The 92455-nt window shown below is 55.4% G+C and carries 87 protein-coding genes; 46 read left to right on the top strand and 41 right to left on the bottom strand.

Going from position 1 to position 92455, the window contains the following annotated elements:
• The 4 genes from ACILP3_RS03390 to ACILP3_RS03375 all read left to right on the top strand — a co-directional run.
• Positions 1 to 631 (top strand): tetratricopeptide repeat protein (locus ACILP3_RS03390; protein WP_395615263.1); only part of this gene is annotated, 631 nt, incomplete at its 5' end.
• Positions 632 to 761: 130 nt separating this feature from the next.
• The gene (locus ACILP3_RS03385; RefSeq protein ID WP_395615262.1) at positions 762 to 2699 is read left to right on the top strand and encodes a potassium transporter Kup; all 1938 of its coding nucleotides are present in this window, start codon (positions 762 to 764) and stop codon (positions 2697 to 2699) included.
• Between the two features lie 263 nt (positions 2700 to 2962).
• The gene (gene leuA / locus ACILP3_RS03380; protein WP_395615261.1) at positions 2963 to 4633 is read left to right on the top strand and encodes a 2-isopropylmalate synthase; all 1671 of its coding nucleotides are present in this window, start codon (positions 2963 to 2965) and stop codon (positions 4631 to 4633) included.
• 226 nt (positions 4634 to 4859) lie between these two features.
• Positions 4860 to 5831 (top strand): NAD(P)H-dependent flavin oxidoreductase, encoded by a 972-nt coding sequence (locus ACILP3_RS03375; protein ID WP_395615260.1) that lies wholly within the window; start codon positions 4860 to 4862, stop codon positions 5829 to 5831.
• Positions 5832 to 6090: 259 nt separating this feature from the next.
• On the opposite strand, the gene ACILP3_RS03370 is transcribed toward ACILP3_RS03375, so the two are convergent.
• From ACILP3_RS03370 to miaA, 6 genes are all read right to left on the bottom strand, one after another.
• Positions 6091 to 6954 carry a hypothetical protein gene (locus ACILP3_RS03370; protein ID WP_395615259.1) on the bottom strand — a complete coding sequence of 288 codons (864 nt, stop codon included), beginning with the start codon at positions 6952 to 6954 and terminating at the stop codon, positions 6091 to 6093.
• A gap of 367 nt (positions 6955 to 7321) precedes the next feature.
• A complete protein-coding gene (locus ACILP3_RS03365) occupies positions 7322 to 7951 on the bottom strand; it encodes a YceI family protein (RefSeq protein ID WP_395615258.1) in 630 nt (209 codons plus the stop codon).
• A gap of 78 nt (positions 7952 to 8029) precedes the next feature.
• Positions 8030 to 9049 carry a ketol-acid reductoisomerase gene (gene ilvC, locus ACILP3_RS03360; RefSeq protein WP_395615257.1) on the bottom strand — a complete coding sequence of 340 codons (1020 nt, stop codon included), beginning with the start codon at positions 9047 to 9049 and terminating at the stop codon, positions 8030 to 8032.
• Positions 9050 to 9177: 128 nt separating this feature from the next.
• Positions 9178 to 9693 carry an acetolactate synthase small subunit gene (ilvN, locus tag ACILP3_RS03355; protein ID WP_295491663.1) on the bottom strand — a complete coding sequence of 172 codons (516 nt, stop codon included), beginning with the start codon at positions 9691 to 9693 and terminating at the stop codon, positions 9178 to 9180.
• The gene (locus ACILP3_RS03350) at positions 9693 to 11435 is read right to left on the bottom strand and encodes an acetolactate synthase 3 large subunit (RefSeq protein WP_395615256.1); all 1743 of its coding nucleotides are present in this window, start codon (positions 11433 to 11435) and stop codon (positions 9693 to 9695) included. The genes ilvN and ACILP3_RS03350 overlap by 1 nt, the downstream gene beginning before the upstream one ends.
• 101 nt (positions 11436 to 11536) lie before the next feature.
• A complete protein-coding gene (miaA, locus tag ACILP3_RS03345; RefSeq protein WP_395615255.1) occupies positions 11537 to 12463 on the bottom strand; it encodes a tRNA (adenosine(37)-N6)-dimethylallyltransferase MiaA in 927 nt (308 codons plus the stop codon).
• On the opposite strand from miaA, the gene serB reads away from it, so the two are divergent.
• On the top strand, positions 12456 to 13346 hold the full coding sequence (gene serB / locus ACILP3_RS03340; protein WP_395615254.1) for a phosphoserine phosphatase SerB: 891 nt from the start codon (positions 12456 to 12458) through the stop codon (positions 13344 to 13346). The genes miaA and serB overlap by 8 nt on opposite strands.
• A 74-nt stretch (positions 13347 to 13420) precedes the next feature.
• Positions 13421 to 13948: a superoxide dismutase family protein gene (locus ACILP3_RS03335; protein WP_395615253.1), complete on the top strand. Its 528-nt coding sequence runs from the start codon at positions 13421 to 13423 to the stop codon at positions 13946 to 13948.
• 49 nt (positions 13949 to 13997) lie between these two features.
• On the opposite strand, the gene ACILP3_RS03330 is transcribed toward ACILP3_RS03335, so the two are convergent.
• Positions 13998 to 14573: a murein L,D-transpeptidase catalytic domain family protein gene (locus ACILP3_RS03330; RefSeq protein WP_395615252.1), complete on the bottom strand. Its 576-nt coding sequence runs from the start codon at positions 14571 to 14573 to the stop codon at positions 13998 to 14000.
• Between the two features lie 268 nt (positions 14574 to 14841).
• On the opposite strand from ACILP3_RS03330, the gene ACILP3_RS03325 reads away from it, so the two are divergent.
• From ACILP3_RS03325 to ACILP3_RS03315, 3 genes are all read left to right on the top strand, one after another.
• Positions 14842 to 15657 (top strand): L,D-transpeptidase family protein, encoded by an 816-nt coding sequence (locus tag ACILP3_RS03325; RefSeq protein ID WP_395615251.1) that lies wholly within the window; start codon positions 14842 to 14844, stop codon positions 15655 to 15657.
• Positions 15658 to 15751: 94 nt separating this feature from the next.
• The gene (locus ACILP3_RS03320; RefSeq protein WP_395615250.1) at positions 15752 to 16204 is read left to right on the top strand and encodes a MerR family DNA-binding transcriptional regulator; all 453 of its coding nucleotides are present in this window, start codon (positions 15752 to 15754) and stop codon (positions 16202 to 16204) included.
• 31 nt (positions 16205 to 16235) lie between these two features.
• Positions 16236 to 18035: an acyl-CoA dehydrogenase C-terminal domain-containing protein gene (locus ACILP3_RS03315; protein ID WP_395615249.1), complete on the top strand. Its 1800-nt coding sequence runs from the start codon at positions 16236 to 16238 to the stop codon at positions 18033 to 18035.
• Positions 18036 to 18108: 73 nt separating this feature from the next.
• Here the strand turns inward: ACILP3_RS03315 and cysK are convergent, their stop codons facing one another.
• The 6 genes from cysK to ACILP3_RS03285 form a co-directional block, all read right to left on the bottom strand.
• A complete protein-coding gene (gene cysK / locus ACILP3_RS03310) occupies positions 18109 to 19029 on the bottom strand; it encodes a cysteine synthase A (RefSeq protein ID WP_395615248.1) in 921 nt (306 codons plus the stop codon).
• Positions 19026 to 20354 carry an MFS transporter gene (locus ACILP3_RS03305; protein WP_395615247.1) on the bottom strand — a complete coding sequence of 443 codons (1329 nt, stop codon included), beginning with the start codon at positions 20352 to 20354 and terminating at the stop codon, positions 19026 to 19028. Before ACILP3_RS03305 ends, cysK begins: the two co-directional genes overlap by 4 nt.
• Before the next feature lie 45 nt (positions 20355 to 20399).
• Positions 20400 to 21542 carry an aspartyl/asparaginyl beta-hydroxylase domain-containing protein gene (locus ACILP3_RS03300; protein WP_395615246.1) on the bottom strand — a complete coding sequence of 381 codons (1143 nt, stop codon included), beginning with the start codon at positions 21540 to 21542 and terminating at the stop codon, positions 20400 to 20402.
• A 53-nt stretch (positions 21543 to 21595) separates the two neighbouring features.
• Complete coding sequence (locus tag ACILP3_RS03295) at positions 21596 to 23899, bottom strand: ATP-dependent helicase (protein WP_395615245.1); 2304 nt, start codon at positions 23897 to 23899, stop codon at positions 21596 to 21598.
• Positions 23900 to 23988: 89 nt separating this feature from the next.
• Positions 23989 to 24537, bottom strand: coding sequence for a 16S rRNA (guanine(966)-N(2))-methyltransferase RsmD (gene rsmD, locus ACILP3_RS03290; protein ID WP_395615244.1), 549 nt, complete (start codon positions 24535 to 24537; stop codon positions 23989 to 23991).
• On the bottom strand, positions 24537 to 25382 hold the full coding sequence (locus ACILP3_RS03285; RefSeq protein ID WP_395615243.1) for a pseudouridine synthase: 846 nt from the start codon (positions 25380 to 25382) through the stop codon (positions 24537 to 24539). Before ACILP3_RS03285 ends, rsmD begins: the two co-directional genes overlap by 1 nt.
• A gap of 91 nt (positions 25383 to 25473) precedes the next feature.
• Here ACILP3_RS03285 and ACILP3_RS03280 point away from each other — a divergent pair, with 91 nt between their 5' ends.
• Positions 25474 to 27036 carry an AmpG family muropeptide MFS transporter gene (locus tag ACILP3_RS03280; protein WP_395615242.1) on the top strand — a complete coding sequence of 521 codons (1563 nt, stop codon included), beginning with the start codon at positions 25474 to 25476 and terminating at the stop codon, positions 27034 to 27036.
• A 51-nt stretch (positions 27037 to 27087) separates the two neighbouring features.
• On the opposite strand, the gene ACILP3_RS03275 is transcribed toward ACILP3_RS03280, so the two are convergent.
• The 11 genes from ACILP3_RS03275 to ACILP3_RS03225 all read right to left on the bottom strand — a co-directional run bounded on the left by ACILP3_RS03275 (position 27088) and on the right by ACILP3_RS03225 (position 38297).
• Positions 27088 to 28428 carry a bifunctional folylpolyglutamate synthase/dihydrofolate synthase gene (locus tag ACILP3_RS03275; protein WP_395615241.1) on the bottom strand — a complete coding sequence of 447 codons (1341 nt, stop codon included), beginning with the start codon at positions 28426 to 28428 and terminating at the stop codon, positions 27088 to 27090.
• A gap of 48 nt (positions 28429 to 28476) precedes the next feature.
• Positions 28477 to 28770, bottom strand: a complete 294-nt coding sequence (locus ACILP3_RS03270) for a GIY-YIG nuclease family protein (RefSeq protein WP_395615240.1) — start codon at positions 28768 to 28770, stop codon at positions 28477 to 28479.
• 61 nt (positions 28771 to 28831) lie between these two features.
• Positions 28832 to 29686: an acetyl-CoA carboxylase, carboxyltransferase subunit beta gene (accD, locus tag ACILP3_RS03265; protein ID WP_395615239.1), complete on the bottom strand. Its 855-nt coding sequence runs from the start codon at positions 29684 to 29686 to the stop codon at positions 28832 to 28834.
• 126 nt (positions 29687 to 29812) lie between these two features.
• Positions 29813 to 30595, bottom strand: coding sequence for a tryptophan synthase subunit alpha (gene trpA, locus ACILP3_RS03260; RefSeq protein ID WP_395615238.1), 783 nt, complete (start codon positions 30593 to 30595; stop codon positions 29813 to 29815).
• Positions 30596 to 30802: 207 nt separating this feature from the next.
• Positions 30803 to 32044: a tryptophan synthase subunit beta gene (trpB, locus tag ACILP3_RS03255; RefSeq protein ID WP_395615237.1), complete on the bottom strand. Its 1242-nt coding sequence runs from the start codon at positions 32042 to 32044 to the stop codon at positions 30803 to 30805.
• Entirely contained in the window at positions 32031 to 32672 is a 642-nt protein-coding gene (locus tag ACILP3_RS03250; RefSeq protein ID WP_395615236.1) for a phosphoribosylanthranilate isomerase, read from the bottom strand. The genes trpB and ACILP3_RS03250 overlap by 14 nt, the downstream gene beginning before the upstream one ends.
• Positions 32673 to 32799: 127 nt before the next feature.
• On the bottom strand, positions 32800 to 33159 hold the full coding sequence (locus ACILP3_RS03245) for a bleomycin resistance protein (protein WP_395615235.1): 360 nt from the start codon (positions 33157 to 33159) through the stop codon (positions 32800 to 32802).
• On the bottom strand, positions 33159 to 33833 hold the full coding sequence (gene pyrF, locus ACILP3_RS03240) for an orotidine-5'-phosphate decarboxylase (protein ID WP_395615234.1): 675 nt from the start codon (positions 33831 to 33833) through the stop codon (positions 33159 to 33161). Before pyrF ends, ACILP3_RS03245 begins: the two co-directional genes overlap by 1 nt.
• Positions 33830 to 34132, bottom strand: coding sequence for a hypothetical protein (locus ACILP3_RS03235; RefSeq protein WP_395615233.1), 303 nt, complete (start codon positions 34130 to 34132; stop codon positions 33830 to 33832). Before ACILP3_RS03235 ends, pyrF begins: the two co-directional genes overlap by 4 nt.
• A gap of 101 nt (positions 34133 to 34233) precedes the next feature.
• The gene (gene purB, locus ACILP3_RS03230; protein ID WP_395615232.1) at positions 34234 to 35544 is read right to left on the bottom strand and encodes an adenylosuccinate lyase; all 1311 of its coding nucleotides are present in this window, start codon (positions 35542 to 35544) and stop codon (positions 34234 to 34236) included.
• A gap of 131 nt (positions 35545 to 35675) precedes the next feature.
• Positions 35676 to 38297 (bottom strand): TonB-dependent receptor plug domain-containing protein, encoded by a 2622-nt coding sequence (locus ACILP3_RS03225; RefSeq protein WP_395615231.1) that lies wholly within the window; start codon positions 38295 to 38297, stop codon positions 35676 to 35678.
• A gap of 212 nt (positions 38298 to 38509) precedes the next feature.
• On the opposite strand from ACILP3_RS03225, the gene parC reads away from it, so the two are divergent.
• Complete coding sequence (gene parC / locus ACILP3_RS03220; protein WP_395615230.1) at positions 38510 to 40834, top strand: DNA topoisomerase IV subunit A; 2325 nt, start codon at positions 38510 to 38512, stop codon at positions 40832 to 40834.
• Here the strand turns inward: parC and ACILP3_RS03215 are convergent.
• From ACILP3_RS03215 to ACILP3_RS03200, 4 genes are read right to left on the bottom strand one after another with little or no spacing between them, the layout of a single operon-like run.
• Entirely contained in the window at positions 40822 to 42054 is a 1233-nt protein-coding gene (locus ACILP3_RS03215; protein ID WP_395615229.1) for a CCA tRNA nucleotidyltransferase, read from the bottom strand. The two genes, parC and ACILP3_RS03215, sit on opposite strands and share 13 nt — an antisense overlap.
• Positions 42051 to 42623 carry a CoA pyrophosphatase gene (locus ACILP3_RS03210; protein WP_395615228.1) on the bottom strand — a complete coding sequence of 191 codons (573 nt, stop codon included), beginning with the start codon at positions 42621 to 42623 and terminating at the stop codon, positions 42051 to 42053. The genes ACILP3_RS03215 and ACILP3_RS03210 overlap by 4 nt, the downstream gene beginning before the upstream one ends.
• Positions 42620 to 43171 carry a DUF1285 domain-containing protein gene (locus ACILP3_RS03205; RefSeq protein WP_395615227.1) on the bottom strand — a complete coding sequence of 184 codons (552 nt, stop codon included), beginning with the start codon at positions 43169 to 43171 and terminating at the stop codon, positions 42620 to 42622. The genes ACILP3_RS03210 and ACILP3_RS03205 overlap by 4 nt, the downstream gene beginning before the upstream one ends.
• A gap of 38 nt (positions 43172 to 43209) precedes the next feature.
• Positions 43210 to 43689 carry a GNAT family N-acetyltransferase gene (locus ACILP3_RS03200; RefSeq protein ID WP_395615226.1) on the bottom strand — a complete coding sequence of 160 codons (480 nt, stop codon included), beginning with the start codon at positions 43687 to 43689 and terminating at the stop codon, positions 43210 to 43212.
• A gap of 170 nt (positions 43690 to 43859) precedes the next feature.
• On the opposite strand from ACILP3_RS03200, the gene ACILP3_RS03195 reads away from it, so the two are divergent.
• Positions 43860 to 44705, top strand: a complete 846-nt coding sequence (locus ACILP3_RS03195) for a DUF1499 domain-containing protein (RefSeq protein WP_395615225.1) — start codon at positions 43860 to 43862, stop codon at positions 44703 to 44705.
• A 19-nt stretch (positions 44706 to 44724) separates the two neighbouring features.
• Here the strand turns inward: ACILP3_RS03195 and ACILP3_RS03190 are convergent, their stop codons facing one another.
• Complete coding sequence (locus ACILP3_RS03190; RefSeq protein ID WP_395615224.1) at positions 44725 to 45858, bottom strand: PQQ-dependent sugar dehydrogenase; 1134 nt, start codon at positions 45856 to 45858, stop codon at positions 44725 to 44727.
• A 187-nt stretch (positions 45859 to 46045) separates the two neighbouring features.
• Between ACILP3_RS03190 and rimP the strand changes: the two genes are divergently transcribed.
• From rimP to phhA, 18 genes are all read left to right on the top strand, one after another.
• Entirely contained in the window at positions 46046 to 46606 is a 561-nt protein-coding gene (rimP, locus tag ACILP3_RS03185) for a ribosome maturation protein RimP (RefSeq protein ID WP_395615223.1), read from the top strand.
• 3 nt (positions 46607 to 46609) lie between these two features.
• The gene (nusA, locus tag ACILP3_RS03180; protein ID WP_395615222.1) at positions 46610 to 48220 is read left to right on the top strand and encodes a transcription termination factor NusA; all 1611 of its coding nucleotides are present in this window, start codon (positions 46610 to 46612) and stop codon (positions 48218 to 48220) included.
• A 31-nt stretch (positions 48221 to 48251) separates the two neighbouring features.
• Positions 48252 to 48908: a DUF448 domain-containing protein gene (locus ACILP3_RS03175; protein WP_395615221.1), complete on the top strand. Its 657-nt coding sequence runs from the start codon at positions 48252 to 48254 to the stop codon at positions 48906 to 48908.
• 21 nt (positions 48909 to 48929) lie between these two features.
• On the top strand, positions 48930 to 51479 hold the full coding sequence (gene infB, locus ACILP3_RS03170) for a translation initiation factor IF-2 (RefSeq protein ID WP_395615220.1): 2550 nt from the start codon (positions 48930 to 48932) through the stop codon (positions 51477 to 51479).
• 44 nt (positions 51480 to 51523) lie between these two features.
• The gene (rbfA, locus tag ACILP3_RS03165) at positions 51524 to 51928 is read left to right on the top strand and encodes a 30S ribosome-binding factor RbfA (RefSeq protein WP_395615219.1); all 405 of its coding nucleotides are present in this window, start codon (positions 51524 to 51526) and stop codon (positions 51926 to 51928) included.
• Between the two features lie 32 nt (positions 51929 to 51960).
• Positions 51961 to 52239: an AbrB/MazE/SpoVT family DNA-binding domain-containing protein gene (locus ACILP3_RS03160; RefSeq protein WP_395615218.1), complete on the top strand. Its 279-nt coding sequence runs from the start codon at positions 51961 to 51963 to the stop codon at positions 52237 to 52239.
• Positions 52240 to 52632 (top strand): type II toxin-antitoxin system VapC family toxin, encoded by a 393-nt coding sequence (locus ACILP3_RS03155; RefSeq protein ID WP_395615217.1) that lies wholly within the window; start codon positions 52240 to 52242, stop codon positions 52630 to 52632.
• A complete protein-coding gene (locus ACILP3_RS03150; protein WP_395615216.1) occupies positions 52632 to 53213 on the top strand; it encodes a thymidine kinase in 582 nt (193 codons plus the stop codon). Before ACILP3_RS03155 ends, ACILP3_RS03150 begins: the two co-directional genes overlap by 1 nt.
• Before the next feature lie 6 nt (positions 53214 to 53219).
• On the top strand, positions 53220 to 54119 hold the full coding sequence (truB, locus tag ACILP3_RS03145; RefSeq protein WP_395615215.1) for a tRNA pseudouridine(55) synthase TruB: 900 nt from the start codon (positions 53220 to 53222) through the stop codon (positions 54117 to 54119).
• A gap of 19 nt (positions 54120 to 54138) precedes the next feature.
• The gene (rpsO, locus tag ACILP3_RS03140; RefSeq protein ID WP_296201403.1) at positions 54139 to 54408 is read left to right on the top strand and encodes a 30S ribosomal protein S15; all 270 of its coding nucleotides are present in this window, start codon (positions 54139 to 54141) and stop codon (positions 54406 to 54408) included.
• A gap of 202 nt (positions 54409 to 54610) precedes the next feature.
• The gene (gene pnp / locus ACILP3_RS03135; protein ID WP_395615214.1) at positions 54611 to 56932 is read left to right on the top strand and encodes a polyribonucleotide nucleotidyltransferase; all 2322 of its coding nucleotides are present in this window, start codon (positions 54611 to 54613) and stop codon (positions 56930 to 56932) included.
• 131 nt (positions 56933 to 57063) lie between these two features.
• On the top strand, positions 57064 to 57243 hold the full coding sequence (locus ACILP3_RS03130) for a hypothetical protein (RefSeq protein WP_395615213.1): 180 nt from the start codon (positions 57064 to 57066) through the stop codon (positions 57241 to 57243).
• A gap of 119 nt (positions 57244 to 57362) precedes the next feature.
• Entirely contained in the window at positions 57363 to 57854 is a 492-nt protein-coding gene (locus ACILP3_RS03125) for a Fic family protein (protein ID WP_395615266.1), read from the top strand.
• The gene (locus ACILP3_RS03120; RefSeq protein WP_395615212.1) at positions 57751 to 58545 is read left to right on the top strand and encodes an outer membrane protein assembly factor BamD; all 795 of its coding nucleotides are present in this window, start codon (positions 57751 to 57753) and stop codon (positions 58543 to 58545) included. Before ACILP3_RS03125 ends, ACILP3_RS03120 begins: the two co-directional genes overlap by 104 nt.
• Positions 58546 to 58549: 4 nt before the next feature.
• Positions 58550 to 60205, top strand: a complete 1656-nt coding sequence (recN, locus tag ACILP3_RS03115; protein ID WP_395615211.1) for a DNA repair protein RecN — start codon at positions 58550 to 58552, stop codon at positions 60203 to 60205.
• Positions 60202 to 60771 carry a hypothetical protein gene (locus ACILP3_RS03110; RefSeq protein WP_395615210.1) on the top strand — a complete coding sequence of 190 codons (570 nt, stop codon included), beginning with the start codon at positions 60202 to 60204 and terminating at the stop codon, positions 60769 to 60771. Before recN ends, ACILP3_RS03110 begins: the two co-directional genes overlap by 4 nt.
• A 29-nt stretch (positions 60772 to 60800) precedes the next feature.
• Positions 60801 to 62816: an NAD-dependent DNA ligase LigA gene (gene ligA, locus ACILP3_RS03105; RefSeq protein ID WP_395615265.1), complete on the top strand. Its 2016-nt coding sequence runs from the start codon at positions 60801 to 60803 to the stop codon at positions 62814 to 62816.
• A gap of 383 nt (positions 62817 to 63199) precedes the next feature.
• On the top strand, positions 63200 to 64069 hold the full coding sequence (gene phhA / locus ACILP3_RS03100; protein WP_395615209.1) for a phenylalanine 4-monooxygenase: 870 nt from the start codon (positions 63200 to 63202) through the stop codon (positions 64067 to 64069).
• 77 nt (positions 64070 to 64146) lie between these two features.
• Here the strand turns inward: phhA and ACILP3_RS03095 are convergent, their stop codons facing one another.
• Together ACILP3_RS03095 and ACILP3_RS03090 are read right to left on the bottom strand one after the other, a co-directional pair.
• Entirely contained in the window at positions 64147 to 65127 is a 981-nt protein-coding gene (locus ACILP3_RS03095) for a 50S ribosomal protein L11 methyltransferase (RefSeq protein ID WP_395615208.1), read from the bottom strand.
• On the bottom strand, positions 65117 to 65809 hold the full coding sequence (locus ACILP3_RS03090; protein ID WP_395615207.1) for an SDR family NAD(P)-dependent oxidoreductase: 693 nt from the start codon (positions 65807 to 65809) through the stop codon (positions 65117 to 65119). Before ACILP3_RS03090 ends, ACILP3_RS03095 begins: the two co-directional genes overlap by 11 nt.
• Before the next feature lie 227 nt (positions 65810 to 66036).
• On the opposite strand from ACILP3_RS03090, the gene sdhC reads away from it, so the two are divergent.
• From sdhC to sdhA, 3 genes are read left to right on the top strand one after another with little or no spacing between them, the layout of a single operon-like run.
• Positions 66037 to 66498, top strand: a complete 462-nt coding sequence (gene sdhC / locus ACILP3_RS03085; protein ID WP_395615206.1) for a succinate dehydrogenase, cytochrome b556 subunit — start codon at positions 66037 to 66039, stop codon at positions 66496 to 66498.
• Positions 66498 to 66887: a succinate dehydrogenase, hydrophobic membrane anchor protein gene (sdhD, locus tag ACILP3_RS03080; protein WP_395615205.1), complete on the top strand. Its 390-nt coding sequence runs from the start codon at positions 66498 to 66500 to the stop codon at positions 66885 to 66887. The genes sdhC and sdhD overlap by 1 nt, the downstream gene beginning before the upstream one ends.
• Positions 66887 to 68689, top strand: coding sequence for a succinate dehydrogenase flavoprotein subunit (gene sdhA / locus ACILP3_RS03075; RefSeq protein WP_395615204.1), 1803 nt, complete (start codon positions 66887 to 66889; stop codon positions 68687 to 68689). The genes sdhD and sdhA overlap by 1 nt, the downstream gene beginning before the upstream one ends.
• A 353-nt stretch (positions 68690 to 69042) precedes the next feature.
• Here the strand turns inward: sdhA and ACILP3_RS03070 are convergent, their stop codons facing one another.
• Complete coding sequence (locus ACILP3_RS03070) at positions 69043 to 69336, bottom strand: GIY-YIG nuclease family protein (protein WP_395615203.1); 294 nt, start codon at positions 69334 to 69336, stop codon at positions 69043 to 69045.
• 248 nt (positions 69337 to 69584) lie between these two features.
• Positions 69585 to 70571, bottom strand: a complete 987-nt coding sequence (locus tag ACILP3_RS03065; RefSeq protein WP_395615202.1) for an LLM class flavin-dependent oxidoreductase — start codon at positions 70569 to 70571, stop codon at positions 69585 to 69587.
• Positions 70572 to 70648: 77 nt separating this feature from the next.
• On the opposite strand from ACILP3_RS03065, the gene ACILP3_RS03060 reads away from it, so the two are divergent.
• A complete protein-coding gene (locus ACILP3_RS03060; RefSeq protein WP_395615201.1) occupies positions 70649 to 71263 on the top strand; it encodes a LysE family translocator in 615 nt (204 codons plus the stop codon).
• Here ACILP3_RS03060 and ACILP3_RS03055 read toward each other — a convergent pair.
• A complete protein-coding gene (locus tag ACILP3_RS03055; protein ID WP_395615200.1) occupies positions 71260 to 72408 on the bottom strand; it encodes an alpha-hydroxy acid oxidase in 1149 nt (382 codons plus the stop codon). The two genes, ACILP3_RS03060 and ACILP3_RS03055, sit on opposite strands and share 4 nt — an antisense overlap.
• Before the next feature lie 181 nt (positions 72409 to 72589).
• On the opposite strand from ACILP3_RS03055, the gene ACILP3_RS03050 reads away from it, so the two are divergent.
• Complete coding sequence (locus tag ACILP3_RS03050; RefSeq protein WP_395615199.1) at positions 72590 to 73375, top strand: 3-hydroxybutyrate dehydrogenase; 786 nt, start codon at positions 72590 to 72592, stop codon at positions 73373 to 73375.
• 99 nt (positions 73376 to 73474) lie between these two features.
• Here ACILP3_RS03050 and ACILP3_RS03045 read toward each other — a convergent pair whose 3' ends face one another.
• A complete protein-coding gene (locus ACILP3_RS03045) occupies positions 73475 to 73633 on the bottom strand; it encodes a hypothetical protein (RefSeq protein ID WP_295491764.1) in 159 nt (52 codons plus the stop codon).
• Positions 73634 to 73645: 12 nt separating this feature from the next.
• Complete coding sequence (locus ACILP3_RS03040) at positions 73646 to 75247, bottom strand: isocitrate lyase (RefSeq protein WP_395615198.1); 1602 nt, start codon at positions 75245 to 75247, stop codon at positions 73646 to 73648.
• A gap of 148 nt (positions 75248 to 75395) precedes the next feature.
• Here ACILP3_RS03040 and ACILP3_RS03035 point away from each other — a divergent pair, with 148 nt between their 5' ends.
• Positions 75396 to 76811, top strand: coding sequence for a short-chain fatty acyl-CoA regulator family protein (locus ACILP3_RS03035; protein ID WP_395615197.1), 1416 nt, complete (start codon positions 75396 to 75398; stop codon positions 76809 to 76811).
• Positions 76812 to 76840: 29 nt separating this feature from the next.
• Here ACILP3_RS03035 and ACILP3_RS03030 read toward each other — a convergent pair whose 3' ends face one another.
• Both ACILP3_RS03030 and ACILP3_RS03025 read right to left on the bottom strand, forming a co-directional pair.
• A complete protein-coding gene (locus tag ACILP3_RS03030) occupies positions 76841 to 77182 on the bottom strand; it encodes a GntR family transcriptional regulator (protein ID WP_395615196.1) in 342 nt (113 codons plus the stop codon).
• Positions 77183 to 77239: 57 nt separating this feature from the next.
• Positions 77240 to 77809 (bottom strand): nitroreductase, encoded by a 570-nt coding sequence (locus ACILP3_RS03025; protein ID WP_395615195.1) that lies wholly within the window; start codon positions 77807 to 77809, stop codon positions 77240 to 77242.
• Positions 77810 to 77940: 131 nt separating this feature from the next.
• On the opposite strand from ACILP3_RS03025, the gene ACILP3_RS03020 reads away from it, so the two are divergent.
• The 4 genes from ACILP3_RS03020 to ACILP3_RS03005 are packed head-to-tail and all read left to right on the top strand — an operon-like array spanning position 77941 to position 82895.
• Complete coding sequence (locus ACILP3_RS03020) at positions 77941 to 79476, top strand: peptide MFS transporter (RefSeq protein ID WP_395615194.1); 1536 nt, start codon at positions 77941 to 77943, stop codon at positions 79474 to 79476.
• Between the two features lie 4 nt (positions 79477 to 79480).
• Entirely contained in the window at positions 79481 to 80878 is a 1398-nt protein-coding gene (locus ACILP3_RS03015) for an amidohydrolase (protein ID WP_395615193.1), read from the top strand.
• A complete protein-coding gene (locus ACILP3_RS03010) occupies positions 80875 to 82167 on the top strand; it encodes an amidohydrolase family protein (RefSeq protein ID WP_395615192.1) in 1293 nt (430 codons plus the stop codon). Before ACILP3_RS03015 ends, ACILP3_RS03010 begins: the two co-directional genes overlap by 4 nt.
• Positions 82168 to 82217: 50 nt before the next feature.
• Positions 82218 to 82895, top strand: a complete 678-nt coding sequence (locus tag ACILP3_RS03005) for an NnrU family protein (protein WP_395615191.1) — start codon at positions 82218 to 82220, stop codon at positions 82893 to 82895.
• 8 nt (positions 82896 to 82903) lie between these two features.
• Here ACILP3_RS03005 and ACILP3_RS03000 read toward each other — a convergent pair whose 3' ends face one another.
• Together ACILP3_RS03000 and ACILP3_RS02995 are read right to left on the bottom strand one after the other, a co-directional pair.
• Entirely contained in the window at positions 82904 to 83899 is a 996-nt protein-coding gene (locus ACILP3_RS03000) for an aldo/keto reductase (protein ID WP_395615190.1), read from the bottom strand.
• Positions 83886 to 85130 carry a dicarboxylate/amino acid:cation symporter gene (locus tag ACILP3_RS02995; protein WP_395615189.1) on the bottom strand — a complete coding sequence of 415 codons (1245 nt, stop codon included), beginning with the start codon at positions 85128 to 85130 and terminating at the stop codon, positions 83886 to 83888. The genes ACILP3_RS03000 and ACILP3_RS02995 overlap by 14 nt, the downstream gene beginning before the upstream one ends.
• A 96-nt stretch (positions 85131 to 85226) precedes the next feature.
• On the opposite strand from ACILP3_RS02995, the gene glmM reads away from it, so the two are divergent.
• From glmM to ACILP3_RS02965, 6 genes are all read left to right on the top strand, one after another.
• On the top strand, positions 85227 to 86567 hold the full coding sequence (gene glmM, locus ACILP3_RS02990; RefSeq protein ID WP_395615188.1) for a phosphoglucosamine mutase: 1341 nt from the start codon (positions 85227 to 85229) through the stop codon (positions 86565 to 86567).
• Positions 86567 to 87709, top strand: a complete 1143-nt coding sequence (gene thiD, locus ACILP3_RS02985) for a bifunctional hydroxymethylpyrimidine kinase/phosphomethylpyrimidine kinase (RefSeq protein WP_395615187.1) — start codon at positions 86567 to 86569, stop codon at positions 87707 to 87709. Before glmM ends, thiD begins: the two co-directional genes overlap by 1 nt.
• On the top strand, positions 87706 to 88287 hold the full coding sequence (locus ACILP3_RS02980) for a ribonuclease HII (RefSeq protein ID WP_395615264.1): 582 nt from the start codon (positions 87706 to 87708) through the stop codon (positions 88285 to 88287). Before thiD ends, ACILP3_RS02980 begins: the two co-directional genes overlap by 4 nt.
• 212 nt (positions 88288 to 88499) lie before the next feature.
• Positions 88500 to 89630 (top strand): site-specific DNA-methyltransferase, encoded by a 1131-nt coding sequence (locus tag ACILP3_RS02975; protein ID WP_395615186.1) that lies wholly within the window; start codon positions 88500 to 88502, stop codon positions 89628 to 89630.
• Positions 89627 to 90718 (top strand): dihydropteroate synthase, encoded by a 1092-nt coding sequence (gene folP, locus ACILP3_RS02970; protein WP_395615185.1) that lies wholly within the window; start codon positions 89627 to 89629, stop codon positions 90716 to 90718. Before ACILP3_RS02975 ends, folP begins: the two co-directional genes overlap by 4 nt.
• A 73-nt stretch (positions 90719 to 90791) precedes the next feature.
• The gene (locus tag ACILP3_RS02965) at positions 90792 to 91211 is read left to right on the top strand and encodes a DUF2177 family protein (protein WP_395615184.1); all 420 of its coding nucleotides are present in this window, start codon (positions 90792 to 90794) and stop codon (positions 91209 to 91211) included.
• Between the two features lie 9 nt (positions 91212 to 91220).
• On the opposite strand, the gene ACILP3_RS02960 is transcribed toward ACILP3_RS02965, so the two are convergent.
• Positions 91221 to 92351, bottom strand: coding sequence for a sigma-54-dependent transcriptional regulator (locus ACILP3_RS02960; RefSeq protein WP_395615183.1), 1131 nt, complete (start codon positions 92349 to 92351; stop codon positions 91221 to 91223).
• Positions 92352 to 92455 lie beyond the last annotated feature (104 nt).

The raw sequence follows: 92455 nt of genomic DNA, 5'->3' as shown, positions 1-92455 counted from the left end.
GCTCTCGCTCCTCAGCCTGTCTGTGCTGGTATATTATGTACGGTCGTCAAAGGGGTTGTGGCAGGTCGCCGCCGCAGCAGTGCTGTTAGGAATGGCCGGATATGCCCTGCAGGGGCGTCCGTCGTTATCGCCCGCGCCAGCACAGCCGCTGGAGGCCAGTGCAGCCGGGGCAACGCAGCTGGTCGATATCCGTGCGGATATGGACGAGAGCTTTGGCAGTGCGAAGCGCTGGCTTGTGACAGCGGATTCCTTTGCCAAGCAGGGTGATTATCCTTTGTCTGCCTCCTATATTAAGTCAGGCTTACGCATTGATCCGCAGAATGCCGATTTATGGTCCGCGCTTGGCCTGCAATTGATGCTGGCAAGTGAGGGGCAAATGTCCCCGCCCGCAGTATTGGCGTTCGATAAAGCGCGGGCCATTCAGCCGAAACATCCTGCGCCTTATTATTTTGCGGGGCTCGCGCGTTTGTTTGCAGGCGACCTTGATGGGGCGATTTTGAACTGGGAGAAAACCGTTTCCGTGGCGACACCCAAAGCCAAGTGGAAAACGCGGATTGAGTCGCAACTGCAGGCGGCAAAGGCGCTGCAAGCCCAGGCGACAGAATCAGAATTAAATATCAACTCTAAGTAATTGATTATAATTTATTTTGTTAGAATTCGAACACAGAATTGCTGTGTTGTGAAGGGCCGTGCTCCATGCTATTGCCCGCGCCCCAGTCACGGGAAAGGTGGCGTTTGGGGGCATAAGCCGGGGAAACAATATGGTTGGACCGCAAGCAGACGATTTCGGTCATAGCGACCAAGATCACCATCACAGCCATGCCCCAAAAGGGTCACTGCTGGCCTTATGCGTCGGCACCGTTGGTGTTGTCTTTGGCGACATCGGCACCAGTCCGATTTACGCGTTCCGTGAAACTTTTGCCGGCCACCACCCGATAACCCCCGACCCGATGCACATCAAAGGTGTGTTGAGCCTTGTGTTCTGGTCGATGATGATCGTCGTGACGTTCAAATATGTCTTCACCATCATGAAAGCCGACAATAAGGGTGAGGGCGGAAGCCTCGCCCTCTTGGCGCTTATCAACCGGCAGACGGCTGGCGCGAAATGGACTGCGCCTTTTGTCATGCTTGGGGTGTTTGCAACCGCGCTGTTTTATGGCGATTCCATGATCACGCCCGCTATGTCGATCTTGTCGGCGGCGGAAGGTCTGAAATATGTGAACGAAGGCTTTAGCGCATGGATATTGCCGATAGCGGTTGTGATCATCGGTGCGTTATTTGCATTTCAGTCACGTGGGACCGCGAAGGTGGGGGCTTGGTTTGGGCCAATCATGCTGGTCTATTTTACGACATTGGCAGGCTTGGGTCTGATGCATCTGGTTAAAATGCCGTCGATAATATTCGACGTTTTGAACCCCATGAATGCGTTTTATTTTTTCTATATTGATGGTTTTCGAGCTTTTGTGGCGATGGGTACCGTCGTTCTGGCAGTGACGGGTGCGGAGGCGCTTTACGCCGATATGGGGCATTTCGGACGGCGGCCAATTAAGTTTAGCTGGCTGTTCTTCGTTCTGCCTGCGCTGATGCTCAATTATATGGGGCAGGGGGCAATGATATTGTCCATGACCCCCGAAGAGGCGCAGGTTGCTATTCGCGACCCGTTTTTCCTGATGGTACCAGAACTGATCAGCACGCCAGTCATTTTTCTCACGATCATGGCCGCGATCATCGCCAGCCAAGCCGTTATTTCCGGCGCGTTTTCGTTAACGCAGCAGGCAATTCAGCTGGGCTTCATGCCACGCCTCAGCATATTGCACACAAGCGAGAAGGCCGCTGGGCAGATTTACATTCCGGCGATTAACTGGGGCCTTGCGGTGATGGTTTTGTTGCTGGTTTTATTCTTCCAGTCATCGTCCAACCTTGCCGCAGCTTATGGTATTGCGGTCACCGGCGCGATGTTCATCGATACCTGTTTGATTGCGGTTGTCCTGCTGTCATTGTGGAAATGGCCAAAGTGGAAAGCGCTGCCGATCCTCGCTTTGTTCTTTATCGTCGACTTTGCCTATTTGGGCGCCAATTTGCTGAAGGTGCCATCGGGCGGATGGGTGCCTTTGGTAATCGGCTTAGTGATCTTCACATTATTGACGACATGGTCGCGTGGCCGCGCTTTGATGCGCGAACGCATGGCAGAAAGCACGATGCCAATGGAGATTTTCATAAAGTCAGCCGCCAATAGCGCGACCCGCGTTCCAGGTACGGCGATATTTATGGCGTCGGCAGCGAGCGGTGTCCCTTCGGCTTTGCTGCATAACATTAAGCATAATCGTATTTTGCATGAGCGCGTAATCATTCTGACGGTGCAGATTGAGGATGTGCCTTATGTTGTGAGCTCTGACCGCATAATCTGTAAGGATTTAGGCGAAGGTTTCTATCGCGTAAAAATGCGCTTTGGCTTTTTGGAAGAGACCAATGTGCCAGCGACGCTGGACTTAGTTGATTTGTGCGGTCCTAAATTCGACATGATGCACACCAGCTTTTTCCTGTCGCGTCAGACGTTGATTGCATCCAAAATGCCCGGCATGGCGATCTGGCGGGAAAAGATATTTGCGTGGATGTTGCGCAATGCAGCCAATGCGATGGAGTTTTTCAAACTGCCAAGCAATCGGGTGGTGGAGTTGGGTAGCCAAGTCGAAATTTGACGCAGCGTGCCGCACCGCTTTTACGGGGCAGCATTTTGCAACAAAATGGATGCCATGCATTTTTGCACTGGACGGATGTTGTTGCAGTTGGCTATCGCAGGACCATAATGAACCTGCGCGGTCACCTTTCGCTTCTACTTCGACTTACACGCCCTTAGGCGTGCCTGTTTTGCTGACCTCGTTCGGCAACCCGCCTAAGGGCCACATCACCGCAAATTTTAATAGTCCGTAAATCGGGCGCCTTAGCGAAGTTGCCACTTATCATGATGCTTGCTGACCCATCACGTAAATACCGACCTTTTCCTCAAGTTGATCTGCCCGACCGGATATGGCCGAAGCGGACCATAGACCGCGCGCCGCGCTGGCTTTCCACCGACCTGCGCGATGGCAACCAAGCGCTTATTGACCCCATGGGGACGGAAAAGAAGAAACGCTTTTTTGACCTGTTGCTGAAGGTCGGCGTAAAAGAGATTGAAGTTGGCTTCCCAAGTTCGGGCGCCACGGATTTCGACTTTATTCGCGGGCTCGTCGACAGCGGATGCATTCCCGATGACGTTACGATCCAAAGCCTGACGCAGTCACGGCGCGACCTGATTGAAAAAACGTTCGAAAGCATGGCTGGCGCGCCGCGGGCCATTGTCCATCTCTACAATGCGGTCAGCCCGGCGTGGCGCGATATCGTCTTTAACCTCGACAAAGCAGGTGTGAAGGCGATCGCTATCGAAGGTGCGAATATCCTGAAAGAGCAAGCGGCGAAATATCCGCAAACTGACTGGCATTTTGAATATAGCCCGGAAACATTTTCGACGGCGGAACTCGAATTCAGCCTTGAGGTGTGCGAAGCGGTAATGGACGTGCTGCAGCCCACGGCGGCAAAGCCACTGATCCTCAATTTGCCAGCGACGATTGAGGCCGCCATGCCCAATGTCTATGCCGATCAAATCGAATGGATGTGCCGCAATATCAGCGCGCGCGATCATGTCGTCATCAGCCTGCATCCCCACAATGACCGCGGCAGCGGCATCGCCGCCGCCGAGCTGGGCTTGCTGGCAGGCGGTGACCGTATTGAAGGTTGCCTGTTCGGCAATGGCGAGCGCACTGGCAATGTCGATTTGGTGACGCTGGCGCTGAACATGTATACTCAAGGACTGAATCCGGGCCTGGATTTCAGCGACATTGACGAGGTCATTCAGACGGTTGAATATTGCAACCAGTTGCCCGTTCATCCGCGCCATCCCTATGCTGGCGAATTGGTATTCACCGCCTTTTCAGGGTCGCATCAGGACGCGATTAAAAAAGGGTTCGCGGCGCAAGAACGGCAGAATGACGAAATCTGGCGCGTGCCCTATTTGCCGATTGATCCCGCCGATTTGGGCCGCAATTATGAAGCCGTCATCCGCGTCAATTCGCAAAGCGGCAAGGGCGGCGTGGCTTGGGTGATCGAGCAGGACCAAGGTTTGAAGCTGCCCAAACGGATGCAGGCGAATTTCTCGACCACGGTGCAGGCATTGTCCGACACGACCGGCCGCGAACTGACCAGCGTTGACATTTGGGAGGCGTTTGAAAAGCGTTACTATCTAAAGGGCGATGGCCGGTTCCGGTTAATCGATTTCCACGAAACCCAAAGCCAGCGGCAAAAGGACGAGCGCATATTTGCGGGTAATATCCGCATAGATGGCGTTGAACAAAGCGTCAGCGGACGTGGTAACGGCCTGATTTCCAGCCTTGCCAACGCATTGGAGCACGCGCTGGGCGGGCGGCTGGATATCATCGACTATAGTGAGCACGCTATTGGCCATGGCACAGATGCCCGCGCCGCCGCTTATGTCGAATGCCGCGTGGGTGACGGACCGATTATATTTGGCGTCGGTATCAGTCAGGATGTGGCCACAGCGTCCGTCAGGGCCATTCTGAGCGCTGCTAACGGCGCTTAGGACAAAATCTACCGCAGCGAAGCAGTGTATCTGCGCTGGGGCGCTCCGGTGGTATTTGCCTTCAGGCCTTGCATCTGCAGCTATGGCAAACATTGGGGCGGGGTAAAGCACGCGCGCCGGAGCACCTTACCCTACGGCATAGCCCGTTCAAAAAGGTGGGTTTGACAGCCGCTACGCGCTGTGGCTAACCCACGCGTAACTGATGAATTAACAAGGGATTCGACGCATGGCACTTCCGGCAATTTTTGATAATCTTCGGCTTCCAGTGATTGGCTCACCGCTCTTCATCGTGTCCGGGCCAGAACTGGTCATCGCGCAATGTAAGGCCGGCGTGGTTGGTTCGTTTCCGGCCCTCAATGCGCGCCCTGCAAGCCAATTGGACGAATGGCTGCATCAGATTACCGAAGAGCTGGCGGCCCATAACCGGGATAACCCTGACCGCCCCGCCGCGCCTTATGCGGTGAACCAGATTGTCCATAAGTCGAATAACCGATTGCAGGAGGATCTTGCGGTATGCGCCAAATGGCAGGTCCCAATCACCATTACCTCGTTAGGCGCGCAGGAAGAATTGAACAAAGCCGTACATAGCTGGGGCGGCATTGCGTTGCATGACGTTATCAATGACCGGTTCGCACGCAAGGCAATCGAAAAGGGCGCCGATGGCCTCATTCCCGTTGCGGCTGGCGCTGGCGGCCATGCGGGCGTGACGTCGCCTTTCGCATTGATGCGTGAAATCCGTGAATGGTTTGACGGGCCTGTCGCTCTGTCCGGCTCCATCGCGCATGGTGCGTCGGTTCTCGCGGCACAGGCGATGGGCGCAGACTTTGGCTATATCGGCAGCGCGTTCATCGCGACCAAGGAAGCGAACGCGGTTGATGGCTACAAAGAGAATATTGTTGAGGCCAAGGCCTCAGATATCGTGTACTCCGACCTCTTCACAGGCGTCAGCGGTAACTATCTGCGCCAGTCCATTGAACGGGCAGGGATGGACCCTGACAACCTCCCCAAAGGCGACATTTCCACGATGGACTTCGGTTCCGGCGGCAACAGTGAAGCCAAGGCGTGGAAAGACATTTGGGGTTCAGGCCAAGGCATTGGCGCGGTTAAAGCTGTCAAAACCGTTGCAGAATTCGTTGACCAGCTTGAGGCGGAATATCGGGCAGCGAAAGCTAGCCTTGATGCCCGCTATTTGGGCTAATCGCGCGCCAGCAGTTTAAACACCTACCACTGTCATCCTCGCGAACGCGGGGATCGATGGCCTGCGGTAATATCTGGTTCAAACCACGCCAGTGCTGGTTGAATGACGCAAGCCATAGAAATTTTTATCACGCAAAGCCGCAAAGACACAAAGAAGAAGAGCATTTCTTATCTTCTTCCCTTTGCGCCTTCGCGGCTTTGCGTGATAATTTTTGTACCTTAAATCGTTTTGTCAAAGGTGGATTTACGTAATCCCGACCCTAGTTTTTTTGGATATATTCCACCATTGCTCCTCTGAGGCGCTTTTGCTGCTGCCAAATAGGCCTGTCTGGCGCAACTTTATACAGCGCATGCAAATACGCACGATCCCAGATGGTCAGGTTACGTAGCGCCTCTATTCGTGGCTTATCATTGTTGAACATGCCTAAAATCGATGAGTTGCCGGTAGCTTCCCGTGTTGCGCCGTTAATTTGCGCAAATGCGACCATGGAGATGTAGCTCGCCACAGATTCCAATGGATATCCATTGGACTGATTTATATCGACAATGATAACGGTGGATGTAAGTTCAATTTCAATGCCGCTCGAAATCAAGCTGGCAGTATATCTCTGATATGTAGGCACTATACCATCTGTAACGGGTTCACCGTTGGCGCCCTCTATTTTGGAGGCGTACCACCACCGTATAGGCTTTTTTGACTGCATAAGCTCGTCAATTTTTCCTAATGGTTGCGCGCTGATTATGGCAGAATATCTGCGTTTAAAAGCCGCGATCATTGCATCGCCGTCGTTTGAAAAAACGACATGTATATTGGGCCGACATCCCTTCGGTGCCTCTTTAGGTGCTCTCGCTAATGTTGCAGTTTCCCGAATTTTTTTTCGTATCAAGTCATGATATGCAAGATCAATTCCCACGATCTTAACGCAAAACGGATCATCACGGCGGGAGAATTGGTTTTGTTCCGCTGTATCTGAAATAGTTCTTACAAAATTCAGCGTTTGTTTTTTAAGTTCTTTAGGTGCGCGGGCTGGCGCAGTGACGATTATGTCAGTCGGCTTTTGATCCGGCGGGGTATTTCCGAGCAAAAGAAACAATAGGGCTGTTCCACGAAACGCGTAGCGCATTGATCGCTCCCAAGACCCCGCTCTTGTCATTGGGATACCCGCTTTGATATTGCCCCGCGAACGTCGGATGCCGAATGGCCATATCCTTGCGAGACCGCTCCTGTTTCGGCTTCACACAACACAATCATAGGTTTCCCTCTCTGATTAGGCGTTTTGTGGACCGGATAACTAAAATGTTGTTATTTTAGGTTATTGTCAATTTTTTTCGACAGGGTGAGGACGACGTAGCGCATTTCTTGCGCTCCTTTTGCGGCAGCCGACCACTCAATATTTTTATCACGCAAAGCCGCAAAGACACAAAGAAGAAGGGCGTTTCTTATCTTCTTCTCTTCGCGCCTTTGCGGCTTTGCATGATAATATTTAGACCTTAGCTGGCTTTTTCAAACGCAACGCTGATGTCCAATGTCACCTCATCTGAAATCATCGGAACAGCATAGCTTATGCCGAATGCGCTGCGTTTGATGACGGAGGTGGCGTGAAAGCCGACGGTGGCTTTCTTGTTGAATGGGTTATTGCCGGCCCCTGAAAATGTGGCGTCCAGAACGACTGGCTTAGTGACGCCGTTCAGCGTGAGGTCGCCGGTGATTTTGGCGGTGGTGCCCGAAGCCGCGACACTGGTTGAGACGAATTTGGCATCGGTTGGCGCGGGGCCAAAAAAGTCGGCCTTGCCGCCGTCCTTGCCCGCGCGCAGCAGATGTCCCGTCAGGCCAGCACTTGCGGTCGTGACCTTGCCGACAGGAATAGTGATATCCACCTTGGCGGCATTCGGATTGGCGGGGTCAAGTGTCAGCGTTCCCGTCGCATCGCCGAAAATGCCGAAATAATCGTTGAAACCAAAATGGCTCACGCGCCAGCCGATCAATGTATGGCCGGGGTCGGTGTTGTAGGTTCCAGCGGTAACGCGGGCGACGTCCATTGTTCCGGGCATTTGCGGGGCGCTTTGCGCGATCAATGGTACAGCGAACAAGAGGGGAAGGGCACATAAAAGCTTACGCATGAGTCTGCTCCAGATAGCAAAAAGGGGAAGCATCAGTGTCGATGCCTCCCCCAAATGAGTCAAGCTAGGAAAAAGCGATTAGTTCTTCGCCTGATCCACCAACTTATTTTTGGCAATCCACGGCATCATCGCACGCAGCTTTGCGCCCGTTTCTTCGATGGGGTGCGCTGCCGCTGCCTTGCGTGCGGCCTTCAACTCTGGCTGGCCCGCGCGGTTGTCGAGCACGAAATTCTTGACGAAACGACCCGATTGAATGTCCGCGAGAACGCGCTTCATTTCGGCCTTGGTTTCGTCGGTGATGATCCGTGGCCCTGTAGTGATGTCGCCATATTCTGCGGTATTCGAAATCGAATAACGCATGTTGGCAATGCCACCTTCGTACAAGAGGTCCACAATCAGCTTGGTTTCATGCAAGCATTCGAAATAGGCCATTTCTGGTGCATAGCCTGCTTCGGTCAAGGTCTCGAAACCAGCTTGGATGAGGTGCGTGATACCGCCGCACAACACGGCCTGTTCGCCGAACAAATCGGTTTCGCATTCTTCACGGAAGTTGGTTTCGATGATGCCGCTGCGTCCGCCGCCCACGCCGCTGGCGTAGGCTAGAGCGATATCATGGGCGTTGCCGCTCGAATCCTGTGCAACTGCGATCAGGCAAGGGACGCCGCCACCTTTTTGATATTCGCTGCGCACGGTGTGGCCGGGGCCCTTGGGTGCGATCATGATAACGTCAATGTCGGCGCGCGGTTCAATCAGGCCGAAATGAATGTTAAGGCCATGGGCAAAGGCCAAAGCCGCGCCGGGTTTCATATTTGCGTGCAGATCATCGGCGTAAATCGCGGCCTGATGTTCGTCAGGCGCAAGTACCATGAGGATATCGGCCCAAACGGCCGCGTCGGCATTCGCCAAGACTTTGAAGCCAGCAGCTTCTGCCTTTTTGGCCGTTGCCGATCCAGCGCGCAGTGCGATAGCAACCTCCGCCACGCCGCTATCACGCAGGTTTTGTGCGTGGGCATGGCCTTGGCTACCATAGCCTATAATCGCGACCTTTTTGTCTTTGATAAGGCCCAAGTCGCAATCTGCGTCATAATATACTTTCATTCTTCCGTCCTTCTTTGTTGCCGTCACCCTGAACGTGTTTCAGGGTCTTACTTTCAACGGCGTATTTTCAAAACCCTAGAACGCGTTGTGCTCTGCACGGCTTCGGTTCTGGGGTGACGATATCTTCATTAACTCGCGTCGGCTCCGCGCATTAGGCCGACAATGCCCGTCCGACCAACTTCGACCAGCCCAACTTCGCGCATCAATTTTACAAAAGTGTCGATCTTTTCAGGGCCACCCGTGATTTCGAAAATGAAGCTGTTGACCGTGGCGTCGATAACGCGTGCGCGATAAATGTCGGCAAGGCGCATGGCCTCAACACGTTGGTCGCCAGTGCCGTGGACTTTTACCAATGCAAGTTCGCGCTCCACATGTGGCCCAGCTTCGGTGAGGTCAGTGACTTTGTGCACGGGAATGAGGCGTTCGCATTGCGCAATGATCTGGTCGATCACAGGCGGCGGGCCTTTGGTCACGATGGTTATCCGGCTTGTCGTATGGTCTTCGCTGATATCGGCCACGGTGAGGCTATCAATATTGTAGCCGCGCGACGTGAACATGCCGGCGATGCGGGCCAACGTACCCGCTTCATTATCGACCGTGAGCGTCAGCACATGCCGTTCGGTAAGTTCTTGCTTGATATGCATTATACGAGCGCCTTTGCTTCGTCATCCATGGTGCCCGATACTTGGTCTGCACACAGGATCATGTCCGTATGGGCTGCGCCTGATGGAATCATAGGGAAACAGTTCGACGTTTTGTGCACGCGGCAATCGAACATTACGGGCCCGTCATATGCCAGCATTTCGGCGATGGCATCATCAAGCTTGGCGGGGTCATCGCACCGAATGCCTTTCCAGCCATAGGCTTCGGCCAAAGCGACGAAATCAGGCAGGCTGTCCGAATAGCTTTCGGAATAGCGGCTTTCATAGGTCAGCTCTTGCCATTGGCGCACCATGCCCATCCATTCATTGTTGAGGATGAAGACCTTCACCGGCAAGCGATACTGCGTTGCTGTTGCCATTTCTTGGATGTTCATTTGGATCGATGCCTCACCGGCGATATCGATCACAAGCGCGTCGGGATGGCCCATTTGCGCGCCAATCGCGGCAGGCAGGCCATAGCCCATGGTGCCAAGGCCGCCGCTGGTCAGCCACTTGTTTGGCGCATCAAAATGGAAATGCTGCGCCGCCCACATCTGATGCTGGCCAACTTCTGTCGTGATAATCGGCGCTTTATCCTTTGTGGCTTCAAACAGACGCTCAATCGCATATTGCGGCATGATTTCCTGCGTGCTGCCGGGATAATTGAGGCAATTGACGGCCCGCCATCCCGTGATGCGTGACCACCATTCGGTCAGCGGCTGTTTTTTGGTTTTCCGGCCTTTCCAGACATCGATCATCTGCTGCATGGCCGTGCCAACGTCAGCGACGATAGGCAGGTCAACGCGCACGGTTTTGTTCATCGAACTGCGGTCAATATCGACATGGATTTTGACGCTATCGGGTGAAAAGGCATCCAAGCGGCCCGTTACGCGGTCGTCAAAACGTGCGCCAAGGCAAACCATGACGTCGCATTGGTTCATGGCCATATTGGCCTCATAAGTACCATGCATGCCCAACATACCCAACCAAGCGTCGCCAGAGGCCGGATATGCGCCAAGGCCCATCAGGGTGGATGTCACGGGCGCTCCGGTCAGTTCGGCCAGTTCGCGCAGTGCGGCACTTGCGGCGGGGCCCGAATTGATGATGCCGCCGCCTGTGTACAAAATCGGCGCCTTGGCATTGGCAATCAATTCGACCGCGCGGTTGATTTCGGCATAGTCGGCTTCGCCCGCATAAGTGAAGCGCGATCGGGCAGGGCGCTTTACATCGGTATTCGCCGTCGCGACCTGCACATTTTTGGGAATGTCGATGACAACTGGGCCGGGACGTCCTTTGGTGGCAATGGCAAAAGCCTCTCGCACGACCGTTGCGAGTTCGGCTGGGTCCTTCACCAAATAATTATGCTTCGAACAATGGCGCGTTATGCCAACGGTATCGGCCTCCTGAAACGCGTCCGTGCCGATTAAATTGGTCGCAACCTGACCTGTCAGGACGACCAGCGGGATGGAATCCATAAACGCATCGGCAATGCCGGTAACAGCATTGGTGGCGCCGGGGCCGGATGTGACAAGCACAACGCCGGGCTTACCCGTTGCGCGGGCATAACCCTCTGCCGCATGCGCAGCGCCCGCCTCATGTCGAACGAGGACATGTTTGATTTTCTTCTGCTGAAATAAAGCATCGTAAATGGGCAGGACTGCACCGCCGGGGTAACCGAATACGGTGTCCACACCCTGTTCGATCAGGGTATCAATCAAAATTTCTGCGCCGGATTTTTCGGGCACTGGGCAATCCTTATGTGTTAAGCTGCCTGCCTATGTTGCACTGCAATAAGGTAAGCAAGAGCGGGCTAGCTAGTGATTAGAAAATGACTTGTCAAATACAATCATTGAAATATTATTTCAAAATTATCAATTTTTGAATCATTTACTGTTGTAGTTATCCGCTGCCAATCCGCCGGGGCTTGATTGCGGAACCAAGTAAACTGCCGCTTTGCATATTGCCGGGTGGCGGTTTGACCGCGCTCAATTGCTTCCGCCCGCGAAATGGTCCCTTTCAGATAGGCCGAAATCTCAGGCACGCCGATGGCGCGCATAACGGGTGCATCTTGCGGCAGATTGCGGGCAAGCAATGCTTCTACTTCATCAATTGCCCCGCGCTCCATCATCTGTTCAAAGCGTGTGTCGCAACGGTCGTATAGCCAATCGCGCGGGGGCAAGAGCAGCAAAGGCCGTAAACGGATATCATCGGATATCCCTCCAGTCTTGGTTGCGCGCCATGCCAATATGCTGCGCCCAGTGCTTTGCACGACTTCAAGTGCGCGGGTGATGCGGCTGACATCAGTGGGGGCCAATGTTGCGGCTACTGGCGCATCATATGTTTGAAGCTCCGCATAAGCTTGATCCACCGGCATCGCGCGTATCTTAGCGCGCAATGCAGGATCGACCTCCGGAATGGGCGCAATGCCGTCAAGCAAGGTGCGGATGTAAAGACCGCTACCGCCCACCAATATCGGGGTCGTGCCTGCAGCATGGGCCCGGGCAATAATGTTCTTTGCATCTTGCGCCCAGCGCGCGGCGGAGCAGGGTGTGACGCCATCGATATAGCCAAAAAGATGGTGCGGAACGCTGCGTTGCTCGTCTGCTGTGGGCTGGGCGCTCAATAGGGGCAAATCTGAATATACTTGCGCGCTGTCGGCGTTGATGATCTCGAAATTACCGGATCGGGCCAGATGCAGCGCTAATGCCGTCTTGCCGCTCGCTGTCGGACCCGCAATAAGCGCGACCATATTTTGAGGATTCGTTATGCCCATTTGCACTCTGATAGCAGCAGACATTCTGGAAAGCGGCAACTTTTCCGAGGCTAAGGATCGATTGGCCGAAGCGGGTTGTATTCCCAAGGCTTTTGACTGGCTCGCACAGGGTAAGGCGGTCGACATATCGTTTGAGGGCGACCTATCTGATGCACGCATGGCCCTAGAGGGTCTTGAGGACCGCTTCGACATTGCCTTACAGGATGGGGCAAACCGCCGCAAAATGTTGTTGGTGTCCGATATGGACAGCACCATGATTACGGTCGAATGCATTGATGAACTGGCGGACTATGCGGGTATTAAGCCGGAGATCGCCGCGATTACCGAACGCGCAATGGCAGGTGAGCTCGATTTTGCCGACGCGTTAAAGGCGCGGGTCGCTCTGCTGGCGGGCCTGGACGAAAGTGTCATTGCACTGTGCCTGCGCGAACGCGTGCAGCCAATGCCGGGGGCCGAAATCCTTGTGCGTACGATGACCGGATGGGGCGCGCATGCGGTGCTTGTGTCCGGCGGATTTACCAGCTTTACTGGCCCTGTGGCTGATATGCTGGGCTTTCATGAAGTGCATGCCAACCTTCTGGAGATTAAAGACGGCCGACTGACCGGCGCATTGGCGGCTGATATCGTGGATGCGTCGACAAAGCGTGTGGTGTTGCACGCAGCCGCGCAAGCGCGCGGTGTTGCTCTTGGATCGGCGTTAGCGGTTGGTGATGGCGCGAATGACTTGCCTATGATCGCGGCAGCGGTGTCCGACGGTGGCCTTGGTGTAGGCTATCATCCGCGTCCGCAATTGGCGCAAGCCGCCAACTTTTCCGTGCGGCATAATGATCTGACAGCGTTGTTGTTTGCACAAGGCGTTAAGCCCCATGAATGGGCTGATTGAAGGCGTGAAACAAATTGTTTGCCGCTCGGTTGATGTTATACTTTGCCCGCTATTTCTAGATTCAGGAGAAGAATATGCTTAAGATTTTGCCGATTTTTATCATTCCGGTCCTCGCAAGCTGTTCAACCCTGCAATCGGCAAAGACAGCTGAAGTTTCCGAAGTGCTGACGGCTGATCTCGCCCGTGCCGATGGCAGCTGGGCCGGCGTTGCGACCATTTCGCAGCGGCGCGATGGCGTGTTTTTGAGCCTGTCTGCGCAAGCGCCTGCTGCTGGAACATATGGCATGCACCTTCATGCTGTTGGTAAATGCGAAGCACCCGACTTCGCCAGCGGGGGGCCGCACTGGAACCCCGATATGAAACAGCATGGTCTCGATAACCCCATGGGCGCGCATGATGGAGATTTGCCGAATGCGAATGCGGGAGATGATCTTAAAATCACGCTGGAGTATAAATTGACGGACATTATGCTGTCAGGGCCAACCGGTCTGTTGGATGCCGATGGCGGCGCGCTTGTCATTCACGAGAAAGCCGATGATTATAAAACCGACCCAAGCGGCAATAGCGGGAAACGGATCATCTGCGGCGTGTTTAAGCCGTGAACTTTTAAATAACACCTTCGCGGCCTCAATCCGGAAACCGGAGCTGAGCTCAAACCTTATCGGCGTATAACAGGCATCCGGGGGCCACACGCTCGAGGATTATGTTGATGTCATCCTTGGCAAAGGCGAAGCAGCCTTGGCTGCGGCCAATCTTGCCTTGGTCGTGAATCAACGACTGGTTCACATACCAAGCAGGGTGAATGACGATCGCGCGGGCCTCGGCTTGGTCATTCTGCGGATCAAGCCCGATTAAACGCCGAGATTCGCCATATTGACCAAAATAGGTCTCGCCGACCAGATAGCTGCCTGCTGAGGTGGCTTCCGAACCATGCACATTGGAGAAATGTTGTACCCAGCCGCTATGGCTTGGGTCCGAACCCTTGCCATGGGCGACAAGGAACGTGTCGGATGTATCGTTGCGTAGATCGACAATATAAAAGCGTGGGTCGCGCGATGGCTTGGAAAAGTCAGCTATTGCAAGCAAGTCATGGTTACGAATCCGCGCCTTATGCGCAGCCAATGCCGCCTTTGCGCGGCCAAGCAATAGCGGCGATGGGCCGCCCGTTTCAGCGCCCGTGCCCGAGCGAAAAACGATGTCGGCTGCCTTGGACGGAACCGTGAGCAAGCTCGCCCCTAAAACCGCTGAATGAATAAATTGCCTGCGTCCGATGTTCATGAGGTCAAGATAGGGCTCAACTCTGTCGATAAATAGGGCTGAAAAGGCATTTGAGCGCAAAAGGAGGACAGTTAGGCGCATCATGTCGGAACTTATGAGCCGAAGCCTAATTATATAAGGCTGCGGGAAAATTGACGTCGAATTTTCATGTTGATGATGGTATGCTGAACCAGAGGTCGTTTTGTGCGGCACATTATCCGGCAGTTAGGGCAATTTCATGGGTTTCGGCGCGGGCATCCGCAAAATGCAGGGCTTAGTTGCACTTTTGTTGATGAGCGCGGTGCCGGCCATGGCTGGAGCGCAGACATTGGGGCAGGCGCAATCTGCGCCTATCCAGCAAGGTCCATTGCCTGAAGTCCGTCCGGCGGATTCGGCTTTAGCCACGCCACCAGCGCAAACGCAATCAGGCGCTGTGCCGCCTGCGGCAATACCACCCGCAATTGAGCCTCCGATTTCAACGCTCGCGCCAAAACCCCGCAAAAAAGGGCCTGTGGATGCGCTCAAGCCTGGACAGTTTGTTTGGGCGAAGCAGGACGTTTATGAAGGACCAATGAAAATCGTTATCGTGCTCGACACGCAGCGAATCTATGTGTTTCAGAATGAAAAGCTTATTGGTTTTAGTACGATTTCGTCAGGGAAAAAGGGCAAGGAAACGCCGACGGGTATTTTCAACATTCTGCAAAAAAAATTGGACCATAAATCCAACCTCTACAGCAACGCACCAATGCCTTTTATGCAGCGCCTGACATGGGATGGTATTGCTATCCACGGGGGTGATTTGCCAGGATATCCAGCGTCGCATGGTTGCATCCGTTTGCCCATTGTCTTTGCCAAGGCCTTGTTTGGCGTCACGCAAATGGGGCAAGAGGTCGTCGTTCTTCAAGACACTTCAACCCCTGTTAAGCGGCCAGCACCCCAGCCACCCTCAGATTCTGTGGTCGGGGCAACGGATGCGGCCGCTGACCCGGCGCCGTCCCCGCCGGTACTGGCACCAAATTCCGCAGAAGCATCCCCGCCCGAGCCATCTGTTTAACCTGCTATATTTCCTACCGCAGTTGTAACTTCCCCGATTGACGTTTACGCTAACGTAAACTAGTGACGTTAGGGCAACCAAGAGGGAAGGCGCTATGGAATCTGTAACGCGCGACGAAAGGCGGGCCGATGCGACCATCGACACGCCCGACGCATATAATCGGGATTCGTTTACGATATCCGACCTATCAGTCGAATTTGAGGTAACCGCGCGGGCACTGCGTTTTTACGAGGATCAGGGGCTGATTTCGCCGGAACGTATGGGCTTGGCGCGCATTTATTCAAAGCGCGACCGAGCGCGGTTGGCGTGGATATTACGGGCAAAGCGCGTCGGTTTTAGCCTGGCCGAAATACGCGAGATGATCGATCTTTATGACCTTAATGACGGCCGCAATATTCAGCGCCGCGTGACTATTGAAAAATGCCGGGACCGGATCAATCTGCTGAAAGCCCAGCGCGACGATATCGAAAGCGCAATTAACGAGCTGACCGAATTTGTTTCAACGGTGGAGCAGGTCGAAGCGGCGGAAAAATCCGCTGCGGCCTAAGACCACTTCACTGCTATTTTAAGGACCGAAAATGCCAAGCTACACCGCCCCCGTTCGCGATATGCAGTTCATCCTCAACGAAGTTCTGGGTATCGAGCGCTATGCCAATCTGCCCGGGTTTGAAAATGCCAGCGCTGACATGATCGATGCGATCCTGACCGAAGGCGCAAAGTTTGTGGAAAATGTGCTTTTCCCTCTGAACCAAGTCGGCGACCTACAGGGCTGCACCCGCCATGAGGATGGCAGCGTGACCACTCCTGATGGGTTCAAGGAAGCCTATAAGCTATATTGTGAAGGTGGCTGGGGCACTTTGTCTGGCCCCGTGGAGTTTGGCGGGCAGGGCATGCCGCATATCGTTTCCATGGCCTTTGAAGAGCTGATGTCGAGTTCCAACATGGCGTTTGGCATGTACCCCGGTCTGACGCAGGGCGCTGTATCCGCGATTTTGGTCAAGGGCAGTGCGGAGCAGAAAGCCAAATATGCCCCGAACATGATTTCGGGCAAATGGGGCGGGACGATGAACCTGACGGAGCCGCATTGTGGAACGGACCTTGGCCTTATTCGGACCAAGGCAGAACCCAATGGAGATGGCAGCTTTGCCATTTCCGGGACCAAGATTTTCATCTCGTCGGGTGAGCATGACCTGACTGAGAATATCATTCATTTGGTGCTCGCAAAAACACCAGGTGCACCCGACAGCGTAAAAGGCATCTCTTTGTTCATCGTACCGAAATTCATTGTAAATGATGACGGATCGCTTGGTGCACGCAATGCGTTATCCTGTGGGTCGATTGAACATAAAATGGGCATTCACGGCAACGCCACCTGCGTCATGAATTATGACGGTGCCACCGGCTATTTGGTCGGCGAAGAGCATAAGGGCCTTGCGGCGATGTTTATCATGATGAACATCGCGCGGCTTGGTGTGGGGCAGCAGGGCTTGGGCGTTGCAGAAGTTGCTTACCAAAATGCGGTTCATTATGCGCAAGACCGCCGTCAGGGCCGTGCACTGACTGGCCCGCAGGATTTGGACCAAAAAGCGGACACGTTGTTCGTTCATCCGGACGTCCGCCGTATGCTGATGGATGCAAAGTCGTTTACCGAGGGCATGCGCGCTTTGTGCCTATGGGGCGCGTTGCAGGCCGATTTGTTGCATCATGCGCAAACCGAAGAGGAGCGGCAGACCGCTGATGATTTACTGTCTTTGCTGACACCCGTGATCAAGGGATATGGCACGGATAAGGGCTATGAAGTCGCGACCAATGCGCAGCAGGTCTATGGCGGCCATGGCTACATCGCCGAATGGGGCATGGAGCAATATGTCCGCGATGCCCGCATTGCGATGATCTATGAAGGCACAAACGGTGTTCAAGCCATGGATCTCGTCGGCCGGAAACTCGCGCAAAATGGTGGCCGCGCCATTCAGGCGCTTTTCAAGATTGTGGATGAGGAATGCGCTGCTGCCAAGGATGGGCCGTTGACGGACCTGGCCGGCCGTCTTGAGAAGGCCAATGGCGATTTGAAGGCGTCAACCATGTGGTTCATGCAAAATGGCATGGCCAATCCGAACAATATCGGCGCGGGTGCGCATCATTATATGCATATCATGGGCATCGTTGCGCTTGGCTTGCAATGGCTCCGCATGGCGCAAAGTGCGCAAAAGGCATTGGATGCAGGGGCTGGAAACGCGGCATTTTACGAAACCAAGCTGGTGACTGCGCGTTATTTTGCGGAGCGTCACATGCCAGATTGTGGCGCGCTGCGCCGTAAGATTGAAGCGGGCAGCGAAGCGATCATGGCGCTTACACCGGAAATGTTTGCAGCGGCGTAAACAGCCGCTGCACCGCCAGAAAATTAGGGTCCTGACCCTAAATGCCGGGAACGTGATTCCCGGCATTTTTGGTTTATTCTACCGGCAAGAAATCCGGAACCGACAGATAGCGTTCGCCGGTATCATAGTTGAAACCAAGTACGCGGCTTCCGGCGGGAAGTTCGGGCAGCTTCTGGGCAATCGCAGCAAGCGTTGCGCCCGATGAAATGCCTACCAACATGCCCTCTTCACGGGCCGCGCGGCGGGCGGTTTTTTTGGCATTTTCGGGATCAACCTGAATGACCCCGTCAAGCAAAGCCGTATGTAAGTTTGCCGGTATAAACCCTGCGCCAATCCCTTGGATCGCATGTGGACCCGGTTGCCCGCCGCTGATGACGGGGGACAATGTGGGTTCAACCGCAAACACTTTCAGATTTGGCCAAGCCTTTTTCAAAACTTCCGCGCAACCCGTGATATGCCCACCTGTACCGACGCCCGTAATCATGACGTCGATGGGGGTATCGGCAAAATCTTCTAATATCTCTAGCGCGGTAGTGCGCACATGGACATCGATGTTGGCGGGGTTTTCGAACTGCTGTGGCATCCATGAATTTGTGATTTGCGATACCAGTTCAAGCGCGCGTTCAATCGCGCCCTTCATGCCCTTTTCACGCGGGGTGAGGTCAAACGACGCGCCATAAGCGAGCATCAAGCGGCGACGCTCCAGCGACATGGATTCAGGCATGACGAGAATGAGCTTATAACCCTTGACCGCTGCCACCATGGCAAGGCCGACGCCCGTATTGCCGGAGGTCGGTTCAATGATTGTGCCGCCAGGTTTAAGGCTGCCGTCTTTTTCGGCTGCTTCTATCATGGCCAAGCCAATGCGGTCCTTAATCGACCCACCGGGGTTTGACCGTTCTGATTTAATCCAGACCTCTGCATTCGGGAACATACGTCCCATGCGAATATGCGGACTGTTCCCAATGGTTTCGAGGATCGATTGTGCTTTCATGGACTTTTTCCTCTATATTGTGGTTCGAATGTGCGGGCGTTTTTAAGCTCGGGGAATAACCCAGCCCAAATGGCTGTAACGAATATGGCACCAGCGCCACCAAATACAACTGCGCCGACGGGGCCAAGCACTGCTGCGGCCAAACCGGATTGCAATTCGCCCAATTCGTTGGACGCGGAAATGGCAAGGCCGGACACAGAACTTACGCGGCCGCGCATGTCGTCCGGTGTGTTGAGCTGCACGAGGGATGAGCGCACATAAACGGACAGCATGTCCGACGCGCCAAGCACGATGAGCATGACCAACGCCACTGCCATGCCGGCACCCATGTTCAAGAAGCCAATTTCAGCATTGCCAAACACGCGCGCACCGATTTCATGGCTCAGGCCGAAGCCAATGGTCGCAATCCCGAAGATGACCACAGCCCAAAGCATTTTTGCACCAACATTGTGGCGCAGCGGACGGAAGGTGAGCAGCAGTGCCACCACTGACGCGCCCACAGCAGGCGCCGCGCGCAACTGCCCAAGTCCATCTGGCCCAACCATCAATATGTCGCGCGCATAGACAGGGAGCATGGCCGTCGCGCCCGCCAGCAACACCGCAAACAGGTCAAGTGTTATGGCCCCCAATAAGAAACGTTCCGACCACGTATAACGGATGCCATCGATCATTTGGCGGATAGGATGAATTTTCTTTTCCATCGGCGGCGGGTAGACTGGACGAACGCAGCTGAGGCTGATCGTCGCCATCAACATAAGCCCGGCCGAGGCGAAATATGGCAGTGACGGATTTGCGGCGAACATCAGGCCACCTGCCGCAGGGCCAATCACTGAACCGATCTGCCAAGCAATGGAGCTTAAGGCAATCGCGCGGGGCAGGGATGCGGGTGGCACGATGTTGGGTGCAATCGCCGACATGGACGGCCCGACAAAAACGCGTGCGACGCCGTGCAAGGCTGCAAACAGGAAAAGGAGTGGTAGGGTCAGTCCGTCAATGTAGGTGAACCAACCCAAAGCAATTGCGACTAGCATATCGATGCTATTGGCGAGCCGCGCTACAGTCCGCCGTTCCCAGCGATCTGCGGCCCATCCCGCCACCGGCGTTAGCAGCGCAAGGGGAACAAACTGCACCAGCCCCAACAGGCCCAGTTGCAATGATGCCTCGCGAATGGACATGCCATAATCGCTGCGCGCGATGTCATAGGCCTGATAACCGATAACAACGACCATCCCCATGGTGGCAAGCACCGCCATAAACCGCGCCATCCAATAAAAGCGGAAGTCCGCAATTTTAAGCGGGTGGATTTCAGCAGGCGTGTCGGACATATTCTGTGGGCCTACCGGCTTATGTTTCTAAGCGCAATGCGCAGACTATCCCGCATCTTCCGGAACGCCGTGATAATCATTGATTGTTTCGAATATCGCCGTCAACGCCGCGCGTTCGTCCAACGATATTTCAGGACGCCAGATTTCAAATAGCAAAATGACGCGCGTTGCGTCGCTTTTATTCCATGCCTCATGTTCAAAACTGTCATCGAAAATCAACGCCTCGCCTTCACGCCAGCTTCGCGTTTCATTACCGACGCGAAGGGCGCAACCCTGCGGTACGATTAACGGAATGTGGCAGATGAGGCGGGTGTTCAACAGGCCATGATGCGGCTGAATATGCGTATCTGGTTTAAGTAAGGACCATAAAGCAATCGGTGACCTCTGGTCGATCAGCGGCATCGGTGCATGTTGGAGCGCTTGCATGGTCACAGGGCAGCGCGCGGCGTTTTCGGGAACTATTTCCCCGTTGCGCCAAAAATAATATGCCCCCCATTTAGGATCGTTCATCAGCGGATTGGCCGCAAGCGGTCGATCCGCATGTGCCTCCACATAAGGTGCAAAGTCGTTGCCATCGGCCAACACAGCGCGCAGTTCCGCCTGCATTTCTGGCACCGCGGCCTCGATTTCCGTTAGCCACGGAAATTCATCGCGCTCGTAAAATTGCCGTTGCGGCAGTCCCGGAAAATAAAAACTTGAAGGCTGCTGCAGATAAAGCTGCTTTCGGCCAAGCAGCATATCGACAGCAGTGCCGACCCTGCCATCGCGCGTGAGGCCGGCCTGTTTCAGGCCATCAATCAAATGCTGTTCAAATTTGACCTGCACCTGCCCGATAAAATCGCGCGCACGGTTGAGCATTGGGTGAAAAGCGGCCGGCACGTTCGGGGTGGTTGCCGCTTGATTGAGCGCAGCTTGAAAGAAAGCATTGGCGGCGCGGTCATCACCCATTTTGGCCTTTAATTCGCCCAACAAGATCAACGCAGGTAAGTTGCGTGGTTCCAATGCAAGCAGGCGCTGTAATGCTGCCTCTTCGTCTATCACGTTGCCGAGTAGGTTGCATGCCTGCGCCATTAGCAACCAAGGCATTTCACTTTCCGGAAGCTCTGCCAGCAAGCGTTTCGCAAGCGCGCCGTCGCGCCGTTGAACCGCCGCTCTGGCGTCATTGATGATATTGGAATTCCCTGCCATGCGTCACTTTAACCGCAAGGAACGCGCCTTTACCAGCCTTATCATAGCGCTACTCACCCCAGGCTGACAAAGCTGTCCATTACCCGCTTACGGCCAGCTTGTTCAAAATCGATCTCCAACTTGTTGCCCTCAATCAACATAATTGCACCATAGCCGAATTTTTCATGGAAAACGCGCAGACCAATGCTGAGATCGCTTCGGCCCATGTTCCCAAGACTGACGGCGCTGCGGGTATTTTCGGCTATGCGCTGCGGGCGGGGGTTAAAGCCGCCCGAGGTGGCGGCGCGTTGCCAGCCTGGGCCTCGCGCATTGCTTCGGCCTTGGTTGGCGGCCGCCAGATGCGCGAACGGGTCGGTCTGTTCACTCCAATTCGCCCGCCATAAGGATGCGCCGCCCGTCATGGTCTGTTCTGCTTCGATATGGTCGAGCGGCAATTCTTCAATAAAACGGCTGGGGATGCTGCTGGTCCATTGGCCATATATCCGGCGATTTGCGGCATGGATGATGGTGCATTGGCGCTTGGCGCGGGTAATCGCGACATAAGCCAAGCGGCGCTCTTCCTCCAATGACGCAAGGCCGCCTTCGTCCAACGCGCGTTGCGATGGGAAAATGCCTTCTTCCCATCCTACCAAAAATATATTGTTATATTCTAATCCCTTGGCGGCATGAATTGTCATGATGGTGACGCTTGCGCCTGTGTCGCCGCGATCATTGTCCATGACAAGGCTGACATGTTCAAGGAATTCGCCCAGGGTCTCATATTCTTCCATCGCGCGGGCAAGTTCGCTCAGGTTTTCTAGGCGACCCGACGCCTCAACGCTGCGCTCGGCTTGCAACACGGCGGTATAGCCGCTCTCGTCCAATATCAGGCGCGTCAGATTGGCAGGCGACATCGTCGCGGCCTCGTCCCGCCAGCGGGCAATGTCGACCACAAGGTCCGCAAGCGATTTTCGTGCCTTGCCAGTCAGTTCGTCGGTTCCAACCAGACGCGCGGCGGCAACGGACAAAGGCGCACGTTCTGCACGGGCCACGATATGGATTTTTTCGACTGCTTTGTCGCCAATGCCGCGCTTTGGCACGTTAACAATCCGTTCGAACGCAAGGTCGTCGGCGGGCTGATTGACGATGCGTAAATAGGCAATGGCATCACGAATTTCGGCACGTTCATAGAAACGAAAACCACCGAAGATCCGGTAATTAACGCCGATTTGTATGAAGCGGTCTTCAAATTCACGCGTCTGATGCTGCGCGCGGACGAGAATGGCGACGCTGTCTAGACTTTCGCCCTTATACTGGATGGCCTCAATTTCTTCACCGACGCGGCGGGCCTCTTCGGGGCCGTCCCAAACGCCGATGATCCGAACCTTTTCGCCATCGTCCAATTCGGTCCATAACGTCTTGCCAAGCCGTGTACTGTTGGCATCAATTAAGCCCGATGCAGCCGCAAGAATATGCGGCGTGCTGCGGTAATTCTGTTCCAGCTTGATTGTCTTTGCGCCCGGGAAATCTTTTTCAAAGCGCAGGATGTTCGCAACTTCGGCGCCGCGCCATGAATAGATGCTTTGGTCATCATCACCGACACAGCAGATATTTTTGCGCTTCTGCGCCAGCAATCGAAGCCAGAGATATTGGACGGCGTTGGTATCCTGATACTCGTCGACGAGGATATATTTGAACTGCGCCTGATATTTTTCGAGAATGTCTCGGTTGTTCTTCAACAGGTTCAGGCCGTGCAACAACAAATCGCCAAAATCGCAGGCATTCAACGCCAGCAACCGCGCCTGATATAGCGCATATATATGCTGCCCTTTGCCGTTGGCGAAAGCTTCATTATCGGCGGCATCCAAATCAGCAGGGGATTTGCCCGCATTCTTCCATTTGTCGAGCAAGCCTGCAAGTCCGCGCGCGGGGAAGCGTTTTTCGTCCAAATCCTCAGACTGAATGAGCTGCTTTAACAGCCGAAGCTGATCATCTGTATCGATGATCGTAAAGTTGCTTTGCAGGCCAATGACTTCGGCGTGGCGGCGCAGCAGTTTTGCGCCAATGCTGTGAAAGGTGCCAAGCCACGGCATCCCCTCGACTGCGGAACCTACCATTGCGCCAATGCGCTCCCGCATTTCGCGCGCCGCCTTATTGGTGAAGGTGACGGCAAGAATTTCTGACGGCCATGCTTGGCGTGTATATAATATCTGCGCGATACGGGCGGTCAGCGCGGCGGTTTTGCCCGTGCCTGCGCCCGCCAGCAGAAGCACTGGTCCTTCGGTCGTCAGCACAGCTTCACGCTGCGGCGGATTTAACCCACGCAACCAAGGCGGTTCCGTTTGCGACGGATCAGTCTGGACCTCAATTTCGGACATAAGCGAACAGTTAGGGAACAACGCGACGAACCGCAAGCGCTGTTCGATCACATCGCGCAACTATAATGCGCCGCAAGGCGCGCGCGCCGTTAAATGCCCGCAGGCCGCAATAATGTTAGTTTTGCCTTGCCGACATTACGGACAGTGTCGATTGTGAAACCCTTCACATCAACATCCTCTTTTATGCTGGTTTCGACGCTGATCCAGGCAGATGGGGCAAACCAGCCAAAGCGAACCAATTTATCGAGCGCGACTGAACCCGCGCCGCTCAAATAAGGCGGATCCATTAGGACAATATCAGCTGGCTTTATTGCGGTGCCGAGTGACAACACGGATGATTTACGCACGTCGCTTTGGTCTTTTGCGCCAAGTTTGTTGATATTCGCGGCAAGCGCGTCGAGTGCGAGTGCATCCTGCTCCACAAAGGTGCAATGCGCCGCGCCGCGGGACAAAGCCTCAAGCCCAAGCGCACCAGACCCGGCAAATAGGTCCAGCACACGCAAATCTTCAAACGACCCCAGCCGACTGGTCAGCATGGAGAATAATGTCTCGCGCGTGCGGTCTGCGGTTGGGCGGGTGGTATCGCCCTTTGGTGCTATTATTGGGCGAGAGCGCCACTGGCCGGAAATGATCCGCATTATTTCAACGTCTTTCGAAATTCGATAAGGTCCACGCGGCGCACTTCGCCGACGGTGCCCGGCGCAAGCTCGCCCAGCACGAACGGGCCATAACGCGTGCGGATCAGGCGGCTGACCTCAAGTCCCAAATGTTCCAGTACGCGGCGGACTTCGCGATTCTTGCCTTCGGTCAACGTCATTTCGACCCAGCCATTGCGGCCCGTACGGCGTTCCAGATTGGCGTCGATCTTGCCATATTTCACGCCCTCAATCTCGATACCGTGAATGAGTTCCTCAAGCTGTTCTTGACTGACATCGCCAAAGCAACGCGCGCGATAGGTGCGCTCAACACCGGTGGACGGCAATTCCATCTGGCGTTTGAATTCGCCATCATTGGTCAGCAACAACAAGCCTTCGGTGTTGAGATCGAGCCTGCCAATCGGCATCAGACGCGGCAGATCTTTTGGCAGAACGTCATAGATTGTTTTGCGCCCGCTAAAGTCGCGCTCGGCGGTTAGGCAGCCTTCGGGTTTGTGGAACATGTAAAGCTGCGTTGGTGCAGGCTGCCCCACGGCCTTGCCATCCACCGCCACGCCACGCAGCGATTTCAGCAAGGTTGCAGGCGTTTCCACCTTCTCATCATTCAACGTGACTCGGCCATCGGCAATCATGCGTTCGATTTCGCGCCGAGACGCAACGCCCGCGCGCGCGAGCAGCTTTGCAATGCGCTCTTCGCCATCCTTACGTTCCAAAGCGCCCTTGCTAGGGGCCGCATTTGGGTTGGGTTTTCGCGACGGTTTGCTGTCCCAACGCAGACGCGGTGGCTTGGCGGGACGGGCAGGTGCTTTTGACGGAGGTTTAACCATGTCCGCGCCTTTGACGCATATTGCGTCAAAAGTCACTGGCCATTCAGGAAAATGCCGTTAGTCATCGTCGCAATAATTTCGGAGGGGCCAAATGTCAGTCGATTTGCTGCGGTTTATCATTTTTGCGGGTATTTTGCTTGCACTGCCATTGATCGCGCTGACTGTTCCGGCTTTCCGGCCCTATTTACGCAAAAACCCCGTCATTACGTTTCTGCTGGGCATTTCCAGCGGCTTTCCGTTGACGTTGCTTGTCGCGACAATGACATTTTGGTTGGCAAAGGTTGGCATTGATACCGCGACCATCGGTTTTGCAGTGGCATTGGGCATTCCGTACACGATAAAATTCCTCTGGGCGCCGTTGGTCGACAAATTGCATCTGCCGGTTTTGACTAAATTTTTTGGCCAACGCCGCAGTTGGCTGTTCTTTATACAAGCGTTGCTCTTTGTTTCGATCTGGCAGTTGGGCGCGAGTAACCCACAGCCGGGTGATATGGGGATGTTCGCGATTTGGGCGCTGATCACCGCGTTTCTATCGGCCACGCAGGATATCGTTATTGACGCCTATCGTATCGAAATTTTGGAAGAAGAAGAATTCGCGCACGGCACGGCGACCAACCAATTTGGGTATCGCACAGGCAATTTGATCGCGGGCGCAGGGACCATCTATTTTGCTTCGCAAGAGGGGTTGGGCCTTGGATGGTCGACGGCTTATGGCCTGACCGCATTTTGCATCATTCCGGCCATCATTGGCGCGTTATGGGCGGGGCCTGGCAAGTTTGTGGATCGTTTCGCCCATGTGGAGGGCATGAAGCCTAAGCAATGGCTGACCGAGGCGGTAGTCAATCCGTTCCGCGAATTTCTAACGCGGCATGGCGCGTTCCTCATCCTTGGCTTTGTCCTTGTGTATAAGGTGGGCGATGCGATGGGGCAGGCGATGTTAAGCCCGATGATTGTCGATCTGGGCTTTTCCGATCTGGATTATATTTCGGCCAATAAATTATGGGGCTTCGGCGCGTTGATTGTCGGTTCTGCCTTGGGCGCGCCTTTCATCTTGTGGCTCGGCATGGGCCGCGCTTTGCTGATTTCGGGCCTGTTGATGATGTTCTCCAACGTCATGTTCATGATATTGGCCGCGTCGGGCAATAATTACTGGATGATGGTTGCTGCCATTTGCACGGAGAATTTGACCAGCGGTATTGGCCTCACCGTGTTCGCTACATATTTGTCTGGCTTGTCCAGTATCGCCTACACCGCGACGCAATTTGCTTTGCTATCCTCCTTCGCAGGCGTTGGCCGAACATTCATGGCGGGGCCAGCAGGCATTGTTGCGGAAAATGTCGGTTGGGTTGGCTTTTGGGGCTTCACCGTCCTTGCTGCGATCCCAGGCATGTTTTTGTTATGGCTGCTATGGAGCAAGGGCTATGTGGTCCAAAGCATCCATCAGGTTGAGGCTGTCGATGAAAAGGCGTTGAAGGATCCAGTCGGGCCAATACGTATCCTTGGCTTCTTGCTCGTGGTGGCGGGAATGATTGGGTTGCTGCTGGCCAAGCCGCTGGATTTAGCAACCAATCTCACATGGGCTTTTGCTGGCGTGTTGGTTGCCGGTGGACTGCTGGCATGGAAGGGGCAGCCCAAAAGGGCAGCCGAAGGCTGACTAAGTCTCGCACAGCATTGTCATCCCCGACTTGATCGGGGATGACAAAATCTAGTCAGGGATCTGATCGTTCAGCCGTAACACTTCGCCAGCGAGATATAGCGATCCGCAGATCAGGACATTGGCTGGTGCTTGCTGCCCTGCCAACCGCGCCAGCGCGGTTATGATGTCGCCTGCTGTCTGTGCATCCGTGACGTGCAATTTGGAACGCGCGAGGTCGCACAGTTCGCTTGGCATATGATGTTCATGCCCGGGTATCGGCACGGCCGTCAGCGTTTCGATCTTGTGCGCAAATGGGGTTAGGAAACCAAGCGCGTCCTTATTCTGCAACATGCCGATGATGACACTCACGGGCGCGCCGTTTTCCAGTGTTTTGGCAATCGCTGCCCCTGCGTCTGGGTTATGGCCGCCATCCAGCCAGACATGCGAACCATCGGGCAATGATTTGGTCAGGGGCCCTGCTGCCAGTAATTGCATCCTTGCCGGCCAGCGCGTCCACTCCATCGCGGCGGACAAGGCGGCTTCGGGAACCGAAATTGCGGATTGATGCCGCAGCATCGCCACCGCCAAGGCCGCATTATCGGCCTGATGCGCGCCCGGCATGCGGGGCAGGGGCAGGTTCAACTTTCCAGCCGCGTCACGATAATGCAGGCGGCCATCATATACCGCCGCATCCCAGCCTTCGCCGCGCGCGTGCAAGTCTGCATTGTGCAGGGATGCTTGCGCGGCAACGGTATTGGCCATCGACGCGCTATATTTCTGCGTTACTAAAGGCGATCCGGACTTGGCAATACCCGCCTTTTCAAAGGCGATCCGGTCCAGCGGCGACAACTCGGGAATGCCATCCTCCGCCGCCAACAAAAACGCCTCATGATCCAGGCCGAGTGAAGATATGCCGCACGCCACGGGCTTGGTCAGAACATTGGTCGCGTCTAACCGTCCGCCAAGGCCAACCTCAATGATGCAGGCATCGGCCTTCGTCCGCGCAAAGGCGCAAAAGGCAACGGCGGTGGTAACTTCGAAAAAGCTGGCCTCCAACCCTTCTGCATGGTCAAGAACTTCGGACAGGAGTGCAGACAGAGTAAAATCATCAATCAACCGCCCTGCCACCCGTATGCGCTCGTTAAAGCGCACCAGATGCGGGCTGGAATAGACATGCGCAGTCAGCCCCGCCGCCTCAATCGCGCCGCGCAGAAAGGCGCAGGTGGAGCCTTTGCCATTGGTGCCCGACACATGGAAAACGGGCGGGAGATGATGATGCGGGTTGCCAAGCCGTTCGAGCAAGGTGGCGATACGTCCAAGGCCCAAAATATCCTTGCCCGGGGACAGCATCGTCAACCGATCAAGCTGCGCCTGAACGGCAGGGTCAGTGGAGGTAGCGTGGTCAGGCATGCACTCGTCCTTTGTCATTCCCGCGCACGCGGGAATCCATGGTCTGCTTTATCGGTTCAAATCGAACCATAAGTCGCGCCATTGGGGGTTGCTTCGTTCAATGAGCTCGATTTTCCATGCGCGGTTCCACTTTTTCATCTGCTTCTCGCGCTTGATGGCCTCTCGGACATCAGCATATGGTTCAAAATACACCAGCCTTTTGGTTCGGTTGCGCGCGGAAAAGCCGGGGCGTAAGTTTTCCCTATGCTCATAAGCGCGACGCACTAAGTCGTTGGTAACACCTATATATGTGGTGCCGTTTCGCTGACTGGCCATGATGTAGACATAGTAAACGGGTGACATATTTCAGACCATGGATTCCCGCTTTCGCGGGAATGACAAAAGTGGTTTTTGCGAGTTTGGGTCAAGCCGCCTTCTTCTCCGGCGCGAGATAGCCGATGAGTTGCGACAAAACACCGCGCAGGTCGTGGCGATGCGTCACCATGTCGATCATGCCATGTTCCAGCAGATATTCGGCGCGCTGGAAACCTTCGGGTAGTTTTTCACGGATTGTCTGTTCAATCACGCGCTGTCCAGCAAAGCCAATCAAAGCGCCAGGTTCCGCAATCTGCACATCGCCCAGCATCGCATAAGATGCGGTCACGCCGCCGGTGGTCGGGTCAGTCAGCACCACGATATAGGGCAATCCTTCATCATGCAGCATCTGGATCGCTACCGTTGAACGCGGCATTTGCATCAGGCTCAATATGCCCTCCTGCATGCGAGCGCCGCCAGCAGCGGTGAAGATGACATAAGGGCATTTCGCAAGGATTGCGGCCTTAACTGCCTCGATAAATGCTTCACCAACCGCCATGCCCATGGATCCGCCCATGAAGGCAAAGTCTTGGACGCTGACAACGGCGGTTTGGCCATTGATCTTGCCCCGCGCGGTTTTCATGGCGTCGGTCTCGCCCGTGGCGACGCGCGCAGCCTTGATCCGGTCGACATATTTTTTGGTATCTTTGAATTTCAACGGGTCTTCGCCCACAACAGGCGGTTTGAGAATGTCATAGCGTTCGTCATCAAACAAAGCATCAAAACGCGCGGCAGGTCCAATGCGGCCATGATGGTCACATTTGGGGCAGACAGACTGATTTTGTTCAAATTCCTTTAGGAAGATCATCGCCTGACAGCCCTTGCATTTATGCCAAAGCGTTTCGGCGGTCTCGCGCTTAGTGATGAAGGGAATGGCGTTACGGACGCGGGTGACCCAGTTCATGAATTTTTTCCTGTAATATTACCGTAGCCCTGAGCCTGTCGAAGGGAGCCTGTCGAAGGGCGCTTCTCGATGAAGGCGTTGACCTAAGAGGCGTGCTTCGACAGGCTCAGCACTACGGTTTTGTTATCATGCTCTTACTGAAATGATAGCTTCTTTCAAAGAGGCGACATAATCACGGACAGGGCCAGCGGCGCGCGCGCCATGCTGCGCAACCAGTTCAACAATGGCAGAGCCAACGACAACGCCATCGGCGACACGCGCGATGTTGGCGGCTTGTTGTGGCGTACGCACGCCAAAGCCGACGGCGATGGGCAGGTCGGTGTGCGCTTTGAGGCGCGCCACAGCTTCATCAATGCTTGTCTGTGCCGCGACTTGCAGGCCCGTGATGCCAGCGACGCTGACATAATATAGGAAACCCGACGCGCCATTTAGGACCGTGGGTAAGCGTGCAGGGTCCGTTGTGGGGGTCGCCAAGCGGATGAGGTCAATACCAGCATTGCGCAAAGCAGGGCCAAGCTCGGGGTCTTCTTCGGGCGGGATATCGACGCAGATGACGCCGTCAACGCCCGCTTTGTTGCATTCGGACGCAAACCAGTCACCGCCACGGATCGTCATCGGGTTGGCATAACCCATCAACACTAAGGGCGTGTCAGGATGGCGTTTGCGAAAGGCGGACGCGATTGCGAAAATATCCGCCGTTTTGGTCCCCGCATTCAAGCTGCGGATATTCGCCTCTTGAATAGCAGGGCCGTCGGCCATTGGGTCGGTGAACGGCATGCCAAGTTCAATGACATCTGCGCCGCCCGCGACGAGCGCGTCGAGATTAGCAGCGGTGTCGCCATCCCCAGCGGTGATGAAGGCTACGAGCGCAGGGTGGGGTTTGGAAAAGGCGGTGGAAAGGCGGGTCATACAACCGCCTTTTCGTCATCCCGAACTTGTTTCGGGATAACAATCAACGGCATCGCATTATCCTGAAACAAGTTCAGGATGACGAATATCGGGGTGTTCATATCTTCGTCCCTCCCGCATAGTCACCCTGAACTCGTTTCAGGGTCTTACTTTGCGACGATGAAAAGTAAGATGCTGAAACAAGTTCAGCATGACAGTCGGTCAGTTTCATATCCTCGTCCCCAAAGCCTCGGCCACGGTGAAAATATCCTTGTCCCCTCGTCCACATAGATTGGCGAGGATGATCTGGTCGCGGTCCATTTTCTTGGCTTCGCGCTCAACGGCGGCAATGGCGTGGGCTGGTTCCAGCGCGGGAATGATACCTTCGGTGCGGCAGAGCAATTGGAAGGCAGCGAGTGCTTCCACATCGGTCACGCTGTCATAGCGCACACGGCCAATTTCCTTAAGCCAGCTATGCTCTGGGCCAATGCCGGGATAATCGAGTCCTGCCGAAATCGAATGTGCTTCGGCAATTTGGCCGTCATCGTCCTGCAGCAAATAGGTTTTGTTGCCATGCAGCACGCCGGGGCGACCGCCGGCAAGACTTGCGGCATGTTCGGCGTCAAGACCATGGCCTGCCGCTTCGATACCCAGCATTGCAACGTCCTTGTCATCCAAAAACGGATGGAAAAGGCCAATCGCGTTCGAACCACCGCCGATGGCAGCCACAAGTAAATCGGGCAGGCGATTGATGCGCGACAGCATTTGCGCGCGCGCTTCCTTGCCGATCACGCTTTGGAAATCACGCACCAGTTCAGGATAAGGATGCGGGCCAGCCGCAGTGCCGATGATGTAGAATGTGTCATGGACATTGGCGACCCAGTCGCGCAGACCTTCATTCATCGCGTCCTTTAACGTGCCTGCGCCGCTGGTGACGGGAATGATCTCCGCGCCCAACAAACGCATGCGGAACACATTTGGCTGCTGCCGCTCAATGTCTTTTGCGCCCATGTAAATAAAGCAAGGCAGGCCAAAGCGTGCGCAGACGGTTGCGGTGGCAACGCCATGTTGGCCAGCGCCGGTTTCTGCAATGATGCGCGTCTTGCCCATACGAATGGCAAGCAAAATTTGGCCAACGCAGTTGTTGATTTTATGCGCGCCGGTATGGTTCAGCTCATCTCGTTTGAACCAGATTTGCGCGCCTTTGCCCGCTGGTGCATCCTTGCGGACTTCCTCGGTCAGGCGCTCCGCATAATATAGCGGCGATGGGCGGCCGACATAATGTTCAAGCAGATCATCGAACTGCGCGGCAAAGGCCGGGTCCTGTTGCGCGGCGCGATATTCGCGTTCCAGATCGAGCACGAGCGGCATAAGCGTTTCGGCGACATAGCGCCCGCCAAACTGACCAAAATGGCCGCGTTCGTCGGGTTGGTTGCGGAAGGAGTTCGGGGTGCGATCAGTGATTGTCATAGTCCCGCACCGCTTGGCAGAAGGCCGCAATCTTGTCCACATCCTTGATGCCCGGCGCGGATTCTACACCCGAAGATGTGTCGACCAGTTGCGCACGTGTTTGGCGCAAGGCTTCCCTCACGTTGTCGGCGGTCAGGCCGCCCGCAAGGCCCCATGGAAGCTTATGTTTATGCTCGGTTAGCAAGGACCAATCAAAACGCATACCAGTCCCGCCCGGCAAAGCCTGTGCGGGTGCATCAAACAAGATGAGATCGGCGGCATCAACATATTCATCTGCATTTTTGAGCGATGCCGCGTCCCGAACGCCAAAGGCTTTCCAAATTTCGATGTCCACGGTGCTTTTCAGGGCACGGAGCCATAATGCGGTTTCCGATCCATGAAATTGCACGATGTCAGGCTTGATGACTTCAATTGCCTTGGCAGTAAGGTCGGGTTCGGCGTTCACGAGTAACAAGACGACCTTTAGCGAAGCTGGCGCGCGCATTCGCAGGGCGGCGGCTTGTTCCAAGCCAACATGGCGCGGGCTCTTGTCGAAATGGACAAGGCCAATGTGCGATGCACCCGCTTTGGCGGCGGCATCGACGGCATTTTCGTCATTAAGTCCGCAAATTTTGATTTTTGTGTTCATACTCGGCCAATAGCCGACACATTCCTTCCCGTCATGCTGAACTTGTTTCCGCATCCATCGCCCCGCCGCGACCCACATTTCGTTAGGAAAAATGGACCCTGAAACAAGTTCAGGGTGACGCATGATTTCAGTTTTGAACGAGCCTCACCAAAGTGCCATCCAAATCGACGAGGTAGGCAATCAGCATGCCGCTTGGTTCGGTGCGTGGCGCATGAACCCTTGGCCAACCCGTTGTTTGTTCCGGAATGTTGGCATCGATACATTTCTGGTAAAATTGAAGCATGTCATCAAGGCGCAAGCAGCAACTGAACGCGCTTTCTGCAGGCTGAAGGTCGGAATAATGGAAAAATTCAAGGATCAGGTCGCCCTGTTCCAGAATTAACCAATTTTCATCATGCCAGCTGGTTTCAAAACCAAGTTCTGCATAAAATGCTATCGTGGCAGAATAATCGCGCGACGGGAGGTTGGGCGTCGCGTGATCGGACATTAAAGCGTACCCATAATCGCGCGTGCAGCGTCGTCAGGGCTCTCTGCTTTCGTAATCGGTCTTCCGATGACCAATATGCTCGCGCCATCGTCACGGGCCTGTCTGGGCGTTACGGTGCGTTTTTGGTCGGCGGCGGTGCCGCCAGCGGGGCGAAGGCCGGGGACAACGAAGAAGCCATCCTTCCACGCCTTTTTCGCGGCTTTCACTTCATGTCCCGAACAGACAATACCATCAAGGCCAGCCTCTTGCGCAAGCGCGGCCAAGCGGGCGACCTGCAGCTCTGGACTGTCGGGTACACCCACACGGTTGAGATCATGATCATCCAAACTGGTGAGCACAGTCACCGCAACCACTTTGGTATGCAAGCCCGCAGCAGCCTTCGCATCCTCCATCATCGCGCGGCCACCGGCGGCATGGATCGTCACAATGGCGGGTTCAAGCACGTTGATCGCCTGCATCGCCTTGGCAACGGTATTTGGAATATCGTGCAATTTGAGGTCGAGGAAAATCGGTAGGCCCAATTTCTGCACCTCATGCACGCCATGATGGCCATTGGCGCAGAAAAATTCGAGGCCGAGTTTCACTCCGCCAACCTGTCCCTTGATCCGGCGGGTCAATTCCAGCGCATCTTCCAGATAGGGCGTATCGATGGCGACGAAGATTGGGTTGGTCATATCGAATCCACAGCAGTGTAAGCAGGGGGAGGAGAGGCTGGTGGCGGCGGTAAAGCCGATGCGCGCTGGTTGCCCTCAAGCGTTAATATGCGCCGCTTCATGCGCCATATCTGTGTGCGGTGCACAAGGTATAGCGGCAAAAACCCAAGCAGGAATGCGACAATAACCAAGGCTGATAATTTGGTGTCCAAGCGCAGGCCGCCCCATAGGCTGACCGACACAGGGGCCCAATTGTTGGTCGCGAACACAATCAACCCGATAATGATCGTTACCCAAATCAGCGTTTTTAGAAATCGCATCGTGCGGCTTCTCCTTTATGCGCGTAGCTTAAGCAAACTTTCCCCCTTTGGGTAGGGGATAGTTCTTATTCGTCACCGCGCATTGAATAGGGTCGGTAAGCTTAGCCGAATACCCGTTCAAAAATTGTGTCGATGTGCTTGAAATGATAATCAAGATTGAAACGCTCTTCGATTTCCGACGCGGTCATTTTTGCGGTAACGTCTGGGTCGGCTTTCAACAATTCCATTAACGATTCTGCGCCATCCGACTCCCAAACCTTCATCGCATTGCGTTGCACAATGCGGTAGCTGTCTTCGCGGCTGATACCCGCTTGCGTCAGCGCCAACAGGACGCGCTGTGAATGCACAAGCCCGCCCATGCGGTCGAGATTCTTTTGCATCCGGTCGGGGTAAATCAGCAATTTGTCGATGACACCCGTCAGGCGGCCCAATGCAAAGTCGAGCGTGATGGTGGCATCAGGTCCGATATAGCGTTCAACGCTTGAATGGCTGATATCGCGTTCATGCCATAAAGCGACATTTTCAAGCGCGGGTGTGACATAGCCGCGGACCATACGGGCAAGGCCTGTTAGGTTTTCGGTCAAGACCGGGTTGCGCTTATGCGGCATGGCCGAGCTGCCCTTTTGACCCGGGGAAAAATATTCCTCTGCCTCCAGCACCTCTGTGCGCTGCAAATGGCGCACTTCGGTCGCCAGACGCTCAATAGACGAGGCGATAACACCCAGCGTCGCAAAATACATGGCGTGACGATCCCGCGGGATGACTTGAGTCGAGACAGGCTCAACCGCAAGGCCAAGCTTAGCGGCAACATGCGCCTCAACCTTTGGGTCAATATTGGCAAATGTACCGACAGCGCCCGAAATCGCGCAGGTTGCGATTTCGGCGCGTGCCGCAACCAGACGTTCGCGGCCGCGTGCAAATTCGGCATAAGCTTGCGCTAGCTTCATACCAAAGGTGACAGGTTCGGCATGTATGCCATGGCTGCGGCCAATGGTCGGTGTGAACTTATGCTCCATCGCGCGGGTTTTGATAGCGGCGAGCAGCGCATCCATATCCGCAAGCAACAGGTCGGTCGCTTGCGTTAATTGGACGGCTAGGCAGGTGTCGAGCACATCGGACGACGTCATGCCCTGATGCATGAAGCGGGCCTCGTCGCCGACTTGTTCGGCAACCCATGTCAGGAACGCAATAACGTCATGCTTGGTGACGGCTTCGATGGCGTCGATAGCGGCGACGTCAATTGCGGGATTTGTCTCCCAATATTTCCACAGGGCTTGGGCGGCTGATGCAGGCACAACGCCAAGTTGGGCCAGTGCGTCCGTGGCATGCGCCTCAATTTCAAACCAAATGCGGAAACGGTTTTCCGGCTCCCAAATCTTGACCATTTCGGGGCGGGAATAACGTGGGATCATAAAAAACGCTTTCGGCTGATATCGGGAGTCGTGGTTCCGTTAGCAGGCGTAAGGTTGGGCGTCAAAACGCGCGGCAAAAAAGAAGGGCGCGGGTTTTACGCCGCGCCCTTCTTGTTCAAATTCTTAAACGATTAGAAATCGATTGATACACGGCCATATAGGAAGCGACCGCTGAACCCGAAGGGCGATTGCGAGCTATACGGCAAGAACGCGTTGTTAAAGCCATAATTGACGCCATTCACTGTGCCAAATGGCAAGCGGTCTGGATAGGTGTCGAGCAGGTTGTTCGCGCCAAATGCGACGGAGACAGACTCTGCAGGCTTAAAGCGGAACTCGAGATCTGTGACCCATTTTGGCGACAAGAAGATGTCACCTGGAACAGAGCCGGGCGCTTTTGTGATGTCGCTGATGGGGTTTGTTCCGGTTACGGTGGTGAAACCGCTTGGCAGGAACACTTCACCATAACGGTTGGTGCGCAGCGTTAGGCCGAAATTATCATAATCCCAATCAAGACCAACGTTCAGCTTGTTCTTGGGCTGCCCTTCGGTGAGACGGAAGCTTTCCTGACGGGCAAACAGGCGTTGCGCGGTGAAACCGGAAAATACGCGGCGATCGGTGATTTTGGTATCATTCAAGTTATAGCCAACGCTCACCCGGAATTGGCCGAGGCCAAAGTCAGGTATGCGGTAGCTCGCGACGACATCAAGACCAGTGGTCTTGGTATCGATACCATTGATGAAGAAGCGTGCCGAGCTGACGCCAGTGACGCCTGCTGCGGTCAGCAATCCCAGAACGTCTGGACCGGTAAGGTTTTCCGTCAGCGTGATGCGGTCGCTAATTTCAATATTGTAATAATCCGCCGTGATGCTCAATCCGTTAAACGGCGTAAGGGTAACGCCTGCGCCCAGATTGATCGATTTTTCTGGCTTGAGAGGCTGTGCACCCAAAGCGATAGCAACTGGCGATGAAACAGGGAATGTCCCGATTTCAATCAAGACGCCGCCGACATTGTTCGTGGATGTCGCGGCATAGGATTGTTGCGCAAGGCTTGGGGCGCGGAAGCCGGTCGAAACCGAACCACGCAAAGCAACGCCGTCAATCACTTCAAAACGCGCGGCGGCTTTACCATTGATGGTGTCGCCAAAGTCGCTGAAATGTTCGTAACGGCCAGCCAATTGAACCGTCAACTGGTCTGTAAGATCCGCATCGAGTTCGGCGTAGCCAGCAAAGCTGTCACGCGATACGTCGGTTTCGTTGGCCGGACGGAAGCCTGGGAACACTTGTGCGCCGCCAGCCGCGTTGAATGGCGCTGCTGAAAACGGCCCATTGACGTAGCTTTGTAGTTCGCCAGCAACGATCTTGTAGTTTTCGTCGCGATATTCACCACCAAAAGCGAACGAGACGCTCTTGCCGATACCGATGTTCAAATCACGGCGCATATCGAGGTTAATCGAGGTCTGGCCGGACCGCAGCCCGCCTGAATCGAAACGACGGGCGCTGGCTATGCCACCGAGCGACGTGTTGACGGTGTTTTCAATCGTGTAATCCAAACGGTTGGATCCATAGACCGCCGAGAGATCATAATCCCACCCGCTCATTACGCCGCGAAGGCCCGCCGCAGCAGAAATGTCGACAATATTGCTGGCGATCAACGGCAAGAAGCCGTCAGCGTACAAAGGAACGAAACTGGTGGTCGATGCCGCCCAGTCGCGGTTACGCACGTCGGAAGAACGGCGGTAGAAACCTGCGCCATTACCGTCGCGGACGCCATAGCTGCCGAAAGTATAGAATTCGGCGGAATCGGAGAATTCATAACCTGCGTTCACGAAGAAGTTCAGGTCTTTGGATACGCCATCACCATAACGGTGGGCATAACGGTTGAACGTCGCTTCGCGTGGGTCGCCCGCTGCGAAATAGTTGCGGCGGATATCTGGACCGGAACGGTTTGTGGGCGAACGATCCTTATATTCCGCCGTAAGGTTGACATAACCGCTTTCACCCAAGGGCAGGCCAAAGTTTGACGCGAATGTATAAGTGTCGCCATCGTTGCGTTTGCGGTCTTCGCCGGTGTAAGTAATAGTCGGATTGTCAGACAGCCCAGTCGTCAACGACACGGTATCGACCTGACCAACATCTTCCATTTTAGTTATATATTTGCCAAATGTTGCCTGCGCGCGGCCGCCCATGCCTTTTTTCAGTTGGACGTTGATGACGCCAGCAATAGCATCCGAACCATATTGCGAAGCTGCACCGTCACGCAGCACTTCGATGCGTTCAATGGCCAAGGGCGGAATGGTGTTGAGATCGACTGCGGTCGACCCACGGCCAACCGAACCGTTCAAGTTCACGAGCGCCGATTGGTGACGACGCTTGCCGTTGATGAGGACCAGAACCTGATCGGGCGCAAGGCCGCGCAATGTTGCAGGGCGCAGCGAGTCCGTTCCATCCGTCAGCGACGGCTGCGGGAAGTTGAACGATGGTACAAGCTGGTTCAGCAATTTGTTTGTTTCGGTCTGGCCGCTGTTTAACAAGGCATCTGCCGAAATGATGTCAACAGGAACTGTGCTGTCGGCGACGGTACGGTCGGTACGGCGTGTGCCGGTGACGATAATGGCGTCTACACCAGTTGCTTCTTCGGCCGCCGCATCTTGCGGGGCGCTGTCTTGCGCAAAGGCTGGATTTGCCGCAGCTACAAAAAGAGCAGTGGTCGAAACCGTCACTGCCAGTGCTGAAATGAACTTAAGCGTCTTCATATAAATTCCCCGAATATATCCGTATATTTTGCTGAATGGACTGAATCTGGCACTTTAAGATGTAAAGTCCAGTAAAGTCGTAAAATTGAAATATTTTGCCATCGATATGTGGCTTTGTGGCAACGCACTTCATATTGGCAAAATTACATTTAGCTGTGGATTGCTGAAATCGTTGCTTTGCGACGGCGGGCTGGCCCGCTATCGGCTTGTGTATGTCTGATATTGTTGATGCTCCAGCAGAAGATCCGTTTGATGCGATAGTCGATGCGCCGTTTGATGCGGCTTTGTCGGAACGTTATCTGATCTATGCAATGTCGACTATAACGGCGCGCTCTTTACCAGATTTGCGCGACGGGCTGAAACCAGTGCATCGGCGTCTATTGTGGGCGATGCGCCTGTTGAAGCTTGATCCGGCCAGTGGCTATAAAAAATGCGCGCGGGTCGTCGGCGATGTGATCGGTAAATATCACCCGCATGGTGACCAGTCGGTATATGATGCGATGGTGCGCCTCGCGCAGACATTCTCCCTGCGCTATCCATTGGTCGATGGACAAGGCAATTTTGGCAATATCGACGGCGATAATGCCGCTGCTTACCGTTATACCGAGGCGCGGCTGACAAAGACGGCGATTGAGCTCATGAACGGGCTTGACGAAAACGCGACCGATTTTCGGCCAACCTATAATGGCGAAGATGAAGAGCCAGAGGTCATGCCCGGCCTATTTCCGAACTTGCTGGCCAATGGGGCAAGCGGCATTGCCGTGGGCATGGCGACAAGCATACCGTCGCATAATGCCGCCGAGATTATTGACGCTGCTATGCTGTTGATTGACAGTCCGCAGGCCAGCCATGACCAATTGATGGAAATTGTACGTGGTCCTGATTTTGCGACCGGTGGCGTATTGGTGGATAGTCATGCCGTCATTAGCGCCGCTTATGCAAGCGGTCGTGGCGCCATGCGTGTACGGGCGCGTTTCTCGAGCGGTTGGCAGGATGACAGCGGCTGGGAACCAACCGGCGTTGAAAAACTACCCGGCGGCACATGGCAATTGGTTGTCTCTGAAATTCCCTATCAGGTGCAAAAGGGCAAGCTGATTGAGCAAATCGCGCAACTGATTGCCGATAAGAAATTGCCCATTCTCGATGATATTCGCGATGAAAGCGATGAGCAGGTCCGTATTGTGCTTGTTCCGAAAAGCCGCAATGTGGATCCCGAAGACCTGAAAAACGCCTTGTTCCGCCTGACCGATTTGGAAACGCGTTTCTCGTTGAACATGAACGTGTTGGATTCCGACCGCACGCCCAAGGTTATGGGCTTAGGCGAAGTCTTGCTGCACTGGCTGCGGCACCAGATTGAAGTGCTCGTCCGCAAATCCCAGCACCGGCTTGAGAAGATCGACGGGCGTCTGGAGCTGCTCCAAGGCTATATCATCGCCTTTCTTAATCTTGACCGCATTATCGAGATTATCCGAACGGAGGATGAACCCAAGCCCGTGATGATGGCGGAATTCCAATTGAATGACCGTCAGGCTGAGGCCATCTTGAACATGCGTTTGCGGTCTTTGCGCAGACTTGAGGAAATGGAACTGCGCCGCGAGCTTGAGGCGTTAGAGGCGGAGCGTGAAGACCTTGTAAAATTGATCGACAGCCCGGCGCTGCAAAAGAAGCGTTTGAAAAAAGACCTGTCGGCACTGCGTAAGAATTACGCCGAAGAAACGGCGCTTGGTCGCCGCCGGACAAGTTTGGAAGAAGCAGGGCAAGCGCGCGAGATTTCGCTGGAGGCCTTTGTGGAACGCGAACCGGTGACAGTCATCATGTCAAAGCGCGGCTGGATCAAGGCGATGAAGGGCCATGCGGACCTTTCTGCACGCGCGGACTTCAAGTTCAAGGAAGGCGACGGTCCTGCTTTCGCCTTCCATGCGCAAACCACGGACAAGATCCTTATTGCCACAGCCAATGGCCGTTTTTACACCTTAGGTGCGGATAAACTTCCCGGTGCGCGCGGTTTCGGTGACCCTGTGAGCACGATGATCGACATGGAAGCTGGTAACGATATCATTGCCGTTTTCCCCGCTGTTGCGGATGGCCGGATGTTGCTGGCTGCGACCACCGGAAAAGGTTTTATTGCACGGATCAGTGACGTTATTGCGGAGACACGCAAAGGACGCGGCGTTGTGACCTTGAAGCCTGGCGCGCGGCTAAAAGTTGTCCGCCCTGCGCCACCCGAAACGGCGGACGAGGCCGCCTTGCGCGATCAATATGTTGCGGTCGTGGGCGATAACCGCAAACTGGTCGTTTTCCCGATGACTGAAATCCCCGAAATGCCCAAAGGGCAGGGCGTTACCTTGCAGCGGTATAAGGATGGCGGGCTTGCAGATGCCATTTGTTTCCGCATGAGCGAGGGGCTTAGCTGGGCCATGGGCGGCGACAGCGGGCGGATGCGCACAGAGAATGACATGTCATTATGGCGTGTCGCGCGCGGCGCCGCTGGCCGATTGCCGCCGCAGGGATTCCCGCGAAACAATCAATTTGATTGATTAAGCCCGGCTAAAGCCGCGTCGACCATTTGCGCCGCCAGCGCGCCTTGGCGTGCGGCATCGGGAAAGCCCTCCTCTATCCAGGCCGCTTCAATGGCTTGCAGCGTTTTTGCCACGAGCGGACCGGGCGGTAGGCCCATGTTGATCAATTCGCCGCCCTTGATCGAAAGCGTTGGAATGTTCCATTGCTCCAGCTGCGCAAGACATTCTGGCACATCTGCATCAACGGCATATAGCAGCACGGCGTCGCGTGCAGTGTCGATATCGGCCCGATAAGCGATAGCACGGACATTAAAGGGTTTCGGGACGCCCGCGCGCAACCTTTGGGCAAAGCCCTCGCGCATTTTGTTGGACAGCTTCAGCCGCGCCGCAACCTTATCGGCCGCAACGATGTCATGGGTTAACAGCGCCAGAAAGCGCGCAGGCAGCGAGACAGGCTGCGCATATTGCGCTTCGCGTTCCACAAGGTGCAGCAGGTCATCAGCGGCACTGCCGGACAATTCGGGTAGAAACGGCGTAAAAATGCCATTTGCAATCATCAGTTCGATTGATGCAACGGGATTTTTCAATCCTAATATGCGGGTGAGTTCCTGCGCGATGCGTTCGCGCGACAAGGCGGTCAGCCCATGCGCGCCCATTGCGCACGCCTGGATCGCGTCTGTGTCAATCTGCCCGCCGCCATAGCGGGCGAGGAACCGGAAATAGCGCAATATCCGCAAGAAATCCTCAGCGATCCGTTTATTGGCATCGCCAATAAACCGCAGTCTGCGCGCCTCCAGATCGCTGAGCCCTTCAAAATAGTCGAAAACTTCCCCGCTTTTGGGGGATGCATATAAAGCGTTGATCGTGAAGTCGCGCCGTGCCGCGTCCTCTTGCCAATCTGTAGCAAAAGCAACCGTAGCGCGGCGGCCGTCGGTTGCAACATCGCGCCGCAATGTGGTGATTTCGTAATTTTTACCCTCTACAGCGGCGGTAACGGTGCCATGTTCAATGCCAGTTGGAATGGCTTTAACACCCGCAGCTTCCAAACGGTTGATGACTTCATCTGGCAATAACGCCGTTGCGATATCAACATCGGATACCGGCAAACCAAGCAGCGTGTCGCGCACCGCGCCGCCCACATAACGCGGACCGCCATAAACATCATCCAGCGCAGCCAAAACCCGTTTCAGGCCATCATTATGCTGCCATTCGGCATCGGGCAAGCGCACCGACGTCATGCCAGCCGCCGCACAAGATTGGCGATGATCCCCGCTGTTACGCCCCATATCCGTCTTTCGCCCCATTGCATGTCATAATAGCTGCGTTGTTGGCCATTCCAAGCGGCCTCTTTTCGAACCGAATTGGCAGGATCAAGCAAGAAGGCAAGCGGCACTTCGAAATAGTCTTCAACCTCTTGCGGGTTGGGCCGCATGATAAGGTCAGCGGGAATGAAGCCGATAACGGGCGCGATGCTGTATCCGCTGCCGGAGAAATAGGTGTCCGCCACGCCGATGACCTCAACTCTTGTTGGCGGGATGTTCAATTCTTCATGCGCCTCACGCAAGGCCGCCGCGATCGCGCTTTCGTCGCTTTCATCGACCTTGCCTCCCGGAAAGGCCACCTGGCCTGCATGGCTGCGCAACCATGTGGGGCGCTGGGTCAAAATGACACCCGGTTCCGCCCGATCCGTTATGGGGATCAGGACGGCTGCTGCGCGGTGGGTGTCGACGGCAAAATGCCTTTCGTCCTCAATTTCTATGCTGAGCGCTGGATCAAGCGCCGCTTGCAACCTGTGCCGCCAATTCATGCAGGCGCCGCCAGTTGGAATTGCGCACCTTTGCTCCAAATGCTTGGGTTTTCGGGATTTTCGGCCAGCGCCAAATTGGCGAGTTCATAATAGACTGGACGTGCAAGCTTCGCCAACATCCCGCCGCGCACATGCACATATAACATCCCGTCGCGCATTTCGATGGCGTGATCGGCATCGGCAAAAATAAGGTCGTCGCTGTTGAGGCGGAACGCCAAACTGCGCTCTGGTCCCTCGCCTTCACTTTGCAATTCGACCGCGATGAACGGGACGTCGTCGACCATGATCGACAGCTTTTGCTGCGGCGTCACAAGCCAATATTGTCCATCGGCATCGCGGCGCAATAGGCTGGAAAAGGCGCGGACCATGGCCGGCCGCTTAATTTCTCCGCCCTGATGAAACCATTTGCCGTCCGACGCGATCCGCATTTCACTGTCGCCGATATTGGCAGGTTCCCAACTTTCGACAGGTGGCAATTTTCGCGTCGCAACAAGCGCCGCAATATCGGACAGACTAAGCTTTGCTAGATCAGGTGCTTCATAAGGCATAAGAACGCGATACGTCCAAACATGCCAATCGTCAAAGTTTAGTCGGCAGGGCCAAGCATGCCATGTGTTGGCAAGGCAACCATTTCGACATTGCGCAGAAGCAAACGCCGTGGTTCCCAAGGTCCGGGTAAGGTCCAACCAGATGTGTCCTTGGCTTCAAAACCAAAACGGCCATAATATTCCGGATCCCCAATCATCACCATTGGCGCATCCTGCGGCGTTGCCGCGTTGAGCATCAATTGCATCAATTCTGTTCCAAGCCCTTTATTCTGGCAATGGGTGGCAACGGCGACTGGCCCGACCAAGATCAGATCGGCCATTCCAACGCGCACTGGCCAACATTGGATGCTCGCCAGTAATGCATTATCGTCCAAAATGCCAAAGGACAGATGGTCGATCGCCGTCATGCCTTTGCGCAGCAGATAGGCCGTGCGCATATGCCGGTCCGTCCCGAATGCATCATCGAGTAAAGCGTTCAACGCATCGGCGGATATGCCTGAAAGGGGGGTGTTATGCATATTGAACTGGCCGAGACTGGAACATATTAGCGGCGTCCCCTGTCATTGCGCACGATGTTTGTCCAATCGAATATCATGTTGCCGACAATAAAGCCGCCGTAAATTGCCTTTCAACGGAACTTCCATTAGCATGCGCCGCTTAGACGGTTTCGCCACGCAGGAGAGAGAATTTGACCGATCAGCAAACGCCCCATGCGGCAACAGATGCCACATTGTCACATGCTTCGGCGCAACCGCGGGCCCAAAAAGATATATTTGGCTATCTGGTTTTGATTACAGGTGTCGGGGCTTTGGTCTGGGGCGCGGTTGCGGCAGTTGGCACAGGTTGGGGTTTTTGGGCATATACATCGGGGCTGAAGGGCGTTGCGGGGGCTTTTCTTTTGGGGGTAGCTGCCCTTTTGATGGGTCTTGTGCAAGAGTGGCGCGTGCGTAAATCCACCACCCCACCCTTACGGGCACGGCGCTGGGTCGGGATGTTGGTTGCTTTGGTCTATGTTGGCTGGGTCGGAACCTTCCTTGTGAAGGCGCTAACGGTGCCTGCTATTCATGACATATCGACTGACCTTGCGGATCCGCCAGCCTTTCAGACATTGCAAATGCGCGCCGATAATCTTGATAATGTTCCCGGTGCGGACGATGCGAAAATGCGCGGCCTGACGCCGGAACAACGTTGGGCGATGGTGCATCAAAAAGCCTATGGCGATATCCGTTCGGTGCGCGTGAACGAACCGGTGGCTTCGGTCGTTGCCAAGGCGGAGCGTCTGGCCAAAGCACGTGGTTGGGATGTCGCTATTTCCTTGCCCGAAGAGGGCCGGTTGGAAGCAACTGAAACCAGCGCATTTTTTCAATTCAAGGATGATGTTATATTGCGCGTCCGTCCATCGGCCACGGGCGCGGGGAGCATTGTCGATATGCGCTCTGTCAGCCGCGTCGGACAAAGCGACTTGGGCATGAATGCCAAGCGCGTCCGGTCGTTTCTGGCAGATTTAACCGGAACGGTAACGGCGGCGCAATAAAGCACCGCCGCCCGTTGTGTTATTTCTTGGGGGTCAGCTTCAACAAGCGGCCCTTTGAGCCTGCACGTTCGTCTTCCAGCAACCAGATAGCGCCATCTGGACCCTGTTCGACTTCGCGGATACGCGCGCCCATGTCCCATTGGTCTGCCTTTGTCGCCTTTTCGCCGTCCAGCTTTACGCGCACCAACGCCTTTGAACTAAGGCCGCCAATAAACGCGCTGCCTTTCCAAGCTTTAAACATGTCGCCAGAATAGATCATGAGGCCGCCTGGAGAAATGGCGGGGTTCCATGAAACCTTCGGCGCTTCAAAACCATCGCCTGCCATATGGTCGGGAATGTTTCTGCCGTCATAATGATCGCCATTGGATACGGTCGGATAGCCGTAATTGGCGGCCTTTTTGACAAGGTTTAATTCATCACCGCCAGCGGGCCCCATTTCTTGGTTCCACAAACGGCCCTTTGCATCAAAGGCAATACCAAGCGGATTACGATGTCCGTAAGACCAGATTTGCGACTGTACACGGCCTTGGTCATAAAAGGGGTTGTCTGATGGGGCCATGCCGCCGTCGGTCAAGCGCACAATCTTACCCAGATTTTGGTTGAGATCCTGTGCGGGGTTGAACTTCTGCCGCTCGCCGCTGCTGATATACAACATGCCGTCCGGACCGAAGGCGAGACGATGGCCATAATGGCCTTGCCCCGAAACCTTTGGTTCCTGACGCCAGATGATTTGCACATCGGTCAGCATCGGCTTTGTACTTGTGACGTCCAGCCTGCCGCGGACCACTGCGGCGCCAAAGCCACCTTCGCCGGCCTCTGCAAAGCTGAGATAGACGAATTTGTTTTTGGCAAAATCGGGGTGGAGGATCACATCACCAAGTCCGCCTTGACCACCATAAGCAACTGCGGGAACGCCTTCTACATCGACAATGGGGCCTTCATTTTGCCACAGCTTGAGCTTCCCTTTCTTCTCCGTCACGAGGGCATATGCCGTACCGGGGACGAATGTCATGGCCCAAGGTTCTTCGAAATCGGCAAGGACGGCGATGTCAAATGGCGCACCTTTGGTGTCTGTAGGGGCGGCATCACTGACCGAGGGCTGGCAGGCGGCGGCCAGAAATGATGCGCCTAGCAGAAAAGAAAATTTTGACATGATCCAAAGCTCCATTTTATATTTGCCCCAATCAATTGGTGGGTGAGGGCGCGATGTGCAAGACACTTGCATATGAAAGTTTTCGAAGCTATACGGCCGGCATCCTTACATTGTGAGAATTTGGAAGGGCTGGCGCCGCTGGGGCCGGCGCGGAATTTCATTGCATGTCGAATAAGAAAGTCTGATTTTGCCTGATCTGGATAAACTGAGCAGTTTGATTGCGCCCGAGGCGGAAGCGCTTGGCTTTGCCTTGGTTCGCGTGGCGTGGTACTCCAACGGCGCGCAGGGTAGCGACGAGCCTACCTTGCAAGTGATGGCCGAACGTCCCGAGACACGGCAGCTCAATATTGATGATTGCGCGGCGCTCTCGCACCGCATCTCCGATCTGTTTGACGAACTTGACCCCATATTAGAGGCTTATCGCCTTGAAGTCAGCTCGCCCGGGATTGACCGGCCATTGACGCGTCTTGCCGATTTTTCCGATTGGGTAGGGCATGAGGCTAAGATCGAACTGAGCGAGCCGATGGATGGCCGCAAGAATATGCGCGGTGACCTTGCCGGAGTCGATGGCGAAAATATTCATGTCGATGACCGCAAGGCAGGTCGCCTTACCTTCCCATTTTCCGCACTTGGTCACGCCAAGCTGCTCTTGACAGACCGCCTGATTGCGTCGACTGCCCCCATCAACAGCGATGGGGCGGACGAAGTCGAGGCTGAACCCATTCACGACGAAGCACAGGAAGACTAGAACATGGCCAGTAGTATTGCCGCCAACAAGGCTGAATTGCTTGCAATCGCCAACGCGGTCGCCACCGAAAAGATGATCGACAAGTCGATTGTTATCGAAGCGCTTGAAGAAGCTATTCAGCGTGCTGCTCGGGCGCGTTATGGAGCGGAAAACGACATCCGTGCTAAGCTCGATACCCAAACCGGTGACTTGCGCCTGTGGCGCGTTGTGGAAGTCGTCGAAGAGGTTGAGGATTATTTTAAGCAAGTCGACCTGAAGCAGGCGGATAAGCTGCAAAAGGGCGCCGTTGTCGGCGATTTCATCGTTGATCCGCTTCCCGCCGTAGATTTGGGTCGTATTGATGCGCAGTCCGCTAAGCAGGTCATCTTTCAAAAGGTGCGCGATGCAGAGCGTGAGCGCCAGTTTGAAGAATTTAAGGACCGCACCGGTGAAATTATCACAGGCGTCGTAAAGTCGGTTGAATTCGGCCATGTCGTCGTTGATCTTGGCCGCGCCGAAGGCGTTATTCGCCGCGATCAGCAAATCCCGCGTGAAGTCGTCCGCAGCGGCGACCGCGTCCGTGCCCTCATCATGAAGGTGCAGCGTGAAAATCGCGGACCACAGATATTGTTGAGCCGTGCGCATCCCGATTTCATGAAGAAATTGTTCGCGCAAGAAGTGCCCGAAATCTATGACGGTGTCATCGAAATCAAGGCTGCTGCCCGTGACCCAGGCAGCCGTGCCAAGATTGGTGTCATCAGCTATGATAGCAGCATTGACCCCGTCGGCGCCTGCGTCGGCATGAAGGGTAGCCGCGTTCAGGCCGTCGTGCAGGAAATGCAGGGCGAAAAGATCGACATCATTCCATGGTCCGAAGACACGGCAACGTTTATCGTGAACGCGCTTCAGCCAGCAACGGTCAGCCGCGTTGTCATCGACGAAGAAGAAGGCCGGATTGAAGTTGTCGTTCCTGACGATCAATTGAGCCTCGCCATTGGCCGCCGCGGACAGAATGTCCGTTTGGCCTCGCAGCTTACGGGCCGTGGCATCGACATCATGACTGAAGCGGAATCGAGCGAGAAGCGTCAGAAGGAATTTGTCGAGCGTTCCGAAATGTTCCAGCAAGAGCTGGATGTGGACGAAACGCTTGCGCAATTGCTGGTCGCCGAAGGCTTTAGCGAATTGGAAGAAGTCGCATATGTCGACTCTGCCGAAATCGCTGCCATCGAAGGCTTTGATGACGGTTTGGCCGAAGAACTACAGAGCCGCGCACAAGAAGCGCTGGATCGCCGCGAAGAGGCAAACCGGACCGAGCGCCGTGCGCTTGGTGTTGAAGATGCCGTCGCTGAATTGCCCATTTTGACCGAAGCGATGTTGGTCGTTCTGGGTAAAGCGGGCATCAAGACGCTTGACGATTTGGCGGACCTTGCCACCGATGAATTGATCCAGAAAGCGCGTGAGCCACGTCGCAATGAGCGGAGCGATCGCGAAGTGCGGCGCAACCGTACCGAAGATAAGGCCGGCATATTGGCGACCTTTGGCTTGTCCGAAGAGCAGGGTAACGAAATTATCATGGCTGCTCGCGCGCATTGGTTCGAAGAGGAGGACGCGGTTGCAGCGGACGACTCTCAATGAGAACCGACACTCCCCAATAAGGAAGTGTATATTGTCAGGTGAGCATGGGACACGTGCCCAGCTCATCAGGCTTGCGCTCGGCCCCGATGGCAGTATCGCACCTGACCTGTTCGCAAAAGCGCCCGGTCGCGGCGCGTGGATTGGCGTTTCTAGCGAAGAATTGTCTAAGGCTCTGGCCAAGGGTAAGCTTTCCGGATTGCTGCGTCGGGCGTTCAAAACGGACAAGATTGATATCATCGATGACCTGACGGGCCGCATTGATCGCGGCTTGGAAAAGGCATTTTTGGACCGGCTCGGTTTGGAAGCGCGGGCAGGGCATCTTATCTTGGGTGCGGAGAAAATCGATTCCGCATCACGCAGTGGGCAGGTGAAGCTGTTACTGCATGCATCCGATGCAAGCGCCGATGGTAGCGGTAAACGCGACCAAGCATGGCGGGTTGGCGAAGACGCCGAGGGCACTGGAAAAGGTGGCGTGAAGCTGCCTGTGGACCGAGATGCATTATCGGGTGCGCTTGGACGGCAAAATGCTGTGCACGTTGCATTGATTAACCAAAAAGCGGCGGAGCGGGTGATGCATCATCTTGGACGCTGGCTAAATTTCAAAGGATGCAGTAATGCGCCATTCGATTCCGCTGCTTCGGCTGCGGACTTGCGGGGCAATGACGCTGACATCTCCGCAATTGACTGAGTAAGGACGGGTTCTGTTTCGATGAGTGATGAAAATGATAATAAGCCGACTTTGACGCGCAAGCCGCTCACTTTGAGCCGCTCGCTTGAGTCAGGCGAAGTGAAACAGACCTTCAGCCATGGCCGCACCAACAAGGTTGTGGTTGAGGTGAAGCGCAAAAAGCTTGTTGGTAAGCCCGGTTATGTGCCTGAGCCTGAAGTGGCGGCACCCCCGCCACCGCCGCCCGCAGCGGCGCCAGTAACTGCAGCGCCGGCACCTGCGGCCGCGCCAGAACCAAAGCCACGCCCCACGGGCAATGACATGCTCAGCCGTCAGGAGCGTCAGGCAAAGCTGTTGCGTGAGGCCGAAGAGGCGCGCTTGGCTATGCTTGAGGAAAGCAGCCGCCGTGAAGCGGAACAACGCGCGCAGCGCGCCGAAGAAGAGCGCCAGCGCGCCCAATCTAACCGTGAGGAAGCGGCTGCAGCGCCGCCATCACCACCAACACCCGCCGTTGAAGTAGTTGTTCCGACGGCAACCGATGTGGATGAGCCCGTTGCGGAAGAAAGCAATACAGAAGGTGCCGCGCCTGCGCCGCGCCGCTTTACACCCGTAGAAGCACCCAAGCGCCCAGAGCGCGAGCGTGAGGAAATCAAAAAGGCTCCGCACCGCCCAACCCGTGGTGCCGCCGATGACCGCCGCCAATCCGGTAAGCTCACCGTTACCCGCGCACTTGAGGGTGATGACGGCGCACGTGCACGATCACTGGCCGCGCTGAAACGTGCGCGTGAGAAGGAAAAGCGTCTGCATGGCGGCGGTAGTCGTCAGGCCCAGGTCAAGCAAACCCGCGACGTGGTCGTGCCGGAAACCATCACGGTGCAGGAACTTGCCAACCGTATGGCGGAAAAAGGCAGCGATCTGGTCAAGGCATTGTTCAAAATGGGCATGCCTATCACGATCAACGAAACCATTGACCAAGACACGGCAGAATTGCTGGTCGAAGAGTTTGGCCACAACATCACACGCGTGTCGGACGCCGATGTCGACATTTTCCACGATGACGATGTAGACGGCACCGAAACCATGAAACCGCGTCCGCCAGTCGTGACCGTCATGGGCCATGTCGACCATGGTAAAACGTCGTTGCTGGATGCCTTGCGCGGTGCGAATGTCGTATCGGGCGAAGCTGGCGGCATAACGCAGCATATCGGCGCGTATCAGGTGAAGGCAAAGGATGGTTCGGTCATCACCTTCCTCGATACACCGGGGCATGAAGCCTTCACGCAAATGCGTCAGCGCGGCGCGTCGGTAACCGACATCGTCATTCTGGTGGTGGCGGCCGATGATGGCCTGATGCCGCAGACGATTGAAGCCATTAAGCATGCCAAGGCCGCAAATGTGCCGATGATCGTTGCGATCAACAAGATCGATAAAGAAGGCGCAAATCCACAAAAGGTGCGCGAGCGCTTGCTGGAGCATGAGGTCGTGGTCGAAGCTATGGGCGGCGACGTTCAGGACGTTGAGGTTTCAGCGTTGAAGAAAACGGGCCTTGATACTTTGCTTGAAAAGCTTGCATTGCAGGCCGAAGTCATGGAGCTGAAAGCCAATCCAGACCGCGCCGCAGAAGCCGTTGTGGTCGAAGCGCAGCTTGATAAGGGCCGTGGTGCTGTCGCAACTGTACTTGTGAAGCGTGGAACATTGAAGCGCGGAGATATCTTCGTTGTCGGCGCGCAAAGTGGTAAAGTCCGTGCCTTGGTGAACGAAAAGGGACAGCAAGTGGCCGAGGCAGGCCCTGCAACCCCCGTCGAAGTGCTTGGCCTGACGGGTGTTCCATCGGCAGGCGACGTTCTGACCGTTGTTGAAAACGAAGCGCGGGCCCGTGAAGTTGCTTTGTACCGCAAGGAACAATCGACCAAGGTCCGCACCGCGCAAGTCACGCCCAATCTTGAAAATCTGTTTGATAACCTGTCCGCCACACGGGCGATGGAATATCCAGTGGTTATCAAGGGCGATGTGCAAGGTTCGGTCGAAGCGATCGTTACCGCGCTCAACAATATCTCGACTGACGACATCAAGGTCCGCGTATTACTGGCAGGCGTTGGTGGCATCACCGAATCCGACATGTTGCTGGCGGCGGCGTCTAATGCGCCACTTATCGGCTTCAACGTGCGTCCTAATGCCAAGGCTGCTGCCTTGGCGAAGCGTGACCGGGTGCGTTTGAAATATTTCGACGTGATCTATCACCTGACCGCGGACATCGCCAAAGAAATGGCGGGCGAATTGGGGCCAGAAATCATCGAAACCGTTGTTGGACGCGCCGAGGTCAAGGATGTGTTCAAGTCCGGCAAACGCGACAAGGCGGCTGGTCTGTTGGTCACCGAAGGGACGATCAAAAAGGGTCTGTACGCCCGTCTTACCCGCGAAGATGTCATCATATCGAAAACCACAATCGCATCGCTCCGCCGTTTCAAGGACAATGTCGACGAAGTTCGCGCCGGTATGGAATGTGGCGTCGTCTTGGCAGACACCAACGATGTGAAGGCAGGCGATATGCTGGAAGTCTTCGAGGTCGAGGAGCGTGAACGGACGTTGTGATTTAAGTGATCCTGACCCTAAATCTGCCCTGAACGGGGAATATCATGGCTAAACATAACGACACTGGTCCCGAAGGCCGCTCAGTCCGCCTGCTGCGCGTGGGTGAGCAATTCCGGCATATATTGTCCGAATTGCTCGCGCGCGACGAAGTGCATGACGATGTCCTTAACAGCCACAGCGTAAGCGTGACCGAAGTCCGCATGTCCCCGGATTTACGCCATGCAACGGCTTTCATTAAACCATTATTGGGTGCAAATGAGGAAAAGGTGCTTAAGGCCCTGCGCACCAATACCGCATTTTTCCAAAAGGAAGTCGCGTCGCGGGTCAGCATGAAATATGCGGCAAAGCTAAAATTCTTGGCGGATGACAGTTTTGACCAGGCAACGCATATTGAGGGTCTGTTGGCGCAGCCAAAGGTTCAACAGGACCTGACCGATAGTGAAGATTGACACAGGCTTAGGTAAGACGTATCTTACCTCTCATGAGCCAGCAAACTACCGTATCGTCAAAGGGCCAAGTCGTCATACCTAAGGATGTGCGCGATAGGCTTAAGCTGGTGCCCGGCACTGCCTTGGATATCATCGAATCTGGCGGCGGTATGTTCCTAAAAATAGCGTCAGGTTCCCAAAAGCGCAGTTTTGCCGAATGCGACGCGGCAGTCCGTCAAGCCATTCAATATGAAGGGCCCCGCTTTACGGATGAACAAGAAAAGCAAGCCATCGCGGACATGTTCAAAAAATCGCCCAAGTTCGACGATTAGATGGACGTTGTCGATACGAACATTCTGGCCAGATATTTTCTGGACGACGACCGCGAACAGTCGCCGCGAGCACGTGCAATATTGATGCACGGGGCATTTGTTAGCAATTCGGTCATATTGGAAACCGCGTGGCTTTTGCAATCCCGATACAATCAATCGCCAAAGGCGATTTCGACTGCATTGCTTGCGCTTATTGCGATGCCAGACGTCGTTGTGTCCGATCTTGCCCGCCTATCTTGGGCTTTGACACGCTATGCCGACGGCGCGGATGTTGGTGACATGCTTCATTTGGTTGAAGCGGCGGGTCATGATTGTTTCCTGACCTTTGACCGCGAGCTCGCAAAACAGGCTGGCGATGCAACGCCCATTCAAATCAAGGACGCTGGCAAATAATGGCAAAGCTCTATTTTTATTATGCATCGATGAACGCAGGCAAATCGTCGACCTTGTTGCAAGCGGCGTTTAATTATGGCGAGCGCGGCATGAAAGTCATGCTCTGGACGGCGGCCATTGATGATCGGCCCGGCTTCGGCGCGATCAGCTCGCGTATCGGCCTTGCCGGCGACGCCAGCCGGTTTGAACCGACGACTGATATCGAAAAAGCGGTACTTGCCCAGCACCATGAAACGCCCTTGGCGTGCGTGTTAATCGACGAAGCGCAGTTTTTAAGCAAGGAACAGGTTTGGCAGGCGGCGCGCCTTGCCGATGACGCTGGCATTCCCGTTGTGTGTTACGGCCTGCGTACGGATTTCCAAGGCGAATTATTTCCTGGTTCCGCTGCCTTACTTGGCATAGCAGACAGTCTTGTTGAGCTTAAAGGCGTTTGCGATTGCGGACGCAAAGCGACGATGAACTTGCGCGTGGATGAGTTCGGAAAAGCAGTGGTCGACGGCGCACAAACCGAAATTGGCGGGGATGACCGCTACATCGCCATGTGCCGCAAGCATTTTAATGCGGCGCGGGCAGGGCGATAGGCCAATATGCATGGCTGGATCATCCTTGATAAACCGCTTGGGTTGGGTTCAACGCAGGCTGTCGCAGCCGTAAAGCGCAATTTGCGCAGCGCTGGCTTTGGCAAGGTCAAGGTTGGCCATGGCGGAACGCTTGACCCTTTGGCCACTGGCGTCCTGCCCATTGCGCTGGGCGAAGCGACCAAATTATGCGGGCGTATGCTGGACGCATCGAAAACCTATGATTTTACGATCTGTTTTGGCACCGAAACCAGCGGTTTGGATGCGGAAGGGGAGATCGTCGCGACCTCCGACATCCGCCCGAGCCTGGCGCAAGTCAAAGCGGTGCTTACTCAGTTTATCGGCCCCATTGAACAAATTCCGCCTGCTTTTTCGGCGATAAAGATAGACGGTAAGCGCGCCTATGACTTGGCGCGGGCAGGCGAGGCCGTGGAGATGAAAGCACGGGCCGTGACGGTGCATGACATCGCCATCCATATGGACGAGACCATGAGTGCGTTGGGTTCCGTCACGCTTAGCGCCGATGTTTCAAAAGGCACATATATTCGAAGTCTTGCCCGCGACATCGCTTACGCCCTTGGCACTGTTGGTCATGTCGCGATGCTGCGCCGCACGCGGGCTGGGCCGTTCAGCTTGGAAAGCGCGATTTCGCTGGACAAACTCAATGCATTCGGCCAAGGAGCCGCCCAAGAAGACATTATCTTGCCGATAGAGGCAGGGCTGGTCGACATCCCGGCTCTTAATCTCTCCCCGGAACAGGCAAGGGCAGTCCAACAGGGCCGCGTCTTGACCGGGATTGCCATGAAAGATGGGCTACATTGGGCGAGGGGCGCAGATTTGCGGCCTATCGCGTTGGTGCAGAACGTCGACGGGATATTGAAAACCGTCCGTGGCTTTAACCTTACTTAATGATGTTCGAAGGAAAAATATGTCTATTACTGCAGAACGTAAAGCCCAGGTCATCAAAGAGCACGCACGCGAGCCTAACGATACCGGATCACCAGAAGTGCAAGTTGCAATCCTGACGGACCGTATCAATGCCCTGACGTCCCATTTCAAAGACCACCACAAGGACAATCACTCGCGTCGTGGTCTTCTTCAAATGGTCAACAAGCGTCGTTCGCTTCTCGACTATCTGAAAAAAATTGACGGCGCGCGTTATGCCGCCCTCATCGCGAAGCTCGGTCTTCGTAAGTAAATTCACTCTCGGCCCGCTTCGGCGGGCCGTTTGCGTATTGCGCCTTTCCAAAAATGAATTTCGGGAGCGCATGAAAAGGGCATCCCAGCAATGAGGCTGGACTGTCATCGGGGCGCGAAAATGCCCCATCCGCGGCGGATCGGTATTTCCGCAACTCAAGAGGCCCCGCATCGCATTGGGCATGCGGGTCAAAGGAAAATCTATGTTTAATACGAAAACTGTATCAATCGAGTGGGGCGGACAAACCCTGACACTCGAAACGGGCAAAGTTGCCCGTCAAGCTGACGGCGCTGTTATGGCATCGCTTGGCGAAACTGTTGTGCTTTGCGCGGTTACCGCTGCAAAGTCCGTGAAGGATGGTCAGGATTTCTTCCCGCTCACCGTTCACTATCAAGAAAAATATTCCGCAGCCGGCCGGATTCCCGGTGGCTTTTTCAAGCGTGAACGGGGTGCGACCGAAAAGGAAACGCTGGTTTCGCGTTTGATCGACCGCCCACTTCGCCCGCTGTTCCCAGAAGGTTTCTATAACGAAATCAACGCAATCGCGCAGGTTCTCAGCTATGATGGCGAGAATGAGCCTGATGTATTGGCGCTTGTTGCTGCATCGGCAGCCATGACCATTTCGGGCGTTCCATTCATGGGCCCCATCGGCGCAGCGCGCGTGGGTTACCTGAATGGCGAATATATCCTGAACCCAACAGACGCGCAGGTTGCCGAAGGCGACCTCGACCTGGTTGTGGCCGCGACTTATGACGCGGTGATGATGGTGGAATCCGAAGCCAATGAGCTTTCGGAAGAAGTCATGCTGGGTGCTGTCCTGTTTGCGCATGACGCGTGTAAGGAAGTTGTTAAGGCCATTATTAAGCTTGCAGAACAAGCCGCGAAAGAGCCTTGGGCAATGGCAGAGCAGGCTGATTTGTCAGCCGCTAAGGACAAGCTGAAGAAGCTTATCGGCAAGGATATTGCCGCTGCGTATAAGTTGACTGACAAGTCGGCACGTTCGAACGCTCTGAATGTCGCGCGCGCAGCGGCCAAGGAAGCTTTCACCGACGCAAGCCCGCAGGATCAGATGGCTGCAGGCAAGCTGATGAAGAAGCTGGAAGCAGAAATCGTGCGTGGCGCCATCCTGAAGGACGGCACGCGCATCGACGGACGTACCACGTCGCAAATCCGTCCGATTCTGGCAGAAACGCATTTCTTGCCACGGTCACATGGTTCGGCATTGTTCACCCGTGGTGAAACGCAGACCATCGCAACCTGCACCTTGGGTACCAAGGACGCAGAGCAGATGATCGATGGCCTTGGTGGCCTGCATTATGAAAACTTCATGCTGCATTACAACTTCCCACCCTATAGCGTTGGTGAAGTTGGTCGCTTTGGCGCACCAAGCCGCCGCGACATCGGCCATGGTAAGCTTGCATGGCGCGCGCTGCACGCCGTATTACCATCCAAGGAAGAGTTTCCTTACACCATCCGTATTACCAGCGACATTACTGAATCCAATGGTTCGTCGTCGATGGCTTCGGTATGTGGCGGAAGCCTTGCGATGATGGACGCTGGCGTTCCCATCAAACGTCCGGTTTCGGGTATTGCGATGGGCTTGATCCTTGAAGGCAAGGATTTCGCAGTTCTGTCGGATATCTTGGGCGACGAAGATCATCTTGGCGATATGGATTTCAAGGTAGCAGGTACATCTGAAGGCATCACCACGATGCAGATGGACATTAAGATTGCCGGTATTACCCGCGAAATCTTTGAAGCTGCATTGAACCAAGCCAAGGAAGGCCGCGCGCACATCCTTGGTGAAATGGCCAAGGCATTGGGCGAAGCCCGTGGCGAATTGTCGGCGCATGCGCCTCGTATCGAAACGATGCAGATCGACAAAGCGAAGATCCGCGACATCATCGGTACTGGCGGCAAGGTCATTCGTGAAATCGTTGCGACTACCGGTGCAAAGGTCGACATTGATGACGAAGGTCTCATCAAGATTTCATCGTCCGACATTGCGCAAATCGAAGCCGCTCGTAAGTGGATTTCGGGCATCGTTGAAGAAGCAGAAGTTGGCAAGATTTATGACGGCAAGGTCGTCAATCTGGTTGATTTCGGCGCATTCGTAAACTTCATGGGTGGCAAGGACGGTCTCGTCCACGTCAGCGAAATGCGCAATGAGCGCGTTGAGAAGGTTACGGACGTCGTCAGCGAAGGCATGGACGTTAAGGTCAAGGTTCTTGAAATCGACCCACGCGGCAAGGTTCGCCTGTCGATGCGCGTCGTTGATCAGGAAACCGGTGAAGAGCTGGAAGACACACGCCCGCCCCGCGAAAAGAGCGAGCGCAGCGATCGTGGTCCCCGTCGTGAAGGCGGCGGTGGTGGACGCGGTGAAGGCCGTGGCGACCGTGGCCCACGCCGTGATGGCGGACGTGGTGAAGGCCGCGGCGACCGTGGCCCACGCCAAGAGCGTTCAGAAGGCGAAAACAAGGGCGGAGGCGACCCCGACCATGTGCCAGCTTTCTTGAAGGATTAAACAAAAACAGCCAGCGAGCTGCACGGTGGGCCTGCCCTCCGCAGCTTTAGCAAAGGCAAGAGAGAAAAGGGGCGGCTTCGGCGGCCCCTTTTTTGTTTGGGAATTCACCAGCATTATGGCAGATTAATTCTATGAAACGGCAGCGTTCAAAATCCGTCATCGGCACCAAGGCCTTCGCCGCAATTACTGCAGTCGAAGGACTGAAGCTAAGTGCTGCAAGCAAGAATCGTCTTGCGGACTTGAAAGCCAAGGGCCTTAACAATGATGAACGCCGCGCTGAAATCATCCGTGCCTATCGAGCCGCACGATAATTGTGAGCGGGAGCGCTTACGACAGCTTTGAAGACCCATATTGCTTCAAGGGAAGCTTCGTTCTCAAAAACAGAGCAGGGCTGCGCGACCCTGATGCACTTGAAGGTTTCGAACTCGAAATGTTATCAATTCGAGCGGAGGAACCCTTACCCGAAGGTAAATTCGACCCTGCGCATTATTGTGCCGTACACCGCCATCTATTTCAGGACGTCTATATATGGGCAGGCAAATACCGGACCGTGAGGACGGCCAAAGACGGCAATTCATTTTGCTATCCTGACCATATTGCAACACAGATGGACGGCTTGTTTGAAGCCCTGAATGGTGCCGCATTTCTGCCCGGCGTACCTCGCCACACTTTCGCAGAAGCGGCGGCACATTTTTTGTGGCCATTGGGGCAACAGTTCATCGCCGATACACAATATTTCGGCCACGCTGTTTGCGTGTTTATGCGCCGTGCCAAGCAAAAGGCTTGGCGGGGCGGACAAGATTATCTAGGGAACATTCATGAACAAAAAATTCCTTATGCCCGTCGCGGTATTGGCCGCATCTTCCTTGCTTTCTGGGTGCGCTGCGCTCGGTCTAGGTGGTGGCGGGGCAAAGCCGGGTAGCAACACCCGTTATGTCGCACGCGACGTCAATACGCTGTATACGGCTGCAAAGGATAAGCTTGATAAGAAGCAATATGAAGTCGCAGCGGCGTTATTTGACGAGGTCGAGCGTCAGCATCCTTATTCACCATGGGCGCGCCGTTCGCAGCTTATGAGCGCATTTAGCTATTATATGGCGCAGAAATACAACGAGTCGATCCAATCGTCGCGCCGTTTCCTGTCGATCCATCCGGGCAACAAGGATGCGGGCTACGCTTATTATCTGATTGCTTTGTCTTATTATGAGCAGATCAGCGATGTGACGCGTGACCAGAAGATTTCGGAGCAAGCATTGGCCGCTTTGGGTGAGGTGCAGCGCCGCTACCCCAATTCGCGTTATGCGTCGGATGCCACGTTGAAGATTGACCTTGTTCGCGACCATTTGGCCGGCAAGGAAATGGAAATTGGTCGTTTCTACCAACGTCGTGCCTTGTGGCTTGCGTCATCCGTGCGCTTTCGTGAGGTGATCGATAAATATGACACGACGACCCACACACCAGAGGCGCTGTATCGTTTGACCGAAAGCTATCTTGCCATGGGTGTGCCGGAAGAGGCGAAGAAGGCAGCGGCCGTTTTGGGTGCCAATTATCCCGGCAGCGAATGGTATGCGCGTGCCTATAACCTGATACAGAAGAACGCGCCCGCCGCGTAATGCCATGCTAACGGGGCTTTCGATCCGCGATGTCGTGCTGATCGAGGCACTGGACTTGGAGTTTGCAGGCGGGCTTGGTGTGCTCACGGGTGAGACTGGGGCAGGTAAATCCATATTGCTGGACGCGCTTGGTCTTGCCCTTGGTGCGCGCGCCGATAGCGGCTTGGTCCGGTCAGGCGCGGACAAAGCGCAAGTTACCGCGAGCTTTGATGCGCCGGCCCATGTCGCGGCCTTCCTTGCCGACAATGACATTGATATCGATAGCGATGAGCCTTTAATCATCCGCCGCTCGGTGAAGGCAGATGGCGGCAGCAAGGCATTTATCAACGACCAGCCTTGTTCAGCAGCGCTTTTGCGGGAGCTCGGCGCTGCGTTGGTGGAGATCCACGGCCAGCATGATGATCGCGGCATGCTCAACCCGCGGGGGCATCGCGGATTGCTGGACGCCTTTGGCCGAAGTGACACCGCAACCGTGTCGGCCAATTTTGCCGCGTGGCAGGATGCAAAATCGCGTTTGGATATTGCCCGTGAGGCGCTCGAAAACGCCGCGCGCGACCGCGAATGGCTGGAGCATGCCGTGGCTGAGCTTGCCGCGTTTCAGCCTCAACCCGGCGAAGAAGAACAACTCGCTGGCGAGCGGTCGGACATGCAAAAAGGCGAGCGCATTGCCGAGGACTTGAAGGCCGTGCTGGAAAGTTTTGACGGCCCGAAAAGCGGCCTGTCGCTGATCCGGGGGGCGGCGCGCAAGCTGGACCGTCTGGCCGACGCGCACCCGTTATTGGCAGAGGCGCTGACCGCGCTTGACCGCGCGGTGATTGAGGCGAGCGAGGCCGAGGATAAGTTAAACGCCGCCGCGCGCGCGATTGAATATGAGCCTGCACGGCTTGATGAGATTGAGGAGCGCTTGTTTGAACTGCGCGCACTGGCCCGCAAGCATAATATTGCGCCCGACGGCATCATCGCGCTGCAGGAAAAAATGACGGCGCAGTTGCAGTCGATACAGGCAGGTGGCGAGGGATTGGCTGTGTTGGAAGCCGAAGTCGCGGCCAAGCACAACGCCTATGTCGGGTCCGCAAACGCCTTGTCTGCGGTCCGTAACGCGGCTGCGGTGAAGTTGGATGCCGCTGTGAAAAATGAACTTGCGCCATTAAAGCTTGATGCTGCGCAGTTTCAGACGGCGGTGGAGAGATTGCCGGAGGACCGCTGGACGGCTTATGGCATGGACCGTGTCGAGTTTCTGATTTCGACCAACCCTGGCGCGCCCTTTGCGCCCTTGGCGAAGATCGCATCGGGCGGGGAATTGTCCCGTTTCATCTTGGCGTTGAAAGTCGCATTGGCCGAAGAGGGCGGAGCCGCCACGATTATCTTCGACGAAATTGATCGCGGCGTTGGCGGCGCCGTTGCTGCGGCGATTGGCGAACGCCTTGCGCGGCTTGCGACCCGCACACAATTGCTTGCCGTCACGCACAGCCCGCAGGTCGCGGCCAAGGGGAAGGCGCATTATTTTATCGCGAAATCGAGCCAAGGCACGGTGACGCGGACAGGTGTTATCTTGCTGGATGCCGAAGCGCGCCGCCAAGAAATCGCCCGTATGCTGTCCGGCGCAGAGATAACAGATGAGGCAAGGGCGCAGGCTGTTCGGCTTTTGGAGATTGTATGAAGATATTTGGGATTTTGATGGCTTTGTCGGCAAGCGCTTATGCTTATGCAACGCCGCAAGCTTCGGCACAACCGGCGGACCAGTTTTTTACGCAAATGTCGACGCTGTGCGGCAAAAGCTTCCATGGCACATTGGCCGCTGGCGATGACAGCGACGCGAGCTTTGCCACGGCCAAGATGCAGGCCCATGTCCGCACCTGCACCGACCGCGAAATCCAGATTTCGTTCGACGTTGGCGAAGACCGTTCGCGCACATGGATCATCACGCGGACCGACAGCGGCCTGCGCCTAAAACATCGCCATATGTTAAAAAACGGCACCGAAGACCCCGTATCGCAATATGGCGGCGACACCGCGCAAGTGGGAACGGCCATGCGTCAGGAATTTCCTGTCGATGCCTATTCCAAAGCGATGTTTACCAAAGAAGGCCGCACGGTTTCGAACACCAATGTTTGGGCATTTGAAATCGCTCCGGGCCAGACATTGACCTATGAATTGGCACGCCCGAACCGGTTATTCCGGGTGGCGTTTGACGTGGCTAATCCTGTCAATGGAGCCAGTGAGTGACATCTGAGGCGGATGCTGCCAACGAGCTGATGCGGTTGGCGAAACAGATATCGTACCACAATAAGCGCTATCACGCCGAAGATGTACCCGAAATTTCCGACGCGGAATATGACGCCCTTGTGCAGCGTAATAATGCGCTAGAGGCTGCATTTCCGCACCTTGTCCGCGCCGATAGCCCCAACACGCAAGTGGGGGCGGCGGTCGAAGGCTCTGGCCTCCAAAAAATCACCCATGCCAAGAGGATGATGAGCCTCGACAACGCCTTTGTGGCGCAAGATGTGTATGACTTTGTCGCGCGCGTGCGACGCTTCTTAAACTTGCCCGCTGACGCAGAGGTCGCGTTAACGGCGGAGGACAAGATTGACGGGCTTTCGTTGTCGCTGCGTTATGAGCATGGGGCGCTCAAACAGGCCGCGACGCGCGGCGATGGCAGTGTGGGAGAGGACGTTACCGCCAACGTCGCTTATATCGCTGACATCCCGCAAAAGCTGAACGGTGATGTGCCAGAGGTCTTCGAAATACGCGGCGAAGTCTATATGGCGAAATCTGACTTTGCGGCGATTAACGATGCACAAATGGCCAAAGGGGGAAAGCTGTTCGCCAACCCGCGCAATGCGGCTGCGGGGTCTTTGCGGCAAAAGGATGCAAAGGTTACGGCATCGCGCCCCTTGCGCTTTTTGGCACATGGCTGGGGGGATGTGAGCGCGCTGCCCGCCGATACACAAAACCAGGTGATGGCGTCGATTGCCGCTTGGGGCGTGCCGATATCGCCCTTGCTGCGCCGCTTTGGAGACACCGCAGACGTTCTGGCGCATTATGCCGACATCGAACGCCGCCGCGCCGATTTGCCTTATGATATTGATGGCGTTGTTTACAAGGTGGACCGTTTGGAATGGCAAGAACGGCTTGGCTTTGTCGCTAAATCGCCGCGCTGGGCGATTGCACATAAATTCCCCGCAGAGCGCGCAGAAACGACGCTGGAGCAGATCGATATTCAGGTTGGCAGAACGGGCAAGCTGACGCCGGTTGGCCGCCTGATGCCCGTCACGGTCGGCGGTGTGGTTGTGTCCAATGTGACTTTGCACAACCGCGACGAAATTGCACGCCTTGGCGTGCGTCCCGGCGATCGGGTTGTGGTGCAAAGGGCAGGGGATGTCATTCCCCAGATTGTTGAGAATTTGACCCGTGAAACGGCGCGTTCGGCCTATGAATTTCCAGCGCATTGCCCAGAATGTGGTTCCGAAGCGGTGGCCGAAGAGGGCGAAGTCGATGTGCGCTGCACGGCCGGATTGATTTGCCCCGCGCAACGGGTGCAACGCCTCATCCATTTTGTCAGCCGTGGCGCGCTCGATATTGAAGGGCTGGGCGAGAAAACCATTCAGGAATTTTTTGATCTGGGCTGGCTGGAAAGCCCTGCGGATATATTCCGCCTCCGGCAGCGCCGTGCTGCCATATTGTTGCGTGATGGCTGGCAGGATAAGTCTGTGGATAACCTGTTGGCGGCGATTGAGGCAAAGCGTGCGCCCGACGGCGCAAAACTGCTTTTTGGTTTGGGAATCCGCCATATTGGAACGGTCACGGCGCGGGATTTGTTCAAGGCGTTTGGATCCGTCGAGGAAATCGGCAAGGTCGGCCTAAGGCTTGCACAGGCCGATGAAGCCGCGATTGCGGATGTCACCGCGATAGATGGGGTCGGCGGCGCGGTGGCCGAGGCATTGGGTGATTTTTTCCACGAACCGCATAATCTGTCCGTTTGGACCGACCTTTTGAACGCGGTGCAACCGCCACCTTATGTTTCCAACATCCGCGAAAGCGCGTGGACAGGCAAAAATATTGTTTTCACCGGAAAATTGGAAACGATGAGCCGCGATGAAGCCAAGGCACAGGCCGAGGCGTTGGGGGCAAAGTCGGCCGGCTCCGTCAGCGCAAAAACCGATCTCGTTGTGGCCGGCCCCGGCGCTGGGTCGAAACTGAAACAGGCTAATGCGCTTGGTATTCAGGTTATTGATGAAGCCGAATGGGCAAATATCGTGCAAAACGCTTAATGCTGTCGGCATGGGGCGGCGGCAAAACGTCCCGACCACATCCCGTCGCCTCCCAGATCGTCATCCCCCGACCCCCGACCCCCGACCCCCGACCCCCGACCCCCGACCGTCATCCCCCGACCGTCACCGCCCCCCTCAGACCGTCACCCTGAACTTGTTTCAGGGTCCATTTATCAGCCTAAAACTGCGGTCTATGTGGCACGATGGATGCTGAACCGAGTTCAGCATGACATTTGGGAGAAACTTGCTTTCTTATCACCGTCGCCCCAGCGCAGGCTGGGGCCTATCCCGCCTATCGGCAAAACGCGGCGTTCACCGGGCAAGCGCGATAGGTTCCAGCAGTTGCTGTTGCCATAATATGGTTTCAAGTGTAACCAGTTTGCATGGACCCAAATAGCCACGTTTTTGATACGCCGCCCGCAGGCGCGCATGCCGACTGGACAGTGCCCCAAAATTGGGAAAAGTTCAGCGCGGATGAGCATGGCATGTGGGACCGCCTGTTTGCGCGGCAAACCGCCATGCTGCCGGGGCGCGCTGCTGATGCGTTCATGCGCGGCATTGATGTGCTGAAACTCTCCCGCCCCGGCATTCCCGATTATCGCGAACTGAACGCGCGTTTGATGGCGGCGACGGGCTGGCAGATCGTCGCTGTGCCCGGCCTTGTTCCGGACGATGTGTTTTTTGACCATCTGGCAAACCGCCGTTTCCCCGCTGGCAACTTTATCCGGACGCCGGAGCAGCTGGATTATCTGCAAGAGCCAGATGTCTTTCACGATGTCTTTGGACATGTGCCGATGCTGGCGGACCCAGTGTTTGCCGATTATATGGTGGCTTATGGCAAGGGCGGGTTGCGGTCGCTTGGCTTTGGCGCATTAGACCATCTGGCGCGGCTATATTGGTATACCGTCGAGTTTGGCTTGATCCAGCAACCCGATGGACTGCGCATTTATGGCGCAGGGATAGTGTCAAGCTATGCCGAAAGCGTCTTTGCTTTGGACGACCCCAGCCCGAACCGGATCGCGTTTGATTTGCTTCGGGTCATGCGCACGCATTATCGGATTGACGATTTTCAGCAGAGTTATTTTGTGATTTCGAGCATCGACGAATTGCTCAATGTCACGGTGGAAACGGACTTTGCGCCATTATATGCGAAGCTAGAAACACTTCCCGACATAAAGGCCGGTGAAATCTTGGCAGATGACATGCTGCGCACGCGCGGGACGCAAGCCTATGCGAAGGGGGCCGGTCGCTGACCAAGGGAGGCCGACTGGCAAACCCAATTAAGGCTCAAGGTAGCAACACGGCGCTCGGGTGGCGCAATGCTGCTTTTCTACCATGTTCCAAAATCTCCGGGGGGTTGGCTTGTGCGACCAGAGGCCCGAACGGGACGTTTCCAACCATAACTTCTGCGCTTTACCAGCCACAGACAGGGCCAGTCGCCGCAGTCAACCCGCCTTTCAAGACGGAAACCCTGCCGCTTATAGGCGCGCAACACAGATTTCGCCTGCGTATTCAGGAGCCCCGCCAATATCAATGAACCATTGTCGCACAGTATATTCGCAATGGACGGTGCAAGCTCAATCAAGGGGCCAGCAAGTATATTGGCCGTTACAAGGTCGTAGGGCGCCCGTGAGATGACAAGTGGGTGCGCGGTGCCTTCGGCCACACAAAGCGCGAGTTGCCCCTGAGAGACGCCACAGGGGACATTATTGGCATGCGCATTATCTGCGGTGACGTCGACGCTGACCGGATCAATGTCGGAGGCCGTCAGATACGCCTTTGGCCAAAGCCGATGTGCGGCAAAGGCAAGCAAGCCCGTGCCCGTGCCAATATCGGCGATCATATCGAACCGTTTGCCAGTCTGTTTCATGCTATCGAGCATCATCAGGCAACCGCTGGTCGTTTCATGACCGCCCGTGCCAAAGGCGCGGCTTGCCTCAATCAGGAATGGCGTTGCGCCCTTGGGCACAATGCCCTTGTTGGAACTGGTGTGGACATAAAAACGCCCCGCATGGACGGGCTTCAAACCTTGTTGGCTCAACACGACCCAGTCGGCATCGGGGAGCTTTTCAATAACAGGTTTTGCCTTTGCAGCACTGTTTAAGCGATTGTGGATTGCCGCGATAACCGCTTGATCTGGTTCAACCGCAAAATAGGCATCCAAGCGCCATTTGTCGTCATTAAACGCCTCAACCTCGTCCGCCACTATGGTGGGCATGGGATCGAGCGACGCCAGCCATTCATCATCCTCATGCATGGCTTCGGCTTCTGCACGGGTGCAGGGAAACCGGACCTTCCAATTACCGGACATAGCTTGCGCCATTTACGTCGAGTACCGCGCCGGTCATGGACGGTGGCGCTTCCAAAGCGCAGAACTTCGCCATGATCGCGACCTCTTCGGGGTCGGCGACCTTGCCCAAGGGGATATCGGCCAGCAATTTATCGCCGCCGCGGCTTTCCAGATATTCTTCGGCCATGCCCGTCATGGTGAATCCGGGGCAGATGGCGAAGGCATAAATACCCTCTTTCGCATAAGCGCGCGCGATGGTTTTGGTCATCGCGACCATGCCCGCTTTTGATGCGGCATAATGCCAATGGGCGGGGCTATCGCCGCGATGTGCGGCGCGGCTGGCGATGTTAACGATCCGGCCTGATGCGCCACTGGCCTGCCAATGCAGCACCGCGCGGCGGCATAAATCCGCGCTAGCGGTCAGGTTAATCTGCATGGTGCGGTTCCAGCTTGCCAGCCATTCATCGTCTGGCCGGCAAACGGCGTTCACTTCAAAGACGCCTGCATTGTTGATGAGGACGTCAATGCGACCATCCAAGCCTTCAAGCGCCTTTGCCCAAAGCCGCGCGGGAACCGCCGGATCATTCAGGTCACCATCCTGACTGGACAGGGCAACCACCTTTATTGTGGCTGGGTCAAAGCTTGCGGCGATTGCGGCGCCAATTCCGCGCGAGGCGCCGGTGATAAGGATATGTGTTTTCATCGACGCTGCCTTTCACAGCGCAGATAAAATTTCAACTAAAGTTATTAGGAGCAGGACCCGTTAAATCCACTTTTGAGGTTTGAGGCCATTTTGACGCCGCGATGGCGGATTTATCTGGTCGTGAGCTTAAACAAATTGGTTCGCCGATTGCGCGTTTCGCAATGCGCAGGTCTTGCACCACAGCATGAATTGATTAAAGAGCGTCGCAACGACGACCGCTTGCATATATGAAGGACGCTGAAAACATGGCGAAAAACCCGAACCGACCACTGTCACCGCATTTGCAGGTGTATCGTTGGTCGCCGCAAATGGCCATTTCTATCTTCCACCGTGCGACAGGCTTTGTTCTTGCGACGGCCGGAATGATGACTTTATTATGGTGGTTGTCGGCTATTGGGGGCGGGGCAGAAAGCTATGCCACGTTCCAACAATATGTCGTTTCGGCAGGTGCCGATGGTACTGCCTTGCAAATCGCCAGTAACTGGTTCTTCCGGCTCGTGGCTTTGGCCGTGACTTTCAGCTTCTTTCAGCATTTGGCGTCGGGTCTGCGCCACCTCGTGCTGGATATTGGCGCTGGTTATGAATTGAAGACCAACCGGTTGTGGGCATCGGTTGCATTTATCGCAGCCATTTTTGCAACTGCATTGGTCGCCCTGTTTGTGGCATCGCGCTTTCTTGGAGTTTTGTGATGGACAGTAGAACATATATTGGTCGCGTCCGCGGCTTGGGTTCGGCCAAGCATGGCGGTGAACATTGGCTGAAGCAGCGTTTGACCGCGATTGGCAATGTGTTGCTGACAACATGGTTTGTCGCGTCATTGTTGATGATCCCAAGTTTTGACCAAGCTGCATTGGCGCAGTGGTTGGCGCAGCCATTGGTTGCTGTTCCGATGATCTTGATGATCGCCAATATCTTTGCGCATGCCCGCTTGGGCCTTCAGGTGTTGATCGAGGATTATGTCCATGATGACGGCTTGAAATTTGCGGCTATGACGCTTTTGAACTTTTACGTCATCGCCAGCGCCGTGTTCGGCATTTTCGTCGTCGCAAAACTCGCATTTACCGGAGCTCCCGCCTGATGTCTGACGCTTATAAGATTATTGACCACATATATGACACCGTCGTTGTCGGCGCTGGCGGTTCTGGTCTGCGCGCTACCATGGGCAGTGCGGAAGCGGGTTTGAAAACGGCTTGCATTACCAAGGTCTTCCCAACGCGTTCGCACACTGTCGCGGCGCAGGGCGGGATTGCGGCATCGCTTGGCAACAACTCGCCGGACCATTGGACCTGGCACATGTATGACACGGTTAAGGGCTCCGATTGGCTCGGTGACCAAGATGCCATCGAATATATGGTGCGTGAGGCACCTGCTGCGGTCTATGAATTGGAACATGCGGGCGTGCCATTTTCGCGCAACGCCGACGGCACTATCTATCAACGGCCCTTTGGCGGCCATATGCAGAATATGGGCGAAGGCCCGCCGGTACAGCGTACCGCAGCAGCAGCCGACCGAACGGGTCACGCGATGTTGCATGCTTTGTATCAACAAAGCCTGAAATATGACGCGGATTTCTTCATTGAATATTTCGCCCTCGACCTCATCATGGAAAATGGCGAATGCCGCGGCGTCATCGCCATGTGCATGGAAGATGGCAGTATTCATCGGTTTAAGAGCCACGCAGTCGTGTTGGCAACCGGCGGCTATGGCCGCGCCTATTTCTCCGCAACGTCGGCGCATACTTGCACCGGTGATGGCGGCGGCATGGTCTTGCGCGCTGGCTTGCCATTGCAAGATATGGAATTTGTCCAGTTCCACCCAACGGGTATTTATGGCGCTGGCGTGCTGATTACCGAAGGCGCACGCGGCGAGGGCGGTTATCTGACCAACAGCGAAGGCGAACGCTTTATGGAGCGTTATGCCCCATCGGCGAAGGATTTGGCATCACGCGACGTGGTCAGCCGCTCCATGGCGCTTGAAATGCGCGAAGGGCGCGGCGTTGGCGAACATAAGGACCATATTTACCTGCACCTCGATCATATCGACCCAGCGGTATTGGCGCAGCGTTTGCCCGGCATTACCGAAAGCGGAAAGATTTTCGCTGGCGTCGATTTGACACGTCAGCCGCTGCCCGTGACGCCGACCGTTCACTACAACATGGGCGGCATTCCGTGCAATTATCATGGCCAAGTTGTGACCAAGGTTGGTGACGATCCTGAAGTCATCGTTCCTGGCCTCTATGCCGTTGGCGAAGCGGCCTGCGTTTCGGTGCATGGCGCGAACCGCCTTGGGTCGAACTCGTTGATCGACTTGGTCGTATTTGGTCGCGCAACTGGTTTGCATCTGAAATCATCGTTGACGCCAGGTGCTCCGCATAAGGCACTGCCAAAGGACGCCGCAGACCTCGCACTGGCCCGCGTCGACAAGTTCCGCAATGCAAAGGGCGGATCACCGACTGCCGAGATCCGTTTGCAAATGCAGCGCACGATGCAAAAACATGCCGCCGTTTTCCGCGACACTGCGTTGTTGGAAGAAGGCGTGGTTGAAATGCAGAAGGTGAACCAGCGTCTTGCCGACGTCCATGTCACCGACCGCAGCTTGATCTGGAACACCGACCTTATCGAAACGCTTGAGCTTGATAACCTGATGGCGCAGGCGGTTTGTACGGTCGAAAGCGCCAACAACCGCAAGGAAAGCCGCGGCGCCCATGCGCACGAAGATTTCCCCGAGCGCGATGATGCCAATTGGATGAAGCACACCGCGTCATGGTTTGACGGTTGGGGCGGTTCCGGTGGTAAGGTCACAATCGACTATCGCCCGGTGCATGATTATACGCTGACCGATGATGTCGAGTATATTAAGCCAAAGCCACGGGTGTATTGAGGGTTCGATAGCGGGAACCGCAAAGGATACTTCGCCCCAGCGCAGGCTGGGGCCTATCCCGCGTTTCAGTGTAGCGCGTCGGGGGCTTGTGTAAACCGATAGGCGCGATAGGCACCAGCCTTCGCTGGTGCGACGGTGGTTTTGGGAAATTAGACAGCCATAAAATGTCCACGTTGCCTCAGCATAGGCTGGTACTGCGGTATGTGTCGAAAACGAACCCAGCAAATAAACACTACGTCGCCCCAGCGTAGGCTGGGGCCTATCACGCGTTTCAGTTTAGCGCCTTGGATCGCGGTGTAAACCGGTAGATGCGATGGACCCCAGCCTGCGCTGGGGCGACGTGGGGTTGGTGGCTATCTGTTCAGGTCTTCATACAAGTCCCGCCAATCGGGGTTAGCCCTGCTTATCAACTCTGTTTTCCATCGGCGCTTCCAAACCTTCATGGCTTTTTCCCGGTTGATGGCGTCTTCGATGTCATCAAAAGCTTCATAATAGACCAAAATCTTACAGCCATTTTCTTTACAGAATTCTGAGCCTAGGTAGCTCTTATGCTCCCAAATCCGGCGCGGGAGGTTGGCTGTCACGCCGATGTAGAGCGTGCCGTGCGGGCCGCTGGCCATGATGTAGACATATCCGCCCTTTGCCATCAGATAAGCTCCCACGTCGCCCCAGCGAAGGCTGGGGCCTGTCCCGCGTTTCAGTGTAGCGCGTCTGGGGCTTGTGTAAACCGATAGGCGCGATAGGCACCAGCCTTCGCTGGTGCGACGTTGGGTTGGGAAAATTACCCAAGTCAACAAACTCTAGGTCGCCCCAGCGGAGGCTGGGGCCTATCACGTAGTGAAGGCTTGCACGATGATTGTCGGCTTGCGCGGCAAAGCCTAATTAGCCCACCCCGTTATAGCCGCGCAAATACCTCCGCCGTAATCTCCAAACTCCGTTTGCGCTTTTCATGATCAAAAACCGAACAAGCGACGATGATTTCGTCGGCCTGTGTTCGCGCCTGAAACGCCTGCACCGCCGATTTTACGGTGTCGGCTGCACCAATCGCGCTGGCGGACAGAACATCATGCAGCGCCGATGCAAAATGCGGGGGAAGCGACGCGACATAGCCTTCTACGGGTGGCGGCAATTGGCGCGGGTTGCCGGTGCGCAGGGCAACGAAGCTTTGCATGAGCGAGCTCGCTAAAAATTCCCCTTCTGCATCTGTGTCAGCAGCGATGATGTTGAACGCGGCTATGGCATGTGGCGCGTCAAGCACGGCGCTTGGGCGGAAATGGCTGCGGTAGATGTGCAGGGCTTCATCCAGCATTTGCGGCGCAAAGTGGCTGGCAAAGGCGAAGGGCAGGCCCAAAGCGGCGGCCACTTGCGCGCCATAGAGGCTGCTGCCCAAAATGTAGAGTTGGACATGGGCGCCTGCCCCGGGCGTGGCGACGATACCCGTTTTACCATCATCGGCGAAATAGCTTTGCAATTCCATCACGTCGCGTGGGAAGGCATTGGGATCGCTATCAAGCGTCCGCCGGATCGCGGCGGCAACGCGTTGGTCACTACCCGGCGCGCGGCCAAGCCCCAGATCAATCCGGCCCGGATAGAGCGCATCCAAAGTGCCAAACTGTTCCGCGATGACCAAGGGGGAATGGTTGGGCAGCATGATGCCGCCGGAGCCAATGCGCATGGTCTGGGTCGCCGCCGCAATATGCCCGATGACAACGCTGGTCGCGGCACCGGCAATGCCGCGCATGCCATGATGTTCGGCAACCCAATAACGTGTGAAGCCAAGTTTTTCGGCATGTGCCGCAAGATCAGCCGCATAAGCAAGCGCGCTTGCGACCGTTCCGCCTTCCACAACAGGCACCAGATCAAGAAAAGAGAAGGAAGTCATAGCGCGTAGATGGTGGCTTATCCCAACAAAGCCAAGCGCAATCGACTATTTCTGCGTGCCGTGCGATATGCGGTGATGTGATCACCGAACTTTTCATACCTTTCCTCGTGACGACAATGCTGATCGAGCTAACCCCTGGCCCAAATATGGCGTGGTTGGCGTTGACCAGCGCGAGCGAGGGCAAAAGGTCTGGATTTGCCGCAGTAGCAGGGATTGCGCTTGGTCTCGCGATACTGGCTGCGGCATCGGCAGTCGGCCTTGCGGCGTTGGCATCGCGTTCCCCAGCGATGTTCAGCCTGTTACGATATGCAGGTGTCGCCTATTTGCTCTGGCTGGCTTGGAAAACATGGGCGGGCAAAGATGAACCCATAACGGATAGCGTAAGCAAAAATGCGCTCGGTGCATGGTTTCGCCATGGGCTGTTGTTGAACATGTTGAACCCCAAGGCAGCGGTGTTCTTCATCACGGTTCTGCCAGCGTATATCACGCAAAGCGCGCCAGTTACGCCGCAAACGGCTTTGCTGTCTGCAAGCTATGTCGCGATTGCCACCTTTGTGCATCTCGTCATCGTTGCACTCGCGGCGCAAGCGCATGGATGGATATCTGCTGGGAACAGGGCGCGCGTCGTCCGCCGCGTCTTTGCCGTTTTATTAGCAGGTATCGCTATCTGGTTTCTGATGAGTTCGGCTTAGCGCCAGCGCAGCATGGACCGGTCAAGTTGCGCCGGTGATGTCACCCCCATCAACCGCATATCGCGTGCAATTTCGTCACGCAATTTGCCGACGATGCGTTCGACGCCGGGTTGTCCCGCTGCGGCCAAGGCATACAGATAGAGCCGCCCGCCCGAGCAAGCCGTGGCCCCTGCGGCCAGCGCCTTCAAAACATGGCTGCCACGCTGCACGCCGCCGTCGCAGATGATGTCGATCTTGCCACCTACGGCATCGGCAATTTCGGCTATTTGATCGAACGGGGAGCGCGAGCCGTCCAATTGCCGTCCGCCATGGTTGGACACCATGATCGCGGTTGCGCCAATGTCGACCGCGCGTTTCGCATCGTCGACGGACATGATGCCTTTCAGGCAAAATTCACCGCCCCAATCCGAACGCACCTTTTCCGCCATTTTCCAGTCCATCGATGTATCGAGCATAGTATTGAAATATTCCGCGACCGATACCGCGACATTGGTGCCCGCATCGACATGGGTCTGCAAATTGGGCAGCGCAAATTTTTCGCGGAATAGATAATTTAGCGCCCATTGCGGGTGGATGGCATAGCTTAACACCGACGCGGGTGTGAAACGCGGCGGCGAGGTGAAGCCACTACGCAGGCACCGTTCGCGGTTTCCCGAAACGATCGTGTCGACCGTCAACGCAATTGCATCAAACTTCGCCGCTTTGCAGCGTTCGATCATCGATGCGTTCAGCCCCTTGTCCTTGTGGATGTAGAGTTGGAACAATTTGGGCGTTTTGATGGCCGCGCCGATTTCTTCAATGCTGACGGTGGCCAATGAGGAGATACCGAACCAAGTGTTATGTTGCTGCGCAACGGAGGCGACCGCACGTTCGCCTTGCCAGTGGAACAGGCGCTGCAAGGCGGTAGGGGACAGCATCAGCGGCATATCAATCCGCTGTCCCATCACAGTCACGCCCATGTCGATTTCCGACACACCAGCCAAGACATTGGGCACCAGATCGCAATCGTCAAATGCCGACGTGTTGCGCGTCTTTGTCCGTTCATCGTCGGCGGCGCCATCGATGTAATTGAAGATCGGTGAGGGCAGGCGCGATTCTGCTAAACGGCGGAAATCGGCAACATTATGGCAATCTTTTAAACGCATTTTGGTCTTATACAGACCTTGCGCATAATTGCATGCATTTGGATGATCTACCCGATCAAGGGGCGTATGCTTTTCTGCTTAGGGGGGACGGTCGTCGCGCCGCATATTGTCCTGATGGAACATTGCGTTTAGCGTCGCATTGCGCAAGACAGCGCCATCCAAATTGCAAAGGCATGCTCATATGTTCCTCGAAGGCAAAACAGCACTTATCACGGGTTCAACCTCCGGCATCGGATTGGGCTATGCCCGTGCGCTGGCGGCGCAAGGGGCGCATGTGATGATAAACGGGTTCGGCGATGCCGACTTGATCCAAAGCTATGTTGCCGAACTCAGCAAGGTGAGCGGCGGAAAGGCGCATTATTCCGCAGCCGACATGACTCAACCCGACAGCATCCGAGCTATGGTCTCCGAATGCACCAACCTATTGGGATCGCCTGATATTTTGATCAATAATGCCGGAATTCAGCATGTTGCGCCAGTTGACGAATTTCCGGAGGACAAATGGGATGCGATTCTGTCGATCATCCTGTCCTCGGCATTCCACACCACAAAGGCCGCTTTGCCCGCTATGAAGGCCAAGGGCTGGGGCCGTATCATCAACACAGGATCGATGCATAGCCTCGTCGCATCGCCTTTCAAATCGGCCTATAATGCCGCAAAGCATGGCCTTGCAGGCTTTACCAAAACGGTCGCGCTTGAAGTGGCGACGCAAGGCATCACAGTGAATAACATCTGCCCGGGCTATGTCTGGACATCGTTGGTCGAGAACCAAATTCCCGATACCATGAAAGCCCGCGGGCTAACGCGGGATCAAGTGATCAACGACGTCCTGCTGGCCAATCAGCCACAGAAGAAATTTGTGCAGGTGGAGCAATTGGCCGCGCTTGCGGTGTTTTTATGCCGGGATGAGGCAAGCGCGATTACCGGCACAAACCTGTCGGTCGATGGCGGCTGGACTGCGCAATAACAGGAAATATCGCACGCGATAGGACAACAAAAAACCGCCGGCATTGCTGCCGACGGTGAGTTGTTTTCCTCCCCAGGAAAACTGAAATAGATAGGCTGGCTATTTGCCGCCAGCGCTACCAAGCCGGTGATATAGCCGCGCGAATTTGACGGATTCAGGCTTGTCCTGAATAACCTCAAGATAATGCAGCAATGCTTGGCGAAGCAGCGTCAGGTCCTCGGTCGAAAGGACCGCACGTGCGCGTGGTGGCTCTCCCATATCGATCGCTCCTTACGCGGCTTGGCCAAATTGGTTCATCGTATTGTCTTTGCCGCCCGCCTTTAACGCAGCTTCACCGGCAAAATATTCCTTATGATCATCACCAATGTCGGAACCCGACATATTCTGGTGCTTGACGCAAGCGATGCCCTGACGGATTTCCTTGCGCTGAACGCCAGCAACATAGCCCAGCATGCCCATTTCGCCGAAATAATCTTTCGCCAAATTGTCCGTGCTAAGTGCCGCTGTATGATAGGTCGGTAGCGTGATCAGATGGTGGAAAATGCCGGCACGCTTCGCGGAATCGCGCTGGAAGTTCTGGATACGGACATCCGCCTCAATCCCCAAAGGCGTCTCGTCATAGCTTGCGCTCATCAGGTTTGCGCGTTCATAGGCCGAAACGTCCTGACCTTCGGCGGACCAAGCATCAAACACTTGCTGCCGGAAATTCAGCGTCCAGTTAAAGCTTGGCGAATTGTTATACGCCAGTTTTGCATTCGGTACGACTTCCCTGATACGGTCAACCATGCCGGCAATCTGTTCGATGTGCGGCTTTTCGGTTTCGATCCAGATGAGGTCGGCACCGTTCTGAAGCGACGTGATGCAATCCAATACGCACCGGTCTTCGCCAGTTCCTGAGCGGAACTGAAACAGGTTGGATGGCAAACGCTTTGGCCGCAGCAACTTTCCGTTCCGGTTCAAAATGACGTCGCCATTTTGCGCCGTGGCGGGGTTTATTTCTTCACAATCGAGGAAGCTGTTGTACAAATCGCCCAAGTCACCGGCGGCGGTTGAAACGGCGATCTGCTTGGTCAGGCCCGCCCCAAGCGAGTCGGTGCGCGCAACGATGATGCCATCTGGCACGCCGAGTTCGAGGAATGCATAACGGCAGGCGCGGATTTTCTGAAGAAAATCTTCATGCGGCACGGTAACTTTTCCGTCTTGGTGACCGCACTGTTTTTCGTCCGACACTTGGTTTTCGATCTGGAGTGCGCAGGCACCAGCCTCAATCATCTTCTTTGCAAGCAAATATGTGGCTTCTGCGTTGCCGAAGCCCGCATCAATGTCCGCAATAATCGGCACGACATGTGTTTCATGGTTTTCAATTTTGTCCATGATGGCGGATGCGCGCGCTGTGTCCTGCTGTCCGCGAGCATCGTCTAAGTCGCGGAAGAGGATGTTGAGTTCGCGGCTGTCGGCTTGGCGCAAAAATGTGTAGAGCTCTTCGATAAGCGCAGGAACGCTTGTCTTTTCATGCATAGACTGGTCGGGCAGGGGGCCAAATTCGCTGCGCAATGCGGCAATCATCCAACCTGACAGATACAGATAACGCTTCTTCGTGGTTCCGAAATGCTTTTTGATGGAAATCATCTTTTGCTGCGCGATGAACCCGTGCCAGCAACCCAGCGATTGTGTGTATTGCGCGGGATCAGCATCATAGGCCGCCATGTCGTCGCGCATGATTTTGGCGGTATAGCGGGCGATATCGAGACCTGTCTGGAATCGGTTTTGCAACTGCATCCGTGCGACGGATTCGGCGCTGATGGAATCCCACGTTCCGTTATGCGCGGCAATTTGCGCGCTGTTTGTGGCAATCAGTGTCTGATATGACATGTTCTATTCCTTCATTCGTGGGGAGCTATCACCTGCTTCTCTGCCACTTGCGCGGAAAAGCCGAGCCAATTTTGTAATATTTGTTGTGTTATCGTCGTAAAACTCTATCGTTTATTTGTAATGTTGTAATGTTATTGACAAGAGTGCGATGGCCGAAGAAAAACTATTTGCAGGACATGCTGTGCGCAGGATCCGCCGCGCTTATGGTCTTACTCAGGGATCAATGGCTGATACGCTTGCGATTTCGCCGTCATATCTCAATCTGATTGAACGTAATCAACGGCCGCTGACCGCGACCTTGTTATTGAAACTGGCGCAGTCTTATGACTTCGACCCGCGTACATTGACGGGTGCAACGCCGGGTGGGGGCGTTGATGCCATCCGGCGCCGGCTTAGTGACCCGATATTTGCTGACCTCGCCATTGACCGGGCGCAAGTCGAAGAATGGATTGCCGCAAGCCCGGATGCGGTAGAGGCGTTTGCCCGCGCATTTGACCGCCTTTCCGGTGGTTCGCACGGCGGGGCGACTGCTGCAGCGGGCGGCGCGCAGATTGAACCTGAAGCCATCGCATCGGCGCGGCGCGAAATTGAACGCTGGCGCAACCATTTCGCCGATTTGGATTCGCAGGCTGAGACCCTTGCCGACGAATTGCGGCTCGCCAATGCGGATCTATATGGCGCGATTACCGAACGGCTTCGCGTAAAGCATCAGCTTTCCATACGCATTTTGCCATTTGACGTTATGCCAGACAGGCTCCGTCGCCTTGACCTGCACGCACGGCAGTTGCAATTATCCGAGTTGCTTGATCCTGCCAGCCGCACATTTGCCGCTGCGTTGCAGCTTGGCACGTTGGAAGCAAAGGCGGAGATTGATGCGCTGGTTGCCGGAGCATCCTTCCCGGAACGGGCCGCTGAACGGCTCTATCGTCGCCATTTAAGCAGCTATTTCGCTGCCGCTGTTATGATGCCTTATGCGCGCTTCCTCCGCGCCTGCGAAGCTACGGGTTATGATATCATACTGTTGCAGCGACGCTTCGGCGCAGGTTTTGAACAAATTGCCCATCGCCTAACGACGTTGCAGCGTGTCGGGCAGCGCGGCCTGCCGTTTTTCATGTTGCGCATTGATAAAGCGGGGCAAAGCAGCAAGCGCTACGCGGGTGCAAGCGCATCGCCTTTGGTGGAGACGGACCGGCGTTGCCCTTTATGGCATGTGCATAATGTGTTTGCGCGGCCCGGGACGTTGATGCCGCATTTGGTGGAGTTAGAGGACGGCAGTCGCTGGTTCACTTTGTCGCGTACCGTGCACCCACAAACCGCGGTGAGCGGCAGCGTGGAGGCCGAGTTCGCGATCTGCCTTGGCTTGGATGCAAAGCTTGCCGCACCATTGGCCGCTGCCCGTGGTTTAGACCTTAAAAATGGCATGGCGACGGCCATCGGGCTTGGCTGTTCAGCGTGTACCCGGCCAGAATGCTCTCAAAGAAGTGCGCCGCCCGCTGGACGGGTGCTAGTATTCAACGAACGCGAAAGAGGTATGTCACCATTTACCTTTGATCAACTTGCCTGATAGCCCCCATGAAGGGCTTAGGGTCAGGCCTAGGTCAGCGCGAGCAACTCTGCTGGATCAATGCCTGCGCGCTGCATCTGCGCTTTTACGTCGGGCCAAACATTCTGAACGAAATGGTCGCGTTCAAAACTCCGCAGCTTTGCAGTGGCGCCACGGGCCACAAACAGGCCAACGCCACGTTTGACATCGACCAAGCCGCTGTCTTGAAATAATTGATAGGCCTTGGCCACAGTCAGCGGATTTGCACCCTGAACCGCTGCAAATGCACGCACAGAGGGCAGCATTTCCCCTTCTTTATATTTGCCGTCGAGGATCGCCGCAGCAATCACGTCACGCAATTTTAGATAGACTGGTTTTGCATCATTTTTCATCACATACTTACTGCCATAATACAGTATGGCGCGTCAAGCACAGGTGAATCTACGTAATTACGGCCATGCGCGGATGATGTCGCTTGGAACGGGGCGTGGGCGTTCTTCAAGCGCGAGCGCTGGGGTGCCGATGAAGAACATTCCGGCCATCTTTTCATCGTCCTGACACAGGGCCGCGTGAACCACAGGGTCGTAATTTACCCATCCCGTGATCCAACTACCGACAAAGCCGTGCGCATGTGCCGCATGCAGTAAATTCATGCCAACCGCGCCGACGCTCATCTCCTGCTCCCACAGCGGAATTTTCAGGCTTGGTTGCGGGGCAAATATCAGCAGGATGAGGGTTGGGGCCATATGCGCCGGGGCAATCGCAGCTTCAATTTGCGCAGGGCGAGCCTCGGGGTTCGCTGCGCAGAATGCTGTTCTTAATAGGTCCGCAAAGGCCGATCGGTCGGTGATCTCGACAAAACGCCATGGGAATAATTTGCCATGGTCGGGCGTGCGCATCGCCGTTTGTAAGATCAGGTTAAGCTTCGCCGCGTCGGGGCCAGGCGCAACCATATCGCGTGGCTTGCCAGAGCGGCGGCTTTCAAGATAGGCGGGAACAGAAGAAAGATCGTTGAACATTCCGCACCCTTCGACGAAATTCGACCCCTTCGGCAATAAAATTCTTCACACACGCAATTTTTTCGGTAGGTTCCGGCGCAATCGTCCCTTTCACGGGATTTTAAACATAACAAGGATGAGGGGTTCGCTCGATGGCGACATCATATGCGCAAGATGGAGATGCAGCAGGGACATTCCTTGGCCATCCCAAAGGTCTTTTTGTATTATTCTTTGCCGAGATGTGGGAGCGTTTTTCCTATTACGGCATGCGCGCACTGCTGATTTTCTATCTGACCAAGCACTGGTTGTTTTCGGATGAAGATTCCGGCGTCATATACGGGGCCTACACGGCGTTGGTGTATATTACGCCGGTGCTGGGTGGGTATCTAGCGGATCGCTACCTTGGGCAGCGAAAGGCCGTGACCTATGGTGCTGTATTGCTAACCTTCGGGCATTTTTTGATGGGCTTTGAAGGAACCGGCGGACAGGATGCTGCCTCCTTGAATATCTTCTGGCTTGCGCTGGCGTTTATTATTGTGGGTTCAGGTTTCCTGAAAGCAAACATCTCGGTTATTGTGGGTCAATTATATCCACGCACAGACGTACGTCGCGATGGTGCTTACACCATCTTCTACATGGGCATTAACCTGGGCGCTGCGCTGGGCGCATTGCTCTGCGGCTATCTGGGCGAAACCTATGGCTGGTCATACGGTTTTGGCGCTGCCGGCGTCGGTATGTTGCTTGGCCTCATTGTATTTGTCGTATTCAAGCCGTTGCTGTTGGGACGTGGCGAGCCGTTAAACCCTGAAGCGTTGAACAAGACCGTTTTAGGTATAAAGTTGGAATGGCTGCTATATCTTGTCGGCCTTGTGGCTGTGGTTATTTGCTGGTGGTTGGTTCAAAACCAAAGCGTTGTTGGCACGTTGCTTGGCATCGCTGGTGCGATTCTTGTTGGTTATGTTTTGTGGACAGCGGTGCGTAAACTTGAGCCACATGACCGTGACCGCATTTTTGCGGCGATGTTCTTGATTATCGGCTCGATCCTGTTCTGGGCTTTGTTTGAACAGGCTGGTTCTTCTTTAAACCTGTTTACAGACCGTCATGTGGATCGCGCGGGCGTTCCGGCGTCGGTGTTCCAATCCTTAAACGCCATCTACATTGTTATGCTTGCTCCATTGTTTGCATGGCTATGGACATCTCTTGGCCGTAAGGGACTTGAACCGTCGGCTGCGGCGAAATTCGGCCTTGGTATTGTGCAGCTCGGCATTGGTTTTCTCGTCCTTGTGGCCGGTTCGGCTGCGGCGGGTGCAGACAGCATGGTGCCTGTATTGTTCATCTTCCTGATTTATTTGTTCCACACGACCGGCGAGTTGTGCTTGTCGCCTGTAGGCCTAAGCGCGATGAACCGGCTTGCGCCTGCACATCTTGCATCATTGATCATGGGAACGTGGTTTTTTGCATCGGCAACTGGGAACTTTGTTGCGGGATTGATCGCTTCGGCAACGGGATCAGAAGCGGCATCTGGCGAAGGCGCAGGACGTGAAGTCGTGATGGCCGTCTATAGCCAGATTGGCTGGATCGCGATTGGCGTCGGCGTAGCTGTTGTCGTCATTTCCCCACTTATCAAGAAACTGATGCACCTTGACACGCTCAAGGACGAAGACACTGCAGAAGAAAAGGCAGCATAAGCATATGAAGAGCAATTTGCGCTGGTCGATCCTGGCCGCTCCACTGGCCCTGATGGCGTGTTCCAACGCCGAGGGTCCAAAGACCGTTTCCGCAACCCCTGCGGTGAAGCCAGCGGAAAAGGCTCCCGCGCCGTTTCCGTCAACATATAAGGCCTATCCCGGTGTTGCGACGGCCATTCGTAACGTCACTATATATGATGGCGAAGGCGGCAAGATCAACAATGGCGTGGTGTTCATGTCTGGCGGTAAGATCAGCAGCGTTGGCGGCGCAGACACGAACATTCCGGCGGGCGTGAATGTGGTTGACGGCACTGGCAAGTTTGTGACGCCTGGCATCATCGATATTCACTCTCATTTGGGTGACTATCCCACGCCATCAGTTGAGGCGCATAGCGACGGCAATGAAGCTACATCGCCCACGACGCCCGAAGTATGGGCCGAACATAGCGTATGGCCGCAAGACCCAGGTTTCAGCCGCGCACTCGCCAATGGCGGCGTGACGGCGCTGCAGGTATTGCCGGGTTCAGCCAACCTCATGGGCGGCCGGTCGGTCGTCCTGAAAAACGTCTATGCCCGTACCGTCCAAGGCATGAAGTTCCCCGACGCGCCTTATGGTATGAAAATGGCCTGCGGTGAAAATCCGAAGCGGGTTTACGGAAGCAAGGGGCGGATGCCATCAACACGCATGGGCAACATCGCGGTGAACCGGCAGACCTGGATTAAGGCGCAGGAATATAAGAAAAAGCGCGACAGCGGCAAAGAATATACCCGCGATATCGGCATGGAAACATTGGCTGGTGTATTGGATGGTGACATCTCGATCCAGAACCACTGCTACCGCGCGGACGAAATGGCGATCGTCCTCGATATGGCCAAGGAATTTGGCTATAAGGTATCGACATTCCACCATGCGGTAGAAAGCTACAAAATAGCGGATCTGCTGCGCGACAATGACGTGTGTTCCGCCGTCTGGGCTGATTGGTGGGGCTTTAAGATGGAGGCGTATGACGCCATTCCGGAAAACGCAGCCATCCTGCATAATACAGGCGCTTGCGTCGTCATCCACTCTGATGATGAAAATCAGATACAGCGTTTGAACCAAGAAGCGGCAAAGGCGCAAGCGGATGGCCGTCGGATGGGTTTCAACATCAGCGATGCGGACGTCATCAAATGGTTGACCTACAACCCTGCCAAGGCGCTGGGCATAGCAGACAAAACAGGCAGCTTGAAGGCCGGTAAAATGGCTGACCTTGTGTTGTGGAACGGCAACCCGTTGAGCGTTTACGCCCGTCCTGACAAGGTATGGATCGATGGTGCGCTGATGTTTGATGCAAGCAACCCCAAGATACGTCCGGTCAGCGATTTTGAACTTGGCCAACCCGGTGAAGGAGATGTGAAATGAGGCATTTCCTCTATGCCGCTGCTGCTTTGGCAGCCTTTGCAACGCCTGTTGCCGCCGAAACTATTGCCATCACGGGTGGCCGCGTCGTGGTCGGGGATGGCAGTGCGCCGATTGAAGGTGGCACTGTGGTTATCCGCGACGGTAAAGTTGTTGCCGCCGGCGCAAATGTGGCCATACCATCTGGCGCGCGCCAGATTGATGCCACAGGTAAATGGGTGACGCCCGGTGTCTTTGCTGGTTTCACCCGGCTTGGACTAGCCGAAGTGGACGCGGTCAACGGCACCAATGACAAGAGCGGCGGGCGTAGTGGGTTTTCCGCCGCTATCGACGTTGCGCCTGCCATTGATCCGTTTCGTTCGCCTTTTGCCGTCAACCGTGCGGCGGGTGTAACCCGCGCTGTGGTTGCACCGGAGGCTGCGGGTAATATCTTTGCAGGCCAGGGCGCAATTGCCGATCTTGGCGCAGATAGTAACCCGGTGACAAAAGCCCGTGCGTTCCAATTTGCAGAGTTCGGTGAAGAAGGGGCCGCGTCTGCGGGTGGAAGCCGTGCAGGAACGCATCTGCACTTCCGCGCCATGCTACGTGAGGCCCAAGATTATGCGGCTGGACGTGGTACGTTTGATGACGATTTGTTGAAGGCGGAGGATGCCAAGGCGTTGCTGTCCGTCCTTCGCGGTGAAACCCGTTTGCTGATCCATGTTGAAGGGGCAAATGACATGCTTCGCCTTATGGAGTTGAAGCGAGATTTTCCCGCAATTAAAATGGTATTTGTGGGCGTGAGCGAAGGTTGGCGGGTCGCCCGCGAACTCGCACAGGCTGGGATTCCTGTCATCGCGTCCGCACTCAATGATTTGCCCGCAACATTTGAAATGCTGGGTGCGACGCAAAGCAATATTGGTCGTATGAAGGATGCTGGCGTTCAGGTTGCCATTGGCATGATCAACGACCGAGATTCCCACCAATTGCGCTACACAACGCAATATGCGGGTAATATTGTAAGCCTTCAATATGTGCCCGGTGCAACAGGTCTGACATGGGATGAGGCTTTTGCCGCGATCAGTTCGGTTCCTGCCGAGATTATGGGCATAGGCGATCGTCTTGGTAGCTTGAAAGCAGGTAGGGCGGCAGACGTCGTGCTGTGGGATGGCGACCCGCTCGAACTTTCCAGTGCTGCCATTACGGTCATCATCGACGGTGTCGAACAACCGCTCACCAATCGTCAGAATCGTCTGCGTGACCGTTATGCGCGCCCCACGGAAGGGGATTTGCCAAAGGCATATGACCGTTGATTTTCTGACAGCATAACGGGGCAATCTATCTGGGGGCAGGAGCTGGCGTGTTGGGCGATTATCTAGCATTGGTTGCGGCGAGCATGTTGTTCGTCGGGAGCCATTTTCTGATGTCGCATCCGTTCCGGGCATCACTTGTCGGCCGGTTCGGTGCAAACGGGTTTATGGCCGTCTACTCGGTCGTTTCGCTGATTACATTTGTGTGGATGATTATCGCATTCGGACGCGCGCCTAAGGCCGATGGTTTTTGGCCTGTGGGTGACGTCGTCTGGATAGTTGCGAGCGTGCTTAGTTTGGTTGCTGCGGTGCTGTTTGCGGGCTCGTTCATCCGCAATCCCTCGCTTCCTGGCGTGCCCAGCGCGCTGGCCGCGCAAACGCCCTCGGGGGTATTTAAGGCAACCCGCCACCCCATGATGTGGGGTTTTGCTTTATGGGGCGTGGGGCATATTCTTGTCGCACCGCGCATCGACAATTTCATCTTCGCAGGCAGTCTTATATTCTTGGCCTTGGCTGGTTCGAAGGCGCAAGAAATTAAGAAGCGCAGCCTGATGGGTGGTCAGTGGGCACAGTGGCTACGCCGCACGCATTTCGTTGTCCGTCCCGCTGCATTGTTGCGCGCGGGCATCGGCCCCTGGGTCGTAGGCATTTTGATCTGGACCATCGCGACATGGGCGCACCCTTATTGGGGCGTGGGCGGCGCTGGCCTGTTCCGCTGGTTCGGCGGTTAATTTTTGGCCTACAGCCGAACCATCTTCATACCCTGCGCGCCATAACGCGGACCTGACGTGCCACCGCGCGGGGCGGCTGCATCTAGCTTGGCAAGATCATCCATATCAAGCGCAATGTCGCAAGCCTTCGCGCTGTCCTCCATTGTCACACGGCGTTTGAAGCCGGGAATGGGCACGATGTCTTTGCCTTGCGCCAATATCCATGCCAGCGCGATTTGTGCGTGTGATGCGTCATGCTTCGCGGCAATTTCACCCACAACGTCGACAATGGCAAGATTGGCGGCGAAATTGTCACCCTGAAAACGCGGGTCCTGCCGCCGCCAGTCATTTTCCGGCAATTCATCAAGACTTCGGAACGCGCCAGTCAGGAAACCGCGACCAAGCGGCGAGTAAGGGACAAAGCCAATGCCGAGCGCCCGGCAAGTTGGCAGAATCTCATCCTCAATATCCCGCTCCCACAGCGAATATTCGCTTTGCAACGCAGAAATCGGCGCAACAGCAGCCGCGCGGCGCAGCGTTTCTGGACCCGCTTCGGACAGCCCGATATGCTTTATTTTCCCTTCGGTGATCAGCTCCGCCATCGCGCCGACGGTCTCTTCAATCGGCACATTGGGATCGACGCGGTGTTGATAATATAGGTCAAGGCAATCGATGCCGAGGCGTTTCAACGTGCCTTCAACCGCAGCCTTGGCATTGATAGCCGAGCCGTCGACGCCAACAATATTGCCGCCGTCAAATTTGAAACCGAATTTGCTAGCGATGATGAGGCCATCGCGCTTGCCCTTAATCGCTTGGGCGACCAGTTCCTCATTCTGGAACGGGCCATAAATCTGCGCCGTGTCGAAAAAGTTGATGCCAAGGTCGATAGCGCGGTGGATCGTCTTGACCGCTTCATCCGGGTCGGCATCTTCGCCATATGTGATGTTGCCGCCCTTGATCATGGGCATACAGCCAACGCCGAGTGCAGATACCTTTAAGCCATGGCCCAGCTCACGATATTGCATTGGCTTTATCCTTTTCAGATGCCTCAATTGCGGTTGCAAGCGCCACGTCCATTTGCACATTGCCGGTGGTGCGGAATATGTCGGGCAGTGTTTCAACAGCAATCAACAGAGCCAAAGGTTCAATGGGAATGCCAAGCGCGAGACAGATAGGCGCGATGGACGTTACGAAGCTAACCGAGCCGGGCAGGCTCACTGCGCCCATGGAGGTTAATGCAGCGATGAAGATTGCGAAACCATAGTCGAAGCCGCTGAGCTCCACCCCAAACCAGTTCGCAACATATAAAGCGACCGCCAAGTTCATGGCCGGACCCGTGACGCGCAACAAAGCAACGGCCATGGGCAGGACCAAGCCAGCGGTCGATTCCCGCACGCCAAGCGCTTCTGCCTTTTTCAACATGAGCGGCAAGCTGGCCAGTGACGATTGGGTCGATACCGCAAAGGCCTGCACCGGCGCGATCTGCCGTGCATATTCGCGCAAGCTAACCTTGCCGGCAAACACCGCGACCAGATAGGCAAAGCCGCCGACGATAATGCCGACGATGGAAACCGTGACGATATAATGGGCAACTGCGCCCAATGCCGCGAGCCCGGATCGTGCGCCGACGACAAAGGCCAAAGCAAATACGCCGATGGGTGCGAGTTTCAGCACCCATTCAATGACGATGACCATGGCATCGGCGAGCGCGCTGAAAAATCCGGCCATTTGCGCCCTTGGGCCTTGCGTGAGGCGCGTTACCGCAAAAGCAAAAACCAACGTGAAGATCAAAAGCGGCAGGATCGAGTCATTGGCGGCAGAGGCAATAGGATTGGTCGGCACCAGCGCCACAAGAAAGTCGCGCAACGGAGGCTGCTCTGCCACAGCTGGAACGCCTGTAAGCGCGGCGCGTAACGCGGCTGCGCTTTCCGATGGCATCGGCCATAACGACAGCAATGTCGGCGTCAACGCGGCGCCCATGGCCGCAGAAAGCCCCATCATGACGACAATCCAAGTGACGGTTCGTGCAGCCATGGGACCAGCGCGCGCCGCCTCGGCGCTTTTGACAATACCGGTAATGAGCAGTGCCACGACCAATGGCACGACGGTCATCCGAAGACCGTTAAGCCATAAGGAGCCGACAATATCGAGCCAATAAGCAATTTGCGTACCAATGATAGGGACTATCGCGGCGGCAAAAATTCCAAGAGCAAGCCCAATGATGAGGGCGAGAAGAATACGTGTAGCGTTAGACATAGCATCGGGTCTTGCCAGCCCGTCGCTCCCTATGCAAGGGAGAGGGATAGCAATGCGGAAAAATCATTGAACAACCGCAAAAGAGCAGGAACGTACATGGCGCGCAAATATTTCGGAACAGACGGCATCCGCGGTCGCAGCAACGTTGGTGCCATGACACCGGAAATGGCTATGAAGGTTGGCCAAGCCGCAGGCACGCATTTCCTGCGCGGTGGACACAAGCATCGCGTCGTCATCGGCAAGGATACGCGATTGTCCGGCTATATGATTGAGAATGCTCTAGTCGCTGGTTTCACCAGTGTTGGCATGGATGTCGTTCAGTTCGGTCCGATTCCGACGCCTGCTGTTGCTTTGCTAACACGGTCGATGCGCGCGGATTTGGGCGTGATGATTTCGGCCAGTCACAATCCGTATGAGGATAATGGCATCAAGCTATTCGGTCCCGATGGCTTTAAGTTGTCGGACGCGGACGAGCTGGCGATTGAGGCTTTGCTGGATGCGCCGCTCGCACTGGCGGATGCGGCTGATGTCGGTCGTGCGCGGCGTATTGAAGACAGCCGGGGCCGCTATATCCACGCAGTCAAGGCGTCGGTACCCGAACATATCCGCTTCGACGGACTGCATGTGGTGCTCGATTGCGCCAATGGTGCGGCATATCAAGTCGCGCCGATTGCGATTTGGGAACTTGGGGCCAAAGTCACGTCAATTGGTATTGCGCCCAATGGCAAGAATATCAACGACAAGGTTGGCTCAACGCATGTCACGACGTTGCAGGAGACCGTGGTCGCTGCGGGCGCCGATATTGGTATCGCCCTTGATGGCGATGCGGATCGCTTGATCGTTGTTGATGAACATGGCCGCGTCGTTGACGGCGACCAGATCATGGCATTACTTGGCGGTGCCATGAACCGCAGCGGCAAACTGACTGGCGGAGGCATTGTCGCGACGGTGATGTCCAATTTGGGCCTTGAACGCTATCTGGAAAAACAGGACTTGCGCCTCATTCGCGCGAAAGTGGGTGACCGCTATGTTCTTGAAGAAATGCGCAAGCACGGCATCAATGTCGGCGGTGAGCAATCGGGCCACATGATCATGTTGGACCACGCCACGACAGGCGATGGCACCATTGCCGCGTTGCAGGTGCTGACCCAGCTTGTCGCCAGCGGGAAGCCGGCGAGCGAAGTGCTGCACCTGTTCGATCCCGTTCCTCAATTGCTGAAAAATGTTCGTTTTTCCGGCGGCAAGCCACTGGATAACCCAGAAGTGCAGGCTGTCATTGCAAAGGCCGAAGCCGAACTGGCGGGCAATGGCCGTTTGGTGATCCGCCCGTCGGGGACTGAGCCGGTTATCCGCGTGATGGCAGAGGGCGATGACGCCGCGCAGGTTGAGCGTATTGTTGATGGCATTTGCGACGCAGTCAGGGCCGCGGCATCCTGATGCTTAACGGCGCACCCGCCCGTATATTGATTATTGCTGGGTCCGATAGTGGCGGTGGCGCAGGTATCCAAGCAGATATCAAAACGGTCACCATGCTAGGTGGCCATGCCATGACGGCGGTGACCGCGATTACCGCACAAAACACGATTGCTGTCGATGCGGTACACATGATCCCGACGCAAATGGTGATTGACCAAATTAGCGCAGTCGTGAGCGACATTGGCGTAGACGCTGTTAAAATTGGGATGATTGGCAATGCCGACACCGCGCATGCTGTTGCGGACTGTCTTTCGGATCTATCCTGCCCAATCATATTCGACCCCGTTATGGTTGCCACTAGCGGTGCCATGCTGGCCGATGCCGATACCATTTCGGCATTTGAACGGCTGATGCGGTTGGCCACGCTCACCACGCCTAATCTCCCGGAGATGGAAGCTTTGGGCGGCAAGGATGCCTTGCTCGCGCGGCGGTTTCCGTTGTTGTTGAAGGGCGGTCATGCGGACGGGGATGAGATTATCGACGAACTGCATCTCGCACCGGGGCAGAGTGAAAGCTGGCGCGATACGCGGATACAGACGCGCAGCACACATGGCACTGGCTGTAGTTTGGCCACCGCTATCGCAACAGGCTTGGGGCAGGGGATGGATCTTGTCCTCGCCATAGAGCGCGCGCGCTTGTTTGTGCGGCTTGCTTTGCGCGATGCGCCGGGGCTTGGGCAAGGTCATGGCCCGATGGGGCATCAATCGGTGCGTGAGGACGCTATGGTCGCTGGCCCGTCGCTCAACCATGTGGCCGTGGGGTGTCGCACGTATGCGGCGTCCGTCAATTTTTATAAGGCGCTTGGGCTTTCGTTAATCGTCGATAGCCCGTCCAACGGCTATGCGCGATTTGAAGCGCCCAATGGCGTCACTTTGTCCATTTATCAACGTGACGATATCGCGACATCGACCATAATTTATTTTGAAAGCAAGCGCCTCGACGCGTGGGTGACAGAACTCGTCAGTCAAGGCTATGCGTTTGAACAGTTGCCGCAGGACGAAAGCTGGGGCTGGCGTGAGGCGCGCTTGCTGGATCCTTCGGGCAATATTGTGTGCCTTTACAAAGCTGGCGAAAACCGGCGTTATCCTGCTTGGCAGTTATGATTTTCGGCGTCGACGAGGCCGGGCGTGGGCCGCTTGCAGGGCCGGTGGTGGCGGCTGCCGTTTTATTGTCGAAACCACGTCCGCCTGGACTGGATGATAGCAAGAAACTAACTGCCGCGCGCCGTGCGGAGTTGGAAGCCACGATCAAACGCCGTTGTCAATGGGCGGTGGGTGTAGTCGAAGTCGAGGACATTGACCGTCTGAATATTTTTGGCGCAACGATGCTGGCCATGACCTTGGCGGTGGATGCCTTGTGCGCGAAACTTGGCTGCGATCCGCTTGAAGTGTTGGTCGATGGTAATATGACGCCTGCGGGCCGCCGTCCCGAATGGCGCTGGGAAGCGCGGGCTATCGTCGGTGGCGATGCGATTGAACCGTGTATTTCGGCGGCCTCGATCATCGCCAAAGAACATCGCGACCGGATGATGTACACAGCGGCACAACAACATCCGCATTATGGTTGGGAAAAGAATAAAGGCTATGGCACGCCCGACCATATGGCCGCGCTGCGTGAGCATGGTCCGACACCATTGCATCGCAGAAGCTTCGCGCCGGTCGCACAAATGCTTTTGCTGTAATTTTTTTTGCGCAGTGAGTCCTTCGGGTAACACCACTAGGGGTTGAGTCTGCCTAGATTCGCGAGACTCCACATATTGTGCCGGACTCGTTTCGTTCCGCCTATATGATGGCATCATGTTCATTATTCTGAGGAATCCCGAGCCATCAACGACCTTGACCAAAGGGCCGTGCTGACTCATCGCAGCTTAGTAAGCGCCAACGGGAGCAGGCAATGGGTGTTATTGAGAAAATTAGACCAGCAACAACAGCGAAGCTGGCACCGGCACATGACCTGCCGCGTAATCAGATTTTGCGGATGGACTGCATTGCGGCCATGCGCTCCTTACCTGATTGCTCGATCGACATGGTCTTTGCCGATCCGCCCTATAATCTGCAACTTGGCGGTGATTTATTGCGCCCAGACAATAGCAAAGTTGATGCCGTTGACGATGCATGGGACAAATTTGCAAGCTTTGCCATTTATGACAAATTCACCCGCGAATGGCTTGCCGAGGCGCGGCGTATTTTGAAGCCCAATGGCTCGCTCTGGGTGATTGGCAGCTACCACAATATCTTTCGCGTTGGCACGGCGGTGCAGGATGCCGGATATTGGATTTTGAACGACATCGTCTGGCGCAAGTCGAACCCGATGCCCAATTTTAAGGGCACACGCTTCACCAACGCCCATGAAACCCTGATCTGGGCGTCGAAAAGCGAGAAGTCGAAATATACCTTCAACTATCGCGCGATGAAGACGTTGAATGACGAACTTCAAATGCGGTCCGATTGGTTGATCCCGATTTGTGGCGGTCAGGAACGGTTGAAGCGCAATGGGGTGAAGGCGCATCCCACGCAAAAGCCCGAAGCACTGTTGTACCGTATATTGCTGGCCTGTACGAAACCAGGTGACGTGGTACTTGATCCGTTTTTCGGAACAGGCACAACCGGTGCGGTAGCCCGCCGTCTTGGCCGTGACTGGATTGGTTGCGAGCGCGAAGCCGTATATTGTGAAGTCGCTGAGGAGCGCATTGCGGCAGCATTGCCTTTGGACGAAAGCGCCATCAAAACCATGCAATCACCAAAGTCTGCGCCAAAGGTTGCCTTTGGCCAATTGGTCGAGGCTGGTTATCTCAATCCCGGCACAAAATTGTTTGACCGTAAGCGTCAGTTTGAAGCGATCGTGCGCGCCGATGGCTCTATCATCTGCGGTGTCGTCGACGGATCGATCCACAAAGTCGGTTCGAGCATTCAAAACGCCCCAAGTTGCAACGGTTGGACCTATTGGCATTATGCCGCCGCCGATGGCGCAATGAAGCCGATTGACGACCTGCGCCAAACTTATTTGCTCGCAACCGAGCCGTGACAAAAATCTATCTTCGTCCCACTGGCTTTGTCGAAAGTCCCCAGCGGCACGAAGGTGAAAGCTTGCGTTTGGCCGGAACCATGCTGTGGTTCTCGCAAATCGAATATATCACACGCGACATAACATCGACGCAGCGGCAGTTGGTGCCTGTTCGCAAATGGGATGAATTTGCGGCGGCACTGCCGCAGTCTGCGCGCGAACGGTGTGCGCTGCTGCTTGGCCGCATAACGGCCCCGCGCGCTGCGCTGCAGTTGGGCGCGCATATAATTAGGTTTGATCAGCCGCATGTCATGGCGATTATCAATGCGACCCCAGACAGCTTTTCAGATGGGGGCAAGAATTTAGACCCGGAAATTGCTGTCGAAGCGGCCTTCGCCATGTCGCGCGCTGGTGCGGCTATCATTGACATTGGCGGCGAGTCTACGCGGCCCGGTGCACCTCTGATCTGGGAAGGCGATGAGATCAATCGGGTCGCGCCATTGATCCGCAGGCTGGCAGGAACTGGAGCGGCAATCTCGATTGACACGCGCAAGGCGTCCGTGATGGAAGGTGCATTGCAGGCTGGCGCGACGATGATCAATGATATCTCGGCGCTTTTATACGACGACCGCGCCGTCGACGTCGCCCGCAAAAGCAACGTTCCTGTGGTGCTGATGCACGCCCCGAGCCAAAGCAGCGACCCGCATAAAGACGGTCATTATGATGATGTCGTATACGATGTGTTCGACTGGCTTGAACAGCGGGTTTCGGCGGTCGAAGCTGTAGGGTTGGCGCGTGAAAAAATATTGGTCGATCCGGGTATCGGGTTCGGAAAGACATTATCCAATAATCTGGCGATCATCAATAATCTGACAATCTATCATGGACTGGGTTGCGCCTTATTATTTGGCGCAAGCCGCAAAAGATTAATTGGTGCACTCTCGAATGAGGCGGAGGCAGCAGACCGTCTTGGCGGTTCAATCTTCCTCGCTATGAAAGCAGTGGAGCAGGGCGCACATATTGTCCGCGTTCATGATGCTGCTGAAACCATACAGGCTATTCGCGTCTGGCGCGGTCTTCGCGATGCGGCGTTGACGGCGCCTATATAGTCTACAGCCATTTGGCTGCCTTGACCTTGTGCCCAATGGCGGGCAACTTCGCTCCTTCAAGAGGAGTGTTAAAATGCTAATGAAATATATCATTGGGTACATTGCAACTGGCATAGCGTTTGCGGTCATAGACAGCGTCTGGCTGCGGACCATGTACACGCGGCTGTATCAGCCAGAAATCGGCGAAATGATGATGAAAAATGGTTTTCGTTTGGGGCCAGCGATCATTTTCTATTTGTTGTATATCTTGGGCATGATGATCTTTGCGGTCGGGCCAGCATTATTGACCGGCAAGTGGCAGACTGCGCTTATCTGGGGCGCTTTGTTGGGCTTTTTCTGCTATATGACCTATGATTTGACCAATTATGCCACGTTAAAAGTGTGGAGCATGAAAGTCACCATCCTCGACATCATTTGGGGCACATTTCTGACAGGCTCTGCCTCGCTGGTAGGTTTTTGGATTACGCAAGCTTTGCTTGGCAAAAGCAGCTAGGTCCTCACCCTAAGCGGCGTCGCTGATCCCAAGGTCTGCAAGCTTTCGGTACAAGGTTGACCTGCCGATGCCCAGTCGGCGGGCTACCTCTGTCATTCGGCCGCTATAATGACCGATAGCTAGCCGGATGACGTCGGCCTCAATTTCTTCAAGCGGACGCATGTTGCCGTCATGTTCATATAAGGTGACGCCAATACCGTCATTTGAACCAGCACCAGCGGACCCACCATATCGGGGAACGGCGACAGTTTCGGAAATCTGCGGAAAAGCCTCTGGCGTCAGAGCGTCGCGGTCGCACAAGACGGCGGCGCGCAACAACGCGCTTTGCAACTGGCGGACATTGCCGGGCCATTCATAGCCGCGCAACATGATAAGCGCTTCGTCTGTTATCCCCAAGCTACGAAGGGCAGGCTGACTTGCCATGCGGCCAAGGAAATGGCGCGCCAAGGCAGGAATGTCGAATGTGCGTTCGCGCAGCGGCGGAAGCATGAGCTGGACGACATTCAGCCGGTAATACAGGTCCTCCCGAAACTCGCCCGTCTCCAGCCGGTCGGAGAGGGTATAGTTGCTGGCCGAGATCAGGCGTATATCCATGCGGTAGCTATGGGACGCGCCAACGGGTGAGATTTCGCCATGCGTGAGTAAGCGGACCAACCGGATTTGTGTTTCACAGGGAAGCTTGTCGACTTCATCTAGAAACACTGTTCCGCCTTCGGCCTGTTGGAAAATACCAATATGGCGGTCAAATGCACCGGCGAAAGCACCTTTTTCATGCACAAAGAGAGCAGAGTTCAGCAAAGTAGCGGGGATCGAGCCGCAATTTACCTTCAGATATGGCAACTTTGCGCGCGGGCTAGCGGCCTGAATGGCATCGGCGACGACTTCCTTGCCAACGCCATGTTCGCCCTCGATGAAAATTGGTGCGCGACTGCGTGCCGCCTTGGCTGCGATCGCTAGTGCCGATCGAAACGCAGGTGCGGAACCGACTATTTCCTCAAACGCCAACGGTCGGCTAATTTTTTCGGTCAATGGATATAGTTCGCCCATCACCATGCTCTTGTCCGCAGCAATGCCCAATGCGGCAGTGAGCCGCTGGGGCGTGATAGGCTTTAGGATATAATACCAACCTGCATTGATCACAACTCACTGGCCCATTTACGATGGCCGATGGTCATAATGCGCCAAGGCTGATCTATGAGTTTGTTCCACGCCTCGCAGCAGAGGTCGACGATATTGTCGTGGGA

Origin of the sequence: Sphingorhabdus sp., assembly GCF_044239665.1 — a bacterium.
GTDB lineage: Bacteria > Pseudomonadota > Alphaproteobacteria > Sphingomonadales > Sphingomonadaceae > Sphingorhabdus_B.
The sequence above is the reverse complement of the archived record's forward strand: the minus strand, read 5'-3'. Positions and strand labels throughout refer to the sequence as shown.

What these genes read in the sequence shown, in the direction of transcription:
- rpsO (WP_296201403.1), top strand. Translation starts at nt 54,139, where the DNA reads ATGTCTATTACTGCAGAACGTAAAGCCCAGGTCATCAAAGAGCACGCA.
- pnp (WP_395615214.1), top strand. Translation starts at nt 54,611, where the DNA reads ATGTTTAATACGAAAACTGTATCAATCGAGTGGGGCGGACAAACCCTG.
- parC (WP_395615230.1), top strand. Translation starts at nt 38,510, where the DNA reads ATGTCTGATATTGTTGATGCTCCAGCAGAAGATCCGTTTGATGCGATA.
- ACILP3_RS03245 (WP_395615235.1), bottom strand. Translation starts at nt 33,159, where the DNA reads ATGTCCGATCACGCGACGCCCAACCTCCCGTCGCGCGATTATTCTGCC.
- accD (WP_395615239.1), bottom strand. Translation starts at nt 29,686, where the DNA reads ATGAACTGGGTCACCCGCGTCCGTAACGCCATTCCCTTCATCACTAAG.
- truB (WP_395615215.1), top strand. Translation starts at nt 53,220, where the DNA reads ATGCATGGCTGGATCATCCTTGATAAACCGCTTGGGTTGGGTTCAACG.
- ACILP3_RS03200 (WP_395615226.1), bottom strand. Translation starts at nt 43,689, where the DNA reads ATGCATAACACCCCCCTTTCAGGCATATCCGCCGATGCGTTGAACGCT.
- ACILP3_RS03370 (WP_395615259.1), bottom strand. Translation starts at nt 6,954, where the DNA reads ATGCGCTACGCGTTTCGTGGAACAGCCCTATTGTTTCTTTTGCTCGGA.
- ACILP3_RS03040 (WP_395615198.1), bottom strand. Translation starts at nt 75,247, where the DNA reads ATGTCATATCAGACACTGATTGCCACAAACAGCGCGCAAATTGCCGCG.
- ACILP3_RS03215 (WP_395615229.1), bottom strand. Translation starts at nt 42,054, where the DNA reads ATGACGTCGGTGCGCTTGCCCGATGCCGAATGGCAGCATAATGATGGC.
- ACILP3_RS03055 (WP_395615200.1), bottom strand. Translation starts at nt 72,408, where the DNA reads ATGCGTTTAAAAGATTGCCATAATGTTGCCGATTTCCGCCGTTTAGCA.
- ACILP3_RS02995 (WP_395615189.1), bottom strand. Translation starts at nt 85,130, where the DNA reads ATGTCTAACGCTACACGTATTCTTCTCGCCCTCATCATTGGGCTTGCT.
- ACILP3_RS03315 (WP_395615249.1), top strand. Translation starts at nt 16,236, where the DNA reads ATGCCAAGCTACACCGCCCCCGTTCGCGATATGCAGTTCATCCTCAAC.
- ACILP3_RS03110 (WP_395615210.1), top strand. Translation starts at nt 60,202, where the DNA reads ATGAAGATATTTGGGATTTTGATGGCTTTGTCGGCAAGCGCTTATGCT.
- ACILP3_RS03280 (WP_395615242.1), top strand. Translation starts at nt 25,474, where the DNA reads ATGTCAGTCGATTTGCTGCGGTTTATCATTTTTGCGGGTATTTTGCTT.
- ACILP3_RS02975 (WP_395615186.1), top strand. Translation starts at nt 88,500, where the DNA reads ATGGGTGTTATTGAGAAAATTAGACCAGCAACAACAGCGAAGCTGGCA.
- ACILP3_RS03270 (WP_395615240.1), bottom strand. Translation starts at nt 28,770, where the DNA reads ATGTCACCCGTTTACTATGTCTACATCATGGCCAGTCAGCGAAACGGC.
- ACILP3_RS03035 (WP_395615197.1), top strand. Translation starts at nt 75,396, where the DNA reads ATGGCCGAAGAAAAACTATTTGCAGGACATGCTGTGCGCAGGATCCGC.
- ACILP3_RS03320 (WP_395615250.1), top strand. Translation starts at nt 15,752, where the DNA reads ATGGAATCTGTAACGCGCGACGAAAGGCGGGCCGATGCGACCATCGAC.
- recN (WP_395615211.1), top strand. Translation starts at nt 58,550, where the DNA reads ATGCTAACGGGGCTTTCGATCCGCGATGTCGTGCTGATCGAGGCACTG.
- sdhC (WP_395615206.1), top strand. Translation starts at nt 66,037, where the DNA reads ATGAAGGACGCTGAAAACATGGCGAAAAACCCGAACCGACCACTGTCA.
- ACILP3_RS03285 (WP_395615243.1), bottom strand. Translation starts at nt 25,382, where the DNA reads ATGGTTAAACCTCCGTCAAAAGCACCTGCCCGTCCCGCCAAGCCACCG.
- ACILP3_RS03190 (WP_395615224.1), bottom strand. Translation starts at nt 45,858, where the DNA reads ATGTCAAAATTTTCTTTTCTGCTAGGCGCATCATTTCTGGCCGCCGCC.
- ACILP3_RS03295 (WP_395615245.1), bottom strand. Translation starts at nt 23,899, where the DNA reads ATGTCCGAAATTGAGGTCCAGACTGATCCGTCGCAAACGGAACCGCCT.
- ACILP3_RS03235 (WP_395615233.1), bottom strand. Translation starts at nt 34,132, where the DNA reads ATGCGATTTCTAAAAACGCTGATTTGGGTAACGATCATTATCGGGTTG.
- sdhD (WP_395615205.1), top strand. Translation starts at nt 66,498, where the DNA reads ATGGACAGTAGAACATATATTGGTCGCGTCCGCGGCTTGGGTTCGGCC.
- ACILP3_RS03015 (WP_395615193.1), top strand. Translation starts at nt 79,481, where the DNA reads ATGAAGAGCAATTTGCGCTGGTCGATCCTGGCCGCTCCACTGGCCCTG.
- ACILP3_RS02980 (WP_395615264.1), top strand. Translation starts at nt 87,706, where the DNA reads ATGATTTTCGGCGTCGACGAGGCCGGGCGTGGGCCGCTTGCAGGGCCG.
- nusA (WP_395615222.1), top strand. Translation starts at nt 46,610, where the DNA reads ATGGCCAGTAGTATTGCCGCCAACAAGGCTGAATTGCTTGCAATCGCC.
- miaA (WP_395615255.1), bottom strand. Translation starts at nt 12,463, where the DNA reads ATGGGCATAACGAATCCTCAAAATATGGTCGCGCTTATTGCGGGTCCG.
- ACILP3_RS03150 (WP_395615216.1), top strand. Translation starts at nt 52,632, where the DNA reads ATGGCAAAGCTCTATTTTTATTATGCATCGATGAACGCAGGCAAATCG.
- thiD (WP_395615187.1), top strand. Translation starts at nt 86,567, where the DNA reads ATGCTTAACGGCGCACCCGCCCGTATATTGATTATTGCTGGGTCCGAT.
- ACILP3_RS03275 (WP_395615241.1), bottom strand. Translation starts at nt 28,428, where the DNA reads ATGCCTGACCACGCTACCTCCACTGACCCTGCCGTTCAGGCGCAGCTT.
- ACILP3_RS03025 (WP_395615195.1), bottom strand. Translation starts at nt 77,809, where the DNA reads ATGTTCAACGATCTTTCTTCTGTTCCCGCCTATCTTGAAAGCCGCCGC.
- ACILP3_RS03250 (WP_395615236.1), bottom strand. Translation starts at nt 32,672, where the DNA reads ATGAACACAAAAATCAAAATTTGCGGACTTAATGACGAAAATGCCGTC.
- ACILP3_RS03125 (WP_395615266.1), top strand. Translation starts at nt 57,363, where the DNA reads ATGTTATCAATTCGAGCGGAGGAACCCTTACCCGAAGGTAAATTCGAC.
- ACILP3_RS03210 (WP_395615228.1), bottom strand. Translation starts at nt 42,623, where the DNA reads ATGAATTGGCGGCACAGGTTGCAAGCGGCGCTTGATCCAGCGCTCAGC.
- phhA (WP_395615209.1), top strand. Translation starts at nt 63,200, where the DNA reads ATGGACCCAAATAGCCACGTTTTTGATACGCCGCCCGCAGGCGCGCAT.
- ACILP3_RS03335 (WP_395615253.1), top strand. Translation starts at nt 13,421, where the DNA reads ATGCTTAAGATTTTGCCGATTTTTATCATTCCGGTCCTCGCAAGCTGT.
- ACILP3_RS03095 (WP_395615208.1), bottom strand. Translation starts at nt 65,127, where the DNA reads ATGTCCGGTAATTGGAAGGTCCGGTTTCCCTGCACCCGTGCAGAAGCC.
- ACILP3_RS03365 (WP_395615258.1), bottom strand. Translation starts at nt 7,951, where the DNA reads ATGCGTAAGCTTTTATGTGCCCTTCCCCTCTTGTTCGCTGTACCATTG.
- ACILP3_RS03000 (WP_395615190.1), bottom strand. Translation starts at nt 83,899, where the DNA reads ATGCAATATCGTGAGCTGGGCCATGGCTTAAAGGTATCTGCACTCGGC.
- ACILP3_RS03205 (WP_395615227.1), bottom strand. Translation starts at nt 43,171, where the DNA reads ATGCCTTATGAAGCACCTGATCTAGCAAAGCTTAGTCTGTCCGATATT.
- ACILP3_RS03045 (WP_295491764.1), bottom strand. Translation starts at nt 73,633, where the DNA reads ATGGGAGAGCCACCACGCGCACGTGCGGTCCTTTCGACCGAGGACCTG.
- ACILP3_RS03325 (WP_395615251.1), top strand. Translation starts at nt 14,842, where the DNA reads ATGGGTTTCGGCGCGGGCATCCGCAAAATGCAGGGCTTAGTTGCACTT.
- leuA (WP_395615261.1), top strand. Translation starts at nt 2,963, where the DNA reads ATGATGCTTGCTGACCCATCACGTAAATACCGACCTTTTCCTCAAGTT.
- ACILP3_RS03130 (WP_395615213.1), top strand. Translation starts at nt 57,064, where the DNA reads ATGAAACGGCAGCGTTCAAAATCCGTCATCGGCACCAAGGCCTTCGCC.
- ACILP3_RS03160 (WP_395615218.1), top strand. Translation starts at nt 51,961, where the DNA reads ATGAGCCAGCAAACTACCGTATCGTCAAAGGGCCAAGTCGTCATACCT.
- ACILP3_RS03120 (WP_395615212.1), top strand. Translation starts at nt 57,751, where the DNA reads ATGAACAAAAAATTCCTTATGCCCGTCGCGGTATTGGCCGCATCTTCC.
- trpA (WP_395615238.1), bottom strand. Translation starts at nt 30,595, where the DNA reads ATGACCCGCCTTTCCACCGCCTTTTCCAAACCCCACCCTGCGCTCGTA.
- glmM (WP_395615188.1), top strand. Translation starts at nt 85,227, where the DNA reads ATGGCGCGCAAATATTTCGGAACAGACGGCATCCGCGGTCGCAGCAAC.
- sdhA (WP_395615204.1), top strand. Translation starts at nt 66,887, where the DNA reads ATGTCTGACGCTTATAAGATTATTGACCACATATATGACACCGTCGTT.
- ACILP3_RS03300 (WP_395615246.1), bottom strand. Translation starts at nt 21,542, where the DNA reads ATGGCAGGGAATTCCAATATCATCAATGACGCCAGAGCGGCGGTTCAA.
- serB (WP_395615254.1), top strand. Translation starts at nt 12,456, where the DNA reads ATGCCCATTTGCACTCTGATAGCAGCAGACATTCTGGAAAGCGGCAAC.
- infB (WP_395615220.1), top strand. Translation starts at nt 48,930, where the DNA reads ATGAGTGATGAAAATGATAATAAGCCGACTTTGACGCGCAAGCCGCTC.
- ACILP3_RS03225 (WP_395615231.1), bottom strand. Translation starts at nt 38,297, where the DNA reads ATGAAGACGCTTAAGTTCATTTCAGCACTGGCAGTGACGGTTTCGACC.
- purB (WP_395615232.1), bottom strand. Translation starts at nt 35,544, where the DNA reads ATGATCCCACGTTATTCCCGCCCCGAAATGGTCAAGATTTGGGAGCCG.
- rsmD (WP_395615244.1), bottom strand. Translation starts at nt 24,537, where the DNA reads ATGCGGATCATTTCCGGCCAGTGGCGCTCTCGCCCAATAATAGCACCA.
- ACILP3_RS03030 (WP_395615196.1), bottom strand. Translation starts at nt 77,182, where the DNA reads ATGAAAAATGATGCAAAACCAGTCTATCTAAAATTGCGTGACGTGATT.
- ACILP3_RS03070 (WP_395615203.1), bottom strand. Translation starts at nt 69,336, where the DNA reads ATGGCAAAGGGCGGATATGTCTACATCATGGCCAGCGGCCCGCACGGC.
- ACILP3_RS03375 (WP_395615260.1), top strand. Translation starts at nt 4,860, where the DNA reads ATGGCACTTCCGGCAATTTTTGATAATCTTCGGCTTCCAGTGATTGGC.
- pyrF (WP_395615234.1), bottom strand. Translation starts at nt 33,833, where the DNA reads ATGACCAACCCAATCTTCGTCGCCATCGATACGCCCTATCTGGAAGAT.
- ACILP3_RS03090 (WP_395615207.1), bottom strand. Translation starts at nt 65,809, where the DNA reads ATGAAAACACATATCCTTATCACCGGCGCCTCGCGCGGAATTGGCGCC.
- ACILP3_RS03050 (WP_395615199.1), top strand. Translation starts at nt 72,590, where the DNA reads ATGTTCCTCGAAGGCAAAACAGCACTTATCACGGGTTCAACCTCCGGC.
- ilvC (WP_395615257.1), bottom strand. Translation starts at nt 9,049, where the DNA reads ATGAAAGTATATTATGACGCAGATTGCGACTTGGGCCTTATCAAAGAC.
- ACILP3_RS03305 (WP_395615247.1), bottom strand. Translation starts at nt 20,354, where the DNA reads ATGTCCGACACGCCTGCTGAAATCCACCCGCTTAAAATTGCGGACTTC.
- rbfA (WP_395615219.1), top strand. Translation starts at nt 51,524, where the DNA reads ATGGCTAAACATAACGACACTGGTCCCGAAGGCCGCTCAGTCCGCCTG.
- ligA (WP_395615265.1), top strand. Translation starts at nt 60,801, where the DNA reads ATGCGGTTGGCGAAACAGATATCGTACCACAATAAGCGCTATCACGCC.
- ACILP3_RS03385 (WP_395615262.1), top strand. Translation starts at nt 762, where the DNA reads ATGGTTGGACCGCAAGCAGACGATTTCGGTCATAGCGACCAAGATCAC.
- ACILP3_RS02965 (WP_395615184.1), top strand. Translation starts at nt 90,792, where the DNA reads ATGCTAATGAAATATATCATTGGGTACATTGCAACTGGCATAGCGTTT.
- cysK (WP_395615248.1), bottom strand. Translation starts at nt 19,029, where the DNA reads ATGAAAGCACAATCGATCCTCGAAACCATTGGGAACAGTCCGCATATT.
- ACILP3_RS03065 (WP_395615202.1), bottom strand. Translation starts at nt 70,571, where the DNA reads ATGACTTCCTTCTCTTTTCTTGATCTGGTGCCTGTTGTGGAAGGCGGA.
- trpB (WP_395615237.1), bottom strand. Translation starts at nt 32,044, where the DNA reads ATGACAATCACTGATCGCACCCCGAACTCCTTCCGCAACCAACCCGAC.
- ilvN (WP_295491663.1), bottom strand. Translation starts at nt 9,693, where the DNA reads ATGCATATCAAGCAAGAACTTACCGAACGGCATGTGCTGACGCTCACG.
- ACILP3_RS03020 (WP_395615194.1), top strand. Translation starts at nt 77,941, where the DNA reads ATGGCGACATCATATGCGCAAGATGGAGATGCAGCAGGGACATTCCTT.
- ACILP3_RS03010 (WP_395615192.1), top strand. Translation starts at nt 80,875, where the DNA reads ATGAGGCATTTCCTCTATGCCGCTGCTGCTTTGGCAGCCTTTGCAACG.
- ACILP3_RS03155 (WP_395615217.1), top strand. Translation starts at nt 52,240, where the DNA reads ATGGACGTTGTCGATACGAACATTCTGGCCAGATATTTTCTGGACGAC.